The 110,848-nt window shown below is 65.7% G+C and carries 109 protein-coding genes and 1 tRNA gene (2 of these 110 running past the window's edge); 46 read left to right on the forward strand and 64 right to left on the reverse strand.

Features of this window, described 5'->3' with window-relative positions:
* From ACZY0Q_RS09215 to ACZY0Q_RS09235, 5 genes are all read right to left on the reverse strand, one after another.
* On the reverse strand, positions 1-396 hold the beginning of the coding sequence (locus tag ACZY0Q_RS09215; protein ID WP_463916023.1) for a Ppx/GppA phosphatase family protein. The gene continues 609 nt to the left of window position 1, outside the view; only the first 396 of its 1,005 coding nucleotides appear in the window; it begins with the start codon at positions 394-396; the stop codon falls past the left edge of the window.
* Positions 397-448: 52 nt separating this feature from the next.
* Positions 449-901, reverse strand: coding sequence for an SseB family protein (locus tag ACZY0Q_RS09220; RefSeq protein ID WP_463916025.1), 453 nt, complete (start codon positions 899-901; stop codon positions 449-451).
* A 48-nt stretch (positions 902-949) separates the two neighbouring features.
* Positions 950-3,679 carry a type I DNA topoisomerase gene (topA, locus tag ACZY0Q_RS09225; protein ID WP_463916026.1) on the reverse strand — a complete coding sequence of 910 codons (2,730 nt, stop codon included), beginning with the start codon at positions 3,677-3,679 and terminating at the stop codon, positions 950-952.
* 156 nt (positions 3,680-3,835) lie between these two features.
* Positions 3,836-5,548: a DUF7059 domain-containing protein gene (locus tag ACZY0Q_RS09230; protein ID WP_463916027.1), complete on the reverse strand. Its 1,713-nt coding sequence runs from the start codon at positions 5,546-5,548 to the stop codon at positions 3,836-3,838.
* 39 nt (positions 5,549-5,587) lie between these two features.
* Positions 5,588-6,379 (reverse strand): MerR family transcriptional regulator, encoded by a 792-nt coding sequence (locus ACZY0Q_RS09235; protein WP_463916028.1) that lies wholly within the window; start codon positions 6,377-6,379, stop codon positions 5,588-5,590.
* A 138-nt stretch (positions 6,380-6,517) separates the two neighbouring features.
* Here ACZY0Q_RS09235 and ACZY0Q_RS09240 point away from each other — a divergent pair, with 138 nt between their 5' ends.
* The 3 genes from ACZY0Q_RS09240 (at position 6,518) to ACZY0Q_RS09250 (ending at position 8,282) form a co-directional block, all read left to right on the forward strand.
* Complete coding sequence (locus tag ACZY0Q_RS09240) at positions 6,518-6,955, forward strand: hypothetical protein (protein ID WP_463916029.1); 438 nt, start codon at positions 6,518-6,520, stop codon at positions 6,953-6,955.
* Between the two features lie 30 nt (positions 6,956-6,985).
* The gene (locus ACZY0Q_RS09245) at positions 6,986-7,609 is read left to right on the forward strand and encodes a hypothetical protein (RefSeq protein WP_463916030.1); all 624 of its coding nucleotides are present in this window, start codon (positions 6,986-6,988) and stop codon (positions 7,607-7,609) included.
* Positions 7,610-7,685: 76 nt separating this feature from the next.
* Positions 7,686-8,282: a hypothetical protein gene (locus ACZY0Q_RS09250; protein ID WP_463916032.1), complete on the forward strand. Its 597-nt coding sequence runs from the start codon at positions 7,686-7,688 to the stop codon at positions 8,280-8,282.
* A 53-nt stretch (positions 8,283-8,335) separates the two neighbouring features.
* Here ACZY0Q_RS09250 and trhO read toward each other — a convergent pair whose 3' ends face one another.
* Both trhO and ACZY0Q_RS09260 read right to left on the reverse strand, forming a co-directional pair.
* Positions 8,336-9,229, reverse strand: a complete 894-nt coding sequence (gene trhO / locus ACZY0Q_RS09255; protein WP_463916033.1) for an oxygen-dependent tRNA uridine(34) hydroxylase TrhO — start codon at positions 9,227-9,229, stop codon at positions 8,336-8,338.
* Positions 9,230-9,280: 51 nt separating this feature from the next.
* The gene (locus ACZY0Q_RS09260; RefSeq protein ID WP_463916035.1) at positions 9,281-9,742 is read right to left on the reverse strand and encodes a hypothetical protein; all 462 of its coding nucleotides are present in this window, start codon (positions 9,740-9,742) and stop codon (positions 9,281-9,283) included.
* Positions 9,743-9,836: 94 nt separating this feature from the next.
* On the opposite strand from ACZY0Q_RS09260, the gene ACZY0Q_RS09265 reads away from it, so the two are divergent.
* Both ACZY0Q_RS09265 and ACZY0Q_RS09270 read left to right on the forward strand, forming a co-directional pair.
* On the forward strand, positions 9,837-10,529 hold the full coding sequence (locus ACZY0Q_RS09265; RefSeq protein WP_463916036.1) for a GNAT family N-acetyltransferase: 693 nt from the start codon (positions 9,837-9,839) through the stop codon (positions 10,527-10,529).
* A gap of 27 nt (positions 10,530-10,556) precedes the next feature.
* On the forward strand, positions 10,557-12,986 hold the full coding sequence (locus ACZY0Q_RS09270; RefSeq protein ID WP_463916037.1) for a DEAD/DEAH box helicase: 2,430 nt from the start codon (positions 10,557-10,559) through the stop codon (positions 12,984-12,986).
* Here the strand turns inward: ACZY0Q_RS09270 and ACZY0Q_RS09275 are convergent.
* From ACZY0Q_RS09275 to ACZY0Q_RS09310, 8 genes are all read right to left on the reverse strand, one after another.
* Positions 12,959-13,318: an Rv3654c family TadE-like protein gene (locus ACZY0Q_RS09275; RefSeq protein ID WP_463916038.1), complete on the reverse strand. Its 360-nt coding sequence runs from the start codon at positions 13,316-13,318 to the stop codon at positions 12,959-12,961. The genes ACZY0Q_RS09270 and ACZY0Q_RS09275 overlap by 28 nt on opposite strands.
* Positions 13,318-13,842, reverse strand: coding sequence for a TadE family type IV pilus minor pilin (locus tag ACZY0Q_RS09280; protein ID WP_463916040.1), 525 nt, complete (start codon positions 13,840-13,842; stop codon positions 13,318-13,320). The genes ACZY0Q_RS09275 and ACZY0Q_RS09280 overlap by 1 nt, the downstream gene beginning before the upstream one ends.
* Positions 13,839-14,201, reverse strand: coding sequence for a DUF4244 domain-containing protein (locus ACZY0Q_RS09285; RefSeq protein ID WP_463916041.1), 363 nt, complete (start codon positions 14,199-14,201; stop codon positions 13,839-13,841). Before ACZY0Q_RS09285 ends, ACZY0Q_RS09280 begins: the two co-directional genes overlap by 4 nt.
* Before the next feature lie 171 nt (positions 14,202-14,372).
* Positions 14,373-14,981, reverse strand: coding sequence for a type II secretion system F family protein (locus ACZY0Q_RS09290; RefSeq protein ID WP_463916042.1), 609 nt, complete (start codon positions 14,979-14,981; stop codon positions 14,373-14,375).
* A complete protein-coding gene (locus ACZY0Q_RS09295; RefSeq protein ID WP_463916044.1) occupies positions 14,978-15,859 on the reverse strand; it encodes a type II secretion system F family protein in 882 nt (293 codons plus the stop codon). Before ACZY0Q_RS09295 ends, ACZY0Q_RS09290 begins: the two co-directional genes overlap by 4 nt.
* Positions 15,856-17,109: a TadA family conjugal transfer-associated ATPase gene (locus ACZY0Q_RS09300; protein ID WP_463916045.1), complete on the reverse strand. Its 1,254-nt coding sequence runs from the start codon at positions 17,107-17,109 to the stop codon at positions 15,856-15,858. The genes ACZY0Q_RS09295 and ACZY0Q_RS09300 overlap by 4 nt, the downstream gene beginning before the upstream one ends.
* Complete coding sequence (ssd, locus tag ACZY0Q_RS09305; protein WP_463916047.1) at positions 17,106-18,347, reverse strand: septum site-determining protein Ssd; 1,242 nt, start codon at positions 18,345-18,347, stop codon at positions 17,106-17,108. Before ssd ends, ACZY0Q_RS09300 begins: the two co-directional genes overlap by 4 nt.
* Positions 18,348-18,491: 144 nt before the next feature.
* Positions 18,492-18,707 carry an AsnC family protein gene (locus ACZY0Q_RS09310; RefSeq protein WP_463916049.1) on the reverse strand — a complete coding sequence of 72 codons (216 nt, stop codon included), beginning with the start codon at positions 18,705-18,707 and terminating at the stop codon, positions 18,492-18,494.
* Positions 18,708-18,804: 97 nt separating this feature from the next.
* Here ACZY0Q_RS09310 and ACZY0Q_RS09315 point away from each other — a divergent pair, with 97 nt between their 5' ends.
* The gene (locus ACZY0Q_RS09315) at positions 18,805-20,517 is read left to right on the forward strand and encodes a bifunctional 3'-5' exonuclease/DNA polymerase (protein WP_463916050.1); all 1,713 of its coding nucleotides are present in this window, start codon (positions 18,805-18,807) and stop codon (positions 20,515-20,517) included.
* Between the two features lie 66 nt (positions 20,518-20,583).
* Positions 20,584-20,859: a YegP family protein gene (locus tag ACZY0Q_RS09320; protein WP_463916051.1), complete on the forward strand. Its 276-nt coding sequence runs from the start codon at positions 20,584-20,586 to the stop codon at positions 20,857-20,859.
* Here the strand turns inward: ACZY0Q_RS09320 and ACZY0Q_RS09325 are convergent.
* Genes ACZY0Q_RS09325 through ACZY0Q_RS09335 form a run of 3 tightly spaced genes read right to left on the reverse strand, consistent with a single transcriptional unit; the run spans position 20,856 to position 23,697 of the window.
* A complete protein-coding gene (locus ACZY0Q_RS09325) occupies positions 20,856-21,533 on the reverse strand; it encodes an NUDIX hydrolase (RefSeq protein ID WP_463916053.1) in 678 nt (225 codons plus the stop codon). The genes ACZY0Q_RS09320 and ACZY0Q_RS09325 overlap by 4 nt on opposite strands.
* Positions 21,530-22,354 (reverse strand): endonuclease III, encoded by an 825-nt coding sequence (gene nth / locus ACZY0Q_RS09330; RefSeq protein WP_463916055.1) that lies wholly within the window; start codon positions 22,352-22,354, stop codon positions 21,530-21,532. Before nth ends, ACZY0Q_RS09325 begins: the two co-directional genes overlap by 4 nt.
* An 8-nt stretch (positions 22,355-22,362) precedes the next feature.
* On the reverse strand, positions 22,363-23,697 hold the full coding sequence (locus ACZY0Q_RS09335; protein ID WP_463916057.1) for a hypothetical protein: 1,335 nt from the start codon (positions 23,695-23,697) through the stop codon (positions 22,363-22,365).
* Positions 23,698-24,104: 407 nt separating this feature from the next.
* On the opposite strand from ACZY0Q_RS09335, the gene acs reads away from it, so the two are divergent.
* From acs to ACZY0Q_RS09360, 5 genes are all read left to right on the forward strand, one after another.
* Positions 24,105-26,114: an acetate--CoA ligase gene (acs, locus tag ACZY0Q_RS09340; protein WP_463916058.1), complete on the forward strand. Its 2,010-nt coding sequence runs from the start codon at positions 24,105-24,107 to the stop codon at positions 26,112-26,114.
* Between the two features lie 209 nt (positions 26,115-26,323).
* The gene (locus tag ACZY0Q_RS09345; RefSeq protein WP_463916059.1) at positions 26,324-27,634 is read left to right on the forward strand and encodes an ABC transporter substrate-binding protein; all 1,311 of its coding nucleotides are present in this window, start codon (positions 26,324-26,326) and stop codon (positions 27,632-27,634) included.
* Positions 27,635-27,767: 133 nt separating this feature from the next.
* Complete coding sequence (locus ACZY0Q_RS09350; protein WP_463916060.1) at positions 27,768-28,739, forward strand: carbohydrate ABC transporter permease; 972 nt, start codon at positions 27,768-27,770, stop codon at positions 28,737-28,739.
* Positions 28,736-29,650 (forward strand): carbohydrate ABC transporter permease, encoded by a 915-nt coding sequence (locus ACZY0Q_RS09355; protein WP_463916061.1) that lies wholly within the window; start codon positions 28,736-28,738, stop codon positions 29,648-29,650. The genes ACZY0Q_RS09350 and ACZY0Q_RS09355 overlap by 4 nt, the downstream gene beginning before the upstream one ends.
* Before the next feature lie 57 nt (positions 29,651-29,707).
* A complete protein-coding gene (locus ACZY0Q_RS09360) occupies positions 29,708-30,496 on the forward strand; it encodes a DeoR/GlpR family DNA-binding transcription regulator (RefSeq protein ID WP_463916062.1) in 789 nt (262 codons plus the stop codon).
* Here ACZY0Q_RS09360 and ACZY0Q_RS09365 read toward each other — a convergent pair.
* On the reverse strand, positions 30,493-31,512 hold the full coding sequence (locus tag ACZY0Q_RS09365) for a LacI family DNA-binding transcriptional regulator (RefSeq protein WP_463916064.1): 1,020 nt from the start codon (positions 31,510-31,512) through the stop codon (positions 30,493-30,495). The two genes, ACZY0Q_RS09360 and ACZY0Q_RS09365, sit on opposite strands and share 4 nt — an antisense overlap.
* A 17-nt stretch (positions 31,513-31,529) precedes the next feature.
* Entirely contained in the window at positions 31,530-32,729 is a 1,200-nt protein-coding gene (locus ACZY0Q_RS09370) for a Gfo/Idh/MocA family protein (protein WP_463916065.1), read from the reverse strand.
* A 213-nt stretch (positions 32,730-32,942) separates the two neighbouring features.
* Here ACZY0Q_RS09370 and ACZY0Q_RS09375 point away from each other — a divergent pair, with 213 nt between their 5' ends.
* From ACZY0Q_RS09375 to aroQ, 5 genes are all read left to right on the forward strand, one after another.
* Positions 32,943-33,884, forward strand: a complete 942-nt coding sequence (locus ACZY0Q_RS09375) for a carbohydrate ABC transporter permease (RefSeq protein WP_463916066.1) — start codon at positions 32,943-32,945, stop codon at positions 33,882-33,884.
* A 10-nt stretch (positions 33,885-33,894) separates the two neighbouring features.
* On the forward strand, positions 33,895-34,821 hold the full coding sequence (locus tag ACZY0Q_RS09380; protein ID WP_463916067.1) for a carbohydrate ABC transporter permease: 927 nt from the start codon (positions 33,895-33,897) through the stop codon (positions 34,819-34,821).
* Positions 34,822-34,865: 44 nt separating this feature from the next.
* A complete protein-coding gene (locus ACZY0Q_RS09385; protein ID WP_463916069.1) occupies positions 34,866-36,209 on the forward strand; it encodes an ABC transporter substrate-binding protein in 1,344 nt (447 codons plus the stop codon).
* A 97-nt stretch (positions 36,210-36,306) separates the two neighbouring features.
* The gene (locus ACZY0Q_RS09390) at positions 36,307-38,514 is read left to right on the forward strand and encodes an alpha-galactosidase (RefSeq protein ID WP_463916070.1); all 2,208 of its coding nucleotides are present in this window, start codon (positions 36,307-36,309) and stop codon (positions 38,512-38,514) included.
* 174 nt (positions 38,515-38,688) lie between these two features.
* Positions 38,689-39,147, forward strand: coding sequence for a type II 3-dehydroquinate dehydratase (gene aroQ, locus ACZY0Q_RS09395; protein ID WP_463916072.1), 459 nt, complete (start codon positions 38,689-38,691; stop codon positions 39,145-39,147).
* 74 nt (positions 39,148-39,221) lie between these two features.
* Here the strand turns inward: aroQ and ACZY0Q_RS09400 are convergent, their stop codons facing one another.
* Entirely contained in the window at positions 39,222-40,406 is a 1,185-nt protein-coding gene (locus tag ACZY0Q_RS09400) for a MarP family serine protease (protein WP_463916073.1), read from the reverse strand.
* A 261-nt stretch (positions 40,407-40,667) separates the two neighbouring features.
* Here ACZY0Q_RS09400 and ACZY0Q_RS09405 point away from each other — a divergent pair, with 261 nt between their 5' ends.
* A complete protein-coding gene (locus ACZY0Q_RS09405; protein WP_011693220.1) occupies positions 40,668-41,345 on the forward strand; it encodes a Crp/Fnr family transcriptional regulator in 678 nt (225 codons plus the stop codon).
* Positions 41,346-41,452: 107 nt separating this feature from the next.
* Here ACZY0Q_RS09405 and ACZY0Q_RS09410 read toward each other — a convergent pair whose 3' ends face one another.
* From ACZY0Q_RS09410 to ACZY0Q_RS09420, 3 genes are read right to left on the reverse strand one after another with little or no spacing between them, the layout of a single operon-like run.
* Complete coding sequence (locus tag ACZY0Q_RS09410) at positions 41,453-42,364, reverse strand: NUDIX hydrolase (protein WP_463916074.1); 912 nt, start codon at positions 42,362-42,364, stop codon at positions 41,453-41,455.
* Between the two features lie 17 nt (positions 42,365-42,381).
* On the reverse strand, positions 42,382-42,939 hold the full coding sequence (locus ACZY0Q_RS09415; protein ID WP_463916075.1) for a RidA family protein: 558 nt from the start codon (positions 42,937-42,939) through the stop codon (positions 42,382-42,384).
* Between the two features lie 2 nt (positions 42,940-42,941).
* Positions 42,942-43,097 (reverse strand): DUF4177 domain-containing protein, encoded by a 156-nt coding sequence (locus ACZY0Q_RS09420; RefSeq protein ID WP_099093395.1) that lies wholly within the window; start codon positions 43,095-43,097, stop codon positions 42,942-42,944.
* A 37-nt stretch (positions 43,098-43,134) separates the two neighbouring features.
* Between ACZY0Q_RS09420 and ACZY0Q_RS09425 the strand changes: the two genes are divergently transcribed.
* The 5 genes from ACZY0Q_RS09425 to ACZY0Q_RS09445 all read left to right on the forward strand — a co-directional run bounded on the left by ACZY0Q_RS09425 (position 43,135) and on the right by ACZY0Q_RS09445 (position 50,362).
* Positions 43,135-45,405 carry a transglycosylase domain-containing protein gene (locus ACZY0Q_RS09425; RefSeq protein WP_463916076.1) on the forward strand — a complete coding sequence of 757 codons (2,271 nt, stop codon included), beginning with the start codon at positions 43,135-43,137 and terminating at the stop codon, positions 45,403-45,405.
* A gap of 6 nt (positions 45,406-45,411) precedes the next feature.
* Positions 45,412-46,359, forward strand: a complete 948-nt coding sequence (locus tag ACZY0Q_RS09430; RefSeq protein ID WP_463916077.1) for a metallophosphoesterase — start codon at positions 45,412-45,414, stop codon at positions 46,357-46,359.
* A 92-nt stretch (positions 46,360-46,451) separates the two neighbouring features.
* Positions 46,452-48,260, forward strand: a complete 1,809-nt coding sequence (locus tag ACZY0Q_RS09435) for an ABC transporter ATP-binding protein (protein ID WP_463916078.1) — start codon at positions 46,452-46,454, stop codon at positions 48,258-48,260.
* Positions 48,257-50,182, forward strand: coding sequence for an ABC transporter ATP-binding protein (locus tag ACZY0Q_RS09440; protein ID WP_463916080.1), 1,926 nt, complete (start codon positions 48,257-48,259; stop codon positions 50,180-50,182). The genes ACZY0Q_RS09435 and ACZY0Q_RS09440 overlap by 4 nt, the downstream gene beginning before the upstream one ends.
* 103 nt (positions 50,183-50,285) lie before the next feature.
* Positions 50,286-50,362: transfer RNA gene (locus tag ACZY0Q_RS09445), tRNA-Pro, on the forward strand.
* A gap of 148 nt (positions 50,363-50,510) precedes the next feature.
* On the opposite strand, the gene ACZY0Q_RS09450 is transcribed toward ACZY0Q_RS09445, so the two are convergent.
* Entirely contained in the window at positions 50,511-50,720 is a 210-nt protein-coding gene (locus ACZY0Q_RS09450; RefSeq protein ID WP_354251055.1) for a hypothetical protein, read from the reverse strand.
* 132 nt (positions 50,721-50,852) lie between these two features.
* On the opposite strand from ACZY0Q_RS09450, the gene ACZY0Q_RS09455 reads away from it, so the two are divergent.
* A complete protein-coding gene (locus ACZY0Q_RS09455) occupies positions 50,853-52,127 on the forward strand; it encodes a helix-turn-helix domain-containing protein (RefSeq protein ID WP_463916081.1) in 1,275 nt (424 codons plus the stop codon).
* Between the two features lie 37 nt (positions 52,128-52,164).
* On the opposite strand, the gene ACZY0Q_RS09460 is transcribed toward ACZY0Q_RS09455, so the two are convergent.
* Together ACZY0Q_RS09460 and purD are read right to left on the reverse strand one after the other, a co-directional pair.
* On the reverse strand, positions 52,165-53,118 hold the full coding sequence (locus ACZY0Q_RS09460) for a phosphoribosylaminoimidazolesuccinocarboxamide synthase (protein WP_463916082.1): 954 nt from the start codon (positions 53,116-53,118) through the stop codon (positions 52,165-52,167).
* Positions 53,119-53,120: 2 nt separating this feature from the next.
* The gene (purD, locus tag ACZY0Q_RS09465) at positions 53,121-54,449 is read right to left on the reverse strand and encodes a phosphoribosylamine--glycine ligase (protein WP_463916302.1); all 1,329 of its coding nucleotides are present in this window, start codon (positions 54,447-54,449) and stop codon (positions 53,121-53,123) included.
* A 104-nt stretch (positions 54,450-54,553) separates the two neighbouring features.
* Here purD and ACZY0Q_RS09470 point away from each other — a divergent pair, with 104 nt between their 5' ends.
* The 3 genes from ACZY0Q_RS09470 to ACZY0Q_RS09480 are packed head-to-tail and all read left to right on the forward strand — an operon-like array spanning position 54,554 to position 57,585.
* On the forward strand, positions 54,554-56,131 hold the full coding sequence (locus tag ACZY0Q_RS09470; RefSeq protein WP_463916083.1) for a molybdopterin-dependent oxidoreductase: 1,578 nt from the start codon (positions 54,554-54,556) through the stop codon (positions 56,129-56,131).
* A 58-nt stretch (positions 56,132-56,189) separates the two neighbouring features.
* A complete protein-coding gene (locus ACZY0Q_RS09475; protein WP_463916085.1) occupies positions 56,190-57,206 on the forward strand; it encodes an asparaginase in 1,017 nt (338 codons plus the stop codon).
* A gap of 1 nt (position 57,207) precedes the next feature.
* On the forward strand, positions 57,208-57,585 hold the full coding sequence (locus ACZY0Q_RS09480; RefSeq protein WP_463916086.1) for a sterol carrier family protein: 378 nt from the start codon (positions 57,208-57,210) through the stop codon (positions 57,583-57,585).
* Positions 57,586-57,648: 63 nt separating this feature from the next.
* Here ACZY0Q_RS09480 and ACZY0Q_RS09485 read toward each other — a convergent pair whose 3' ends face one another.
* The 3 genes from ACZY0Q_RS09485 to ACZY0Q_RS09495 form a co-directional block, all read right to left on the reverse strand.
* Positions 57,649-58,356, reverse strand: a complete 708-nt coding sequence (locus tag ACZY0Q_RS09485; RefSeq protein WP_463916304.1) for an HAD family hydrolase — start codon at positions 58,354-58,356, stop codon at positions 57,649-57,651.
* Positions 58,357-58,373: 17 nt separating this feature from the next.
* A complete protein-coding gene (locus tag ACZY0Q_RS09490) occupies positions 58,374-58,664 on the reverse strand; it encodes a YegP family protein (RefSeq protein ID WP_463916087.1) in 291 nt (96 codons plus the stop codon).
* A gap of 112 nt (positions 58,665-58,776) precedes the next feature.
* Positions 58,777-60,588, reverse strand: a complete 1,812-nt coding sequence (locus ACZY0Q_RS09495) for a glycoside hydrolase family 15 protein (RefSeq protein ID WP_463916089.1) — start codon at positions 60,586-60,588, stop codon at positions 58,777-58,779.
* Between the two features lie 136 nt (positions 60,589-60,724).
* Between ACZY0Q_RS09495 and ACZY0Q_RS09500 the strand changes: the two genes are divergently transcribed.
* Both ACZY0Q_RS09500 and ACZY0Q_RS09505 read left to right on the forward strand, forming a co-directional pair.
* The gene (locus tag ACZY0Q_RS09500; protein ID WP_463916090.1) at positions 60,725-61,807 is read left to right on the forward strand and encodes an App1 family protein; all 1,083 of its coding nucleotides are present in this window, start codon (positions 60,725-60,727) and stop codon (positions 61,805-61,807) included.
* A 43-nt stretch (positions 61,808-61,850) separates the two neighbouring features.
* Positions 61,851-62,702 (forward strand): formate/nitrite transporter family protein, encoded by an 852-nt coding sequence (locus tag ACZY0Q_RS09505; protein WP_463916091.1) that lies wholly within the window; start codon positions 61,851-61,853, stop codon positions 62,700-62,702.
* Here the strand turns inward: ACZY0Q_RS09505 and ACZY0Q_RS09510 are convergent.
* The 6 genes from ACZY0Q_RS09510 to ACZY0Q_RS09535 all read right to left on the reverse strand — a co-directional run bounded on the left by ACZY0Q_RS09510 (position 62,699) and on the right by ACZY0Q_RS09535 (position 70,110).
* Complete coding sequence (locus ACZY0Q_RS09510; protein WP_463916093.1) at positions 62,699-64,240, reverse strand: GH1 family beta-glucosidase; 1,542 nt, start codon at positions 64,238-64,240, stop codon at positions 62,699-62,701. The two genes, ACZY0Q_RS09505 and ACZY0Q_RS09510, sit on opposite strands and share 4 nt — an antisense overlap.
* A 106-nt stretch (positions 64,241-64,346) precedes the next feature.
* Entirely contained in the window at positions 64,347-65,426 is a 1,080-nt protein-coding gene (locus ACZY0Q_RS09515; RefSeq protein ID WP_463916094.1) for a LacI family DNA-binding transcriptional regulator, read from the reverse strand.
* A gap of 38 nt (positions 65,427-65,464) precedes the next feature.
* A complete protein-coding gene (locus tag ACZY0Q_RS09520) occupies positions 65,465-66,370 on the reverse strand; it encodes a carbohydrate ABC transporter permease (RefSeq protein WP_463916095.1) in 906 nt (301 codons plus the stop codon).
* Complete coding sequence (locus tag ACZY0Q_RS09525; RefSeq protein WP_463916097.1) at positions 66,367-67,248, reverse strand: carbohydrate ABC transporter permease; 882 nt, start codon at positions 67,246-67,248, stop codon at positions 66,367-66,369. The genes ACZY0Q_RS09520 and ACZY0Q_RS09525 overlap by 4 nt, the downstream gene beginning before the upstream one ends.
* Positions 67,249-67,291: 43 nt before the next feature.
* Positions 67,292-68,626: an ABC transporter substrate-binding protein gene (locus ACZY0Q_RS09530; protein ID WP_463916098.1), complete on the reverse strand. Its 1,335-nt coding sequence runs from the start codon at positions 68,624-68,626 to the stop codon at positions 67,292-67,294.
* A gap of 47 nt (positions 68,627-68,673) precedes the next feature.
* Entirely contained in the window at positions 68,674-70,110 is a 1,437-nt protein-coding gene (locus ACZY0Q_RS09535) for a glycoside hydrolase (protein ID WP_463916100.1), read from the reverse strand.
* Between the two features lie 134 nt (positions 70,111-70,244).
* Between ACZY0Q_RS09535 and ACZY0Q_RS09540 the strand changes: the two genes are divergently transcribed.
* The gene (locus ACZY0Q_RS09540) at positions 70,245-71,636 is read left to right on the forward strand and encodes an AAA family ATPase (RefSeq protein WP_463916101.1); all 1,392 of its coding nucleotides are present in this window, start codon (positions 70,245-70,247) and stop codon (positions 71,634-71,636) included.
* Here the strand turns inward: ACZY0Q_RS09540 and ACZY0Q_RS09545 are convergent.
* From ACZY0Q_RS09545 to ACZY0Q_RS09555, 3 genes are all read right to left on the reverse strand, one after another.
* Positions 71,628-72,005 (reverse strand): hypothetical protein, encoded by a 378-nt coding sequence (locus tag ACZY0Q_RS09545; protein WP_463916102.1) that lies wholly within the window; start codon positions 72,003-72,005, stop codon positions 71,628-71,630. The two genes, ACZY0Q_RS09540 and ACZY0Q_RS09545, sit on opposite strands and share 9 nt — an antisense overlap.
* Positions 72,006-72,048: 43 nt before the next feature.
* Positions 72,049-72,402 carry a J domain-containing protein gene (locus tag ACZY0Q_RS09550; RefSeq protein WP_463916104.1) on the reverse strand — a complete coding sequence of 118 codons (354 nt, stop codon included), beginning with the start codon at positions 72,400-72,402 and terminating at the stop codon, positions 72,049-72,051.
* A gap of 75 nt (positions 72,403-72,477) precedes the next feature.
* Complete coding sequence (locus tag ACZY0Q_RS09555) at positions 72,478-72,903, reverse strand: Hsp20/alpha crystallin family protein (protein WP_463916306.1); 426 nt, start codon at positions 72,901-72,903, stop codon at positions 72,478-72,480.
* Between the two features lie 132 nt (positions 72,904-73,035).
* Here ACZY0Q_RS09555 and ACZY0Q_RS09560 point away from each other — a divergent pair, with 132 nt between their 5' ends.
* Positions 73,036-73,362 carry a MerR family transcriptional regulator gene (locus ACZY0Q_RS09560; protein ID WP_463916106.1) on the forward strand — a complete coding sequence of 109 codons (327 nt, stop codon included), beginning with the start codon at positions 73,036-73,038 and terminating at the stop codon, positions 73,360-73,362.
* A gap of 21 nt (positions 73,363-73,383) precedes the next feature.
* Here ACZY0Q_RS09560 and ACZY0Q_RS09565 read toward each other — a convergent pair whose 3' ends face one another.
* Positions 73,384-73,692, reverse strand: a complete 309-nt coding sequence (locus tag ACZY0Q_RS09565) for an MmcQ/YjbR family DNA-binding protein (RefSeq protein WP_463916107.1) — start codon at positions 73,690-73,692, stop codon at positions 73,384-73,386.
* A gap of 5 nt (positions 73,693-73,697) precedes the next feature.
* Positions 73,698-74,477 carry a phosphatase PAP2 family protein gene (locus ACZY0Q_RS09570; protein ID WP_463916109.1) on the reverse strand — a complete coding sequence of 260 codons (780 nt, stop codon included), beginning with the start codon at positions 74,475-74,477 and terminating at the stop codon, positions 73,698-73,700.
* Positions 74,478-74,609: 132 nt separating this feature from the next.
* Here ACZY0Q_RS09570 and ACZY0Q_RS09575 point away from each other — a divergent pair, with 132 nt between their 5' ends.
* From ACZY0Q_RS09575 to ACZY0Q_RS09585, 3 genes are all read left to right on the forward strand, one after another.
* Positions 74,610-75,719, forward strand: coding sequence for a DNA alkylation repair protein (locus tag ACZY0Q_RS09575; protein ID WP_463916111.1), 1,110 nt, complete (start codon positions 74,610-74,612; stop codon positions 75,717-75,719).
* A 134-nt stretch (positions 75,720-75,853) separates the two neighbouring features.
* Entirely contained in the window at positions 75,854-76,891 is a 1,038-nt protein-coding gene (locus tag ACZY0Q_RS09580) for a zinc-dependent alcohol dehydrogenase family protein (RefSeq protein ID WP_463916112.1), read from the forward strand.
* Positions 76,888-77,289 carry a (R)-mandelonitrile lyase gene (locus ACZY0Q_RS09585; protein ID WP_463916113.1) on the forward strand — a complete coding sequence of 134 codons (402 nt, stop codon included), beginning with the start codon at positions 76,888-76,890 and terminating at the stop codon, positions 77,287-77,289. The genes ACZY0Q_RS09580 and ACZY0Q_RS09585 overlap by 4 nt, the downstream gene beginning before the upstream one ends.
* 48 nt (positions 77,290-77,337) lie before the next feature.
* On the opposite strand, the gene ACZY0Q_RS09590 is transcribed toward ACZY0Q_RS09585, so the two are convergent.
* The 7 genes from ACZY0Q_RS09590 to ACZY0Q_RS09620 all read right to left on the reverse strand — a co-directional run bounded on the left by ACZY0Q_RS09590 (position 77,338) and on the right by ACZY0Q_RS09620 (position 84,391).
* Positions 77,338-78,228, reverse strand: coding sequence for a helix-turn-helix transcriptional regulator (locus ACZY0Q_RS09590; RefSeq protein ID WP_463916114.1), 891 nt, complete (start codon positions 78,226-78,228; stop codon positions 77,338-77,340).
* A gap of 58 nt (positions 78,229-78,286) precedes the next feature.
* Entirely contained in the window at positions 78,287-79,276 is a 990-nt protein-coding gene (locus tag ACZY0Q_RS09595) for a sugar kinase (protein ID WP_463916115.1), read from the reverse strand.
* On the reverse strand, positions 79,273-79,977 hold the full coding sequence (locus tag ACZY0Q_RS09600; RefSeq protein WP_463916116.1) for a bifunctional 4-hydroxy-2-oxoglutarate aldolase/2-dehydro-3-deoxy-phosphogluconate aldolase: 705 nt from the start codon (positions 79,975-79,977) through the stop codon (positions 79,273-79,275). Before ACZY0Q_RS09600 ends, ACZY0Q_RS09595 begins: the two co-directional genes overlap by 4 nt.
* 5 nt (positions 79,978-79,982) lie before the next feature.
* Positions 79,983-81,131: a galactonate dehydratase gene (gene dgoD, locus ACZY0Q_RS09605; RefSeq protein ID WP_254752722.1), complete on the reverse strand. Its 1,149-nt coding sequence runs from the start codon at positions 81,129-81,131 to the stop codon at positions 79,983-79,985.
* 7 nt (positions 81,132-81,138) lie between these two features.
* Positions 81,139-82,029, reverse strand: coding sequence for a carbohydrate ABC transporter permease (locus tag ACZY0Q_RS09610; protein WP_463916117.1), 891 nt, complete (start codon positions 82,027-82,029; stop codon positions 81,139-81,141).
* Positions 82,026-82,967: a carbohydrate ABC transporter permease gene (locus tag ACZY0Q_RS09615; protein ID WP_463916119.1), complete on the reverse strand. Its 942-nt coding sequence runs from the start codon at positions 82,965-82,967 to the stop codon at positions 82,026-82,028. Before ACZY0Q_RS09615 ends, ACZY0Q_RS09610 begins: the two co-directional genes overlap by 4 nt.
* Positions 82,968-83,098: 131 nt before the next feature.
* Positions 83,099-84,391 carry an ABC transporter substrate-binding protein gene (locus ACZY0Q_RS09620; protein ID WP_463916120.1) on the reverse strand — a complete coding sequence of 431 codons (1,293 nt, stop codon included), beginning with the start codon at positions 84,389-84,391 and terminating at the stop codon, positions 83,099-83,101.
* 135 nt (positions 84,392-84,526) lie between these two features.
* On the opposite strand from ACZY0Q_RS09620, the gene ACZY0Q_RS09625 reads away from it, so the two are divergent.
* The gene (locus ACZY0Q_RS09625; protein WP_463916121.1) at positions 84,527-85,357 is read left to right on the forward strand and encodes a FadR/GntR family transcriptional regulator; all 831 of its coding nucleotides are present in this window, start codon (positions 84,527-84,529) and stop codon (positions 85,355-85,357) included.
* Here the strand turns inward: ACZY0Q_RS09625 and ACZY0Q_RS09630 are convergent, their stop codons facing one another.
* The 7 genes from ACZY0Q_RS09630 to ACZY0Q_RS09660 all read right to left on the reverse strand — a co-directional run bounded on the left by ACZY0Q_RS09630 (position 85,358) and on the right by ACZY0Q_RS09660 (position 92,142).
* Positions 85,358-87,193 (reverse strand): S8 family serine peptidase, encoded by a 1,836-nt coding sequence (locus tag ACZY0Q_RS09630; RefSeq protein ID WP_463916122.1) that lies wholly within the window; start codon positions 87,191-87,193, stop codon positions 85,358-85,360.
* Positions 87,194-87,378: 185 nt separating this feature from the next.
* Complete coding sequence (locus ACZY0Q_RS09635) at positions 87,379-88,251, reverse strand: NAD-dependent epimerase/dehydratase family protein (RefSeq protein ID WP_463916123.1); 873 nt, start codon at positions 88,249-88,251, stop codon at positions 87,379-87,381.
* Positions 88,248-88,838, reverse strand: coding sequence for an adenylate kinase (locus ACZY0Q_RS09640; RefSeq protein WP_463916124.1), 591 nt, complete (start codon positions 88,836-88,838; stop codon positions 88,248-88,250). The genes ACZY0Q_RS09635 and ACZY0Q_RS09640 overlap by 4 nt, the downstream gene beginning before the upstream one ends.
* A gap of 145 nt (positions 88,839-88,983) precedes the next feature.
* The gene (locus tag ACZY0Q_RS09645; protein WP_463916125.1) at positions 88,984-90,249 is read right to left on the reverse strand and encodes a hypothetical protein; all 1,266 of its coding nucleotides are present in this window, start codon (positions 90,247-90,249) and stop codon (positions 88,984-88,986) included.
* Positions 90,246-90,752: a hypothetical protein gene (locus ACZY0Q_RS09650; RefSeq protein WP_463916126.1), complete on the reverse strand. Its 507-nt coding sequence runs from the start codon at positions 90,750-90,752 to the stop codon at positions 90,246-90,248. Before ACZY0Q_RS09650 ends, ACZY0Q_RS09645 begins: the two co-directional genes overlap by 4 nt.
* 1 nt (position 90,753) lies before the next feature.
* Positions 90,754-91,527, reverse strand: a complete 774-nt coding sequence (locus tag ACZY0Q_RS09655) for a hypothetical protein (RefSeq protein WP_463916127.1) — start codon at positions 91,525-91,527, stop codon at positions 90,754-90,756.
* 156 nt (positions 91,528-91,683) lie between these two features.
* On the reverse strand, positions 91,684-92,142 hold the full coding sequence (locus ACZY0Q_RS09660) for a hypothetical protein (protein ID WP_463916128.1): 459 nt from the start codon (positions 92,140-92,142) through the stop codon (positions 91,684-91,686).
* Between the two features lie 546 nt (positions 92,143-92,688).
* Here ACZY0Q_RS09660 and ACZY0Q_RS09665 point away from each other — a divergent pair.
* Positions 92,689-93,432 carry a GAF and ANTAR domain-containing protein gene (locus ACZY0Q_RS09665; RefSeq protein ID WP_463916129.1) on the forward strand — a complete coding sequence of 248 codons (744 nt, stop codon included), beginning with the start codon at positions 92,689-92,691 and terminating at the stop codon, positions 93,430-93,432.
* A 136-nt stretch (positions 93,433-93,568) separates the two neighbouring features.
* On the forward strand, positions 93,569-93,976 hold the full coding sequence (locus ACZY0Q_RS09670) for a response regulator transcription factor (RefSeq protein WP_463916130.1): 408 nt from the start codon (positions 93,569-93,571) through the stop codon (positions 93,974-93,976).
* 60 nt (positions 93,977-94,036) lie between these two features.
* Here the strand turns inward: ACZY0Q_RS09670 and ACZY0Q_RS09675 are convergent, their stop codons facing one another.
* The gene (locus ACZY0Q_RS09675) at positions 94,037-95,227 is read right to left on the reverse strand and encodes an MFS transporter (protein WP_463916131.1); all 1,191 of its coding nucleotides are present in this window, start codon (positions 95,225-95,227) and stop codon (positions 94,037-94,039) included.
* Positions 95,224-96,066: a MurR/RpiR family transcriptional regulator gene (locus tag ACZY0Q_RS09680; protein WP_463916132.1), complete on the reverse strand. Its 843-nt coding sequence runs from the start codon at positions 96,064-96,066 to the stop codon at positions 95,224-95,226. Before ACZY0Q_RS09680 ends, ACZY0Q_RS09675 begins: the two co-directional genes overlap by 4 nt.
* 153 nt (positions 96,067-96,219) lie before the next feature.
* Between ACZY0Q_RS09680 and ACZY0Q_RS09685 the strand changes: the two genes are divergently transcribed.
* Genes ACZY0Q_RS09685 through ACZY0Q_RS09700 form a run of 4 tightly spaced genes read left to right on the forward strand, consistent with a single transcriptional unit; the run spans position 96,220 to position 99,987 of the window.
* Entirely contained in the window at positions 96,220-96,816 is a 597-nt protein-coding gene (locus ACZY0Q_RS09685; RefSeq protein WP_463916133.1) for a tripartite tricarboxylate transporter TctB family protein, read from the forward strand.
* Positions 96,817-96,818: 2 nt separating this feature from the next.
* Positions 96,819-98,342 (forward strand): tripartite tricarboxylate transporter permease, encoded by a 1,524-nt coding sequence (locus ACZY0Q_RS09690; RefSeq protein ID WP_463916134.1) that lies wholly within the window; start codon positions 96,819-96,821, stop codon positions 98,340-98,342.
* On the forward strand, positions 98,339-99,349 hold the full coding sequence (locus tag ACZY0Q_RS09695; protein ID WP_463916135.1) for a Bug family tripartite tricarboxylate transporter substrate binding protein: 1,011 nt from the start codon (positions 98,339-98,341) through the stop codon (positions 99,347-99,349). The genes ACZY0Q_RS09690 and ACZY0Q_RS09695 overlap by 4 nt, the downstream gene beginning before the upstream one ends.
* Positions 99,350-99,351: 2 nt before the next feature.
* On the forward strand, positions 99,352-99,987 hold the full coding sequence (locus tag ACZY0Q_RS09700; protein ID WP_463916136.1) for an RraA family protein: 636 nt from the start codon (positions 99,352-99,354) through the stop codon (positions 99,985-99,987).
* Between the two features lie 458 nt (positions 99,988-100,445).
* Here ACZY0Q_RS09700 and ACZY0Q_RS09705 read toward each other — a convergent pair whose 3' ends face one another.
* A complete protein-coding gene (locus ACZY0Q_RS09705) occupies positions 100,446-101,198 on the reverse strand; it encodes a lytic transglycosylase domain-containing protein (RefSeq protein ID WP_463916137.1) in 753 nt (250 codons plus the stop codon).
* A gap of 178 nt (positions 101,199-101,376) precedes the next feature.
* Here ACZY0Q_RS09705 and ACZY0Q_RS09710 point away from each other — a divergent pair, with 178 nt between their 5' ends.
* From ACZY0Q_RS09710 to ACZY0Q_RS09730, 5 genes are all read left to right on the forward strand, one after another.
* Positions 101,377-102,105, forward strand: coding sequence for a DUF4956 domain-containing protein (locus ACZY0Q_RS09710; RefSeq protein ID WP_463916138.1), 729 nt, complete (start codon positions 101,377-101,379; stop codon positions 102,103-102,105).
* The gene (locus tag ACZY0Q_RS09715; protein WP_463916139.1) at positions 102,102-102,887 is read left to right on the forward strand and encodes a polyphosphate polymerase domain-containing protein; all 786 of its coding nucleotides are present in this window, start codon (positions 102,102-102,104) and stop codon (positions 102,885-102,887) included. Before ACZY0Q_RS09710 ends, ACZY0Q_RS09715 begins: the two co-directional genes overlap by 4 nt.
* A 32-nt stretch (positions 102,888-102,919) precedes the next feature.
* Positions 102,920-104,527, forward strand: coding sequence for a carbohydrate-binding domain-containing protein (locus ACZY0Q_RS09720; RefSeq protein ID WP_463916140.1), 1,608 nt, complete (start codon positions 102,920-102,922; stop codon positions 104,525-104,527).
* 167 nt (positions 104,528-104,694) lie between these two features.
* Positions 104,695-104,892 carry a hypothetical protein gene (locus ACZY0Q_RS09725; RefSeq protein ID WP_463916141.1) on the forward strand — a complete coding sequence of 66 codons (198 nt, stop codon included), beginning with the start codon at positions 104,695-104,697 and terminating at the stop codon, positions 104,890-104,892.
* A gap of 107 nt (positions 104,893-104,999) precedes the next feature.
* Positions 105,000-105,845 (forward strand): alpha/beta fold hydrolase, encoded by an 846-nt coding sequence (locus ACZY0Q_RS09730; RefSeq protein WP_463916142.1) that lies wholly within the window; start codon positions 105,000-105,002, stop codon positions 105,843-105,845.
* Between the two features lie 77 nt (positions 105,846-105,922).
* Here the strand turns inward: ACZY0Q_RS09730 and ACZY0Q_RS09735 are convergent, their stop codons facing one another.
* The 6 genes from ACZY0Q_RS09735 to ACZY0Q_RS09760 form a co-directional block, all read right to left on the reverse strand.
* Positions 105,923-107,110: a fatty acid desaturase family protein gene (locus ACZY0Q_RS09735; protein WP_463916143.1), complete on the reverse strand. Its 1,188-nt coding sequence runs from the start codon at positions 107,108-107,110 to the stop codon at positions 105,923-105,925.
* A 13-nt stretch (positions 107,111-107,123) separates the two neighbouring features.
* Complete coding sequence (locus ACZY0Q_RS09740) at positions 107,124-108,221, reverse strand: ferredoxin reductase (RefSeq protein WP_463916144.1); 1,098 nt, start codon at positions 108,219-108,221, stop codon at positions 107,124-107,126.
* 207 nt (positions 108,222-108,428) lie between these two features.
* Positions 108,429-108,632, reverse strand: a complete 204-nt coding sequence (locus ACZY0Q_RS09745; RefSeq protein WP_463916145.1) for a hypothetical protein — start codon at positions 108,630-108,632, stop codon at positions 108,429-108,431.
* 102 nt (positions 108,633-108,734) lie between these two features.
* A complete protein-coding gene (locus ACZY0Q_RS09750; protein ID WP_463916146.1) occupies positions 108,735-109,769 on the reverse strand; it encodes an LLM class flavin-dependent oxidoreductase in 1,035 nt (344 codons plus the stop codon).
* 74 nt (positions 109,770-109,843) lie between these two features.
* Positions 109,844-110,242 carry a hypothetical protein gene (locus ACZY0Q_RS09755; protein ID WP_463916148.1) on the reverse strand — a complete coding sequence of 133 codons (399 nt, stop codon included), beginning with the start codon at positions 110,240-110,242 and terminating at the stop codon, positions 109,844-109,846.
* A gap of 53 nt (positions 110,243-110,295) precedes the next feature.
* Positions 110,296-110,848, reverse strand: the 3' portion of a protein-coding gene (locus ACZY0Q_RS09760; RefSeq protein WP_463916149.1) for a DUF2848 domain-containing protein. It continues 134 nt past the right edge of the window; 553 of the gene's 687 nt are visible here — the last part of the coding sequence; the start codon falls outside the window, past its right edge; it ends in the stop codon at positions 110,296-110,298.

Consider the following 110,848-nt stretch of genomic DNA (forward strand, 5'->3'; position numbering starts at 1 on the left):
CAGGATCGGGCCTGCACCCCAGCCGTACCAGCGGCGGACGGCGAAGAACGTCATGGAGGCTTCTTCGCTACCCGTCAGCTCCTGCAGGGTGACAGTGGTTTCGTGCTTGACCCGGGCCAGCACCGCAGCGCCGTTGGTGGCTTCGCGGATGGCGGACGTACAGAACGCCAGAAGGTCGTCCGCCTTGTGCCTGGCCGCAAACTCCCAGGCTTCAAGGACAAATTCGGTCAGCTCGTGCTGGCCGGCGTCCGTGATGTTGCCGTCGGCATCCAGGTACTGGACCAGGGACAAAGGCCGTTTGTGCGATGCGAAAGGCACCGGACGCGCGCCAGGGTGGGCATCCACCAGGAGTAGGTGGACAGTGTTTGACCCGATATCGAGGACGCCTAGCCGCATCCTGCCATTATTCCCCCGGCCGGGCCCTCACTCACAACCTGCGCGGAAGAAGTCAGTTTGCGGAGGCGTCCTCGGGTGCACCGTCCGCAAGCTCATCAGCGCGTTTGAAGTCACGCTTGATGTTGGCGACGCCCTCCGGGTTGATCTCGAAACCGTAGGCGGCGCCGGGGTTGATCACCATGCCCAACTCCTCGCCGATGTTGGCGATGATGGCTGCACCCTGGGTCCCCAGGACGTTCGGGGCCGCCTCAAGGTACTGCTCGTCAACCCTGCTGGGGTGCGAGAACACCGCAAGGACGGGCTCGCCGTCGGCGTTCGCCAGTACCAGCGGCTCCACCTGGGAATCCTCCCCCTCGATCCCGTCGGTGCTGATGACGTAGACCTCGCTGTTGAGGAAGGACAGGATGACATCCACCGGACTGCCCTCGGGCTGGCCGCCCAGGGCGAGCTTCTCTTCGAGTTCGTTGAGCGGCGTAAGATCGGCGTGCGCGGGCTGTTCAGTCATGTATCTACTCGACCACGTTTGTGCCCAGCACCGCAATTCCGCACGTCCTTACTTCTTGGCTGGAGCCTTCTTCTTGGCCGGGGCCCTGCGGGCTGTGGTGGTGCGCTTGACCGGACCCTTGGCCCGCTTTTCGGCGAGGAGTTCAACAGCCTGTTCCCGGGTCAGTTCCTCCAGGGAAGTGGACCGCGGGACGGTGATGTTAGTGATGCCGTCGGTGATGTACGGGCCGAAGCGGCCTTCCTTCACCACGATGTTCTTCTCGGAAACGGGGTCCGGTCCGAACTCGGCCAGCGGGGCCACCGCGGCACGGGCGCCGCGCTGCTTGGGCTGGGAGTAAATCTCCAGGGCCTGCTCCAGCGTGATGGTGAAGATTTCCTCTTCAGTGCCGATGGAGCGGGAGTCCGTGCCCTTCTTCAGGTACGGGCCGAAGCGGCCGTTCTGCACCGTGATGAGGTTGCCTTCGGCGTCCTCGCCCAGGGCCCGGGGAAGGCTCATCAGCTGCATCGCTTCATCCAGGGTGACGGAGTCCACCGTCATGGACGCAAACAGCGAACCGGTGCGCGGCTTGGCCTTGACAGGCTTCTTCGGCGGCTTCGGCTTGCCGTTTTTGTAGTACTCCACGGGCTGGTTGGCCAACTGTTCCTCGGTCATCTCAGGGATGACTTCGGTGACGTAGGCGCCGTAGCGGCCGTTCTTCGCCACCACGGTGTGCCCGGTGTGCGGGTCGGCGCCGAGGACGCGTTCTTCCGGCGCAGCCGTCTCCATCAGTTCGATGGCCTTGGCTGCGGTGAGCTCGTCCGGTGCCAGGTCCTCCGGGACGTTGGCTCGGGAGTTTTCCACGATTTCGCCGGTCTTCGGATCAACCGTGGCGGCGGAGCTTTCCAGGTACGGACCGAACTTGCCCACCCGCAACGTGATCTCGTCCGTGATGGGAATGGAGTTGATTTCCCGGGCGTCAATGTCGCCCAGGTTGTTCACGATGCTCAGCAGGCCGGGATCGGTGTCTTCACCGAAGTAGAAGTGCTTGAGCCACGCGGAGCCAACGGCCTGGCCGTTGGCGATCTTGTCCAGGTCGCCTTCCATGTCCGCCGTGAACTCGTAGTCCACGTAGTCGGTGAAGTGCTGCTCCAGCAGGCGGATCACCGAGAACGCGATCCAGCTGGGCACCAGGGCAGAGCCCTGCTTCCGGACGTAGCCGCGGTCCTGGATGGTCGAGATGGTGGAGGCATAGGTAGACGGGCGGCCGATGCCCTTCTTCTCCAACTCGGCGGTCAGCGAAGCTTCGGTGAAGCGCGGCGGCGGCGAGGTCTCGTGGCCCACTGCCAGGATGTCCGACGCCGTGAGGGCATCGTCCTTGGCCACGTTCGGCAGCCGTCGGGCTTCGTCGGAGTCGTCGTCCCCGCGGCTTTCGTCCTTGCCTTCTTCATAGGCGGCCAGGAAGCCGGGGAAGGTGATGACGGTGCCGGAGGCCGAGAACTCAGCGTCTCGCCCGTCGGTGGCAACGGCACCCAGGCGGATGGTCGCCGTCGAGCCCTTGGCGTCACCCATCTGGGAGGCGACTGTGCGCTTCCAGATCAGCTCGTACAGGCGGAACTCGTCGCCGGAGAGCTGCTTGGCAACCTGCGCCGGCGTGCGGAAGGAGTCACCGGCGGGGCGGATGGCCTCGTGGGCTTCCTGCGCGTTCGCGGCCTTGCTCGTGTAGACGCGAGGCGACGCCGGGATGTACTCCGGACCGTACAGCTCCGAGGCCTGGCGGCGGGCGGCCGTGACGGCTTCATCGCTCAACGCCGAGGAGTCGGTACGCATATAGGTGATGTAGCCGTTTTCGTACAACCGCTGGGCCACCTGCATGGTGCTCTTGGAGGTGAAGCGCAGCTTGCGGCCGGCCTCCTGCTGCAGCGTGGACGTGGTGAACGGCGCAGCCGGACGGCGGGTGTACGGCTTAGTGTCCACGGACCGGACCCGGAAGTCCGCATCCTGGAGACCTGCTGCCAGCGATGTGGCGAGTTCCTCGTTGAGGTGCGCAGCGTTGCGCGAGGTGAGGACGCCGTCGTCGTTAAAGTCCCGGCCCGAAGCCACCTTGGCGCCGTCAACGGAGGCGAGCTTCGCCTTGAACGAAGCGGAACCGGCACCGAACTGGCCCGTGAGGTCCCAGTAGGAGGCGGCCTTGAAGGCCATGCGTTCGCGTTCACGGTCCACCACCATGCGAGTGACCACTGACTGCACGCGGCCGGCGGACAGGCCGCGTGCCACCTTGCGCCACAGCACGGGGGAAATCTCGTAACCGTAGAGCCGGTCCAGGACGCGGCGGGTTTCCTGCGCGTCCACCAGGGCGGTGTCAACATCGCGCAGGTTGTCCATGGCGCGGTGGATGGCTTCCTTGGTGATTTCGCCGAACGTCATCCGGTAGACCGGAACCTTGGGCTTGAGCACTTCCAGCAGGTGCCACGCGATGGCCTCGCCCTCGCGGTCCCCATCGGTTGCGAGATAGAGTGCGTCGGCATCCTTGAGCGCGGCCTTCAGCTCAGTGACTTTTTTCCGCTTGTCCGCGGACACCACGTAATAGGGTTTGAAGTCGTTTTCAATGTCGACGGCGAACTTGCCCACCGAGGTTTTCTTCAGTTCTGCGGGGAGCTCAGACGGCTGCGGCAGGTCGCGGATGTGACCGATGGAGGCCTCTACGATGAAGCCCTCGCCGAGGTACTTGGCGATGGTCTTGCTCTTGGCCGGAGACTCCACAATCACGAGTTTCTTGCCTGTTTTGGCCTTGCTTGGCACGGTGCTCCTACAGAAAAGGGTTGCGTGGGCAGATGAGCCCATATTGGCCTAGTTCACCATATTTTGGACAATCGTGCGCATTCATGTGGAAAACCCGCCGACTCATCCGGCATGTCCTGGGCCCCGATTTGGGGTGTTCCGGAGCCCGCAAAACCGCTATCCAGCGGGCTCGGAGGGCACTAGGAAACCGTCGCTGACCAGGTTCCCAACGTCGTCGAGCAGCCTTGTCCGGAACGCGTCGCCGTCGAACCCATCCTCCCCGGCAAGGCTCCCGCCGAGCAGCGCCGCGAGGGCACCGATGATCTGGCCGACGGAGAGGTCGCCGTCGCAGGCGGAGACAAGCCCGGCGAGTTCGGTGCTCAGCAGATTGGTCCGGCGCAGGCCGGCACCCTGGCGCAGCAGGATCACGCCCGGGTGCTCGGCGCCGGGCCGCTGATGGCGTTCCTCGGTGACGTCGTCCGCCACAAGCAGGTGCGCGTCCGCCAGGCTGTTGGCGGTCAGCCAGTCGGAACGCTCGACGGCGGCGCCCAGGTGGGGCCCGATGGGCTGTTCGATGGGGTACGTGATTTCCTCGAACCGGCTGATGGAGGCAGTGCCGGGTTCCGCCGCCGGCCGGCGCAGCCAGATCATGCCGAAGCCGATCCCCGCCACGTTCCGGGACGCGAAGTCGGCCAGGTACGCGGCATAAGCGTCCCGGTAATGGCTGCGGTCGCGGGATTCGGACGCGTCCTGCAGCCACGTTTCGGCGTACTGTTCGGGGTCCACCTGCTCGCGCTGGATGAACCAGGCGTCCACATCCGGACCGGCCCAGCTTTGCGGCCTGTCCTGCCACGACGTACCCGCTGTGATTTCCCAGTTGCCCAAAAGCTGGGCTGTTCCAGCCGGGGCGAGGACGGACGGCAGCGCGGCCACAAGCGAGGCCACAATGTCATCGCCGGGCAGGCCGCCGTCACGGTACGTGAACTGCCCGGACGCGTGCTCACCCACGGTCCGCGGCGTGATGACAAACGGCGGGTTGGACACCACCAGCTCGAATTCCTCCCCGGCCACGGGCTCCAGGAGCGACCCCAGCCGAAGGCTCACCCGGTCCTCCAACCGGTCCGGGTCCACGTGCAGGGCCTCGGCATTCAGGAGCAGGTTGAAACGGGTGAAGGCCAGCGCCCGCTCCGAGATGTCCGTGGCCGTGACGTGCTCGGCATGGTGTAGGAGGTGGAAGGACTGGATGCCGCAGCCTGTGCCCAGGTCGAGGGCCTTGGCGACGTGGCGGCGGACAGTGGTCTGAACCAGCGTGGTGGACGCCTGCCCGATCCCCAGCACGTGATCGCGCCGGAGCACCCCGGCCTGCTGGTGCGCGGCGAGGTCGCTGGCCACCCACAGCTCGGCGCCCCCGCTGCCGACTGTATCTTCCCCTTCGGTCCCATCCCAGCCGTACGGCCGCAGATCCGCTCTTGCCTGCAGCAGATCCGGCGCCGACTGATCGGCGCCGGGCACGGGCTCAAGCAGCCCCAGCTCAATCAGGCCGTCGGACCGGATTCCCGGCAGGGCGGCGTCGAGCGTTTCCCGCGTTTGCGGTTCCGCCAGCAGCCAGAGACGTACGACGGCGGCCAGCGCCGCCGTCGTACTGTCATCATCCGCAGGCCCACCCTTCGCCGCATCTTTCTGGAGGGCGCTGTCTGTGGCCAGCAGCGCCGGGATGATCTGGTCCCGGTTCAGCGCGCGGTAGGCGGACTCGCCCAGGAGCCCGGCCACGCCGTCGAGCGTGTAGTCCACCCGGCGCAGGTCAGCGGCGAGCGCCGTCAGCAGATCGGGGAGGTCGCTGCGCGGGGCATCGGGGGTGTTGCCGGCCAGGAAAAGCGTGGAATCAGTCACCGCCCAAGTCTATTGGCGGGCCGGCTTCCTCCTGACGGGCTACAGGTTCTCCGCCGCGTAGAACTTGAGGGCATCCCGGACGAAGCCGGCACCCTCCGCACCGCCGTAGTTCTTGGCGAACCGGGGGTCCGCAACGTACATTTCGCCGAGCCCGGTGACGTACGCCTTGACGTCGCCCTTGCCGGTGCGGCCCTTCCCGTCTTCCGTGCCGCGGGTGTCCGACGCCGGCGTGCCCGGGATGCCTGTCAGCCACTCGACGTGCCGCTTTGCGAGCGCCTGGACCTCCGTGCTGTCCGGTGCGATACCCGCCGTCGCGGCGGCGATCCAGTCCTCGCCCAGCTGCTGCGAGCGCTGCTTCCACGCCGCCTTCTCGTCGGCGCTCATGCCGCGCCACCACGAATCCCCCTTCGCGTAGGCGTCCTTGCCCCAGCGTTCCTCCACTTCGTCCTTGTACTGCGTGTGGTCGAAACCGTTGAACATGTCTTCTGCCATGATTTCGCCACCTCCTTTCACTGCTTCGATGGTTTGTGTGACCGACGCGATCTGCCGCGCCAGCCTGTCCTGTTCCTGCTTGAGCCATTCGAGATGCCCGGTGAGCGCCTTGGCGGCGTCCGTTTCGTCGTCGAGCACCTGGCTGATCACCGGCAGGCCCAGCCCCAGCCCGCGCAGCAGCAGGATGCGCTGGAGCTGAACGAGGGCGTCCTGGCTGTAGTACCGGTAGCCGTTGTGGCCGGTGCGGCTGGGCTTGAGCAGGCCGATGTCGTCGTAGTGCCGCAGCGTCCTGCTGGTGGTCCCGGCGATCCGGGCTATGTCCTGGATGGACCAGTCCATGCGTTCCTCCTTCCGGGTCTGTTGGCGGGATGATCCGGGGTTCTGGTCCGGCTGATGCCTCAACGATAAATGTTGACGTAGCGTCAAGGTCAAGGGTCTAAATCACGGCGCGTCGATGGGGCCGGGTAAGTTGGAAGCATGGTTCCGTTTCCTTCCTCCCTGCCGCGCGCCCTCTCCGCCGTGGCGGCGGCCGCTGTCCTCCTGGGTGTCTCCGGCTGCGCGCAGCAGCTTTCGGTGGAGAACGCCGATGTGCCGGCCTGGAAGGCCACGGCCATGCCGTCAGCCAGCGGCATTGTTGCCGAGGACTCTGGCAAGATCCTTAACGCCCAGCCCATCGACCACACAGAGACTGTGCCGGCAGGCACGTACACGCTGACACTTGTCTGCGACGGCGGCGGCAAGGCCTTCCTCGCAGTGCGGTCCGGCGGCAAGGAGCTCGCGGACCTCGGAGCGGCCTGCTACGGCACGCCGGAGTCCCGCAAAATCACTCTCCCGGGCTCCGGGCCGCTTGAGCTCAGTGCCTCCAGCGTTGACGCGCCGCTGATCTACGCATACCAACTGGTATCCGCGGGGTAGTTGCCGGCCACCCGCCGGTAGGCTCGGGGAATGGCACTTCTTGGGGGAAAGTCCGTTACTCGCCGATCCCTGCCGCGGGACGGTTCCGTGCTGACTCTTTCCGGGCGGGGCGCTGCGGCTGCCGTCTGGGCGCTGGTGGCAGCTTTCGGGCTAAGCGCGTGCGAGTACGCGGATGCCGAACCCCTGCCGGGCGAGATCCCCACAGCGCTGCAATCAGTTCCTGACAGTAGGCCAGACGGCCCCAGCGCGCAGGAGCAGGCCCGCCAAACTGAGCTGATCGCCGAAGTGGAAGCGCAGCTCGGACCGGAATCGGACCGCCGGGTGGCGTCGATGCTCGGCGCTATGGGAAACACCGGCTTGAGCGTGATGAGTCTTGTGCCGGACCATGGCTCCTATCTCATCCGGGCGGCCTGCAGCCCCGGACCTGCGGCGAAGCTCACCGTTTCGCAGGGGAGTGTCCAGCTCCTTGACCATGAGGTTCCCTGCAGCGTTCCCTTGCAATCCACCCTGCAGCTGACCGCCGGACGGGTGACGGCTACGATGTCACCCACCAGCCGCCGGGGACCCTCGGCAGCCGCAGTCCGCATCGAGACGGCTCCTACCGAACCAACGGCCGTTCCATCCCCCGCTGACCCGCCAAGCAGCAGCCCGTAACCCCTCTCCCGACAAGCCCTCCCCTCTCTGCACCGGAGCTCTAGTTTGGCGTCCATGCCGGGCATAGAGTCGGAGTATGCCCGCAACGCAGGGGGCGCCGCCGCCCCGCAGGGCGATACTTCGTCCGGGCGCTTTCCCGTCCCGGTCAGCCTCCGTGCGCACCCGGGTGAGGGCCGCCGTCGTACTCTGGACGGCGGGCCTTTTGGTGCTGGGATCTGCGCTCACCGGTTGTGAATACACGTACGACGAAGGATGGCGGCCCGCCGAGTACGCCCCGGCCTCGCCGGCAGTGTCCGAGCCGGGGCCGCGCGCTGAACTGTGGCGGAACGATCCCGTCAGCGAGGCCGAAATGGAGGCCTGGCTGACGGAGTCCCAAGTGGGGCCAGGGCTGCAGGTGGCGCACAGGGAATTCGGCCTGTTGCGGGCCGAAGAAATCCGGACCGGCGCCACAGCGCCCCTCCCCACCGGAACCTACGTCCTGGTGCTGGTGTGCCGGAGCCAACGGCGCGTCGACTTCAAGGTCCGCAATGACGAATTCACCATGGTGGACCTGAGCCTGCGCTGCGGCTCCCGGCGCGAAAGCGTGATCTACCTGTCCGAGGAAACGGTGTTGCACTTCCAGGTTGAAGCGCAGTCCCCTGCCAATTTCGCCTACAGGCTGTCCCGGCTCTGAACCGTTCTGCCTGCACGGATTTAGCCCGGCTGTACCCTTCCGCGGCTAACCCGTCAGGCCGCGCAGCCTTCGGGGCACCGCAGCGTCTCCGGGCTGGCGGCACACTCGGCGCAGTACAGCGTCAGCGTGCGGCAGCTCAGGTTGGAGCAGTTCTCGAACTTGCTCGTGGGCGAGGCACAGCGGACACACGCACCAATCGTTTTAGCGTCCTCGCTGAATTCCAGGTGCATGCGCTTGTCGAACACGTAGAGCGAGCCTTCCCAGAGGCCTTGGTCCTTGAACGTCTCCCCGTAGCGGACGATGCCGCCGTCGAGCTGGTACACCTGCTTGAAACCGCGGTTCACCATCAGGCTCGAGAGCACTTCGCAGCGGATGCCACCGGTGCAGTAGGTGACCACCGGTTTGTCCTTGAGGGCGTCGTACTTGCCGGAGTCGAGCTCCTTGATGAAATCGTGGGTGGTGGCCACGTCGGGGACGATTGCGTCCTTGAACTTGCCGATCTGGGCTTCGAAGGCGTTGCGGCCGTCGAAGAACACCACGTCCTCGCCGGCCTGTTTTGTGGCCTCCACCAGTTCGTGCAGTTCCTCGGGCTTGAGGTGGGTGCCGCCGCCCACCACGCCGTGCTCATCCACCTTGAGTTCGCCGGGCGCGCCGAACGAGACGATCTCGTCCCTGACCTTAACGCTCAGCCGCGGGAAGTCCTCCGCGCCGCCGTCGGACCATTTCACGTCGATGCCGTGGAAGCCCTTGTATTCGCGGGTGGTCTTGACGTATTGCTTCACCGCGCCGATCTCGCCGCCCACCGTGGCGTTGATGCCGTCCTTGGAGATCAGGATGCGCCCGGTCAGCCCCAGTCTCTCGCAGAGGGCGCGCTGCCAGAGCCGCACCGCGTCAGGATCTGCGATGGGGGTAAAGCCGTAAAAGAGCACAATTCGGTTCAAAGCCACGTATTTAAGGGTACTGGGTTGCCGGGCACCGGACCTGCCTGGTGGCCGGCGCTAAGGTTTGCCCGCTGCGACGCCGGCGTCGCGCCTGTTCAGCGCGGTTTCGGCCGCCCGGTAGCCCAGGACGACGACGGCGAAGGGCACCACGGTTGCCGTCACGGCGGCAGTGATGGCACTGCCGCCATAGATATTAGCGAGTGCTGCAGCGCCGTCACCAACCAGGCGCGGCCCCAGGAAGAGGATGAGTGAGGTCAGCAGCCCACCGAGTCCTAGCCGTTTCCCGCCCGTCGGTTCGGGGCGGGAGCCCAGGAACACCACACGAGTTGTTTGCCGGCGGTAGATCAGGGCGCCGGCCACCAGCGGGACGAGCCCGCAGCCAAGCCAGACCCAGTACCCCACACCCGTGGCCACCTCCCAGTACCTGGCGCCACCCACGACAGCGACCATCGTGGCGACGCAGACCAGCAGGGGCAAAGGGAAAGAGTACGGGTTGGCATCGTTTGTAGCGGCGGGCATGAGGTCAGTTTTGTCCGATCACGATTGCATAAGCAAGTCACATCGGGGCACCGTACCCCTGTTGCTTGTGTCGGGGCTGGAATACTCTCATGACATGAGTCCGGACGCCTTGGTTGAAGACATCACACGCCTTCTTGAAGTCTGGGTAGCTGGCTGGTCCGGCTGCCGCGGTTACCAGACATCGGTTGAGGGCCGCTTCCCCGCTACGCTGCGGGCCGACACCACCGGGGAGTGGGAATACTTCGCCCATGACCCCTCCGCTGACGAGTTCGCTGCCCTGGCTGCGACGACCGCCGAGGCGCCGGCCAGGGTCCTGACCATCCTCACCAATGACGTTGCCCGCTTCACGGCACTGGCCCCAAAGCACGGGCTGAACGTCACGTCCGCATCGCAGGCCATGATGATTGTGGACATGGCCACCCAGGATACGGAGGATCCGTGGCTCTCCGACGATGACCTCAACCTGGTCGCCTCCGAACTCGACGGCGTCCACCACGCGGTGGTCCGTTCGGGTGACACGGTGGCGGCGAGCGGCAGGGTTTTTGTGGTGGGCGAGACAGCGGTGTTCGACAAGATTGTGGTCCAACCGGCGTTCCAGCGCCGCGGCCTGGGCAGCTTCATCATGAAGGCCCTGGCCGCGCAGGCCATCGGTCCGGATGTGGAGAACGGCCTGCTGTTGGCTTCCCTCGACGGCCAGAAGCTGTACTCCCACTTGGGCTGGTCCACTGTTTGCCGTGTGCTGATGCTGTCCACCTCCGACGAAGGCGCTGACCTTTCCGTGGGGTGATTTTTCCCCGGGTGAAAGAATGTTGGGGTGAACCCCCATGACTCCCTGATTCCTTTGCTGGGCCGAGGCCCGGACCCGGAGCAGCTGCGTCATGTCCGCACCATCCCCGCCCGTCAGGCGGTCCACGAACCCTGGCCGGCGTGGGCGCACCCGGATCTCGTGGCCGCATATGGGTCCCTCGGCATCCACGAGCCCTACCGGCACCAGATCCAGGCCGCCAATCTGGCCCACGATGGCGAGCATGTGGTCATCGCCACCGGCACCGCCTCCGGCAAGTCCCTGGCCTACCAACTGCCTGCGCTTGACGCCATCCACCGCTCCGAACTGCGCGTCCTGTCCGAACCGGGAAAGATCCACGACGACGGCGCCGTGACGCTTTATCTCTCGCCCACGAAGGCGCTCGCGGCCGACCAGCTCGCAGCCATCCGTTCCTTGAAACTGCCCACTGTGCGGGCCGAGACGTACGACGGCGATACCGATCCCGCGTCCCGCCGGTGGATCCGGGACCACGCCAATTTCATCCTCGCCAACCCGGATATGCTCCACTTCGGCATCCTTCCCAATCACGCCTGGTGGGCCAGCTTCTTCCGGCGGCTGCGCTACGTGATTGTGGATGAGGCCCACAGCTACCGTGGCGTGTTCGGCTCGCACGTGGCCAACCTGATGCGCCGGCTGCGCCGTATCTGCGCGTACTACGGCGCCGGGACCACACACCCCGGTCCGGTGTTCATCGCTGCCTCTGCCACCGCATCGGAGCCGGGAACATCGTTCGGACGCCTGATCGGGGCGCCGGTCCGGGCGGTTGCCGAGGACAGCTCGCCGCACGGTTCCACCACCGTGGCTTTCTGGGAACCCGCACTGACCGAGCTCAAGGGCGAGAACGGCGCCAGGGAACGCCGCACCGCCGTTGCTGAAACGGCCGACCTGCTGGCGAACCTGGTTTCGTCCCGGATCCGGACCATTGCTTTCATCAAGTCCCGCCGCGGTGCGGAAACGATCGCTTCGATCACCAAGCGCCTTCTGGACGAAGTGGATCCCAGCCTGCCCCAGCGCGTGGCTGCCTACCGTTCCGGGTACCTTCCGGAGGAACGGCGGGCCCTGGAAAAGGCCCTCCGCTCCGGCGAACTGCTGGGGGTCTCCAGCACTTCCGCCCTTGAGCTGGGGATCGACATTTCCGGTCTGGATGCCGTCCTGGTAGCGGGCTGGCCAGGCACCAGGGCGTCGCTGTTTCAGCAGATCGGCCGGGCGGGGCGCGCGGGGCAGGATGCCATTGCCGCGTTTGTGGCCAGCGACGATCCGCTCGACACCTACCTGGTGAACCATCCCGAGGCGATTTTCGACGTGTCGGTGGAGGCCACGGTCTTTGATCCCTCCAATCCCTACGTGCTGGGACCACATCTTTGTGCGGCCGCCGCGGAGCTTCCGCTGGGCGTGGCTGAGCTGGGCCTTTTCGGCAGCACAGCTGAGAAGCTGCTGGGCCAGCTTGTGGCGCAGGGGTATCTGCGGCGCCGGCCGGCGGGCTGGTTCTGGACGCACTCCCAGAGTGCCGCGGCCATGGTGAACCTCCGCGCCGACGGAGGCGGGCCGGTGAGCATCGTCGACGCCGACACCGGCTCCCTGCTCGGGACCATGGACTCGCCCCAGACGCACTACCAGGCGCACACGGGGGCCATCTACGTTCACCAGGGCGACAGCTATGTGGTGGAGGACCTGAACGAAGACGACCACTGCGTGGTGGTCCGGCGCGCCAACCCCGACTACTACACAACAGCCCGGGACGTGACACAGATTGAAGTGCTCGAGACACTCCGGACTGAGCACTGGGGCGATGTTGCCGTGCACTTCGGCGATGTGAAGGTGACAACGCAGGTGGTTTCCTTTCAGCGCAAGGCCCTGATCTCGAACGAAATCCTGGGTGAGATGCCGCTGGAGCTCGGCGCCAGGGACCTGTTCACGAAGGCGGTCTGGTTTGTGGTGGAGAACCGTTCGCTGACGGGCGCCGGGCTCATCGAGGCGCAGTTCCCGGGGGCCCTGCACGCCGCCGAGCACGCAGCGATCGGCCTCCTGCCCCTGGTGGCCTCCAGCGACCGCTGGGACATCGGCGGCGTGTCCACCGCCATCCACGCCGACACAGGCGTGCCCACCATCTTTGTGTATGACGGACACCCTGGCGGTGCGGGCTTCGCCGAACGCGGCTTCGATAAGGCGAAGGTGTGGCTCTCCGCCACACGCGACGCCATCAGGGCGTGTGAGTGCGAGTCAGGCTGCCCGTCCTGCGTCCAGTCCCCCAAATGCGGGAACAAGAACAATCCGCTGGACAAGGCGGCCGCCGTCACGCTCATCGATGTCCTCCTCAAAGACGCCCGCGAAATGCCTTCCCGCGGCGGGGATTCCATGGCCGGCACCGAGCCGTTCAGCACCACAGCCGCTCAGGGCGGCGGCCCGGCCCGTGCGTGACCGGTGGCGGCGCCAACCAGTGTCCGTGCATTCAGCTCCGTTCGGACCATGACGGTCTGACCGTCCCCTTCCGTGCAGCTGACGAGTGCTGCCGCATGGCGGGCCGCCACCTCCGCGGCCACCGTGCAGGGGTCGCCGGACGTAATCCCGCGCAGGGCATCGGCCGCGGCAAGGGCGGCGAGGTCCGCCGCTGCCGCTGCCCGGCTGGCCATCACCGCGGACTGTGCAAACAACAGCATCAGGGCCATCGCCATGATGACAACCAATGCCAGTCCCGCGGCGAGGACTGTTCCCGAACCGCGTTCCGGGTTGTCCCCGTGCGGCCGCTTCACTACGGCTCCCCGTCGGGGGCCCGGACGTGTTCCGTCCGTTCGTCCGCAGAATGTGCCAGCCGGATAGAGTACCCGTCCATCGTGGCGGGCATGGCCGGTACCAGTGGCCGAGCATCGCCAACGGCGGCGGGCGTTTCGCTCCGTGTGGTGGCCTTGGCGGTGAGCGTCCAGCGCACTGTTGCCCCCAGCGGTCCGCCCACACCGTCAGCCACGGTGACGCTGAGCCATTCGCCGTCGGCCGCAACGGACGCCGTTGCCGATGTCCCGGCCAAGGTCCTGACGATCCCCTGCACTGCGGCGGGGTCCTCACCGCGGGCCAGCGCCCTGGCACCGGCCCGCGCCGCTTCCTCGAGCCTGAGCTGGGTGACGCCCGCAGAGGCTCCGGCCAGAAGCAGGGCGAGGAGCAACAGCACCGCCGGCAGCGCTACCGCGAACTCCGCCGTCACGGCGCCGCGGGCATTCCCCGGCCCACTGCGGCTGCTCCGGTCATCAGGACGCTGCCGCGCTGCCGGCGACAGAATCACGGCAAGGCCAGCGCCGTGCGGATGAGGTTCAACAGGAATCCGCGTACTTCGTCGCTGCGGAGAATGAAGACGAGAAGTCCTGCGAAGCCCACAGCGGCCAGGGTGGCGATGGCGTACTCCGCCGTTGCCATTCCGGCTTCTGAAGCTGAAATCCGGCCGCGGCGCTCGTTCCGCTCGCTGGCACCAGGGTAAAGCTCCACCACATTGTCATTGGCCTCCGGGGATTCCTGTCGTTGGCAGGTGCACGCCCCCAATCCTGCATCGGAGCGTGGTCCCGAGTCCCATGGTGCTGTGCCCGTGGTTGCGACGCTGGACTCCGTTACGGGTACTGCGGAAAGGCTGTTTTCGATGATGGTCATGATGACATTTCCCTTCTGTGCTCCGGCCGAGTTGCCGGCTGATTCGACTCTTCCCGGCTCCGGATGTCTCGGTAAGGGCCAACATCCCGTAAGTGGATAAGCACGGCGTTGAGCGGATTGTGGAGGACGGGACGGGGTGTGGAGGAATGGACCGTAGCTCAGATCCCGCGGTCAGGACCCGGACGGCACCAGTGCCAGCAGCACCGGGACAACGCCTAGGCAGATGAACGCCGGGAGCGAGCACAGGCCCAGCGGAATGACCAGCTTCACGCCGAGGGAGGCCGCCCGTTTCTCCGCAGCACGGAATCTTTCCCGGCGCAGCCTCGCGGCCTGCGCGTAAAGGATGGCCGACGACGGCGCTCCGGTCAGGGCGGCAAATCCGAGTGCGTCACGCAGTTCCAGGATTCCGGGAAGCCGGACTTCGGAGCTGCGCCAGGCTGTCTCCCAGTCGGCCCCGATGGCGAGCGCAGACACCACGGGGCGCAATGCCTTGCCATAGTCCGGCGAGGCCGAGGCTGCGACGAGTTCCAGGGACCGCCCGATGCCTGACCCCGCGTCAAGCATCGCCGCCACGAGCTCAAGCATCATGGCCCTGTCACGCAATCCGTGCAGCCGGCCACGTTGTGTGAGGGCTTCATCGGCCCCCGCCGACCCTGCACCCACTTCCCCCCGGAGTCTGAGCAGTCTCTTTCGGACCCGGCTTGGCTGCGACAGGGCTAGGCAAGCGGCCGCAGCAAGAACAACTGCCACAGTAAGCCCCGGCACAAGAATGTCCGTCATGGCACACCGGCCCCGGCGGCAGCACCGACCAGGCGCGCAGACCAGATTCTTCCGGCGATGGTGAGGCCTACTCCCGCTGCGAGGGCCGCCAATCCCAGCGGGGTCCCGACCAGGATGGCCAACGGGTCCACGCCCAACGCTATTCCCAGGCCCAGCCCCATCAGCGGGAGCCACGTCAGGAGACCGACAGTGGCTTTGGGCCCGGCGAGGGCTGTCTGGCGCGCGGCTTCGGCATCGTCTTCCACTTCGAGTTGCGCGGCAAACCGCGCCAGCACATCAGCCAGGGGACAGCCGCTGGCTTCAGCGATGTCAAAGCAGGCGGCCAGCTCGCACCAGATCCGTAACTCCCTGCCGTCGGCGCGCGAATACTCTACCTGCGCGGCCTTCCTGATCGCTTCAGACACGGGTGCGCCCCGGAACGCTGTTGCCCGGATGGCGCCAAGCATCACAAGGGAACCTGCGCTGAGGCTCGGCCCACTGCGCTCGGCTGCGGACCCACGGATTGGTTCAGCCCTTCCGCCAAGATCCTGCGGTGCGCGTAAACCTGGGTCCGTGGTTGCTGAACCTGGCTCCGGACGGCCACCATGGACCAGCCACAGTTCATCCCATAGCCGTGCCGGAGTGCGGCCGCCCTTCAGCAGCGCAGCAAGCTGCTGCACCATAAGGGTCAGGGACAGGTCATTCCGTTTGGGGCGTGGGCGGAGGATGTTGCGCCACGAGCCGCCCAGCCTGCTGCCACCGGCGCCGGAGTGAACCCGCGAGGCGAGGCCTGGTCCTGCACTTGCCACGGCACGCCGGAAACGGCCTGTGGCACCGCCGGGCGGGCTGAAGAGCAGCACGGCCGCCAGCCCTAGGACCGCGGCCAGCAGAAGTGTCATGCGGCGGCACCCGCCGCGGGGGACAGTCCCAGCCTCGAGCTCAACAACTCCCAGGCAGGACCGGTCCCGAGCTTGTCTCGGCTGGTCTCCAACGCCGGAACCACGGTCAGCCCGCCAGGGCCATCCTGCACCACACCCACGCAGGCAACATGCCGCCCGCGGCTGGACCGCTCCACGTGGACCACCAGGTCCAAGGCACTGGCCGCCTGGAGACGCACGGCGTCCTGGCCCATGCCAGCGAGTGCGCCCAAGGCGGTCAGGCGGGCCGGGACAGCGGTGGCAGTGTTGGCATGGATGGTCCCTCCCCCTCCGGTGTGGCCGGTGTTCATGGCGGTCAGGAGCTCCCGGACCTCGGCGCCGCGGCACTCCCCCACCACCAGCCGGTCCGGCCGCATCCGCAGCGCTTGCCGGACGAGTTCGCCCAGGTCCACTTCGCCGCCGCCTTCGAGGTTTCCGTGCCGTGACTCGAGCGACACAATATGCGGATGCACGGGGTTCAGTTCGGACGCGTCCTCGATCAGGACCAGCCGTTCCGCCGGCGAGCACAGCCCCAGCAACGTGGAGAGCAGAGTGGTCTTCCCGGAACCCGTGGCCCCGCTGATCAGGAAACTCAGCCGCTGTTCGACCACGCGTTCAAGGACGTCCTGGACCACGACACCGAACATGCCGCCGGCTCGGAGTTCGTCCATGGAGAACACCTGCTCCCGCCGGATGCGGACACTCAGCAGAGTGCCGGCTGTCGAAATCGGCGGCAGGACGGCGTGGACGCGGTAGCCGCCGTCGAGCCTGACATCAACGCACGGGGACCCGTCGTCCAGCCGCCGTCCGCCGGCGGCCACCAGCCGTGATGCCAATGCCCGCACCTGTGCCTCACCGAAAAACGACACCCCGGCCGGTTCGAGCCCCTGACCCCGGTCGATCCAGACCGAGTCCGGGGCGTTGACGAAGATGTCGGTGACATGGACGTCCCGCGTCAGCTCCTGGAGTGGGCCGAGCCCGTTCAGCTCGGCGCTGATCCGTTCCACGGCAGCGAGGGAACCGGCAGTCCCCAGCAGCCGCCCGGTGGCCTGGACCGCCGCGGCGACCCGGGACGGGGTGACAGGTCCGGCGTCGGCCATGACTGATTCACGCACGGTTTCCAACAGCGCCGAATCCAAAACGCCCGGATCCAGGATGCGGGCCTGCCGACGGCGCGCCCCCGTCCGATGGTCCCGGGGCGACGGTGGCGGGACTGGCTGCCGCTCGCTCACGGCAGGTCTCCGGCGGGCATGTCGCCGTCCAGCAGATCGAGCACTGAGGCGGCGAAATGCCTGACGCTCCGCCGTTTGCCCACGTCAAGGAGCCGTCCGTTTTCCCCGGCCGCTGTAACGCCCCGCAGCTCCGGAACCCGGCCCTGGACCGGCAGCCCGACGGCGTCCGCAATCAGTCCTGCGTCCAGCGCGGCACCGGCCTTGCCCCGAACCAGGAGGGCCGCCTCAACCGGCGGAAGTTCGTGGAGCAGCCGGGCCGTGGCCACCGCGGCCTTCAGCTGCGCCGGCACAACCACCAGGATGCGGTCACAGTCCCAGGCAAACATGCGCACGGGTTCGGCGCCCCGGCCGATGTCCACCACCACGAGTTCATAGCCCCGCCGGGCCGCATCCAGCACGCCACCGGCGGTGGCGGCATCCACCGGTGCCTGGCGGTCGCGGCTGCCGGGCCAGGACAGGAAGGAAAACCCGCCGGCAACCGGCAGTGAATCAGCCAGCTGCTCAGGATCGATGCTTCCGCTGGCGTCGGACAGGTCAGGCCAGCGCAGCCCCGGCGTCTCCTCAGCTGCCAGCGCCAGTTCCAGGCCACCACCCCAGGGGTCTCCGTCGACAAGCAATACGCGCACACCCAGCCCGGCCGCCGCCTGGGCGATCCAGATTGCCGCGGTCGTGGCGCCCGCACCGCCACAGCCCCCTGTTATCCCGAGCACGAGTCCTCCCGCCTCGGGCGACCGCGACCGGCTCAGGTACTCGGCCAGCCAGGCCGAGGCATCGGGCAGCACCGCCACCCGCTCCGCTCCGAGGGCTGTAGCCAGGTGCCAGAGACTGTCCCCCTCCCCGTTAAGGCCCACCAACACGGCAGGGGCCCTTCGCCGCGGCGGCAGCTCACGGACATCGCTCCCTACCAACACTGCAGCCGCGGTGTCCCAGTACTTGGCGGCATCAGCCACGTCCGCCACCACCCGCAAATGGCCGCCGGCGGCAGCCACGATCCGTTCCACCTCGCCCTGCAGAAAGTCGTAGCCGGTGACCAGGAGAACCTCGGCACCAGCGGGATCCGGGAGCCAGGCTCCCGCGGCCCTTCCCGAGGCAGGCGCACGGGACGCGGATCCACCGGCCCTGGACTCACGGGACTGGGCACCACCGGAGTCAGATATGGGGGAAGGAGAAGGTCTCGCGCGGGACAGCTGGGTGGAAGGCCGCTCGGAAGGGGGTGGAGATAGCTGGTGCCTGCTCATGCAGCAACTCTCCACCGTGCTCAAGGGGAAGAAACAGGGGCATACCACCGTATGTGGACAACTCCCCCGAACTCCCCGGACGGACCCCGGCCAAACGGCCGGACCCTGGCCGGACCGAACAACGCGGCCGAACGACCGGGCGGGTTACTGCTTCCCGTATTTGCGGTGCACTGCCTGCTTGCTCACCCCAAGGCACAGGGCAATGGCTTCCCAAGACAGACCGGCCTGCCTCGCCGCCCGGACCAGGGCCGCTTCGGCGCGGCCGACTTCCTTCTGCAGCTCCGCCACTGCGTACAGCGCTTCAGCGGGGCCCTTCCCGTCCATTGATGCAACCAGTGTTTTCATCCGCCCTACCTCCATTCGTCAACTTTAGTTGACATACGATTGTCCCGTCAACACATGTTGACAGCACCGGGTCGGGGCGTGGATGTCCCCGATACAGGGCAGAATTAGACCCATGTATCTGCTGCTCGCCGCCCATGCCCATGGCGCAGCCCTCCAGCAGGTCACCCAGGCGGGCGAACCGCACCCGGACCGCCCGGAACCGCGGCTGATCAGCGCCGCCGAGCTGCCCGGCGTCGTACGCCACCTCGAAACCCGGCCCCGCGAGGCGCCGCCGCGCTGGATCTGGCACCGGACCCAGGACTGGTACCCCGCTCTGCTGGCGGCGGGCGTGGAAGTGGACCGCTGTTATGACCTCAGCCTCTGCGGGAACATCCTGGCATATTCGCAGTTCACTGCCCACACGGAGTACGCCCGGAACGCGGAAAAGGAACCGCTCGACGATGCCCAGGCACTGCCCCGCGCACTCCAGCCGCCGCCCCCGCCAGCGGATCAGGGCGCCCTCTTTGACGACGTCCGCCACCGGACGCCGCGACACACTCTGGCGGAGCTGCGCGCTGAATACGCCGCCCAGCAGGCCGCCCTGGCCGATGCGGCTCCGGACGAAAACAAGCGGAAGCGGCTCCACCTGCTGCTGGCCGCCGAATCCGCTGGCGCCATGATCGCCGCGGAGATGCAGCACACGGGCGTTCCCTGGCGGGAGGACCTGCACGAGCAGATCCTGGCCGATTACCTCGGGCCGCGCCCGCAGTCCGGTCACCGCCCCGCGAAGCTGGAGGCCCTGAACACCGAACTGCGGGGACTGCTCAACTCGCCCGGACTGAACCCGGACTCGCCGCAGGAACTGATGCGAGCCCTGCACCGTAACGGCATCGAGGTGAAAAGCACGCGGCAGTGGGAGCTGATGGAGTCCAGCCATCCTGCCATTGAGCCGCTTCTTGCCTACAAGAAACTGTCCCGCCTGCATACCGCCAACGGCTGGGCCTGGCTGGACGCATGGGTGGCCAACGGCCGCTTCCAGCCCGAGTACGTGGTGGGCGGCGTCGTGTCCGGCCGCTGGGCGTCGCGGGGCGGCGGGGCCCTGCAGATCCCGCGCCAGATCCGCGGCGCAGTCCATGCGAATCCCGGCCACAAGCTCATCGTCGCGGACGCCTCCCAGCTGGAACCCCGGGTCCTGGTGGCGCTGGCGCAGGACTCCAAAATGGCTGAAGCGGCGCGCGACAAGGACCTGTACGCCGGCATCGCCGCCCAGGGTTTCGGCGGCGACCGCGCCAAGGCGAAAATCGCCCTCCTGGGCGCCATCTATGGCGCCACGACGGGCGAATCCGGGCGCCTGATGCCGCAGCTGGCACGGACCTACCCACGCGCCGTCGGCTTCGTGGCGCAGGCGGCGCGGGACGGCGAGGCTGGCGGCACCGTGACCACCCGGCTGGGCCGGAGCAGCCCGCCGCCGTCGGAAGGGTGGTTCCGGAGCCAGCAGTCGGCCACCGCCGAGGAACAGCGCCGCGCGGAATCGATTGCCCGTTCCCGCGGCCGCTTCACCCGCAACTTTGTGGTACAGGGATCCGCCGCCGACTGGGCGGCGTGCTGGCTGGCGGAATTACGACGGCGGCTGCGCGCCTTGCGTGCCGACGGAACCGTTGCGGCAGAGCTGGTGTTTTTCCTGCATGACGAGGTGATGGTCCACGCCCCCGAGGCCGGCGTCCAGGCCTGTATCCGGGCCATCGAGGAAGCTGCCGCGGCCGCGAAGGAACTGCTGTTCGGACCCATCCCGGTGGAATTCCCCGTCAGCGTGGCCGTGGTGGACTCCTACGATAACGCGAAGTAGCAATAGGCCCCACGGGGTAGCCCGAGGAAACCTACCCGGGAGTAGCTGGCCGGAACCTCTGTGACCATGGTTACATCAGTGCAGCGGCTGAAGCAGACGGTCCAGCAATTCATGCAAAGACGCATCTCAGGGGAGGTCCGGCCTATGGCGGGCAGGTTTGAAATACATCGTGTAAGTGATGAGTGCTATCGGCTCAGGCTCACCGACTCAAACGGGAATATCGTGGCAGTTTCGCCCGATTTCAAGCATCTCGGCGCCTTGAAGGACGGCATCAATGCACTGCGTGAAAACGCTGCCACGGGCATTGTTGTTGATCTTCGGCAGCAGCCGCAGCCGAGCTAGAAGACCACCTCGTGCAGGCGGGTCCGGTCCCACGGCACGGCCCAGTCCAGCTGCTCAAAGAGGCCGTCCAGAATGATCCCGGTGAAACCCCAGACCAGCACGTCGCTGACCGCAAAGCCGGGGCTGCTGAAGGTCCTGCCATCGCGGCTGACCGTTGCTGTCACCCGGTTGGCCGGGTCCAGCAGGTCCCGGACAGGGATCCGGAAAACCTGGGCGGATTCGGCGTAGTCCACCACATGCACCGGCGACGGCGACGCCCACCAGCCGAGCACCGGCGTCACCAGGAAGTTGCTGCGGGCCAGCCCGAGCTCCTGCAAAGATCCCAGAACCTCCACCCCGGCGGAGTCCAGCCCGGTCTCCTCTTCGGCTTCGCGCAGGGCTGCGGCAACCGGGGTTTCGTCGGCGTCGATGGTGCCACCGGGAAAGGCGACCTGGCCGGGATGGGAATCCAGGGTGTGCGCGCGTTCCAGCAGCAGGACATCAAGATCCGCCGCCGCCAGGGGTTTGCCTGAGACGGCCGGAACGTCGTCCAGTACACCGAAAAGCATCAGGACTGCGGCCTTGCGGGCTATGTCTTCATCCACGGTCAGGGCCGCCCAGGCAGTGTTTGGCGCGGTGACGTCGCCGCTGTCCGATCTGCGCACCAGGTCGATCAGGTCCTGGCGTGCGCTCATGGAAGCCGCCTCTGTGATTCCATCCGGATTTCAGCGGCGCGGTGCGTTTCGGCCAGCAACTGTTCCAGGAGAATTTCACTCCCGGGCGCCAGCTCGTATTTAAGGAGCTTGGCGGCCTTGCCGGGATCGGTCTCGCCCAACCCGTAGCTGGGGCACCAGTTCGCAACCGGACATACGCCGCAGGCCGGCTTCCGCGAGTGGCACACCCGCCGCCCGTGGAACACCACCCGATGCGAGAGCATGGTCCAGTCCCGCGGCTCAAACAATTCAGCGACGTCGAATTCGATCTGCACCGGGTCTTCGGAAGTGCTCCAGCCGAAGCGCCGTGCGAGCCGGCCGAAGTGCGTATCCACGGTGATACCGGGGATCCCGAAGGCATTGCCCAGTACCACGTTGGCGGTTTTGCGCCCCACTCCCGGCAGCGTCACGAGGTCCTCCAGCCGGCCGGGGACCACGCCGTCGTACTCGTCCACCAACCGCGTGCTCAGCGCCATCACGTTCTTCGTTTTCGCCCGGAAAAAGCCGGTGGGCTGCAGGATCGCTTCCAGCTCGTTGGGATCGGCCTCCGACATGGCCCGGGCATCCGGGTACCGCGCGAAAAGAATCTTGGTGACCTGGTTGACCAACACATCTGTGGTCTGGGCCGACAGGACCGTGGCCACCACCAGCTCGAACGGGTTCCGGAAATCCAGCTCAGCATGGGCGTAAGGGTACTTTTCCGCCAAGGCCTTGTTGATCCGTCGCGCCCGGCGCTTCAACGCCAGCAAAGACTCCGGGGCTGCTGCGGCCGGGCCCGGTCCGGGTCTACGGGAGGTGGCCACGGGCCTGGTTAGCCGCGCTCGATGTTGCTGAGGTCGCGCAAGACGCCCACCCGTCCGTCAGTGTGCTGGACCAGGAATTCGTGGCCCCGGTCTTCCAGCGCCAGCACCCAGCCGCCCGGTTCAATCACAAACGCGGGGGCGCCTGTCTGGGCATCCACTGCGGTCCGGTGCTGGGCCACGGCAAACCAAAATGCCTCATGCGCCTGCTCTTCGTGCGATTCTTCCGGCCTGGATGCCGGATCCACGGTGGCGCCGATGGGCTCCACGCTGCGCACCTGCTGGTGCACGGCCGTCGCCGCAGGCTCCTGGGCAGACTGTCGAGCCGGGGCGGGGACACCGGTGCCGGCGTCGTGGACTGCCGCTTCAGGGGCAGCTGGAGCCGCAGCCGTAGCCGCCGGGGCCGATGCAGCTGGAGCCGCGGCCGCCGTCGGGATGTCAGCCGCAGTAGCCTCCGCAACGGCGGGCGTCGCTGATGCGTTCGTCGCTGTGGGGGAAGGCACGACGTCGGCAGCCTGGGTTGCGGGGCTCGGGTCGCCGGCAGCGGTCCACTCGTTGGCCTCGGGGGCGGACGAGACGGCTGCTGACGCAGCCGGGGCGGGGGTAGCCGGGGCAGGCGCGAAGGCAGCCGGCGCCGAGGCGGCCGGCGCGGAGAAGGCCCCAGCCGAAGCTGCGGGGGTGCCGGCGTGCGCAGAAGTGGCGGAAGGCGCGGAAGCTGCCGGGACGGGCGCGGCCGAAGGCTTGGTTTCCTTGGGCGTGTGCGGCTTGGGCAGCGGGACGGCCGAGTCGCGCGCCATCACGTGCGCCGGGGATTCGTCGCGCCCCAGGAAGTCGCCGGCGAAGTACGGAATGAACCGGCTCAGCACGGTCCCCGCGAACAGCACGACGGAACCGACCAGGCCCACCAACAGGCTGGGCACATAGCCCGCAGCCGTGGAAACAAAGAAGAACGCCAGTGCAAAGGAAGCCACCACAGAAGCGAACTGGTCAACGGACAGCGAGCCGATGCGGACCTTCGTGGCGGGCACAAGCCGGCGGGCTACAAAGAGTGCCGTAACGATCAGCGGCAACACAATGCCGAGGCCCAGGAAGAACAGGCTGCCTGCATTCCAGAGATTAAACCGGCCGAAGAAGATGGGCAGCAGCGAGGCCACCAGAAGAACGAGGGTAGAGGCGAAAACCGTCAGGTCCCGCAGCGTGAACGGACCCAGCACGGCCTGGTTGGTGGTGCCCGGCTTGGCGCCGGCCGGCTTCTGCACGCCGTTCGCTGAGCCGCCTCCCGGTGTGGTGCCAGGCCCGGCCTCGGTTGTGCGGCCAAATTTCTGGCCGAAGCTTTGCTGGTTCATTCTGTACTCCTTAGCGTGGCGGCACCGGGACGGTTCCGTCCCAAAACTATGCCGTCCGAAACGGCGGCAACGGCCAGGCCCGGCAGTGATACACCGGATCCGACAGCTCCGTAGAAAGTCACAATTCAATCTCAGCCTAGCCAACCGCATGGCCGATCACTAGCTGATCCGCAGCGGCGGGACGCCGGTTCGCAGGGTCCATTAACCATTCACCGCTAAATAAATGCCGTTCGCGGGCGCCTTTGTGACAGCGAACACATCGCGGCCCCTGCACGTATTAGGCTTGATTCCGGAACAGCTCTTTGCGGAATGTCCGCGATCGGCCGCTGCCCAATGCCGCGCACATCGGCGGAGCACGGCCGGGCGACGGCAGCCGCTGAAAAGACCGATGAATGATGAGGTTCACCATGTCTCAGGACACTCCCGGCTCCACGGCCACTGCCCCCGCAGCTTCCGTGCAGACCGACCAGCAGGGCGACGCCTTTGAAAACCTGCTGCACGAAAACCGCACTTTCGCTCCCAGCCCCGAATTCGCTGCCGACGCCGTTGTCACCGCCGCTGATTACGCCGAGGCCGACGCCGACCGCCCGGCTTTCTGGGCGAAGCAGGCCCGCGAACTGCTCACCTGGAGCAAAGACTTCGGCCAGGCGCTGGACTGGTCCAACCCGCCGTTCGCCAAGTGGTTCGTGGGCGGCGAGGTCAACGCCGCGTACAACGCGCTTGACCGCCACGTGGAAAACGGCCTCGGAGACCGGGTGGCCATCTACTTCGAGGGCGAACCCGGCGACACCCGCACCTACACGTACGCCCAGCTCACTGAAGAGGTCAAGAAGGCCGCGAACGCCTTCGAGTCCCTCGGCGTGTCCAAGGGTGACCGGGTGGCCGTTTACCTGCCCATGATCCCCGAGGCTGTCATTACGCTGCTGGCCTGCGCCCGCATCGGTGCGGTGCACTCCGTGGTGTTCGGCGGGTTCTCCGCCGACGCCCTGCGCTCCCGGATCGAGGACGCCGAAGCCAAGCTCGTGGTCACCGCGGACGGTACCTACCGCCGCGGCAAGCCCAGCGCGCTCAAGACCGCGGTGGACGAGGCCCTCTCCGCTGACGGGCACACGGTCCAGAACGTGGTGGTAGTCAAGCGCAACGGCCAGAACGTGGACTGGCACGAAGGCCGGGACCACTGGTGGGCGGACACCGTGGAGCTGGCCTCCACCGAGCACAAAGCCATCGGCCACGACTCCGAGCACCCGCTGTTCATCCTCTACACCTCCGGCACCACCGGCAAGCCCAAGGGCATCCTGCACACCACCGGCGGCTACCTCACCCAGGGCGCCTACACCCACAAGGCCGTGTTCGACCTGCACCCCGAAACGGATGTCTACTGGTGCACGGCCGACGTCGGCTGGGTCACCGGCCACTCGTACGTCGCCTACGCCCCGCTCATCAACGGCGCCACCCAGGTCATGTACGAAGGCACCCCGGACTCCCCGCACCAGGGCCGCTGGTGGGAGATCATCGAGAAGTACAAGGTCTCCATCCTGTACACCGCCCCCACGGCCATCCGTACGTTCATGAAATGGGGCCGGGAGATCCCGGACAAGTACGACCTCTCCTCGATCCGTGTCCTCGGTTCCGTGGGCGAATCCATCAACCCCGAAGCCTGGATGTGGTACCGGGACGTCATCGGCGGCAACAAAGCACCCATCGTGGACACCTGGTGGCAGACCGAAACCGGCGCCCAGATGATCGCCCCTCTGCCCGGCGTCACCGCCACGAAGCCAGGCTCCGCGCAGGTCCCGCTGCCCGGCATCGCGGTGGACGTCGTGGATGAGCAGGGCGAATCCGTACCGGACGGCCACGGCGGCTTCCTGGTGATCCGCGAGCCCTGGCCCGCCATGCTCCGCGGCATCTGGGGCGACCCCGAACGGTTCAAGGAGACCTACTGGTCCCGCTTCGAAGGCATGTACTTCGCCGGCGACGGTGCCAAGAAGGACGAGGACGGCGACGTCTGGCTCCTGGGCCGGGTGGATGACGTTATGAACATCTCCGGGCACCGGCTCTCCACCACCGAAATCGAATCGGCCCTGGTGTCCCATCCCTCCGTGGCCGAAGCCGCCGTTGTGGGCGCCGCCGACGAGACCACCGGCCAGGCCGTCGTCGCGTTTGTCATCCTGCGCGGCGATGCCGTGGACAAGGGCGAGGAAACCATCCAGGAACTCCGCAACCACGTGGGCAAGGAAATCGGGCCCATCGCCAAACCCAAAACCATCCTCGTGGTCCCGGAACTGCCCAAGACCCGGTCCGGCAAGATCGTCCGCCGCCTGCTCAAGGACATCGCCGAAGGCCGCGAATCCGGCGACGCCACCACCCTGGCCGACACCACGGTCATGGCCCAGATCGCGCAGTCGCTCAGAAAGTAACAGCTGCCGCAAGACCCGGTCCGAAGCTATCGAGTGGCCCTGTTATTCCCGTCCTCACGGGAATAACAGGGCCACTCCCTGTTTGGGACGATTCAAAAAAGTCAACGCCATAAATGTTAGTTGCCGTTCTTCCATGTTCTGTTTTGAACGTTTATAGTCAGATGCAATGTGAGGTGTCTCACATGCGGCTATTTTTCAAGGGAGAGAACATGGCTTCACAGTTTGATGCGTCTGCAACTGCTTTTCCCAGCAGGCGGAGCATCCTCAAGACCGTTGGCGTAGGCGCGGCAGGCCTGGCCGGCATTCCATTCCTCGCAGCCTGCACGGGCGGAAGCGCGCCGTCCGCCACGGGCTCAGACTCCTCCGGCCTTACCTTCGGTTCCGGGTCCTCCGATGACGTCCCCAAGCGGGCGTACCAGGCTGTCACCGACGCCTTCACGGCCAAGTCAAGCAAGAAGGTCACCACGAATGTGGTGCCCCACAATGATTTCCAGAACAAGATTAATTCCTACCTGCAGGGCTCTCCGGACGATACGTTCACTTGGTTCGCCGGTTACCGCATGCAGTACTACGCAGGCAAGGGGCTCCTTGCGCCCATTGATGACGTCTGGGAAACCATCGGTGGCAACTACTCCGATGCGCTGAAGAAAGCCTCCACCGGACCGGACGGAAAGATGTACTTCGTGCCCAACTACAACTACCCGTGGGGGTTCTTCTACCGGAAGAGTCTCTGGGCCGAAAAGGGGTACGAGGTGCCGGAGACCTTTGACGCACTCAAGGCCCTCGCCACGAAGATGAAGGCAGATGGCATCATTCCCATCGGCTTCGCCGACAAAGACGGCTGGCCGGCCATGGGCACCTTCGACTACATGAACATGCGGCTCAACGGCTACCAGTTCCATGTGGACCTGTGCGCACACAAGGAATCCTGGGACCAGCAAAAGGTCAGCGCGGTCTTCGACACCTGGGCTGCGCTCCTTCCTTTCCAGGATCCGGGAGCCCTCGGCCAGACCTGGCAGGACGCCGCCAAGGCGCTGGAAGCCAAGAAGACCGGCATGTACCTGCTGGGTTCCTTCGTCACCCAGCAATTCACCGACCCGGCGGTGCTGGCGGACATCGATTTCTTCGCCTTTCCGGAGATCGCCATGGAAGGCCGCGACGCCGTCGAAGCCCCCATCGACGGCCTCCTGCTGTCGAAAAAGGGCGGGGACAACAAGGCGGCCCGCGACTTCATGGCGTTCCTCGGCACCGCCGATGCCCAGGACGCCTACGCCGCGGTGGATGCGTCCAACATCGCCACCGCCAAAGGCACGGACACGTCCAAGTTCAGCCCGCTCAACAAGAAGTGTGCAGACACCATCGCGGACGCGAAGTACATCAGCCAGTTCTTCGACCGCGACGCCCTGCCGGCCATGGCCAACAACGTGATGATCCCGGCCCTGCAGAGCTTCATCAAGGACGGCAAAATGGACGTCAAAAACCTTGAGGCCCAGGCCAAGTCGCTCTACGCCGCGCAGTAGTCCAGGGCAGCACTTCCAGCCCTGTCAGCGCCGTTTCTACGGCGCCCAACCAGAACGGAACGACGACGGCGGCGCAAGGCTCCCGCCGCCGTCGTTCCCTTCCAGCGTCCCCATCAATAGAGGGAAGACTTCCATGAGCAGCACCGCACAAGAACTGATACCGCCGGAAGCGCGGGAGCCCGGCGGCGGCCGTATCCGGCGGACCAGAGGGGGGCGGGTCCGCCGCCTGACAGGGCGGGACAAGGTGGTCCTGTCGCTGATGGTGGGGATCCCCACCCTGATCGAACTGGCCCTGGTCTGGCTGCCGACGCTGATGTCCGTGGGGCTCAGCTTCAGCCGGTGGAACGGCCTGGACCTGGCCGACATACGCCCCGCCGGCACGGCGAACTACCAGTACATCACCCAGGACTACCCGCCCTTCTGGCCGGCGGTGCAGCACAACCTCCTCTGGCTCCTGTTCCTGGCCCTGATCGCCACACCGCTGGGCCTGCTGCTCGCCGTGCTGCTGGACCAGAACATCAGGGGCAGCAAGATTTACCAGAGCATTTTCTTCGCACCCGTGATGTTGTCCCTGGCCCTGATCGGCATCATCTGGCAGCTCTTTTACCAGCGCGACAACGGACTCCTGAACTTCCTCCTGGGCACCGCAGGGACACCGCAGGCCGTTGACTGGTTCGGGGACTCCTCCGTGAACATCTGGGCCGCCATGATCGCAGCGACGTGGCGGCACGCCGGCTACGTGATGCTCCTGTACCTGGCCGGGCTGAAGGGCGTGGACCCGACCCTCAAGGAAGCCGCCGCCATCGACGGAGCCAGTGCCGTGCAGACCTTCTTCCGCGTGGTGTTCCCGGCGATGCGCCCCATCAACATCGTCATCGTGGTGATCACCATCATCGAATCGCTGCGCGCCTTTGACGTGGTGTACGTCATCAACCGCGGAACCAACGGCCTGGAAATGCTCAGCGCCCTGGTGATCCAGAACCTCGTAGGTGAAGGCCAGGTGATTGGCGTCGGCTCGGCACTGGCAGTGGTGCTGCTGGTCATCTCCCTTGTTCCCATCGTCTTCTACCTCAGCCGCACCTTCGGCAAGGAGAACAAAGCATGAGCACCACCACAGCCCGCACCGGCAGGACTCCCGCCGCAGCCGCGCCCCGCTCCGGCAGCAGGCCCAAGCGCCACTACGGAACCCATATCTTCCTGACCGCTATGGCGGTGATGTGGCTGATCCCGCTGGCTTGGTCGCTTTTCACCGCCCTCCGTCCGGTGGCCTCGACGAACCTGTACGGCTATTTCAGCTTTGCCGGCGACTTCAACTTCGACAACTTTGCCCAGGCCTGGACCCAGGGCGGGTTTTCCACGTACTTCTGGAACTCGGTCATCATCACCGTGCCGGCCGTGCTGCTGACCCTGTTCCTGGCCTCCCTCATGGCCTTCGCCGTCAGCCGGGTGAGCTGGAAGTTCAATATCACGCTGCTCATCATGTTCACCGCCGGAAACCTGCTTCCCCCGCAGGTCCTCGCCGCCCCGCTGTTCGAGATGGCAAAGCACTTCGAAGTGCCGTACTCGTTCAGCGATTCCGGAAACATGCTGAACACCTACATCATTGTGATCGCGGTCAATACCGCCTTCCAGATGGGCTTCTGCACCTTCGTGCTGTCCAACTACATGAAGGCGCTCTCCGCGGACCTGACCGAGGCCGCCCTCGTGGACGGGGCCGGCATCTGGCGGCAGTACCGGGAGATCATCATGCCACTCTGCCGGCCGGCGTTCGCGGCCCTCGGCACGCTCCAGGTCATCTTCATCTACAACGACTACTTCTGGCCCCTCATCTTCATCCAGAGCGGCAACCGGCTTCCGATCACCACCGCCATCAACAACCTGCAGGGCGAATTCCTGAGCAACTACAACCTCCTGGCCGCCGGTGCGGTCATCACTGTCATTCCCACGCTGGTGATCTACCTGCTCCTGCAGCGGCAGTTTGTTGCGGGGCTGACTCTTGGTTCAAGCAAGGGGTAGACCATCATGGAACGTGACGGGGGTATCAGTCCCCCGTCCCCGCACGAAAGGAATTCCATGCTCCCCGCAGCACGCCACCAGGCAATCGTGGATGCCGTCCAGCGCGAACGGGTTGTCCGCGTCTCGGACCTAGCCCAACAACTGGGTGTTTCGCTGATGACTGTCCGCCGGGATATCGAGTTGCTGGAGGAGGGCGGCAAACTGGAACGTATCCACGGCGGCGCCAAGCTCCCCGGCGATGCCAGCACCCACGAGCCGGGCTTCGAACTTAAGTCCACGCAGCTGACAGCGGAGAAGCGTGCCATTGCAATTGAAGCGGCTGCACTCGTCCAGGAAGGGATGGCGGTGGGGTTGAGCGCCGGGACCACAACGTGGGCGCTCGCCAAGGAACTGGTCAACGGCCCGCAAATCACGGTGGTCACCAACTCGGTGCGCATCGCTGACCTGTTCCACCATGCTGCGGCAACAGGCCCGGCCCGCTACAGCTCCACGGTGATCCTGATCGGCGGCCAGCGCACGCCGTCGGACGCCCTGGTTGGCCCCATCGCGACGAGCGCACTGAAGCAGCTGCACCTGGACGTGCTGTTCCTTGGCGTCCACGGCATGGAAACCGTCGCCGGCTTCACTACGCCCAACCTGCTTGAAGCCGAAACGAACCGGGCCTTTGTGGCCGCAGCGCGGAAAACTGTCGTGCTGGCGGACCACACCAAATGGGGGGTGCTGGGCATAAGTTCCATTGCGTCACTGGACGAAGTGGACGAGGTCATCAGTGATCTCGGGCTGGGACCTGAGGCGCAACGTGTCCTGCAGGAGAAAGTTGGCAGGCTTCGGCTTGCTGCAGCCTAGGGGCAGCCGCAGGACTGCCGGATCTGCAACTCGGCAGGAAAGATGAGATGTTCGGATTCGTGGCCGCGATGGGCGCCTATCAGGGCGCTGACTGCGGCCTCCGCCATTGCCTTTGCCGGCTGTTTCACTGTGGTGAGGGGAGGCCAGCTGTACTCCGCTTCAGCTGAGCCGTCGAAGGACGCCAGGGCGATGTCATTGGGGATCGACAGTCCCGCCTCATGGAGCGCGCGGAGGATACCGACAGCCTGCAGGTCAGACGTGGCAAAAATGGCAGTCGGGCGGTTCGCGGAGGCCAGGAGGCGTTTCCCTGCAGCGTAGCCGCCTTCCCGGGTGAAGGCGGTACGGACAATGGGGCCTTCCGGCAGTCCTGCCCCCGCCAGGGCCTGCAGCCAGCCCTCCTCGCGGCCGTCATAATAGTTGCCGGTGTTAGTACCCATGGCGAGGGCGATATTGGTGTGTCCGTGGCCGATCAGGTGTTCAACGGCTGATTTTGCGCCCGCCACCAGATCCACGCCCACACTGTTGAATCCGGGCGCATCGGCACTGTGGTTCAGGAGGACAACCGGTATCTCCGCCGATTCAAGGTCCGTCAGGCCCGGTTCCATCAACACACTGGACAGGATGACGCCGTCCACCTGGCGTGCTGCAAGGTTGCGGACGTGCCGGAGTTCCTTGGCGAGGTCTCCATCCGAGTTGGTAAGCAGCAGGGCGTAGCCCAGTTCGGCGGCAGCATCTTCCACAGCGTGTGCCAGCAGCGAGAAGAAAGGGTTGCTGTTGTCCGGTATAACCAGCCCTATGGTTTCGCTGGATCCCAGTTTCAGAGCCCGGGCGGCAGCGTTCGGACGGTACCCCAGCCGGCGGATGGCGTCCTGGACCTTCGCTTCCGTGGCCGGCGCCACTCGCTTGGGGCCGCCGTTCACTACGTAGCTGACGACGGCGGTGCTGACGCCCGCGTACCGGGCAACATCCTTGCGGGTTACCGGGCTGCGCGGGGCCTGCACTGCGGGAGTCGTCATGGTGTACATGCTAGCGATCAGATCCCCGGGGCGTCACCGAAGTCACGGATGGGCAGCCGCTCTCCACTGCGGAGGGCGGACTGGTGCGCCACGATGCCGGGCAACGTGAACCGGGCGGCAACCCAGGCGTTGACCGGCGGCTGAGTGCCGGTGTTGACCGCTGTTACGAAGTCATCCACCAGGAAGTGGTGGCTGCCTTCGTGGCCGTTCGGTGCGCCGCGGAACTCCTCCGGCAGCCGGTCAGCATCATGGACCGGCGAGAGTCCGGAGACGAAGGCGTCCCGCAGTTCCGGCGCAACGTTGGCCAGCGACGGGTCATCCAGGGACATGCTCGGCCGTGTTTCCAGCTGCTCGGAAATGTCGTGGACGTTCTCCTTGTCCTGCCAGACCGTGACGTTTGCGAGCTGTTCAAAGCTGGCCTCCGTCCCGAAGAAGCGGAACCGGGACTCCCTGATGTGTGACGGGTAGCCCACGCGGCGCATCTCGTTGGTGCGCATAACGCCGCCGTCGTTCATTTCAAAAAGGGCCGTGGCATTGGAGAAGTCGTTGCCGAACATGCTGATTTCCTTGTCAAAGACGCCGTCGTTGCGGTCGTCCTTGACTCCGACGCAGCTGACGCTGACGGCATGGGCGGGGACCGCACCGAGCACTCCGCCCACCGCGTGCGTCGGGTACAGCATTGGCGGGTAGCTGGCGGTTTCCTTCCAGCGGTCACCGCCGCTGTACTGGTAGGCATCGTAGAAGCCCAGGTCCATGTCGTGGACGTAATCCCCCTCGGTGTAGAAGATCCGCCCGAAACGGCCGGCCGCGTGCTGCTTGCGTGCGTAGACGGTGGCCGGGTTGTAGTAGCTGGTCTCCCCCATCATGTAGACCTTTCCGGTCTCGCGCACGGCATCGATGATGCGGGCGATCTCTTCCTCGGAAATAGCCATGGGGACGGCTGAATAGACGTGCTTGCCGGCGCGGAGTGCCTGCTCCACCAGCGGACCGTGTGTCCATCGCTGGGTGAAGATAGCCACAGCATCGACGTCGGATTTCAATAGTTCATCAAAACTTGCCTTCACACCCGCCAGGTGCAGGCGGTCCGCTGCTTCGGCTGCACGCAGTGAAACTTCATCCACCACATAAACGGCACTGACGCCGGGATGGAGATTGAAGAGATGCGCGAACTGGCCGCCGAACTGGCCAACTCCAACTACGCCGATTGAAAACGTCATTGTTTGCCTTCCATAGATGCCTTGCGGGCGCGCCGGGCAAGCGCTGTCCATCAGAATGGCTAGTCTTTCAGCTTGATCTACTCGAGTCAATAGCCAAACAAACGGATAAATCCCTTTAGAAACAAAAGAAACATGAACACTTGCCACCATTGATCTACTCGTGTAGATTCCTCATCAGTTGTTATCCACATCACAGTCAGGAAAGGGTCGACGATGACCACCCTTGCCAAAAACGCGAGACCCGCCCCGCCCCAAACCGGAGCACCCAAGCCGCGCGGCGGTTACCGCCGGCTCGGCGACCTCAAGATCGCCCTGTTCTTTATCGCCCCGGCCATGATCGGGTTTATCTTCTTTTACGTTGTCCCAACCATCCGCGGCGTGTACCTGAGCTTCACGGAGTACAACATTCTCGGAGACCCCACCTGGGTGGGGATGGACAACTACACGGCAATTGCCAAGGACCCGCTGTTCTGGAATTCCCTGGCCGTCACGGGCCAGTACGTGGTCCTCAACATCGTCCTCCAGACGGCCCTGGCCCTGGGCCTGGCCCTCCTGATGCACCAGGTCGCGAAGTCCACGCTCATCCGTGGCGCCCTGCTCCTGCCCTACCTGATGTCGAACGTTATCGCGGCGCTGCTCTGGTTCTGGATGCTCGACTACCAGATCGGTGTGGTCAACCAGTTCATCGAATGGGCCGGACTCCCCCGCGTCGCGTTCTTCGGCAGCGAAGAGTGGGCCATCCCCACCCAGGCAGTCATCAACACCTGGCGGCACATGGGGTACACGGCGCTGCTCATCTTCGCCGGCCTGCAGGCCATCCCGGGCAACATCTATGAGGTCGCCAAGCTGGACGGCGCCTCAGCGTTCCAGACCTTTCGCAAGATCACCATTCCGCTGCTCCGCCCGGTCCTGGTACTGGTCCTCGTGGTGACCGTGATCGGATCCTTCCAGGTCTTCGACACCGTGGCCGTCACCACCCAGGGCGGACCGGTCAACGCCACCCGCGTGATCCAGTACTACATCTACCAGCGGGCCTTCACCGAGTCGGACTTCGGTTACGGATCCGCCATCGCCGTCATTCTCTTCCTCATTCTCGCCCTGGTGGCCTTCATCCAGATGAAGTTCCTCAAGGGCAACGAGTCGGACCTGGACTAAGGAGTCCCCCATGACATCCACCACCAGCCGTGCATCGCTGCAGGCCCCGGCCCCCCGCCGTCGTCCGTTCAACACCCGCCGCGCAGGTGCCTGGGCCCTCCTGGTCCTGGCCATCGCAGTCTCCGTCCTCCCGTTCCTCTGGGTGCTGCGGACGGCGCTGTCCACCAATGCGGCCTTGGCCGCCAATTCGGCCAGCCTGCTTCCCGCGGAGTTCACCTTTGGCGCCTTTATGCGGGTGTTCGGGCTGCAGAGCCCCGCGGATGCCATCGCCGAGGGCGGTTCGGGGGCCACCATAAATTTCTGGCTGTACCTGAAAAACTCCATCATCTTCTCGTCCATCACCACTGCCGGAGCCGTATTCTTCAGTGCGATGGCTGCCTACGCGTTTGCCCGGCTGCGCTGGAGGGGCCGGAACGCTGTATTCAGCCTGTTCCTGGGCACCATGCTGGTCCCGCCGATCTTCACGGCACTGCCCAACTTCCTGCTGATCAAGAACCTGGACCTGCTCAACACGATGCTCGGCATGGTCCTGCCCTACCTCTTTATGACTCCGTTCGCCATCTTCTTCCTCCGCCAGTTCTTCCTGAACATGTCCCGCGAGGTGGAGGAAGCGGCCATGCTCGACGGCGCCAAGCACTTCCGCATCTTCTTCCAGATTGTGCTCCCCAACGCCGCAGCACCCATCGCCACCCTCGCGCTGCTCACCTTCATCGGTCAGTGGAACGAGTACTTCTGGCCGCTGCTCGTCGGCTCACAGGACGATGTGCGGGTTCTCCAGGTGGGCCTCGGCGTCTTCAAATCACAGGCACCCCAGGGTTCCCCGGACTGGTCCGGACTGATGGCCGCGACCCTCGTTTCGGCCCTGCCTGTCCTGGTCCTCTTCGCCGCCTTCGGTAAGAAGATCGTCAACTCCATCGGTTTCTCCGGCATCAAGTAATCCCCTAAACCTCACTCCCCATCTCCCAAACGGAAAGTAGAACCATGAAGAAATCCCTCGGCGCCGTCGCCGTCGCCGCAGTTATGGCACTGTCCCTGTCCGCCTGTGGCGGAGGATCATCCTCCTCGGCAGAGTCAGCTAAGGGCGAGATCAACTACTGGCTGTGGGACGCCAACCAGCTGCCCGCCTACCAGCAGTGCGCGGACGACTTCAAGAAGGCCAACCCGGACATCTCGGTCAAGATCACCCAGCGCGGCTGGGACGATTACTGGAGCACGCTGACCAACGGCTTTGTTGGCGGTACCGCCCCGGACGTTTTCACCAACCACCTCGGACGCTACGGCGAGCTTGCCGAAAACAAGCAGCTGCTGGCCATCGATGACGCCGTCACGAAGGACAACATTGACCTGTCCAAGTACAACGAGGGCCTCGCGGACCTCTGGGTTGGCCAGGACGGCAAGCGCTACGGCCTGCCGAAGGACTGGGACACCATCGGCCTGTTCTACAACCAGGACATGCTCGCCAGCGGCGGCGTCACCGAAGACCAGATGAAGAATCTCACCTGGAACCCCCAGGACGGCGGCACCTACGAGCAGGTCATCGCCCACCTGAGCGTTGACAAGAGCGGCAAGCGCGGCGACGAGGCCGGCTTCGACAAGAACAACGTCGCTGTCTATGGCCTTGGCCTCAACGGCGGCGGCGACTCCTCCGGACAGACGGAGTGGAGCTACCTCACCAACACCACCGGCTGGTCCCACACGGACAAGAACCCCTGGGGCACGCACTACAACTACGACGACCCCAAGTTCCAGGAAAGCATGGACTGGTTCGCCGGTCTCGTGGATAAGGGTTACATGCCCAAGCTGGAGACCACTGTCGGCGCCAGCATGGCCGACACCTTCGCGGCCGGTAAGTCCGCCATCAACGCGCACGGTTCGTGGATGACCGGCCAGTACACCGGCTACCAGGGCATCAAGGTGGGCATCGCCCCCACTCCGGTGGGCCCCGAAGGCAAGCGGGCCTCCATGTTCAACGGCCTGGCCGACTCGATCTGGGCCGGAACCAAAAAGAAGGACGCCTCGATCAAGTGGGTTGAGTACCTCGCATCAGCTGACTGCCAGGACGTTGTGGCTTCGAAGGCCGTTGTCTTCCCCGCACTGAAGGCCTCCTCCGACAAGGCTGCCGAAGCATTCAAGGCCAAGGGCGTGGATGTCAGCGCGTTCACCGAGCACGTCAAGAACAAGACCACGTTCCTGTACCCGATCACGGACAACACCGCCAAGGTCAAGGGCATCATGGAGCCCGCCATGGACGCAGTGGTGTCCGGCAAGGCACCGGCCAGCTCCCTGACCCAGGCCAACGAACAGGTCAACGCCCTGTTCAAGTAGGCCACCGGCTTGACCGGCTGCGCGCCGCGGGCCTTGTGTTCCCGCGGCGCGCAGCCTAGTTTTTTCTTACTCCCACCCTTTAGAAGGACAGCATCATATGGACCCGCTCCACCTCCGTTCCGCCGGCACCAGCCTGGTGATCAGCTTCGACAGCGGAGAGGCCGAGGTCATCCACTGGGGCGCGGACCTTGGCAGCACACTGCCGGACCTCGCCATCCTCGGCGAACCGATCCCGCACTCCGCTATCGACGCCACCGTGCCCGCCGGCCTACTGCCGCAGGCATCGTCCAGCTGGCGCGGCCGTCCCGCCCTGCGCGGCCACCGCATCGCCGACGGCGTCTCCGGCCTTGACTTCTCGGCCCGCCTCCGCGCCGTGACAGCCAGCTCCGAGGGCAACGCCGCCGTCATCGTCCAGACTGATGCCGACGCCGGCCTCACCGTCTCCTCCGCACTGACACTGCACGACGGCGGCCTGCTGGAGCTCCGCCACACCCTCACCAACGACGGCGCCACGCCTTACCAGCTCGACGAACTGGCCACCGTCCTCCCGGTGGCGCCGGACGCCGTCGAAATCCTTGACCTGACCGGGCGCTGGTGCCGGGAAAGCCACCCGCAGCGCCGCCCCATCCAGCAGGGCACCTGGGTACGCACCGGCCGGCACGGCCGCACCGGACACGATTCATCGCTGCTCTTCGCCGCCGGCACCGCCGGATTCGGCAACCGCCACGGGAAGGTCTGGGCCACACACCTGGCCTGGAGCGGCAACCACGAACACTTCGCCGACAGCATCGGCGACGGCCGCACCATGATCGGCGGCTCCGAACTCCTCGGCCCCGCCGAGGTCATCCTCGCCCCCGGCACCAGCTACACCACACCCGCGATGTTCGCCGCCTTCTCGGACCGCGGCCTGGACGGCATCAGCGAGGCGTTCTACAGCTGGTTCCGTTCCCGCCCCCACCACGTGCTCCCCGCAGCCGGCGCCGGCCTGCCCGCCGGCAAGCCGCGCCCCGTGGTCCTGAACACATGGGAAGCGGTCTACTTCGACCACAACCTGGCCACCCTGACCGAACTGGCCGACTCCGCCGCCGAACTCGGCGTGGAACGGTTCGTCCTCGACGACGGCTGGTTCCGCGGCCGCCGCGACGACCACGCCGGCCTGGGCGACTGGTACGTCGACGAATCAATTTGGCCCGACGGCCTCACGCCACTGATCGATGCCGTAACCTCGCGCGGGATGGAGTTCGGGCTCTGGGTGGAACCGGAAATGGTCAACCTGGACTCGGACATCGCCCGGGCACATCCCGAATGGATTGTTGGTCCAGCCGCCGCCTCGCACAAGGACGGCGGCCGCCTGCCGCTTGAATGGCGCAACCAGCACGTGATCGACCTCGTCAACCCGGAAGCGTGGCAGTACATCTTCGACCGCGTCGACGCCCTGCTGCGCGAGAACAACATCAGCTACCTCAAATGGGACCAAAACCGGGACCAGCTGGAGAACGGCCACGCCGGCCGCTCCTCGGTCCACGAACAGACCCTGGCCGCCTACCGGCTCTTCGACGAACTCAAGAAGGCCCACCCCGGCGTCGAGATTGAAAGCTGCTCCTCCGGCGGCGCCCGGGTAGACCTTGGCATCCTGGAACGCACCGACCGGATCTGGGCCTCAGACTGCAACGACGCCCTGGAACGGCAGACCATCCAGCGCTGGACCGGGCTGGTAGTCCCGCCGGAACTGGTGGGCGGTCACGTCGGACCCACCACCTCACACACCACAGCCCGCACCCACGATCTGTCCTTCCGCGCCATCACCGCACTCTTCGGCCACTTCGGCATGGAATGGGACGTCCGCGAAGTGCAGGGCGCCGAACGCGAGGAACTCAAACGATTCATCGGCCTCTACAAAGAGCACCGCGGCCTCATCCACACTGGCCGGATGATCCGCGCCGACGTCGCTGATGATTCCCTGATGCTGCACGGCGTGGTGGCCCCCAGCCGTGCTTCACAGGGCACCGTTCTCCCGGGCACGACGGCGGCGCTGTTCGCCCTCGTCAGCACGGGCACGTCGTTTGCTGAACAGACCGGCCGGATCACCATCCCCGGCCTGGAACCGGACCGTGACTACCGGGTGGAAGCCGTCTTCCCGGCGCCCGGAGACGCCGACTACGCCCACACGTTCACCCAGGTCCAGCCCCCGGCCTGGCTGGCGGACGGGGCGGTGGCCGGCGGCCGCTTCCTGGCCGAAGTGGGCCTGCCGATGCCCATCCTCAACCCGGAACACGCCCTGGTCCTGAGGTTCACGGCACTCTAGCAACCGGAAGCCCCTAAGCAACGCGGGGTCACTTAACGCCCCTTCCGGACCCTGCATTGGGCGTTAAGTGACCCCGCGTTGCTTTTGCTGGTGATGAACGACGGCGGCCCCGTTCTGATCCCCGGACTCCGTAATTATGCGCGGCAGGCCGCCCCAGGCACTAGATTTGCATCCATGACTGAAGCCACCACTGCTGCCGGGCGCGGCACCATCCTCGTGATCAACGGCCCCAACCTCAATCTGCTGGGCACCCGTGAGCCGGAGAAGTACGGCACCTCCACCCTCGCGGACGTGGAGCAGCTGGCAGCCACGGCGGCGCAGGCCCACGGCTTCAACGTGGAATGCGTCCAGTCCAACCATGAAGGCGTGCTCCTGGACGTCATCCACGCAGCCCGCGGCACCGCCGTCGGGATTGTGCTGAACGCCGGCGCCTTCACGCACACCTCCGTGGCCCTGCGCGACGCCCTGGCAGCGGTGCAGCTTCCCGCCGTCGAGGTCCACATCACCAACGTGCACCAGCGCGAGGAATTCCGGCACCACTCGTTCCTGTCCCCCGTGTGCGCCGCGGTGATCGTGGGCGCCGGCGTCTTCGGCTACAAGCTCGCCATCGATTACCTGGCCGAAACGCTGTAGCCCGGCGCCGAAGGGCTCAGCGCGGAACAGCTCAGGCGACGGGCGTCAGGCCGGACTGGCCCGGGCCGCCCCGGCTACTTCTGGATGCACTGCCCGGAGGACACGGGAGCGCTGAGGCTGGCGGCCTGGGACGCGACCGGGAACAGGTCATCCATGGTGATGGCGAAGCCCATTTCGGCGTCTGAGGTTGCCTTGGCGAAAATGACGCCGGCCACCAGGCCCTCCATGGTCAGCAGCGGCCCGCCGGAGTTACCGGGCTGGACGTTGCCGGCGAGGCGGTAGATCTCCTCCGGGGCCGGGTTTTCGCCGTAGATATCGGGGACCAGGACCGAGGTGATGTCCTGGACGGTGGCGGGGTTGGACTTGAACGGACCGCCGTGGGGGTACCCCGCGAAGGCGGCCGGGCTGCCATTCGGGAGATCAGACGTCAGCGGGAGCGGTTCGGAGGGCAGCCCGTCAACGGCCAGGACGGCGAGGTCGTGCCGGGTGTCGAAGTACACCACCCTCCCGGGCATCGCGTCGCCGTCGGGAATTTCAACCACCGGCTGCGACACGCCCGCCACAACATGGGCATTGGTCACAACCCGGCCCGGGGAAACCACAAAGCCGGTGCCGGTCTGGTTCTGGCCGCATTGGTAGGCGGTTCCTGCAATTTTCAGGACTGACTGTGCGGCCCGGTTCAGGGCCGGCGTATCGGTGCTGGCGTTGGGCGCCGCCACTGGCTGCCCCTGGTCCAGGCCTTCAAGCAGCGTGGGGATTCCGTTGCCAATCACCGTGGACCGCAGTTGCGCCATGGTGGTCTTCAACGGAACAGGCGTCAGCCCGTCGATGTACCGGATGACTTTGGACTCGGCCAGTTGCTGCGACACAAACGGAACGCCCAGGGCGCTGACGCTGAAGGCGAGCATGGACATCACCAGGGCCGAGACCACCACGTTCACGGCACCGCCCACCAGCCGGTCCATCGCTCGCAGCGGCTTGATCCGCACGGCGCCGCGGATTTGGCGCCCGATCATGGTCCCGAGGCCATGGCCCAGGGCCATCAGTACGACGGCGGCGGCCACGATGGCGGTCAGCCTCCAGCCAGAGTCATCCACGAAGCCGCTGACCAGCGGAACGGCAAAGAACGCGGCCACCGCGCCCGCGGCAAAGCCGGCGATGCCGCCGAGAGTGACCAGGAAGCCGTTGCGCAGGCCATAGATCAGGTAAGACAGCAGGGCCAGGATCAGCGCCAGGTCCAGAACGGTCAAGCCAAACACTGACGCTCCTCTAATACGGTTGAGACCCAATTCTAGTGGCGCAGGCTGACATTGTTCTGTGGGCGCCAGTCCCCCGCCCCTGCGGGCCGTCCGCCCACATTCGCTCGTAAAAATCACACCCCGGGCGCGGCCGGACACCGGATCGTGCCCGCATTACACACTGTCAGCGGCGTTTCCGCTGCCAAGTACGTCACAGAACCTTGAAAATTCTGAAACAATGGCAAAAGCGCCACAGCCGACACTTTTTATTCAGGAGATTTCATGGACATCGAGGTACTGCGCCGAGCACCCCTATTTGCCACGCTCGACGACGAAGCATTCCGCCTGCTGACGGATGAGCTGACCGAGGTGGACCTCTCCCGCGGTGCATCGGTATTCCGCGAGGGCGACCAGGGCGACCAGCTCTACTTCATCGTCTCCGGCAAGGTGAAGCTGGGCCGAACGTCCCCCGATGGCAGGGAGTCCCTGCTCGCCATCCTGGGCCCGGGTGAGCTCTTCGGCGAAATGGCACTCTTTGACCCCAGCCCTCGCACGGCCACGGCCACGGCCGTCTCCGAAACCCGTCTGGCCGGCCTGAAGAACGAAAGCCTCAACGCCCTGCTCCGGACGCGCCCCGAGGTTTCCGCGCAACTGTTGCAGGCCCTGGCCCGCCGCCTGCGCCGCACCAACGATTCACTCTCGGACCTGGTCTTCTCCGACGTCCCCGGCCGCGTGGCCAAGGCACTGCTGGATCTGGCCGACCGCTTCGGCCGCCCGGCAACGGACGGCGTACTGGTAGCCCACGAGCTCACGCAGGAAGAACTGGCCCAGTTGGTAGGCGCCTCCCGCGAGACGGTCAACAAGGCCCTCGCAGAGTTCGTCCAGCGCGGCTGGCTCCGCCTCGAAGCCCGTGCCGTAGTGATCCTGGACATGCAGCGTCTGCGCCAGCGCTCCCGCTAGGACACTGGTAGTTTTCTGCGACACGGAAAAGGTCTGACGACACCGGAATTCGGGTGTCGTCAGACCTTTTTCGTGTCGCTGGTAGTTAAGCGCGTCGGTCCGCGGAGCTAACGTTCGCGCTGCGGGTCCCCGGCTACGGTTTTGGCGGCCTCGACTTCGAGCATCAGCGTGCCCTCTTCGTCGACGAGCCGCGCCTGGTACACGTGGGGTTTGCGCTTGTAGCTCAGGTAGGCGATGCAGCCGTTTGCGGCGGCCATCTTCTCGAGCATGATCTCCGAGCCCGGCACCAAAAGCTGGCCGAGGGTGAGGCCCACGGTGTTCTCCTGGCCCACTTCATCACCCAGGGCGGTGGTGCTGCGAGCGGCGATGGCCTGGGTGGCGCACACCCAGCGTCCCCAGACGCCTTTGCTCTGCAGCAGGCTGGGCTGCTGGTTCATGGGCACGGTGGCGGCGAAGTAGCGGGTGTCGAAGCGGCGGTGCGCGAAGTCCGGAGTGCGCCAGTTGACGAGCGGCTTCAGCAGGTCGGTCCGCAGCGAGAGTCCCCGCTTGGCGAGGAGCTCAGTGAAGGTCTTCTCCTGGTCAGCAACGGCCACGCGGGCACGCATCCAGTCGTGCGTTGACGTGGCTTCCACCGTGGTGGACATGTCAGGCCCGGCCAGGAGCACGCCGGTTTCCTCAAACAGTTCGCGGATGGCGCCCACCACGTGACGGCGCGCCAGCCCGACGTCGTTCGTCCCCATCTGATCGGCCCAATGCTGGGGTGAGGGGCCCAGCCAGCCGACGGCGTCGTCGTCGGACGCCTCCAGGGAACCTCCGGGGAACGCGAGGACGCCCAACGGCGAGGAGCCGGGCCGGTAACCCAGCCACGTCTCCAGGCCGGTGGGCGAGTCACGCAAAAGCACCACGGACGAAGCGTAGCGGGCGGCACGCGGGGTCCGCTCGCCGTGTTCGAGCCAGCTTTGGGCAGCCCCTTCAAGATCCGGAGGAAGAGCGAACAGGCGTCGGGAGAGCTGAGGCAATTGAGTGAACCGGGTCCTTAGCTGAATTCAGCGATCAGTTCGACCTCAACGGGAGAGTCGAGCGGAAGAACCGACACGCCGACGGCGGAGCGGGCGTGCCGGCCTGCCTCACCAAAGACCTGGCCGAGGAGCTCGGACGCACCGTTGATGACGCCGGGCTGTCCGGTGAACGCCGGATCGGAGGACACGAAGCCCACCACCTTGACGATGCGGGTGATGCGGTCCAGATCGCCGATGACGCTCTTGATGGCCGCCAGCGCGTTGATGGCGCAGACAGCGGCGTAGGCCTTGGCATCCTCAGGGGACACGGTGGGCTCGTCGGAGTGGCCTTCGGTGCCGGTGGAAACCTTGCCGGTTGCTTCGAGTTTGCCATTAATAAACGGCAGCTGGCCGGAGGTGTAAACATGGCTGCCGGTGATGACGGCCGGGACGTAGGCGGCGACCGGAGCGGCCACCTCGGGGAGGGCCAGTCCTAGCTCGGCGAGGCGCTGCTCGACGGCGGAAACCGGCGCTGAATCAGACGCGTTTTCCGGCGTGGATACAGGGCCGGACGTGGTCTCTGCGGGGGTGCTCATTGCTACTGCTTCTCCCTCTTGAGGTAGGCAACCAGGCCGTTGCCGTCAGGTCCGGTGATTACCTGGACGAGCTCCCAGCCGTCCTCTCCCCACTGATCCAGGATCTGCTTGGTGGCGTGAATAATGAGCGGAATCGTGGCGTACTCCCATTTGGTCATGAGAGAAAGACTAGTCGTTGCCGGTAAAGTGGAAAACATGGTGACTCGTAAGAACCCCATTTTCGACACGGCCACTACCCTCGGAAAGATCTTTGGCTTCCTTGGTGTGAGCGCGATTTGTGGTGTCCTGGTGGCGGGGCTGCTTGTCCCGGCCGCCGCTGTTTCGGGCAGCGCGGCCAGCGGTTCTATCGAGTTCTTCGATACGCTCCCGGCAGAGCTGCAGGTGGACCCGCCCAGCCAGTCCACCCGGATCCTCGCCGCGGACGGCAGCCTGATCGCGAACCTGTATGAGGAAAACCGGACCAAGGTTGCCCTCGACCAGATTTCGCCGTTCATGAAGGAAGCCATCATTGCTGTCGAGGACAGCCGGTTCTACGAGCATGGCGGTGTGGACACCACCGGCATCCTCCGCGCCATGGTCAGTACGGCCCGCGGCAACAAACAGGGTGCCTCCACCATCACCCAGCAGTACGTGAACAACGTGCTCAACTCCAACCTCGCAGCCGAGGGCAAAGATAGCGACATCAAGCTCAACGGTGTTAACAAGGGCGTGGGAGACAAGCTTCGCGAAATGAAGCTCGCGATCGCCCTGGAGAAGGAATTCTCCAAGGAGCAGATCCTTGAGGGTTACCTCAACATCGTCTTCTTCAACCGTGACGCCTACGGCATCGAGGCCGCGTCCAAATTCTTCTTCAGCAGCACGGCCAAGGATCTGACCCTGCCGCAGGCAGCCCTCCTGGCCGGCCTCGTCAACAGCCCGTCAGCGTTTGACCCCATCACCAACCCGGAGAACGCCAAACAGCGCCGCGACCTGGTGCTAAGCCTCATGCTGAACCAGGGAAAAATTACCCAGGCTGATCACGATGCCGCCGTGGCCACCCCGGTTGAGCCGAAGGTCACCCCGTCGCGCCAGGGCTGCGCGTACGCCACCACAGCACCCTACTTCTGCGACTACGTGTTGCACCTGCTGCTGAACAACCCGGCCTATGGCGCGACCCCCGAGGAGCGCGAAAACAGCATCTTCCGCGGCGGCCTGACCATCACCACCACGCTGGACGTCAACGCCCAGAACGTTGCCCAGACTGAGTCTGATGCGGCTGCCGGCGTCAATGCGGACAACTGGGGTGCGTCCATCGTCTCCGTGCAGCCGAACACCGGCAAGATCCTGAACATGGCGCAGAACACCTCCTTCCTGCCCACCGAAGGCAAGTTCAACCAGACGCAGAACTTCAACGTGGACAAGCTGGACAAGGACGGCAACGACCTCAACGGCCTCGGCGGATTCCAGCCCGGCTCCACCATGAAGCCCTTCACGTTCGCCGAATGGCTGAACGAGGGCAAATCCATGAACACCAATATCAACGCCGCCACACGCAAGTACCCGCAGAACTTCCCCTGGAAGAACACCTGCCCGACACCCACCGTAGGCTGGTACGACGCCAGGATTCCCGGCAGCTTCGACCTGCAGAACTCCGACGACGGCTACTACCGGAACATGACGGTCCTGTACGGCCTGCAGAACTCCATCAACACGGCCACGTTCGCCTCGGCGGCCCAGGTTGACCTCTGCGGCATCCAGAAGATCGTGGATGCGGTCGGAATCCACGGTGGCCTGCCGGTGGGTGACGATCCCAACCCGCCGGTCACGATGACCACTTTGGCCAACCTGATCGGCTCCACGCAGACCGCCCCGCTGACCATGGCCTCCGCGTTTGCCACGTTCGCCAACGACGGCAAGTACTGCGAACCCATCGCCATCACGTCTGTCACGGACCAGACAGGCGCACAGCTCCCGGCCCAGGCCACGAGCTGCCGCGATGCCGTCAAACCGGAGGTCGCCCGGGGCGTTGCCTACGCCATGCAGGAAGTCCTGAATGGCGGTTCCGGTTCCCTCATCCAGCCGCGGCTGTCCACCAAGACCAACTTCCCGGTGGCTGCCAAGACCGGTACTAACGACACCAACGGCTCCACCTGGGTGGTCGGTTACACCACCGGTGTGGCCACCGCCGCATGGTTCGGCGACCCGCTGGGTGACCAGAGCCGCGAGGGCCGGAACCTGACGATCAACGGAAAGTCCTACAAGGCGATCGACGGTTACATGATCGCCGGTCCCATGTTCGCCAAGTACATGCTTCAGGTCGCTCCGGCGTACGGCACCAATGCGTTCACGGCCCCGCCCACCAACATGGTGAACGGAACGCCTGCCCGGACCACTCCGTCAACGCAGGCCACCGCGCCTGCCACGGCCCCGGCCCCTCAGCCGTCCACCGCGCCGAGCAGCAACGGCAACGGCGAGAAGAAGGACTAGCCGCCCATGGCAGTCAGCCCAGCATTGGCCAGCCGCGTCCGGAACATCGGGCGCGGCTTTGCCGTCACCGCCGGCGCGGGCACTGCGGCGGGTCTCGCAGCCTTCGGATACGGGCTGTGGGAGAAGAACCAGTTTGTCCTCCGCGAGGAGACACTGCCCATCCTGCCGGCAGGCCACGCGCCCTTCCGTGTCCTGCACCTGAGCGACATCCACTTCGTCCCGGGCCAGGACACCAAGGCCCGCTGGCTTGAGTCGCTGGCGTCCCTGGAGCCGGACCTGGTGGTCAACACCGGGGACAACCTCAGCCATGTCAAAGCCGTGGAGCCCCTGCTCAAGGCGCTGCGACCGCTCCTGGAGTTCCCCGGCGTTTTCGTCCCAGGGTCCAACGACTACTTCGGCCCGAGCTTCAAAAACCCCGCGTCCTACTTGCTGGGCCCGTCCAAGGCCCAGCCCAAACCCGTCGAACTGGACTGGCCACGGCTGCGGTCCGGCTTCGGCATGGGCGGCTGGGTGGACCTCACCAACCGGCACCAGTCGGTGGTGCTGAAGGGGATCCGATTCGACTTCTCCGGCGTGGACGATCCACATTTGAACCGGGAGCGCTACGCGGGCTGGCCCCGCGGCACCCGTGACCAGGACCAGAACGCGCACCTCCGGGTTGCGGTCATCCATGCCCCCTACCAGCGGGTCCTGGACCACTTCACGCAGGACGGCGCGGACCTGCTGCTGGCGGGCCACACCCACGGTGGCCAGCTCTGCATCCCCGGCTACGGCGCCCTGGTAGCCAACTGCGACCTCCCCACGTGGCGGGCCAAGGGCCTCAACAACTGGGAAAGCAACGGACGTACGACGCCGGTCAACGTCTCGGGCGGCATCGGCACCTCCCGGTTCGCTCCCATCCGCATCGCCTGCAAACCCGAGGCTGTCCTGCTGACGCTCACCTCCCCCGAATAACCCCATGGGGCGGGCGTGTGAATCGGCTCACGCCATGGCATAGGGTAGTTGCTAAGGGAAACTACATTCGATTTAGAGCTTGAGAAGCGGGCATGGCCAAGCAGACCTCATTTTTCAGATCCATCAGCCGTCTTTATCCTCACGTGAGGCCGATCATCCCCCGGCTGGTGATGGGGCTCCTCTGCGCACTCCTGGCCAGCATCGTGGCACTGACCATCCCGCAGGTGCTGCGGGTCCTCGTCAATGAGTCCCTCCAACCCGGTGGCGCGTCGGACGCCGTCTGGACTGCCGCCGTCGTCATCCTGGTCCTGGGCATCGCGGAAGCGGGACTCGTGGCCCTACGCCGGCAGTTTGTGATCAACCCGGCCACCACTGTGGAAACCCGGATGCGGGTCTCGCTGTACGGGCATCTGCAGGACCTGACCGTGTCCTTCCACGACCGCTGGGGCTCAGGCCAGCTACTGTCCCGCGCCATGACGGACCTGAACTTCCTGCGCCGCTGGATGGCGTTTGGTGCCATCATGCTGGTGGTCACCACACTCACGGTGGTCATCGGCATCGTGGTGATGTTCTCCATGAGCTGGCAGCTGGCCCTGATCTTCCTGGCCGCCGCGGTGCCCATCATGGCCTACGGTTTCCGCTTCCGGACCCGTTTCAGCAAGGTGGCCCGCCGGAGCCAGGACCAGGCCGGCGACCTCGCCACCACGGTGGAGGAATCCGTCCACGGCATCCGCGTCCTGAAGGCCTTCGGCCGCAGCCGCGAGGCCCTGGAGAACTTCAACGAACAGGCCGAGGAACTCCGCCAGACGGAGATCGTGAAGGCGAAGCACCAGGCGACGTTCACCATGGTGGTCACCCTGCTGCCGGAACTCGCGCTCGGCGCCGGGCTGGTGGTGGGTGTGATGCTGTGCGCCAGCGGCCAGCTGAGCATCGGCGCGCTGGTGGCGTTCTTCGCGACCGCCGCCGTCATCGCGACGCCCGTGGAATTCTCCGGCATGCTGCTGGCCATGGCACTCACCGCCAAATCCGCCGTCGACCGCCACTTCGAGGTCATGGATTCGGTCAACACCATCACCAGTCCCCCGGAGCCGCGCACCCCCTCGCTGCTGTTGGGCGCGCTCAGCTTCACCAACGCAACGTTCGCGTTTGAGGACGCACCGGACAAGCCCATCCTCAAAAACATCAACCTGGACGTCCGGCCGGGCGAAACCATGGCACTGGTGGGCATCACGGGCAGCGGCAAGAGCGCACTGATCCAGCTGGTCCCCCGCCTGTACGACGTCACCGACGGCTCCATCACCATTGACGGCGTTGACCTGCGCGAGTTCGACGTCGACGGGCTCCGGCGCGTGGTGGGTGTCGCGTTCGAGGACACCACACTGTTCTCCAATTCCGTCCGCGACAACGTGCTCCTCGGGGCACCGGACCGCAGCGAGGAGGCCCTGGACGAAGCCCTGGACGTGGCTCAGGCCCACTTCGCGTACTCGCTGCCGGAGGGCGTGGACACCCTCATCGGCGAGGAGGGCCTGAGCCTCTCCGGCGGGCAGCGGCAGCGGATTGCCCTGGCCCGGGCCATCGCGGCGCGGCCACGGGTCCTGGTGCTGGACGACCCCCTGTCCGCCCTGGACGTGCACACCGAGGAGCTGGTGGAAACCCGGCTCCGTGCGGTCCTGAAGGACACCACCACCCTGATCGTCGCGCACCGCCCGTCCACCGTGGCGCTGGCTGACCGGGTGGCGCTGCTCGAGGACGGCCGGATCGCCGCCGTCGGAACCCACACCGAACTGCTCGCCAACAACCCCCATTACCGCTACGTCATAGCCAGCCTGGACCAGGAACCCCGGGACCTGGATTCGGAGCTGTCGGAGCTTGAGGACGAGTCAAAGGACAGCATCCGATGAGCAACGCAACCTTCGGCACCGCCAATGAGGACAACACGAACCTCAGCAAGGCGGACAGCAAAACCGTACGACGGCGGTCGCTCGCCCTTTTGGCCACACTGATCCGTCCCGTGCGGCTGAGGTTCTGGCTGACCATCGCCACCGTGGTCCTGTCCCAGGCCGCGCGTGTGGCCGGGCCTGCGCTGATCGCGTTCGGCATCGACAGCGCGCTTCCGGCGCTCCAGGCGGGCGACAACCTCCCGCTGGTGTTCACCGGCGTCGCCTACCTGCTCGCGGCGATCGCGACGGCGGGACTCACCGCGCTCTACGTCACCTCCACCGCGCGGCTCAGCCAGGCCATGCTGCTGGACCTGCGTGTCCGGGTCTTCCGGCATACCCAGCGCCTGAGCCTGGAGTTCCACGAAAAGTACACGTCCGGCCGGATCATCGCCCGGCAGACTTCGGACCTTGAGGCGCTCCGGGAACTCCTCGATTCCGGGGTCAGCTCCCTGGCCTCGGGCCTGCTTTTTATGGTCTTCACGGCTGTCACGGTGTTTGCCCTGGACTGGCGCAGCGGGCTGATCGTGCTGGCTGCGGGCGTGCCCATGTACTTCCTGTCGCGCTGGTACCAGAAGCACTCCCAGATCGCGTTCCGTGAGTCCCGCGTTGTCTCCGCCCGGTTGATTGTGCACTTTGTGGAGACCATGACCGGGATCCGTGCCGTGAAGGCCTTCCGCAAGGAAACCGAGAACGCCGCGAAGTACGGGCAATTGTCCGAGGACTACCGGCTGGTCACGGTGCGCTCCATCAACCTCAACGGCATTTTCCAGCCCGGCCTGGTGCTGATCGGCAACGTCTGCGTGGCCGTGGTGCTGCTGTTCGGCGGGTTCCGGGTCCTTGGCGGGGACCTCGCCGTGGGCGTGCTGCTGGCGCTGATCCTTTCCACCAAGCGCTTCTTCCAGCCGGTGGACCAGATGGCCATGTTCTACAACTCGTTCCAGAGTGCCCAGGCGGCTCTGGAGAAGGTCTCCGGCCTGCTGGAAGAGGTTCCCACGGTCCGGCCGCCCAAGAACCCGGTGGCGCTCCGCGACGCCCGGGGCACCATCGACTTCAAAGGTGTGGAGTTCGGCTACGGCGACGGCCCGGTCATCATTCCCACCATGGACCTGCACATCCCCGCCGGCCAGACCGTAGCTCTCGTGGGGCAGACCGGCGCCGGGAAATCCACGCTGGCCAAGCTGATCGCGCGCTTCTATGACGTCTCCTCCGGTTCCCTGACCCTGGACGGCGTGGACCTCCGCAGCCTGACCACCACGGACCTGCGCCGGAACATCGTGATGGTCACCCAGGAGGCGTTCCTGTTCAGCGGCTCCGTGGCGGACAACATTGCCCTGGGCCGGCCGGAGGCAACCCGTTCGGAGATCGAGGACGCCGCCCGGGCCGTGGGCGCCCATGACTTCATTACCGAACTCCCCGAAGGCTATGACACGGATGTCAACAAGCGCGGCGGCCGGGTGTCCTCCGGGCAACGGCAGCTGATCAGCTTCGCCCGGGCGTTCCTTGCCCGGCCGGCGGTGCTGATCCTGGATGAGGCCACCTCGTCCCTGGACATCCCCTCCGAGCGGCTCGTCCAGAGCGGCCTGGCGCGCCTTCTGCGGGCAACGTCCGACGCCGGCACTTCCGCAGGTGCGCCCGGCTCAGCAGGTGCCCCCGACTCAGTGGGTGCCGGCTCAGAGGGTGCCGTCCCGGCCGGGTCTGCTGCTGCCGGCGGCGGCCGGACGGCGCTGATCATCGCGCACCGGCTCTCCACCGTTGAAACAGCCGACCGCGTGCTGGTAGTCCATGACGGCCGCGTGGTCGAGGACGGCACGCCCGCAGAACTCATCGGCGGCGGCGGCCGCTTTGCAGACCTCCACGGCGCCTGGAAGGACTCCTTGGTCTGACCGGCGCGACCGGGCTTTCGCGGCTTTGGGGTACCCAACGGCCGCCGATTTCGCATCCGGGCCCGGCGTCGGCTATTCTTGTAAAGTTGCTTTTGCAGCGGATCGGGATGTGGCGCAGCTTGGTAGCGCGCGTCGTTCGGGACGACGAGGTCGCAGGTTCAAATCCTGTCATCCCGACCAATTGAAAGAGGGTCTCCCCCCAGGGGAGGCCCTCTTTTGCATGTCCAACTGTCACGTCCCGGACAGCGAACGGTCAAGTGCCCGGGCAAAGAAATAGCCCCGAGGCATGATGACCATGCCCCGGGGCCGCGCCTCCTGGGAGGATTCCTTACATCGGGTCGGGCCAGTTGCCAACGGTGGTGGTGTAGGTCTTGTCCTTGTCCTTTACGGGCTTGGACATGGGATCGGGCCAGTTGCCAACGGCTACGGATACGCCGGTGGTGTCGGCGATGGAACCTGCCGACAGGACAGCCGGGGCCGCCGCAGAAAATGCCAAGGCCGCAGCGAGTACGCCGGCGGCCGCAATCTTCTTCAACATATAAGTTCCTCAATACGAGTCGGATTCGTTACAAAGTCAGCACTGTCCTTGTTGACATACATTGTAAAATGTTTTCCACAGGGACTGTCAAGCATTGAGTACAAAGACTGTCCAGAATTAGGAGGAAATCCCGTGGGCAACGGATTCGGGGAGAAGCTCCGTGCTGAGCGTCTCGAACGTGGGCTGACACAGGCTGAACTGGGCAAGGACCTGTATTCCCCCAGTTATATCTCCCTTCTCGAAACCGGCCGGCGTGAGCCGACGGCCGAAGTGATCGAGGAGCTCGCCCGCAGGTTGGAGCTGGCGCCCAAGGCGCTGGAAGCGTGGAGCCAGCCCATCACCGTCAGCGACGCCGAGTACGTCCTGGCCGGCCTCTACGCACGCCAGGCCTGGGATCTCAGGGACTACCCGCTGGCCGCCACCCACGCAGCCACCGCGGCCCGGATAGCCCTGGAGGGCAAGAACACCAGCGCGTGGTGGAACATGACGTACATGCAGGCCGAATGCCTGATCAAACAGGGCAACTGGCAGGAATGCCAGAAGATCATGCAGCACCTCCTGGAGCACCCAATGGCCACGGAATCTGCCGGCCTGGCCGTCCGTGCCCGTCAGATGCTCGCCGCCATCTGCCAGGGCCAGGGCCAGCTGAGCACTGCCGTGGAACACGCCCTGGCCGCCGTGCAACTCTGCGGCCAGCTGCCCAACGGTTCAACGCTGATCATCGGCGCCTACCGCGCGCTGATCGGCGCACTGGCGGAGAGCGGCCGCCTGGACGAGGCCTGGAAATACTGCCAGGCCATGAATGACCAGATGGACGAGCACTCCATGTCCCAGCTCGCCGGTGAGGTTGCCTGGGTGATCGGCAACGTGGCCTTTATGCGGCACGACTACCCCGAGGGCATCAAGTACCACGAGCGCGCCGCCCGGATGCTGTCTCCAGCCAACGACATCGATCTGTGGGCCCGTTTTAACAAGGCCTCGGCCGCCGTCCGGCTGTCCTCCGGAATCGTAGAGCCGGAAACACTTTCCAGCATCGAGCGCGCCGAACTGGCCCTGTCCATTGTGGGTGGCAACAAGAGCGACCAGCTCGAAGTTGCGTTCATCCGCGCCCGCTGGCTGTATCTCACAGGCGACATCGTGGCTGCCATCAACAAGCTCCGGGAAATCCACGCGGAATCCGGGGCGCTGGCCAAGCACACGGCAGGGGAAGTTTCACTGCTCCTGGGGAAGTCTCTGAAGGCCGCCGGCGAGTCCGACGAAGCCCTGGTCTACCTCGAAGAAGCGCAGAAGGCTTTCAGCGCCGCGGGAGCCTCGGACCGCGTCCAACAGGCACTGGATGCGGTCCTCGAAATCAGGCTTGCCCAGCAGCGGGCCGCAGCAGCAGCGAAAGACGTCAAAGCAAGCTAGGACGGGCCCGGCCCGAAGCCGGGCCCGTCAAAACGGCCTAGGCGAACGTCCTGCCGGTGATCTTCTCGTAGGCCTCGACGTAGCGGCTGCGTGTGCGGGCCACCACGTCTGCTGGCAGCGCGGGCGGTGCCACGTCGGAGTCCTTATCCCAGCCTGATTCGGCCGAGGTCAGCCAGTCGCGCACATACTGCTTGTCGTAGGAAGGCTGGGCCTTCCCGGGCTCATAAGTGGCCGCATCCCAGAAACGCGAGGAATCCGGCGTCAGGACCTCATCGCCCAGGGTGATGGCCCCGGACACGGCGTCGTAGCCGAATTCCACCTTGGTGTCGGCCAGGATGATGCCGCGTTCGCGGGCGATCTTCTCGGCGCCGATGTAGATCTTCAGCGTCAGCTCGCTGAGGCGTCCGGCGATGTCGTCCCCCACCATGGCCACAACATCGTTGTAGGAGATGTTCTCGTCGTGCTCGCCCACCTCGGCCTTCGCCGACGGCGTGAAGATGGCCTCTTCCAGCCGGGATCCGTCTACCAGGCCCGGCGGCAGCGGAATCTCGCAGACCGTCCCTTTGGCCTTGTACTCCAGCAGTCCGGTGCCGGTGAGGTAGCCGCGGGCGATGCATTCCACGGGGAACATGTCCAGCTTCCGGCAGATCATCGCGCGGCCTTCCACCGCCGCGGGAACGCCGTCTGCCACGGTGGACGCCAACACGTGGTGGACCACGTCAAGCTGGTCGAACCACCACAGGCTCAACTGCGTGAGGATGCGGCCTTTGTCCGGGATTTCGCTGGCCAGCACGTGGTCGAAGGCGCTGATGCGGTCACTGGCCACCACGAGGACACAGTCCTGGCCCACCTGCTGGCGGATGGCCTCGTCCGCCGGCTCGTAGAGGTCGCGGACCTTGCCGGAGTAAACGTGCGTCCAGCCCGGCAGGTCCAGGGTTTCAGTGCTGAAGCCGCGGGACTGCTGTGGTTCCTGGGCGGAGTTCTCAGTCATGTTTATGCCTTCGCCTTCGTAACGGGGAGCGCTCCAGTGGCAGATCCACTAGCCAGGGCCGATACCTTAATCTCGCCGCGGGCGGCCTTGCGGCCGATGTCCGTCCGGAACTGGGAGCCTTCCAGCTGAACCAGCTCCACGCCGTCGTACGCCCGTTCCCGAGCCTCCACCAGGTCGCTGCCGAGGGCAACCACGGCAAGCACCCGGCCGCCGGCGGAGACCACCTTGCCGTCGTCGTCGAGCGCGGTGCCCGCGTGGATCACGTGCACGCCGTCGAGCTCATCCACCTTCTTGAGTCCGCGGATGCGGTCACCGGTGCGCGGGGAGTCCGGGTAGTTTTCGGACGCGACGACGACGGCGACGGCCGTCTCCTTGGACCAGCGCAACTCCTCTGCTTTGTCCAGTTCGCCCTTGGCAGCTGCCAGCAGCAGCGCACCGAGCGGGGTCTTGAGCCGGGCCAGCACGGCCTGCGTCTCGGGGTCGCCGAAGCGGACGTTGAATTCGATGACCCGGGTGCCCCGCGTGGTCAGCGCCAGGCCCACAAACAGCACACCCACAAACGGGGTGCCGCGGTTCGCCATCTCGTTGACCGTGGGCTGGGCCACCCGGTCAATGACCTCCTGGACCAGCCCGGCGGGAGCCCATTCCAGCGGGGTGTACGCACCCATGCCGCCGGTGTTGGGGCCTTCGTCGTTGTCGAAGATGCGCTTGAAGTCCTGCGCCGGGGACAGTGCCACGGTGTTGCGTCCGTCGCACAGGACAAAGACGGACACTTCGGGGCCATCGAGGAACTCCTCGATCACCACGGTGCCGCCGGCGTCGAAGCACGTCTGCGCGTGGGCCAGGGCTTCATCGCGGTTCTTGGTGACCACCACGCCTTTGCCGGCTGCGAGTCCGTCGTCCTTCACCACGTAGGGTGCGCCGAAAGTGTCCACGGCCGCCGCAGCTTCCTCGGCGTTTGTGGCCACCATCGCCATGGCCGTGGGGACACCCGCTTCGGCCATGACTTCCTTGGCGAACGCTTTGGAGGCTTCCAGCTGGGCCGCGGCCTTGCTGGGGCCAAAGACCGGAATGCCGGCGTCGCGGACGGCGTCGGACACCCCGGCAGCCAGCGGCGCCTCGGGGCCCACCACCACGAGGTCCACGCCGAGCTTGGTGGCCAGCGCCGCGACGGCATCGGGATTGTTCCCGTCAATGTTGTGGGTGGGGACCAGTTTGCTGATGCCGGCGTTGCCGGGAGCTGCGTGGACCTCTGAAACGTTGGGGTCGGCGAGCAGGGAGCGGACAATGGCGTGTTCGCGGCCTCCAGGGCCAATGACGAGTACCTTCACAGTCTCCAAGGGTACTTTGTGCACCCTGCCCTTTCCTAAGGGGGTGTTCCTAATCGGTCTCCTCGCCCGGCCATCCCTCCGGCCCGCCGCAACGAATCCAAGGCATGAAGAAGCTTCTGAAGTGGCTCAAGGGTCCCGCCGCAATGGCCGCGCTGGCAGGCGTGGCGGCTGCCGCCGTCGTACTCTCCGTTGCGGAGCTGATCGGAGCGTTCTTTACCGCCCGGGCAACCCCGGTGATCGCGTTGGGGTCCACGTTCATCGACTTCACACCGCCGTGGATGAAGGATTTCGCCATCGCCACGTTCGGCACGAACGACAAAGCCGCACTGTTCGTGGGGATGGGCCTGACCATTTTCCTGCTGGCCTGCGTGCTGGGTGTGGTTGCCTACCGCAAGTGGGCACTGGGGGTTGCCGGTGTGCTGCTCATGGGCGCGGTGATCGTGGTCAGTGTGGTGACGCGGGCCAGCGTGAAGCCGATGGACGCCATCCCTACCGTGCTGGGTACCCTGGCCGGGCTGGTTGTGCTGCGGCTGCTGATCGCCCCGCTCTGGCGGCTGAAGTCCTGGCCCGAGGCACCCGCCGACACGGGCGCCGAGGAACCTGGCCGTCCCGCCACCAGCCGCCGCCGCTTCTTTGCCGCCGCCGGGATCACCGTGATCGGCGCCGGCATCGCGGCCACGGGCGGACGCCTGCTCAGTGCCGCGCGCAGCAACATCTCCAAGGCCCGCGAGGCCCTGCAGCTGCCCACGCCGGCCCGGGCCGCCGCGGCCGTGCCCGCCGGTGTCCAGTCCCCCGCTGCCGGTGTGACGCCCTGGATCACGCCCAACGGGGACTTCTACCGGATCGACACCGCCCTCAGCGTCCCCGAAATCAACGCAGATGACTGGGAGCTCCGCGTCCACGGGCTTGTGGAGGAAGAAGTCCGCCTCACGTTCCAGGACCTGCTCGACGCCGACCTCATCGAGTCGCATGTGACCCTCACCTGTGTCTCCAATCCCGTGGGCGGAAACCTCGCCGGGAACGCGCGCTGGCTCGGTTTGCCCATCCGCGAGGTCCTCAAACGGGCCCGTCCCAAGGACGGCGCGGACATGGTGCTCTCGACGTCGATCGATGGCTTCAGCGCCTCCACACCGCTGGAGGTCCTGCAGGATGACCGCGACGCCATGCTGGCGATCGGCATGAACGGCGAGCCGCTGCCGCTGGAGCACGGCTATCCGGTGCGCATGGTGGTGCCCGGGCTGTACGGTTTTGTCTCCGCCACCAAGTGGGTGGTGGACCTGGAAGTGACACGGTTCGCCGACAGCAAGGCCTACTGGACCGAGCGTGGCTGGTCCGAGCGCGGCCCCATCAAGACCATGGCCCGGGTGGAAGTCCCGAAGTCCTTCGCCAAGGTGCCCGCCGGCCGCGTGGCAATCGGCGGCACGGCCTGGGCGCAGACCCGCGGCATCACCAAGGTGGAAGTCCAGATCGACAACAACCCCTGGGCCGAGGCCGTCCTGTCCACCGAGGCGTCCCTCATCACGTGGCGCCAGTGGTCCTTCGACTGGGAAGCCACGCCCGGACCGCACTACATCAAGGTCCGTGCCACCGACGGAACGGGCGAGGTACAGACCGACCAGCGGGCCGATCCGGTACCCGACGGCGCGTCCGGCTGGCAGTCCGTCATGGTCACCGTGGAGTAGCCCGGCCTTCGGCAGGTCCTCCCTCCGGTCCTCCCTCCGGGGGCCCTAGACTGGCAACATGCCGCACAACCCGCATGCCACGTTCACCGTGGACTCCGCCGTCGAACTCGCCGTTGTTGAACGAAGCGGTTTTGTGGAGTCCCGGCACATTGGCTCCGCCGTCGTCCTGTCCGCCGATGGGTCCGTCGTCACCGAACTCGGCGACATCCGGACTCCCATGTACGCACGGTCCGCACTTAAACCGCTGCAGGCCCTGGCGTCCATGCAGTCCGGGGTTCCCCTGCGCGGCGCGCAGGTGGCGCTGGCCTGCGGCAGCCACGTCGGTTCCCTGGACCATATGGATGTGGTGGAGGGGATGCTCAAGGCCGCCGGTGTCCGGGAAGAGCAGCTGCAGTGCCCCGCAGCCTGGCCGCAGGACGAGACAGCCCGCAACTGGCTGCTGCGCTCCGAACGCGGCAAGTCCAAGCTCGCCTTTAATTGCTCCGGAAAGCACGCCGCTTTCCTGTGGGCGTGTACCGAAAACGGCTGGGACACCCACAGCTACCTTGAACCTAACCATCCGCTGCAACAGCGCGTCCGCAGCGTGATCGAGGAATACAGCGGCGAGCGCATCGCCCACTTGGGCATTGACGGGTGCGGTGCCCCGGTTGCTGCTATCTCGCTGACCGGCCTGGCCCGCGCGTTCTCCATGTTGGCCAAGGCGCCCGGCGACAAGAACTCCAACGCCCGCGCCGCCACCATCGCCACGTCCATGCTCGACTACCCGTGGGCCGTCCAGGGTCGCGGCGAGGCCAACACCATCGTGATGGACGAGCTGGGCATCATCGCCAAGATCGGGGCCGAGGGCGTCCTGGCCATGGCCACACCCCAGGGTGTTTCGGTGGCCATCAAGATGCTGGACGGGAACCTGCGGGCCACCTCCCTGGTGGGCCTGACGCTTCTCGCCGCAGTTGGCGCCGTGGATATCCCCGGCGTCTCCAGCGTTCTCGAAAAAGTGGTTGCCCCGGTGATGGGCGGCAGCCACGAGGTGGGCAAGATCCGCTTGGGCCCTGCCGTGTCCGCCCTCCTGGACTGACATGGCGGTGGCACGCCGTCGGATCGGCATTGAAGAAGGTACTGCGGCACTGGCCGCGTGGCAGGAAGCCGCCGCATCGCCGTCGGACGTTCCGCTCCCCCGCAGCGTCACCGCCACCGCCGTGCGGTACACACTGGAGGAGGTGACCGCGCGGGCACCGGGAAATTCGGTGGAGGTGCGGGTGCCGCCGTTCGGCGTCACCCAGTGCGTGGAGGGGCCGCGGCACACCCGCGGGACTCCGCCCAACGTGATCGAGTGCGACGCCGCCACCTGGCTTGGCATGGCGACCGGACGGTTGAGCTGGGCAGACGCCGTCGCGGCAAGCAGGGTGTCCGCCTCCGGCCTGCGCGCGGACCTCTCAGCACTGCTGCCCCTCTAGCCCGCCCAAGAGCGCGAGCGGACGCTTGAGCCCCATGGGAGGGGCCGCTAGTGTCGCCTCACGCTACTGGGCACCGGCGGGGTTCGATTTCAACGTCAGCAGCCTTCCGATCGCGCTTGCCTGCAGGTTGTCCAGGATGTCCCATGGCCCGTCATAGACCTCGGCCGCGCCCGCCTCGCGGAGTTCGGCGGCGCTGGTTCCGCCGCAGGTAACGCCGATGGCGGGGATTCCCAGGGCGCCGGCGGCCTGCATGTCCCACACCGCGTCCCCGACATACACGGCACCGGCCGCGGCCACACCGACGGCTTCCAGCGCGGCCACGAGAATGTCCGGGGCCGGCTTGCTTGCCTTCGCATCGTCCGCGCTGGTGGCGGCATGGATGAACGAGTCCGCCCCGAGGGCCCTGCGGGTGGCCGCCAGGTCCTGGGTGCGCGCCGATGAGGCCAGGGCGACGGCGAGTCCACCAGCGTGGCACTGGGCCAGCAGCTCCTTGGCGCCGTCGAACGGACGCAGCGACGGCCAGCTCTGCGCGAAGAGCGCAGCATGACTCGTCAGGATTTCGGCGTCCGAGTTCCGGTCCCGGCCAGCAGGAAGAAGTGCGTCCACCAGACGGTCGCCCCCCATCCCCACGCACCGGTGAATGGCGGCCATGGGGACGTCATACCGGTGCTGGCGGAACGCCTGCCACCACGCGAGCGTATGGATGTAGGCGGAGTCCACCAGGGTGCCATCCACGTCAAAAAGGACGCCATACCGCCGCCCGCGGACCATGGCGTGGCTTTGGGTGATCACCCTGCCACAGCGCGTGCTGCCGCGGACATCTTCTTGCCGCGGGGGGCGCTGTCCTTCGGGGAGGACGTGGGGCCGATCCGGTCCCGGATGACGGCGCCGGCGCCGTTGTTGCTGAAGTCCCTGATCAGGCCCGTGCCGGCAATCTCGCGGGCCATCGCAATGCCGGCCACCGCTGCGCGCTTCGTTGGAAAAGTCACCGAGATAGCCATCAGGCTTCCTGAACCATCCAACATCCGCACCCGATAGCCGCCATCAGGCGCATCCACCAGCTCAAAATGTCCGGCCATTACAACCACCCCTCGTTCTGTCGCGGCGCTGTGCCTTGTGGGAGCGCTCCGCGAGTCTAGTAAGTATACTTACCTTTCTCCCGGAGGTGAAGAGCGAGGGGCCTACAGACCCTCATTGCCCTCCCCTTTCGGTCTCCGGGGGGATAGGTTTGTCACTGCGGCGAACTGTATCCTGATGAAGCTCAAGAGCGCTTGTCACAAGCGCGAAGTGGCTGAACGCCTGGGGCGTATTGCCCAGCTGCCGCCGCGCACCTACGGCCCATTCCTCGCTGAGCAGACCCACATCGTTGCGGAGTTCCAGCAACCGTTCGAACAGCTGGGTGGACTCTTTGCTCCGCCCTGCGCCCAGCAGGGCCTCCACCAACCAGAACGAGCACGCCAGGAACACCCCTTCGTCCCCCGGGAGCCCGTCGTCGCTGTCGGCGGGACGGTAACGCAGCACAAAACCATCTTCGGTCAGCTCCCGCTGGATCGCTTCAATGGTCCCCAGCACGCGGGGATCATCCGCCGGCAGGAAGCCCACCCGCGGGATCAGCAACAGGCTGGCGTCAAGCTCAGGCCGGCCATAGGACTGCACGAAGGTGTTGCGGTCCGCGTCGAAGCCGTTCGCCATAACGTCCGCGTGGATAGTGTCACGAAGGGCCTCCCAGCGTTCCACGGGGCCGGGCAAGCAGGAGTCGCGCACGCCCTTGACCATCCGGTCCGCGGCCACCCAGGCCATCACCTTGGAATGCGTGAAATGGCGACGTGGCCCGCGCATCTCCCAGAGTCCATTGTCCGGCTGGTCCCAGATGGTCTCCAGATGCTGCATCAGGGCAACCTGTACGTCCCAGGATTCATCGGTGTGTTTCAGCAGCGAGTTCCTGGTCAGCGCGAGGCAGTCCAGCACCTCGCCCCAGACGTCCAGCTGAAGCTGTTCTGCAGCGCCGTTCCCGGTCCGTACCGGTTTTGAATTCTCGTACCCGGCAAGCCAGGGCAGTTCCATTTCCGGAAGCCTGCGTTCGCCGTGGATCCCGTACATAATCTGCAGGTCGGCCGGATCCCCCGCCACGGCGCGGAGGAGCCAGTCACGCCAGGCGGCGGCCTCGGTGGTGTAGCCGGCGGCCAGCAGTGCCTGCAGTGTCATGGTGGCGTCCCGCAGCCAGCAGTAGCGGTAATCCCAGTTGCGGGGACCGCCGAGCTGTTCCGGCAGGGACGTGGTGACCGCAGCCACGATGCCACCCGTGGGAGCGTACGTCAGGGCTTTCAATGTCACCAGCGAACGGACCACGGCATCCTGGTACTTTCCCTGCACGGTGCACTGGGACGCCCAGCCGCGCCAAAAGGCCAGCGTGGTGCCCAGCACCACCTCGGCGTCCACCGTGTGCGGGCGGGGAACGTGGCTGGGGGCCCACGTCAGGACAAAGGGGACGCGTTCCCCGGCCTGGACCGTGAAGTCGCTGACGGAGTGCATGTTCTCGCCGTGGAGGGGCGCCTTGGTGACAAAGTAGACGGCGTCGGGGCCGGCGATGGCGTGCAGGCCCCGCTTGTCGCGCCGCACCCAGGGAATGATGTGGCCGTAGTCGAACCTCAGCGCCAGTTCGCCGTGCATCCTGACGCTTCCGCTCACACCCTCCACGATCCGCACGATGTCCGCCACCTCGTCGCGCGGCGGCATGAAATCAATGACCCTGACAGTGCCCTCGGGGGTTTCCCATTCGGTTTCCAGGATCAGGGTCCCGTCCCGGTAGCCGCGCCTGGTGCAGGTGCCGCCACTCTCGGGTGCCAGGAGCCAGCGTCCTGCCTCCGGCGTATCCAGGAGAGCGTTAAAACATGCCGGCGAGTCGAAGCGCGGCAGGCAAAGCCAGTCGATCGAGCCCTCGGTGCTGACCAGGGCGCCCGTGTGGAGGTCGCCAACAACTGCATAGTCTTCGATGCGCGCCATGTCCATACACTGCCACAAGGAAAGGCTGACGGGGCTGGGTGGGCACTCCGCATTCCTGATTAATGGATGACGTCACGCCCGACGGCGGGACCGCCAGGGTGCCCGGCGCGCGGTTGCGCTGTGGCAGAGTGGAGGCATGGACAGGGCTCCTCAGAACTCACCGCAGAACGCTCCGCATCCCGCACCACTGTCCGGGACCCGGATTCTCCGCCTGGCACACCGGATTTCCGACGTCGTCAACGCCGTCCGCATCCAGCTCGCCAAGGGCTGGAATTTCACGTCACAGACCATTGCGTACCAGGGCTACGGTTCAACCAGCTGGGTACGGGTGCTCGGCCGCGTCCTGTTGACCAAGAATCCTGCCCCGGGCAGCCAGGCCGAGCACGCAGCGCGCAACGGCAATCAAAACGTCCGCGGCTGGCGGGCCTTCACCAGCGTTCCGATGCAGTTCGTCGAGGTGGAAATCACCATCGGCGGCGTCACCGCCCGGGTCCGGGCAGACCGGGGCGGCCTGATCGACACCGTGGTGGACGTGCAGCTCCCGCCGGGCTGGCACACCGCTGTGCTGCGGGCCGACGGGACCGAACCCGTGGAGACGCTGATCCAGGTGATCGACGCGGATGCGAAGTTCGGCATTGTCTCCGACATCGACGACACCGTGATGGTCACGGCCCTGCCCAGGCCGTTCCTGGCGCTGTGGAACACCTTTGTCCTCAGCGAACGCGCACGGATGGCCACGCCGGGGATGGCGGTCCTGCTGGAAAGGCTCACCATTGAACACCCGGATGCGCCCGTCATCTACCTGTCCACGGGTCCGTGGAATGCCGCCCCCACCCTGGCGCGGTTCCTGGGCCGGAACATGTATCCCTCCGGGGCCCTCCTCCTCACCGACTGGGGCCTGACCCAGGACCGCTGGTTCCGCAGCGGCCAGGAGCACAAGCACCGAAACCTGGAGCGCCTCGCCAAGGAATTTCCGGACATGCGCTGGCTCCTGATCGGCGACAACGGCCAGCACGACGAGCAGATCTATTCAGGCTTTGCCCAGGAAAACGCCGACAAAGTGGCCGCCATCGCCATCCGGCAGCTTTCTGTCAGCGAGTCCGTCTTCGCCGGCGGGCACTCCGAGGACGGCGACCACACCACCTCGGTGGTGCCCTGGATCTATTCGCCGGACGGCGCGGGGATGGCCAAACAGCTCAAGGTCCTGGACCTCCTCTAGATTCCGGGGGCCGGCACCACTTCCAGGCGGATAGGCGACACGAATGAGCGACACCGACGGCGATGCACGGCGGCGGGAACTTGGCGACAATTCAGGCCCCGTTGAAGAGGAGGTTGAGGAATCCTTCGACCGCACGGTTGAGGAAGGCGCGCAGCGGCTGAACCGCTCCTTTCGGGACGTGCTCATCACCGGCTTGTTCGGCGGGTTTGAAATAGGCGTTGGCATCATGGCCTACCTTGGCGTTCTCTATGAGACCGGGAACCACCTTCTTGCGGGACTGGCGTTCAGTGCAGGGCTCATCGCCCTCCTGCTGGCCAAGAGCGAACTGTTCACGGAAGGCTTCCTGGTGCCCATAGCCGCAGTCGCTGCACGGGAGGCAAGCTACACGCAGCTCGGGAAGCTCTGGGGCGGCACGCTCATTGCCAACTTGGTGGGCGGCTGGCTGTTCATGGCATTGATCATGACTGCGTTCCCGCAATGGAGCGAGACAATCACGAAGGAAGCCGCCTACTACCTCGACGCCGGGTTTAACTGGAAAACCGTGTGCCTTGCCGTATTGGCGGGGAGCACCATCACGTTGATGACCCGCATGCAGCACGGGACGGACAGCGTCACCGGCAAGATCGCCGCCGCCGTTGTTGGCGCTTTCCTGCTCTACGGCCTGCAGCTCTTCCACTCGATCCTGGACTCGCTGCTGGTCTTCGGTGCCATCCATGCGGGCGCCGACATCAGCTATCTTCAATGGCTCGGCTGGTTTTCCTATGTAGTGGTCTTCAATATGCTTGGCGGGATCCTGCTGGTGACCGCGCTTCGGCTGGTGAGCGTCAGCAAGCTGCTGAAGGAACGGCGCGATGGCTCACCGGAAGACCCGGAGGACGCGCACCACGCAGGCTAGGCGGTGGCACCCGAGGTGGTCACGCCGTCGTCGGGCGCTTCCGTTGCGTCAGGTTCCATGGCCTGCGCCACGGCGGCACCCGCCGCGGCGGCAAGGTTCCGCTCCTCGATGAGCTCCTGGAGCCAGAAGTAGGACGCCTTCGGCGTCCGCTCCAGGGTCTCGAAATCGACGTGGAGCAGGCCGAACGGCTGGTTGTAGCCTGCCGACCATTCGAAGTTGTCCATGAGGGACCACACGTAGTAGCCGCGCAGGTCAATGCCCTCGGCTTCACCGCCGGGAGCCGTGGCCTTCAGCGCGGACTCGATGTGGTCCGACAGGTATTTCAGGCGCCGCTCGTCCGGAATGAATGTGGTGTTGGTGGACTTGTCGCGGACGATGATGTCCTCGAAACTCGCCCCGCCCTCGGTGATGATCACCGGCGGCAGATGGGGGTACCTTTCGGCCATTTCCTTCAGCGCCACCCCCATATACTCGGGCTTCACCGGCCAGCCGTAGGCGGTGATGTCCGCTTCGGGCCAGGCCACGACGTGGAACGGCGTGGAGCCGCCGCCGGCCGCACTCAGGTCGCTGCCCATGGCCTCCGCCATGGTGGCCGGCACCGCCCCCTCACCGGCGCCCACGGCTACCTTCGTGGGCATGTAGTAGTTCAGGCCGTAGAAATCCAGCGGCTGGGAGATGATCTCCATGTCCTCGTCCGGATGGTCGAAGGAGCCGAAGAACTTCGCGGCGCGGATGACGTCCGGATATTGGCCCGTGAGGACGGGGTCCGCGTAAAGCCGGTTCTGTGCGATGTCCATCAGGCCGGCGCTCAGCTTGTCCAAGGGGTTGATCGAGTTCGGGACCATGGGCGAGTACACGTTGGTCATCCCGATCTCTCCCGGAACCCCGGCGGCGCGCAATGCCTGCATCGCGAGCCCGTGGCCCAAAAGCTGGTGGTGCACGCTGGGGAGCGCGTTGAGCATCAGCGCTTCGCCCGGTGAGTGGAGGCCCATGGTGTAGCCGTTGGTGCTGACCGTGGCCGGCTCGTTGATGGTGACCCAGCGGGCAACCCGGTCGCCGTAGGCAGCAGCCGCGATCGCAGCGAACTCGCCCAGACGGTAGGCGGTATCGCGATTCATCCAGCCGCCGGCGTCGTCCAATGCCAGCGGCGTGTCCCAGTGATAGAGGGTGACCATGGGTGAAATCCCGTTGGCCAGGAGCTCGTCCAGGAGCCGGTCGTAGAAGTCCAGCCCGGCAGGATTCACCGGCCCGCTGCCGTTGGGCTGGATCCGCGGCCAGGACAGCGAGAACCGGTACGAGTCGACGCCCAGCTGCTTCATGAGGGCAACGTCGCCGGGCATGCGGTGGTAGTGGTCGCAGGCTACGGCCGGGCTGTGGCCGTTCACGATGGCACCTTCCTTGGCTGAGAAGATATCCCAACCCGCCGGGCCGCGGCCATCCTCGGTCAGTGCGCCCTCGATCTGGAAGGCCGCCGTGGCCACGCCCAAGGTGAAGTCCGCAGGGATGAGGGCGGCCAGGTCCTTGGCGGAAATGTGCATGGATTCAGTCCTCTATGAAGGAGAAATCGTGAAAATGGTACGTCCCAGAATGGCACACCGAAGCGGTGTTGACGAGATGACAGATCGGCCGGACCCATGCGGCCGGCTAGGCCGGTGCCAAGGCCTGCACCGAGGTTCGTTCCACGCTGGGACAGTATATTTTTGCGGCGGAACTGGCCGGTGCTTCGTCCAGGCCCAGCAGAATCCGCACCCCGGCTGCACCCAGTTCGTAATGCGGCAGGGATACCGTGGAAAGCGGGGGCCTGAGGTGTGCGGCGATAACTTCCTGGTTGTCGAACCCCACCACGGCCATGTCCTCCGGGATGGACATGCCGTGTTCCCGCAGGCCGTCGTAAAGTCCCATCGCCATGCGGTCGTTGTAGCAGTACACGGCCGTGACGTCGCGTTTGAGGAGTTCCTCGGTGGCTCCGTACCCGCCTTCCTGGTCCGGGTACGCCTCCAGGACCAGGCCCTCGTCGAACGGGATGCCTTCCGCTTCCAGCGCCTCCTTGTAGCCCTGGAGCCGTCCGTCCTTGGCCGGGGCCGGGATGGTGGCGTTGATGAAGGCGATCCGGCGGTGGCCGTGCTTCAGCAGGATCTCGGTGGCGGAGCGGCCACCCTGTACTTCATCCGGGACCACAGCCCGGGCGCCGGGTTCCGTGGAAAAGCAGTTGACCAGGACGAAGTCCGACTCCCGCAGTGACGCAGGGATGTCCGTGGGCCGGTGGAACCAGGTGGAGTAGAGGATTCCGCGGACCTTGTATTCGAGCATCATGGCAATCGCGTCCGTCTCCAGCTCGCGGTTGCCTTCGGTGTTGGCGATGAGCAGTGCATAACCGTGCTTCCAGGCTTCGTCCTGGGCGCCGTGGATGATCTGGCCGGCAAAAGGGGTGGTTGCAATGGCGTCGGCGACGAGCCCGATGAACCGCGAACTCCCGCTGACCAGGGTCTGCGCCAGCGCATTTGGCCGGTAGCCCAGGTCCCGGATGGCGTCCCGCACACGCTGGCGGGTCTCGTCGGAAATCCGTGCAGTCTTTTTCTTGTTGACCACCAGGGAGACGGTGGCGGTGGAGACGCCCGCGGCCTCGGCGACCTGCCTGAGGGTAACGGGTTGGGGGCGCCCGGGCCGTTTGAGGGGTGCAGCCGCACCCACTGGCGTGACCGAACTATTCTCCTGCGAAATCATGTGCCCTCCTCGAGGAGTATATCCGTCTGTTCCTGCCGTCATCCCTTGCTCCCCCCACTCTCCAGGCCTTGGATCATGGCTTTGTTCAGCACAAGGAACACCAGCAGCAGGGGCGTGATGGTGACGCAGACGGCGGCAAAGGTGGCTGTCCAGTCTGTCTTACCCATGGCGCCGATGTAGTTCTGCAGGCCCAGCGGAATGGTCTTCAGTTCTTCGGAGAGGACGAAGGTGTTGGCGAAGATGAAGTCGTTCCAGATGAAGATGCTGTTGACCAGGACCACTGTCACGACGGTATTTACCGAAAGGGGCAGCGTGATGAGTCCGAAAATGCGGTACGGTCCTGCCCCATCCAGGGAGGCGGCCTCGTACGTTTCCCGGGGGATGTATTCGAAGAACGAGGAGAACAGGTAGATCGACATCGGCAGGGCGAAGCCGGCCAGCGGAATAATCATCGACGGGTAGGTGTCGAGCAGGTTGATGGTTGAGTAGTCGATGAAGAGCGGCACGAGCGCGATCTGGACGGGCACGATGATGCCGATCAAGAAAAGGCTGCGGACGAACTTGCTGAACCGGAATCCGAGGACCTGCAGCGCATACGCCGCCATCATTCCCAGGAGCACAATCAGGATATTGGCGCCCATGGTGACGATGAAGCTGTTGAGGATGTTCAACCACAGGTTGCCCGTCTCGAACGCGCGGGTGTAGTTCTCCCACGTCAGGGACTTCGGCAGCGCGAAGGGGTCACCGGTGGCGAAGTCGTGTTCGGTGCGCAGGCTGGTAATGAACAGCCAGGCGAGGGGGTAGACCTGAACGATCACGATGAGGGCGATAAGCACTCTTGACAGGGCGCTGTGGAGGCTGGGCGGCCGGCGCCTGCGAGGCGGCGGCCCGCTGTCTGATGGGACGGCCCTGGGCCTGGTAATCGGAGCTGCCGGCGCGCTCATGCGTCCGCCTTTCGTTTGAGCAGGAACAGGATGAGACCCACGGCGACCAGGCACTCAACCACGATGAAGACGGCGATGGTGCTGGCGTATCCGAAGTCGGTGCTCGAGAAGGCCGTCTTGTACATGTAAGTGGTCAGCAGCTCCGAGGACTGTCCGGGACCGCCGTTCGTCATGAGGTAGGGGATGTCGAAACCACGCAGCCCGTAGGTTGTTGCCATGATCGTGGTGGTGATCCAGACGGGCATGATGTGCGGGAAGCGGATCTTGGTGAACAGCTGCCACCGCGACGCGCCGTCGAGGCGGGCAGCCTCCTCAAGTTCCTGCGGGACGGACAGCAGCGCGGCGTAGATGATGAGCATGTACAGGCCGGTGAACCGCCATCCTTCCGGAGCCGACACTGCGGCGAGAACGGTGTTGATGTCCGAGAGCCAGGGCCGTTCAAGGGCGCCCAGGCTGATCCAGTGCAGGAGCTGGTTGAGCAGGCCCACGGGTTCGATCGAGTAGATCCGCACGAAGAGGAAAGCGATGGCCACGGTGGAGATCACCGCAGGCAGCAGGTAGAGCGTTTTGATGAGCTCGCGGCCGCGCCTCATGGAGGTGAGGAGGCTGGCGACGAGCAGGGCGCCGCCGAGCTGCAGCACCAGGCAGATGGCGAGATACCCGAGGGCATTGAAGAAGGAGCGCCAGAAAATGTCGTCGCCGGTGAGCATCCGCACGTAGTTGGCGAGCCCTACGAACTCCATGTCGCTGATGCCGTTCCAGGAGAAGAAACTGAGGAACAGCGACTGCACGATAGGGAACAGCACGGCGACGCAGTAAAGGAGCAGGGGTGGGAGCAGGAACACCAGGACAGAAAGTCGTGACCTGTTGGGGAGCATGGCTAGGCCTTTCGGGTGGGGGCCGCAGCCCCCACCGCTGTGGTTACTTGAAGAACTTCGGCGCGTTCTGCGCGATGGTGCTGTCCATCGTGCTGGTGAACTGTTCGGGTGTGATGTTGCCCTGGACCAGGAGCACGAGCTCCTGCTGCAGCCGGCCGTTGGTTGTCGGGTCAAGCTGGGTGTCCCACGGCATGGCCTGTTTGTCACCGAGGTCGTTGGCCTTCTCCAGGGCCTTCTTGTACAAGGGGGTGGCGTTGGCCGGCAGGGCGGTCTCCACGTTGGTGGTGGGCGAGAGTGCACCGGTGGCCGCGTATTCGGCCGGGTACTTCGTCAGGGCGAACTTCAGGAAGTCGCTGACGAGCGGGTCGTAGGTCTTGGAGTTGACGGCCATGCCGATCCCGGACGGGGAGACGAACTCGTTGGCCGCGGTGACGGATCCCGCAGTGGTGGGCAGGGTGAAGAAGTCGATGTCATCGCGCACTGCAGGGTTCAGCTTGTCCGTGGCCAGGCTTGGCAGTTCCCAGGTGCCGATGTTGTACATCGCAGCCTGGCCGGAGGTGAACTGGTTCTGGGCGTCGGAGTAGCCCTGCGAGGAGAAGCCATCCTGGAAGCACTTGGCCTTGCCGAGCGCTGCCAGCCATTCGACGGTCTTCTGGCCTGCGGGGTCAGAGAACTTCGCTTCGCCCTTCTTGAGCTTCTGGATGAAATCCGGCCCGGCTTCACGGAACGGCTGGTAGGCGACGTACCGCTCGAGCGGCCATTGGTCCTGGCCGTCGATGGCGATGGGGGTGATGCCGGCATCACGCAGGGCGGTGCACATGGCGGGGATGTCATCGAGGGACTTCGGGACGGCGACCCCTGCCTTCTGCAGCAGGGCCTTGTTGTACCAGACGAACTCCAGCTCGAACTGGAACGGAATCATGTTCAGGGACCCGTCGTCGAACCGCTGGTAGTCCAGCGCGCTGGGCCGGTAGTCGTCATAGACATCCAGTGACTTCAGCAGCTTTTCGGCGTCGACCATTTTGCCTTGTTTGGCCAGCTGCTGGGCGAAAGGCGTGGCGTCGGTGTCGAACAGTTCGGGGAGTTTGTTGGCCGCGGCAAGCGTCTCGAGCTTTTGGATGTAGGAGGGCCGGTCGGGGGTGGTGATGAGGTTCAGTTCGAAGCCCGGGTGGTCTTTGGCGTACTCGTCCGCGAGCTTCTTCATGATGTTGATGACGGCCCCGTCCGCCGGCCGGGAAAGCAGCCACGAGATTTCACGGGCTTTGATTTCCCCGGTGGGGCTGACATTGGAAGGGTCAGCGGACCCTCCACCGCCGCAGGCTGTCAGGGCCAGGGTGGTGACGGCTGCGACAGCGGCAGCACGGAACAGTTTTTTCATGAGGGCAATCTCCCTTGATTGGATTGGAGGATGAGGGTGGTGGGTATTTAGTTGTCGGTGCGCTGGCGTATTTCAAGTTCAGTGACGGTGACGGATCCTTCGCCGGCGAAAACGCCGATCCGCCCCGCGGGCAAGTCGTAGATCCTGGTGCTGAGGGCCACTTGCCGGTCCAGTACGGCAACGCAGATGTCGCCGTCGAGGATGACTTCCAGGGTGTGTTCGCCGGGGGCAAGATCGCACGGGCGTTCCAGTTCGATGTCGAACGGAACGTCACCGGAGACATGCCATTGCGCGTCACCGGTGCTGGTCCTTGGCCAGCGGTCGAAGACGAGCCTGCCGCGCTTCGGTTCAAGGCGCAGGACGTAGGACTGGTCGCCGTCCGGGCCTGAGCGCAGCAGCAGACCGCATTCCGTGGTCCCGGCGCCAATGTCCAGCACTGCCTTGGCATAAAACTGGCTGGGTAGTTCTTCCTTTGAGGCGACGGCGGCGTATCCGTCCGGGACGTGAAGCCTGGTGGGCAGTTCGTCCGACAGAGACACCGGAACGTCATCCCAGAAGCTGTCCACGAGTTCGTCCGCGAACGCGAATCCGAGCGTTCCGTCCGGGTTTTGCCGAGCTTCCAGGACGGACATGGTGCCTGCCCACTGCCAGGGGCCGTCGTCGCGGTTGCCTTCCTTGCTGGCGATCCAGCCGAAGAAGAAACGGCGTCCGTCCCTCTCTGCGGTCTTTGAAGCGTAGAAGGCGCGCCCGTCGATGCTGTCCAGGTCCGGTACGGTCCACGGACCGTTGGGGCTCTTGGCCATGCGGTACCGGGTGGTGAACGATTCGGAGAACTCCGAGTAGACCATGTACCACCAGTCACCCCATGCGAAGACGTCCGGGCATTCATGCGTGATGTAGCGGCGCGGGTCCCAGAACGGTTCGGTGTGCCGCCAGTCCATCAGGTCACTGGAAACGCACTGCGCGATAACGCCGCGGCGGCGTTCAGGACCTGCGGAGTGCCGCGCGGCCAGCAGCATCCTCCACTGGCCTGCCGCCTCGTCCCGGAAGACGAAGGGATCCCGCCAGTCCCCGGACTCGTAGCCGTCCGGGGCGCCGAACGTGAGTTCCGGGTGCTTCTCCCAGGTCTGCATGCCATCGGTGCTCGTGGCCTGCATGACGAGCTGCAGGGGTGCGCCGTCCGCTCCGAGGTTGCGTGGGTTCTGTCCGGTATAGAACAGGTGGTGGATGCCGGTTTCATCGACGACGACGCTGCCCGTGTAGGCGTTGAAGTCCAGATCGGTTTCGCTTCCGTGATGAAGGGAGACGCCGTGGTCCTCGAATTGTGTGAGGTCCTTGGTGGTGACGAGGTTCCATGAGGTTCCCGGTTTCGGGTCTGAGCGATCCTCATGGAGGTAGAAGAGCCAGAACTCCCCGTCCTTCTCGAAGGGGATGAGGTCGCCAACCCAGCCGTCGGAGGGCTGGAAGAAAACTGAGCGTTTCATCGGCACTGATGTCCATTCTGCTAAAGCGTTTGATCACCTAACGGTAGCGCCGAATGTGAGTTTGATCAAGCGTTTTAGCAATATTGGTTTTGTGCATCGCTGGGCATATTCCGGCGCCCTGCTAGGGTCTGTGCATGGATGAAAAACTGGGGAAGTTCATCGACGATTTTTCCGAGCTGGTTCAGCTGGCGCAGGCCGGAAACCACCGGCAGCAGGCGGGAAAGCAGCTGCTGGAGGCGCTGACGGAACACCTGGGAGAGCCCGCCGACGGCCTATCCGTGGTGGTGGAAAACATCCCGCCGCACCGGTTTGTGGACGCTGACATCCTGATGGCGGAGTTTGCCGGCCAGGATCCGGACAGCCGACTGGTGGGCATCGGCGGCGCCCAGCGGCACCACCAGACACTCAGCGACATGATTCAGCAGTCGCCGCTGTTTCCCCAGTTTCCGCTGTCCCAGCCCGACTACACCAACCTTGCCGTGGGACCTGAGACGCAGCGCCAGGCGGTGGCCATGGGGCTCTGGCTCTTCAGTTTCGAAAGCCACCGGCTGGCTGTCTTTCAGCGCGACGCGGACCCGCGGACCGGGCGTCAAACGGCCACCTTGGAAGTGCTGGCAACCGGGCAGGGAACAGCCAACGAGTTCCTGGCCGAGTTCCGTCTCCGGATGGACAACAACAGCGTCCTCAAGGGCCAGGTCATCTCCCTGGTGATGTCCGAGTATGGGCCGAGCACGGCGGGGGTGACGTTCCACCACCGCCCCAGCCTCCCGGCGTCGGACGTTATCCTGCCCGACGGCCTCCTGCAGAAGGTCGCAGACCACACCGTGGGCATCGCCACGCACCGGGCGTCCCTGAAGCAGCACGGCCAGCACCTCAAACGCGGCATCCTGCTTTACGGCCGGCCCGGGACCGGCAAGACGCACACCGTGCGCCACCTGCTGAGCCAGAGTGAAGGCTCGACGGCGATCCTCCTCTCGGGCGGGTCGCTCGCCAGGATCTCCGAGGCGGCCCGCATGGCCCGTGCGCTGCAGCCCTCGATTGTGGTGCTGGAGGACTGCGACCTGATCGCCGAGGACCGGAGTTTCGGGCACGGGCCGCAGCCGCTGCTTTTTGAGGTGCTGGACGCCATGGATGGCCTGGACAACGATGCCGACGTCGCATTTGTCCTCACCACCAACCGGCCGGACATGCTGGAACGCGCCCTGGCTCAGCGGCCGGGCCGGGTGGACCTCGCGGTGGAGATCCCGCTCCCGGCCCATGCCGAGCGTGTCCGGCTGCTGGAACTCTACGGCCGCCTGGTGGCGTTCAGCCCGGAAGCCCTGGATGCCGCGGCGGAACGCACCGCGGGAACCACCGCATCCTTTGCCCGGGAACTGGTCCGGCGGGCAGTGGTGGCGGCGGCACTGGATGACGCGTCGGTGTCTGATGCCCATCTGGCGGCCGCCGTGGAGAACCTGATGGCCGACGCCGAAACCCTCACCCGCAGCCTGCTGGGCAGCGGCACGGACGCGGGCGGTTCATTGTGAGCCGAACAGAAATTCCTTGGCGTGGGCAACAGCCTTCCGATAGGCATCGTTCCGGAGCGTAACGAGTTGCTCCGCGTCGCCGTCGGCCGGCTCCAGGTAGCCTGTGTATCCCGGCCGGAGCACCCAGATGTCCCCGGCGGGCGGGAGGTAGAACACTCCGAAGGAGCGCTGTTGTTCGTCTTCTGCGGTCCACACCGGAACAACCGCCAGGGCCGCGCCGGTAACGGGGTTGATCCATTGGGCCCGGGGCAACGGCTCTTCGTGGGCTTCAGGGTCCAGGAACGGCGCAGTGCCCTTGCCCCAGCGTTGTTCGAAGCGTTCGTGGAATGCAGGGATCAGGTGGGAATCGTAGCGGCGCCAATCGGTCATTGTTTGTCCGCCTCCTCGCGGTGATGGCTCTGGTCTTACCGGCCTACGCCCAAGGTCCGCCTTCCCAGCGCACGGGCGTGATTCTGATGGCGCTGCCGGCCGGCACGTCGCGGCCGCGTACCGTCCGGACGGGAATGACGATCGGACCGTCGTCCTGCACGCTGGTGCCGGTCCGGCTCCGGTCGTAGGCTGCGCGCCGCGCGGGGTCACGGAGGACAGCGAACGCCTGCATGATGCGCAGCAACTCTCCATCCTGGACGTCGCGGTCACCCGTTGCGCCGCCGTCGACGTCTGGGTGGTGGGTGCGCATCAGTGCCCGGTAGGCACGGGAGATCTCCTGCTGGCTGGCCTCGGGCTTCATGCCCAAGGCGGCGTAGTAGTCGGGCTTGCTGGTCATGGCTGGTACTTCTCGGGGACAGTTCCGGGAAGGTGCTGGGGCGCCGGACGTAGCCGGCGCCCCAGGTATCCGGACCTACTTACCGATCTCGTGCAGGGACCCTTGCTTGGTTTCGATCTCGATCCTGCGCGGCTTAGCCTGCTCCGACACCGGGATCCGCAGGGTCAGGACGCCCTGGTCGTAGCTGGCCGTAATGTTGTCCGCATCGAGCGTGTCTCCCAGGATCAGCTGGCGGCTGAACACTCCGCGCGGCCGCTCTGAGGCCACCAGTTCCACATTGGGCTGCGTGGGATCCAGCCGCTCCGCCCGGACAGTCAGTACGTTGCGTTCAACGTTGAGGTCCACCGAATCGGTATTAACGCCCGGGAGGTCGAACGCCACCACGAACTCGCCGTCTTCCTGCCAGGCGTCCATGGGCATGGCCGCCGGCCGGGCCGCGGTTCCGAAGACCTGCTGCGTGAGCCGGTCCAGCTCACGGAAGGGGTCCGTACGCATCAACATCATTTCCCACTCCTTCAGTCTGAGATGTTGAAATTAGTTCACCTACCCACCATCAGTTATCTATGTTGGTGGATATAGATTTTTTATAGCACTCGTGCGAGACTGATGCAACATCACGGAGAGGGAATTGGAGTGGACGCGGTCAGCGGAGCACCAGGGCAGAAACCGGGACCTCGGGCCGGGCAGGCACTGTACGCCATCTCTGTGGCCGCAAAGCTGGCAGGAACCGGGCAGCAGAACATCAGGCTCTACGAGACGAAAGGCCTGATCCTCCCGGAGCGGACGGCCGGGGGCACGCGTCAGTACAGTGATGCCGATGTCGCCCTGCTCCTGCACATCGGCGAGCTCCTGGACCAGGGGCTCAATCTTGCCGGCATAGCCAAAGTATTGGAGCTCGAGGTAGCCAACGCCGAACTCCACCGCGCCCTCAGGCGGGCCCGGTCGCGTCCGGACAAGTAGCGGCCAGAGTCATGCGGCCGGTCAGGATCCACGGCCGCCCGCCAGCCGGTAGGACTCCTCAAGCAGTTCACCGAGTTCCTCAGTGCCTATGCGGGGCAGCCGGATCAGCACCAGCTGCGGCGATCGCTCATGGTGCGGCGTCCAGAAATACGTTCCGGGTTCGGTGCCGGCCAAGGCCTCCCGCTCGGTGGTCTTCACCGTCAGCACGCCGTCCTCCCACATGCGCGCCATCAGGGTTTTCGCGAACCAGGCGGGCTGGTCCCAGCTGCTGCGTTCGGTGACACCGGACAGCGCGAGGCACATCCTGCGCACATCGTCCTCGGTTGCCATCGCGGCTAGTCGCCCGGCGCGTCCGCTTTGGAGAGCTTGCCCGTGATCCGTTCGCCGGGGATCCGGGCGGTCCGCCACGTATCCAGGGCGATGACGGCACCGAGGATCAGGAGCGAGAGCGTAATGGAGGCCAGCGCGTCGCTGAGCCAGTGGTAGCCGAGGTACAGCCGGCTCACAGCGGCGAGAACTATGCCGATGCCCGCCCCAACGAAGCCGACGACGGCCGACTTCGGGTTTTGCCGTCGCGAGAAGACCAGGAAGGTGGTCACCAGCAGGAAGTCGCAGGCACCCAGCACATGGCCGGACGGAAACGAGAACGTGTGGTCGGCGCCGAAGAGCATCAGTTCCACCGGGGGCCGCGAGCGTTGGACGATCGCCAGGATGATCTGCGATATCACGACGCCGGTGAGCATGGCGGCGGCGAGCATAATGGGCCGCCAGGCGTGCTTGGCCGCGAACCCCCAGACCACCGTCACCACCAGCACGATGATGGGCAGGGCAACCGGGCCAAAGACCACCGCGAGGAAGATCATCACGGCAGTGAGGGTCTCTGACCGGAGCGAGAGCAGCCAGTTGCGGATGGATTCGTCGGGACCCCACGGGCCGGTGTTGGTCTGCAGGACGCCCACCAGCGTGGCGACAAACAGCAGGGCTCCCACGCTCATCAGCACCACCGCCGTCCGGTACAGCGCCGTGCGTGCGGCCGGTTCCATGAAGCGTTCCTCCACCACGAACTTGTCATGGAAGGTCCGCCAAAAGCTGTTCTTACCTGCCTGCTCTGCCACTGTATTTCCGTCCGTGCGCCGTTATGGAGTGTGCCTAAGGTGAAGATTATCCCCTCTGCCCGGTGTTGGTCCTGCTCTCAACTACGGCGGCTTCCCGCCAGTCATGTCAGCCCGCCGGGGTAGCCTGACTTAATGGGCGCAATGAACGAGCTGATCAACCGGCAGGGCGTGGCAACACTCGCCGGGATCCTAGCTGAGGCCGCTCCGGGATCGGGCTGGCCGCACGTCGCCGCTGCCGCCGCACACTTGGACGATCTGAGCCTGCGCGGCCGGACGGATGCTGTGAGCAGTGCGCTGCTGGCGGACATCCGGCAGCTTCCGGATCCGAGGTATCCGACGGCGGCACGCATCTTCCGGAGCGCCCTTTCCGGCGCCGGTTTCACAGGGTGGATCCTCTGGCCGGTCTCCGAAACGGCCGTCACGCTTACCCTCGAATCAGGCGCTGCGCCTGACTTTGACGACTGCCTGTCCCTCCTGGCCGAACTGACCCCGAGGCTCACCGGCGAGTTCGCCATCCGCCGGCTGCTGGCCGCGGACCTGGAGCGTTCCCTGCAGATCATCCAGGGCTGGACCGGGCATCATGACGAGCATGTCAGGCGGCTGTCCAGCGAGGGGACGCGGCCGTACCTCCCCTGGGCGGTGCGGGTACCCGCCGTCGTGCTTCATCCGGAGGCCACCCTCCCCATTCTGGACGCCCTCTACCGGGACCCTTCGGAGTACGTGCGGCGCTCGGTGGCGAACCACCTCAACGATCTGGCCCGGCACGCACCGGAGATGGTGGTGGCGACAGCTGCTCGCTGGCTGGCCGCCCCGGACGCCAACACCGCATGGGTGGTCAGGCATGGCCTGCGGACGCTGATCAAGAAGGCCCACCCCGGTGCACTCGCGCTGCAGGGGTTCACGCCGGCGTCGGTGGCTGTCACCGGGCCCACGCTGGACCGGAACTCGGTGGCAATACCGGGAGAACTGGCTTTCGACTTCGCGATCGCCAACACCGGAAACGGCGATGCCCAGCTCGCCGTGGACTACGTGGTCCACTACGTCAAAGCCAACGGCACGCAATCGGCCAAGGTCTTCAAGATCGCGGCGCTCACCCTGGCTGCCGGTGAGACCCGCACACTATCGAAGCGTCATGCCTTCCGGCAGATGACCACCCGGGTGCACCACCCGGGGGTCCACGCCCTGGAACTGCAAATCAACGGGATCCGGCACGGGCACACGGAGTTTGAGCTGCATCTCTGAGCTGTCCTCATCGGTCGGTGGGGGGCACTGCGGGTACCTGTATCAACAGCCACTCCCACCCAAGCGGAATGTGCGGTTGGCTAGTAAAGGAACATCCGGGCTCCTGCCCCCGACGAAATGATGAGGAAACGAAAATGCGAGCAACCATCATGTATGGCGCCGGCGACGTGCGCGTCGAGAACGTGCCCGACCCCGTCATCCAGGATCCAACCGACGCCATCGTGCGGATCGTCAATTCCTGCATCTGCGGCTCCGACCTGCACCCCTATCACGGCATGCCCGCGTCCCGGCAGGGCAGCCCCATGGGCCACGAGTTCATCGGCGTCGTCGAGGAAACGGGCAAAGAGGTGTCCACCCTGAAGAAGGGGGACTTCGTCATCGCCCCGTTCGCCTGGTCCGACGGGACATGTGTCTTCTGCCGTGAAGGCCTGCAGACCTCCTGCCGCCACGGCGGGTTCTGGGCCTCCGGCGGGATCGGCGGCGCCCAGGCCGAGGCCGTCCGCGTGCCGTTCGCCGATGGCACCCTGGTCAAGGCCCCGGTGGGCGAGGACAGTGAGCTGCTGCCCTCGCTCCTGACCCTCTCCGACGTCTACGGCACCGGCTACCACGCCGCCATCAAGGCAGGCGTCAACGCCCGGACCACCGTCACGGTCATCGGTGACGGTGCGGTGGGGCTGATGGCGGTGCTGTCCGCCAAGCAGCTCGGTGCCGAACAGATCATCCTGATGGGCCGGCACAAGGCCCGCACCGACCTGGGCATCGAATACGGCGCCACCGACGTCGTCGCCGAGCGCGGTGAGGCCGGCATCGAGAAGGTCCGCGAACTCAGCGGTGGCGACGGAACGCATACCGTTCTTGAGTGCGTGGGGCACCGGCCGGCGTACGACCAGGCCCTCGGCGTGATCCGCCCGGGAGGCGTGATCAGCCGGGTGGGCGTCCCCCAGTACGAGGACGCCCCGATCGGTTTCGGCTCCATGTTCGGCCCGAACATCACACTCACCGGCGGTCCCGCTCCCGTCCGCGCCTACATCGAGACGCTGCTGCCCGGGGTCCTTGACGGCACCGTGAACCCGGGCAAGGTGTTCGACCGCACCATCAGCCTGAACGACGTGCCCGACGGCTACCGCGCCATGGATTCCCGCGAGGCGCTGAAGGTCCTGGTCCGCCCATGAGCACGCAGAAGCAACCGAAAACGCCCACCGTCAAGGGACCCGAGGACTGGTTTACCGGCGACGTCTATTTCAACGCGTACTACTCCGGCCAGCAACCCTCCCGCGCCCGGCTGAATCTGGTGCGCTTCACCCCCGGCGCGCACACCGCTTGGCATAAGCACGCCGTCGGGCAGACCCTGCACGTCACGGAAGGCCTGGGGTATGTGCAATCGCGTGGGGAAGAGCTGATCCAGCTACACCCCGGCGATACCGTCTATACGCCCGCGGGCGAGTGGCACTGGCACGGCGCGACGGAAGGCAACTTCATGTGCCACCTCGCCCTGTGGGAAGCGCCCGTGGACAGCGATGAACCCGAAACAGTCTGGGGTGCCAAGCTCACGGCCGACGAATACCCTTAGACGACGTAGGAAGACGACAGGCACCCGCAGTAAGGCCGCAGCCCGGCGTTACTGCGGGTGCTTTGCAGTTGGTCCCGGTTCGGCAAAGGCCTCTTCGTGGGTGGCAGCCCAGGAGGCCAACAGCTGCAAGGCATCAGCCGTCGGGGAGCCCGCCGGTGCGGTGTAGACGTTCAACACCAGACCCGGCTCACTGGGCAGCTCCATGGACTGGTAGTTCAGGTCGAGGTCACCCACCACCGGGTGATGCAACCGCTTGAGCCCGCTCCGGTGGAAGACCACGTCACGGGAAGCCCACCGGTCCCTGAACAGCTCGCTCTGCGTGGACAGCTCGCCAACGAGGCGGATCAGTTCGGGGTCGTGCGGGTTCCGGCCTGCTTCAAGCCGCAGCATCGCTGCGGCGTCGTTGGCGATCTGATCATAGTCACGCCAGAACTCCCGGGCCGCCGGGTCAAGGTACGTAAAGCGGGTGGTGTTCACGGGCCGGTGCGCGCTTTGGAACACGGGCGAGTAGAGGGCCCGACCCATCCGGTTGGCAGCGAGGATGTCATGGCGGCCGTTGCGGACCCACGCCGGCGCGTCAGCCATCGCATCAAGCACCTGCTGGACTTCAGGCCGGACCGTGCCGGATGGCTTGCTGCGGCTCCTGCGCCCCGGCCCCGCGGCGCGGGCGAGGTCAAAAAGATGCTCCCGCTCGGCTTCGTCCAGCTTCAGCGTGCGGGCCAGGGCATCCAGTACGCTTTCGGACGCCCCCGCGAGGTTGCCGCGCTCCAGGCGCACGTAGTAGTCCACGGAAACACCGGCCAGCATTGCCACTTCCTCACGCCGCAGGCCGGCGACGCGCCGATTCCCGCCGTACGCAGGCAACCCGGCCTCCTCGGGCGAAATCCGCGCCCGCCTGGAACTCAGAAACTCTTTTATATCCGCGCGCACATCTCCCATACCCCTACGGTAAGCGCCTGCGGTCCGGGGCGGCAGGCACTGTCAGTACCTGCCTGCTCTACCGCTGGGTGGTTCCGCTGGCGATGGTGCCCAGCATCGCCAGCTCGGCCCGGCTGGGCAGGCCCTCCCAGTCGCCGGCCGTGCTGACGGCGAAGGCTCCCATAACGGCACCGCGTTGCAGGCGGCCGGCAACGTCCTCGCCATCGAGCAGGGCAGAGAGGTAGCCAGCAGTGAAGGCGTCCCCCGCGCCCACGGTATCGATGCTGGTCACTGCAACGGCCGGAGCCTCGAACCGTCCGGAGGCGGTATGGACACCGGCGCCGGCGGCACCCCGCTTGACCACCACTTCCCCGACCCCCCGATCCAGCAACGAGGCGGCGAGCGCGGTTTCGGCGTCGTCGTTCGCCCGGGATCCGGAACTGTCACCGCCCAAGGCAGCGGAGGCAACAAGGTCCAGTTCGTCGTCGGACGCTATCAGGATGCTGGCGTGCCGCGCGATGGGGCCCAGCACGGCGCGGGCCTCGTCCCGGGTCCAGAGCCGACTGCGGTAATTGACGTCGAGGGAGACCACCACACCGTCCGCTGCGGCGCGGTCGGCGGCGTATTCAAACGCCTTCCGGGCTTCCGGGCTGAGGGCGGGGGTGATGCCGGTCAGGTGCAGCACGCGCGGGGCGGCCGTGAGGGCACTGTCCACGTCGTCCCGGCTGACGGTGGAACCGGCCGAGCCGGAACGGTAGTAGAAGGCCCTGGTGACGTCGGCGGTCCGCTGTTCGAGGAACATCACGCCCGTAGTGCGGGACGAATCCACCCGGCACTGCGTGCCAATGCCTTCGGAGCGGAGCTGCCGCAGGATGTATTCACCGTGCGGATCGGCGCCAACTGCACCAGCCCACATGACGCTGTGGCCCAGCCGGGCGACGCCCACGGCTACGTTCGATTCGGCGCCGGCCACGTGCATCGCCAGGCTGCCGCCGGCTGACAGCGGTCCGGCGGACCGCAGCGACACCATGGATTCGCCGAACGTCAGAAGGTCGACGGCGGTGCTCACCGCACGCCCGCTGCGGCGGTCTCAGCGGCGGTCGCTGCGGCCGTCCGGCGGGCAAAGGAGTCCGCCAGGTCCACAAAGGCTCGGGCCCGCCCGCGCATCGGGGCGAGGTCGCCGCCGGAGCCGGCATCACCGAACAATGGCCCGCCGAGTCCGACGGCGATGGCGCCGGCTTCCCAGTAGCCCGCGGCTTCGTCGAGCCCCACGCCGCCGACGGCGATGAACGGGATCCTGGGGAAGGGATCACGCAGCGCCTTGAGGTAACCCGGGCCACCGATGGAGGCCGGGAACAGTTTGATCGCCGTGGCCCCGCGGTTCATCGCTTCGTACGCCTCGCTGGGCGTCAGCGCGCCGGCCAGGACAGGGATTCCCTGCCGCGCCGATTCCTGGATGGATGCAGCCAGCGACGGCGTGACCATGAACTGGCCGCCGGCCTCAGCGACGTTGTCCACGTCCTGCACGGTCAGGACGGTTCCGCCGCCGACGTAGCAGCCGGCCGGTGCGGCAGCGCGGACCTCGCGGATGGCCTCCAGCGCGCCCGGCGTGGTCAGGGCGATCTCAACGAAACGGAACCCTTCCGCCATGGCGGCGAGGGCGGCCTGCGCTGCGGCCTTGCCGTCCGTGCCGCGTACGATTCCCACGAGCCGGGACTCCCGGACCCCGGCCAGCAGGCCTTCGGGCGTAATGTCCGTGCGGTCAGTCATTGTGTTCACCATTCTGCGAATGCTCCGTCCGCGTGGCGCCAGACCGGCCCGCGCCAGGCGTGGCCGCGCTTGTCCGCAGCGCGGACCACGGCCTCGTCGATTTCAATGCCGAGGCCGGGACCGGTCAGCCGTTCAATGTGGCCGTCCACGAATTTCAGCGGGGACTTGTCCACCACGTAGTCCAGGACTTCGGCGCCCTTGTTGTAGTGGATTCCGATGCTCTGTTCCTGGATCAGGAAGTTGGGCGTCGCGAAGCCCACCTGCAGGCACGCTGCCAGGGCCAGCGGGCCCAGCGGGCAGTGCGGGGCCAGCTGGACGTCGTAGATTTCGGCGAGCGAGGCGATCTTGCGGACCTCGGTGATGCCGCCGGCGTGCGACAGGTCAGGCTGGGCCACGGCGATGCCGGCCTGCAGGGCGGGCAGGAATTCCTGCCGGCTGTACAGCCGCTCACCGGTGGAAACCGGCGTCGTGGTTGAGGACGTGAATTCGCGCAGCAGGTGCGTGTTTTCCGGAACCACGGGTTCCTCGAGGAAGAACGGCCTATACGGTTCCAACAGCGGCGCCACTCGGCGGGCGTTGGCCAGGCTGAAGCGGCCGTGGAAGTCCACCGCGACATCGCGGTGGTCCCCCAGTACCTCGCGGGCCGCGGCAACACGGCGGACGACGCCGTCGATCTCGGCTACCGAGGCTACGGGGCTCATCCGGCCGCTTGCGTTCATTTTGACGGCGGTCAGGCCCACTTCGAGCTGGGCGCTGATCTGGTCTGCCACCTCGTTGGGTTCGTCCCCGCCCACCCAGCCGTACATCCGGATCCTGTCGCGGACGTGGCCGCCCAGGAGCTGGTGCACGGGGGTGTTGAAGTGCTTGCCCGCGATGTCCCAAAGTGCCTGGTCCAGCCCGGAGACGGCACTGGCCAGGATGGGTCCGCCGCGGTAGAAGGAGCCCTTGGTCATGACCTGCCAGTGGTCTTCGATCCGGAGGGCGTCGTTGCCGATCAGCAGCTCCGAGAGCTGCCCGACGGCGGTGCGGACCGTTTCGCTGCGACCCTCGCAGGTTGCCTCGCCCCAGCCGACAATCCCGCTCTCGGTCTCGATCCGGACAAACAGCCACCGCGGCGCGACGAGGAATGTTTCTATTCTGCTGATGAGTGTCATGCCGGACCTAGCCCTTGGTAGCTCCGGCGGTCATGCCGGAGACGATGTACTTCTGTGTGAAGAGCGCAATGATCATGATGGGGATGGTCACCACGGTGGCGGCCGCCATCAGTCCGCCCCAGTCGATGCTGGCGTAGGAGACGAAGTCGAAGATGGCGACTGGGAGCGTCTTGGTCTTGGACCCGGAGAGCACCAGGGCGAACATAAAGTTGTTCCACGAAAAGATGAAGGACAGGATGCCGGCGGTGGCCATGCCGGCCACGGACAGCGGAAGCGTGATGCGCTGGAACGCGCCGATGGGGGTGAGTCCGTCCACCTGCGCCGATTCCTCCAGTTCCATTGGGAGTGAATCGAAGTAGCTCATCATGATGTAGACGATCAGCGGCAGCGCTACGAACATGTGGCTGAGGATCAGCACCTCGAACCCGCCCACCATTTTCAGGTTGGAGAACACGTAGTACCAGGGCACCAGCAGCGAGACGCCCGGAATGACGCGGGCCATCAGGACCACCAGGGCTGAGCGGTGCATGGTGAACCGGCTCATGGCATAGGCGGCCGGGACGCCCAGCACCAGCGAGAGGGCCGTGGAGACAAAGGCCACCCAGAAGCTGTTGAAGATGAACACGAAGTAGTTGTTGCGCTGCAGCACATTCGCGTAGTTCTCGAATGTGGGACTGAAGATGAACGATTTGGCGGTGTCGTAGATGTCCACGTTGGTCTTCAGCGAAGCCAACAGCATCCAGAACAGCGGGGCCACCAGGAACAGCACCACGGCGATCAGGGCGGCTACGCGGAAGACCTTGTAGGCACGGGTGCCGAGGGGCTTCTTAGGGCGGCGGACCGGCCGGGGCTGCCCGGCGGGAGTTTGATTTTCGATGTTTTCGTTCACTACGGTCATTTGCTTACCGCTTTCTTGCGCATGGTCAGCAGCCACATGGAGCCGATGATGATCATGAAGAACAGGATCAGCACCGCGGAGGACAGCCCGTACTGGTTGTAGTCGAAGCTCAGCCCGTAGGCGTAGACGTTCAGGGTCTCCACTTCGTGGAAGGATCCGCCGCCCTTGCCCTTGGTGGCGTACAGGATGTCGAAGGTCTTCAGGGCGTCGATGCCCCGGAGCAGGATGGCCACGATCACGGTGGGCATCATGAGCGGCAGGGTAATGAAGAAGAAGCGCTGGAACGCGTTGGCGCCGTCCATGCGGGCCGCCTCGTCGGGCTCCTCGGACAGGGAGGTCAGGCCGGCGAGCAGGATCAGGACCACCATGGGGGTCCACTGCCAGACATCCATGAAGATGGTGGTGCCGAGTGCGGTGTCCTGGCCGGACAGCCAGGGCTGGGCGGGGATGCCCACGGCGCCGAGGAGCTGGTTCGCGAACCCGATGTTGGGATCGAAGATCAGCCGCCACATCATGCCGACGGCTACCGGGGTGGCTACGAGCGGCAGCAGGATAGCCACCCGGACCCACTTTTCGCCGCGGAACGGGCGCCAGAGCAGCAGGGCGATGCCCATGCCGAGCGCCACTTCGCAGACCAAGGCAACGCCGGTGAAGGTGAGTGTGCGGCCCACAGCGGGCCAGAAGCGTTCGACGTCGGACAGGACCGTCATGTAGTTTTCCAGGCCGATGAACTCGGTGGCTGCCCGGACGGAGCCCTGCGAGTCAGTGAGGCTCAGGTACAAAGTCCAAGCCAGCGGGAAGATGATCAGGACGCCGACGAAGGCCATCGCCGGGGCTGCGAAGAGCCATTTGCGGTGCCGGTTGGCCCAGTCAGAGAATTTGTCGCGGCCACTGGGGGCACGGCCTGCGTTCCGGGCTGCGCTGCGGGGAGAAGTCATTACAGACATGGTTCACCTAAGGAGTTGGGGGGTGAAGAGTGGCCCGGACGGGACGGCAGCGTCGCTGCCGTCCCGCCGGGGCTGTTGGGTGCGCCGAGCCTCATTGGCTGAGCCCCGGTGCACCGCGTGCGTTACTTCTTTTCGCTGTCCAGGAACTTCTGGAAGGCCTCATGGGCCGAGTCCGCTGCTGCGGAAGCGTCGGCGCCGGTGATGCTGGCAACGATCGGCTCGCCCACGATTTCGCGGGCCTTGCCTACGGTGACTACCTCGGGACGGTCGTGGCCCACACCGTTTTTGGCGCTGGTGGCAATGGCTTCGGCCAAGTCCTTCGGGTACGTGGCGGTTCCCGCGGAGTCAGCCCAGACGGAGGCGCGGGGTCCGGGGACGCCGGCCTTCTGTGCGGCCAGCGTGCGTTCCTTGCTCGTGGCCCACTGGATGAACTTCCAGGCGTTGTCCTGGTTGCCCGAAGCCTGGTTCACGGCCAGGCCCCATGACGGGATGTTGTACGGCTTGGAGCCGGCGGGACCGGCGGGCAGCGCGGCGAACCCGACAGTGTCGGCCACCTTGGACTTGGCAGGATCGGTGGCGTTCTTGTAGAGCGAGTCTGCCTCGGTGTAGAAGGCGGCCTTGCCCTGCGTGAAGATTGCCATCGCCTCGGGCCAGCTCATGTCCGTGCTGACGTTGGCGGGGCCGTAGTTCTTGATCAGGCCACCGTAGTAGGCGTAAGCCTTTTTGGCAGCAGCCGAGTTGACCGTGGACTTGCCGCTGGAATCGGTGAAGTCGCCACCGAAGCTGTACAGGAAGCTGGAGAACTGGGTGACAGCAGCGGACTTGCCGGTGCGGGCCACAAAGCCGGCGGTGTCCGGGTTGGCTGCCTTGATGGCCTTGGCGGCCGCTTCAAGCTCCTCCATGGTCTTGGGAACCTCAAGGCCTGCTGCCTTCAGCAGGTCCTTGCGGTAGTAGAGGACTTCGCGCTCGGTGATGATGGGGACGCCCACAACCTTGCCGTCCGCCGTAGTGGCCTTGACCGGGCCCTCCTGGTAGTCCTTCCAGTCCCAGCCCGAATCCGAGGAAACCTTGCTGGTCAGGTCCGCGAGGTAGCCGTTCTTCGCGAACGCCTTGCCCTCCTGGAGCGGGCGGTACATCATCACGTCGATCTCGTCGCTGCCGGCGTTGAGCTTGACGTTGTACTGGTCCGAAAGCTGGTCTTCGCCGAGCTGGGTCAGTTCCACCTTGAGCCCGGAGGACTTCTCGAATTCCGGAATGGCGGCCTTGATGCCCTCGGTCCAGACGTGGTTGGCGAGAGTCACCCGGACTACGCCCGATTCCTTGGCGTCGCTGCTACCGCTGCCGCCGCAGGCTGTCAGGCCCATTGAAAGTGCCGCGGCGACTGCCGCGTATTTCATTACTGAACGTCGCTTCATGACGACTCCCTTGCTTCCAGGCTGACGTCTCTGTCCAGCCATCTACAAATGCATCTTTACATCTGCTCTGGAAGCGATCATAGATAAATAAGGCAGACTTAAACAAGACCCTTTCGGCACCAGTATGATTTATCTATGAAAACCCCAAAGGCGGAGTCCCCTACAGACCGGCATACTGCGTTGGTCCAGAACCTGGGATTCGCCATCGCCGAGGGGACTCTGGCACCGAATTCGGTGGTGCGGCTGGACGAGCTGGAGGCGCAGCACAAGGTATCCCGCTCGGTGGTCCGCGAAGCCGCCCGGGTTCTGTCATCCAAGGGCATGCTGGCCTCCCGCAGGCGGTTCGGTACCATGGTGCAGCCCGAGGAATACTGGAACCTCTACGATCCCCAAGTGATCCGCTGGCGGCTGGCCTCGTCCCGGCGGCTGGAGCAGCTGCAGGCCCTCAACGAACTCCGCGGCGCGATCGAACCGCAGGCCGCCCGGCTCGCGGCCGAACGGGCGTCCTGGGATGCCGGCAGCGATCTGGTCTCCTTGGCAGCGCGGCTGTGGTCGGCCGGCCAGCGCGACGACAGCGACGAATTCCTCCGGCTGGACGTCGAGTTCCATGCCGCCGTCCTCAAGGCCTCAGGCAACGCCATGTTTGCCCAGTTCCAGACTCTCGTGACCGAGGTCCTCACCGGCCGGACGGAGCACGGCCTGATGCCCCACCTGCCGCATCATGAAGCCCTTCAGCTGCACGTTGACGTGGCCAGCGCCATCCAGCGTGGTGAAGCCGCCGCCGCGCATGCCGCCATGAGCAGGATCGTGGAACAGTTCGCCGAAGAAGTGGGCCATATCTGGTCCGAGCACCACCAGGGCGAGGCGCCGGACGCGTCCCCGCAGCACCCAACCCCTGAGCACACAACAGAGGCCGACGGCGCCCCCCAATTGCCGCCGTCGGCCTCCCCTTCCCCCCATCGGTAGCTAGAACGAACCCGTGGTGAACTGCCAGGTCCTGGTGGCCAGCTGATTGCCCGCGAGGTCGCGTATGGACGTCACGCCGCCGGTGACGGTCACTGTGTATTTCGTCTTGGCCGCAAGGGTGTTCTGCGGGTCCAGGATCCACTGGTTGGTGGCGCCGTTGCGGAACACGGCAGCTGGGACCATGGCGCCGGTGGCGGCGTTCTTCACCGTGAACGTGGCGGTGCTGACGCCCTGGACCGGCTCGCTGAAGGTCACCGAAAGGTTGTTGTACCTCCTGACCAGGATGGAGTTGCTGCCAGGCGTGAACGCCGTCACCGTGGGCACCGGGCCGGTGGTGAACGTCCAGCTCGTGCTGGCAAGCGGTGTGCCTGCCGTGTCGCGGATGGCGGTGGCGCCGCCCACCAGCGTCGCCGTGAAGGTGACATCTGCTGCCAGGTCGGCGGACGGATCAAGGGTGGCCGTTTTGGTTGTCGCGTTGTAGCTGACCGTTGCGGGGATGGCGGTGCCGGCGGCGTTCCGGAGCACAAATGTTCCGGCGCCAACCCCTTGGACGGCCTTGCTGAAGGTGGCGGTCACGTTGCTGGCAACGGGCGCCGCCGTCGACTGTGCTGCGGGTGACTTGGCCGCAACAGTCGGGGCGGGTGCCGGTGCGGGTGCAGACGCGGGCGCAGCGGCGTACAGCAGGCGGTTCGGCGTACCGGTCCCGGTGCCCGTGATCACTCCGGCAGTGGCGTTTGAGGTCAACGCCGAAGCGACCTGGGCCGGCGTGAGCGCAGGGTTCTGGGACAGCAGCAATGCCGCTGCGCCTGCCGTGTGGGGCGAAGCCATGGACGTGCCGGACATGGAGGCGGTTGCGGTGTTGGAGGTGTACGACGCCGAGACAATGCCGACGCCGGGTGCATACAGATCCACGCAGGAACCGATGTTGGAGAACGAAGCCTGGCGGTCGGCGGAATCGCTGGCTGCCACCGTGACCGCTGCCGGGAGCCGCGCCGGCGAGCTCCCACAGGCGTCCGCTGCGGAGTTGCCGGCGGCAACCACTGCCGTGACGCCGTCGTTGATGACACCCTGGAGCGCGGAATCCACGGCCGCGCTGGCCGCCCCGCCCAGGCTCATATTCACCACGGCGGGCGTTCCGGCGGCGTGGTTGGCGGCGATCCAGTCCAGGCCGGCCACCACGTCGGAGTTGAAGCCGGAGCCGGTGCAGTCCAAGACCCGGACGGGGACGATCGTTGCGGCCTTCGCCACGCCGTAAGTGGTTCCGGCCACCGTCCCGGCCACGTGCGTGCCGTGGCCGTTGCAGTCGCTGGAGCCCCGGCCGTCGGCCACGGCCGTCCAGCCTGCCGCCACCCGGCCGGCAAACTCGGAATGGGAGGCAAGCACGCCGGTGTCCACCACATAAGCGCTGACTCCGGTGCCGGCGGCGGTCCAGGAGTAGGAACCGGAGAGTGGCAGGGCCCGCTGGTCCACGCGGTCCAACCCCCATGGCGCGGGCTGCTGCGTCGCGGAGACTGTAATGGGCGCATCCACCTCAACCGAGTCGACACGAGGCGAGCGGGACAATGCCGCGGCTTGCGCCGGCGTCGCGGTGACCACGGCGCCGCGCAGGGCGTGCGTAAAGGAACGGCCGACGCCGATGCCCTGCGCTTTCAGGCGTGCCGCCTCTGCCGGGATGTCCGTCCCCGCGGCGTAGCCGACAAGGTAGCGGACGCTTGCGTCGGCGCCGCCCGGGTCAAGGCCCGGCTCAACGGCCCCGGCGGGCAGGCCCGAGGCGGTCAGTGCCACCGCAGAAATCAGCATGGCGGCAGCGGGCAGCACAAAACGGATGGTGCGCATGGTGGGGTCCTAGCGTGGCGGTCTGGATTGATGCTGGCGGCAACAATCCCCGCCTATCACCAGAGTAGGAGCCCGCTACGCACGCCAGCGGGATCTGGGCCGATCCTGTGCCAACCCTTCGGTGCCTGCGGAATTCTTGAGGGACCACCCTCCTCCGCCGACCCTTCCGATCAGTTTTCGGTGCGTCAGTCCTCCGTGGGCGTGGTCCTGTTGGAGTGGTAGGTCCGCCACGTATGTTCAGGTTCGAATCCCAGCAGGCGCCGGGCCTTGTCGATCGACAGCATGGTTTCGTGTTCGCCCAGTTCCTTGGTCACGGTGACGTTGGGGAACACCTCCGCGGCAAGGCTGGCGCTCGAACGCGTCATCACTGTGTCCGCGTTCGCGACGATGAAAGCCTCGAATCCGGGCTGGCCGTTTTCGAGCGCCCGCGCCACAGCCTGCGCGCCGTCGCGCCCGTCGATGTAGCCCCAGAGGTTCCACTTCCGCGCCCTTGCGTCGGCATCAAACGACGGGAACCGTTCGTAGTCCTCAGGGTCCATGACGTTGGAGAACCGCAGGCCCGCGATGCTCAGCTCCGGATCCCACCGCGTCAGCTCGATGGCCATCTGCTCTTCGAGGTGCTTCACCAGGGAGTAAGTGCTCTCCGGCCGGGCGGGGTATTCCTCATCCACCGGGATGTAGGGCGGGTCGACGTCGAACGGCAGCCCCAGGACCGTCTCGCTGGAGGCGTAAACCACCTTCTTGATCCCGGCCCGCCGAGCAGCCTGGAAGACGTTGTAGGTGGAGAGCATGTTGTTCTCGAACGTGGCGGCATCCGGAATGATGCCCGGTGCCGGAATGGCACCCAGATGGACGATCGCGTCGAAGCCGTCATGCCGGTCATCGAGTCCCAGGAACACGTCGAGGACCTGGCCGTAGTTGCGCAGGTCCACAATGGCCAGCCCGGGGTGCCGCTCCCCCGCCCGGTCCAGGTTCAGCACCTGGTGGCCGTCGTCGGTCAGCCTGCGGACCACGTGCCGTCCCAGTTTTCCGCTTCCGCCTGTCACTGCAACTCTCATGGGGACACCCGCGCGGCCAGAAACTTTTCGACGGCGGCAATGGCCGCTTCGGTGATTTCGCCAGGGCTCCCGCTGCCGTCCACCGAAACCACCATGCCCCGGCCAGCGTAGACTGCCACGACCTCGTGGGTTTCGCGGTGGTAGAGGTCCAGCCGGTGCCGGAAGACTTCGAGGGTGTCGTCCTTCCGGCCCTGTTCCTTGGCCCGCTGCAGCATCCGTTGCTCCAGTTCGGAATCCGGTGCGCGGAGTTCCACCACGGCATCGAGGCGGTGTCCCTGCGAAGCCAGCATGTTGTCCAGTTCCATGACCTGGGGAGCAGTCCGGGGGTACCCGTCCAGCAGGAAACCGGGCTGCAGATCGGCGTCGAGGAGCCGGTCCTTGACCAGGGCGTTGGTGAGCTGGTCCGGCACAAAAGCACCGTCGTCGAGATACTTGGCTGCTTCCAGCCCCAGCGGCGTCTCCTGGCTGACATTGGTCCGGAAGATTTCGCCCGTGGATACAGTCGGAATGCTGAAGTGCTTGGCGATATGCACCGCTTGGGTGCCTTTCCCTGAGCCCGGCGGCCCGATGATGAGCAGTCTGGTCATGTTCCTGTCCCTCCGCGGCGTCCTTGCCGGCTGGTCTCGGGTCCACCGTCGGCAGCGCCAACGTGAGCTTCATTCTGCCCACAATTGGCAACACAATGCCAGCCTCCGGGAGGGGATCCGGAGGCTGGCGTTGGATTACGGGTGTCTAGAACCTGGACGTTGCGTCCGGGGCCGCGCTGATTGCTGGGTTGCCCGAGGTGTCCGTAACACCGGTGGGCGGCGCCACAGTGGGCGAGGACGCTGCCACACCTGTATTGGCAGTGCCTGTTCGGCTGCCCAGAGTGATTGTCAGTGTTTGAGTTGCATCGTTCCATGCGACCTTCGACGGGGTTCCGCTGCCTGAATTTCCCTTGAAGGTTAGTGATCCGGAAGTCACGTAGCTGCCGCGGAGGGTCACTGGACCGATGTTAGGAGCGCAGGCCGCGCCGGCTGAGGTGGTGACCGTGAGAATGTTCGTGTTACTAATAGTCACTGTCACGACGTTATTGCCGGCAATATCCAGAGGCTGCAGGCCATTGGTCCAGGTGCTGCAGATGGATTTGCTGTCGATGTCAGCGGAGTACTTGATGCTGACTGTATCCCCCGTCTCAGCGGTCCCGTTCAGGCTGCCGAGGGTGACCTTGGCCGATGGCGCTACCGTATCCTTGGCTGATGAAGCCGTCTTAGGGGCACTGACGTTGCCAGCCGCGTCTGTTGCAATTGCCGAATAGGTGATGGTTCCTTGGCCAAAGCTGGATAGGTCGAAGTTCATCGTCTGAACAGAGCCATCCGCCGTAAGGGTCTGGGTGAGTGTCTGCTGCGGTGTCCCAACCGGCGGCGTATCGGTAACCGTAACTTTCACTGAGGACCCTGTCTCAGCTGTGACGTTGGCGGCGACTTTGAGTACGTTCAACGTGTTCACGAACGTCGGCACGGTGAGGGTGGGCGCCACCGGCGGCGTCGTATCCAGGCCCGCGACTCCCCCGCTCCGGGCACTTTCCGGCCCAACCCACGACGCCAGAACCGGCGTGACGGTGTAGTACCAAGTACCCTCCGGCAGTGCAGCCTCGCTGCAGGCGCGCGTTGCGATGGTTCCCGAACAGGCTCCGCCGGCAGCAACCTTGGTACCTCCGGTCGCCAACGAGTAGCGTGCAACGGTGTAGCCGGAAACCGCCCGGCCCGCCGCCGTCGTGCTTTGCGCCCAACTGACAGCAGCGGTCCCTGCCGAAACGGACGCAGTCGGGGCAGCCACCCCAAGAATGGAATCGGCCCTGGCGCCACCGGAGTTGCTGCTGAGGGTCTGCCAGTAGGCGCTTGCCGCCGGGGCGCCCCAGGAAATGACGAGTGCCGCAGCCACAACGCCGGCGATGCGGGCCTTCCGGCGCGCCCGCGGCTGCTGCACGGGTGGCATGGCCTGGATGAGGCGGTTCATTTCCGTGCCTCCAAAGTGAGGGGCAAACTGAACGCTGCGCCCTGGCAGCCTGACGATGACACCGTGGACATGGCGGCGGCGCCCAACAAAGTGATATCCACGGATGAGTTCGCCGGAATGTTGACTGTTGGGGCCAGCGGAACCGCAGGCGCAACGAAGGTCACGCCGGTTGTGGTGCAGCCAGGGTGGCCGGCGTCTGCCGTCGCGGCGCCGTTGCCGCGGATGGCGTAAACCTGCACGGCGTGGCCGTTGGGGTTGAATGCCCGGACGGCAACGTCGGCGGTGCCGCCCGGGACAAGGGTGTTCTGCGGGCTGTCGCCCGCCACAAGGGCCTCTACGGTGACGGTAGCCATGGTGCCGTTAGTGGCGGCGCCGGACCCGGCACCCACCGTGGCCCAGTAGGCGTACGCGCCGCCCACTCCCGTGGCGAGGCAGAGGGTCATGGTTGCTGCCGCAGTCTTGGCAGCCAACCGTCGGGAAGTCTTCTTGTGCTTCGGTGTCATGTCAGCTTCCCTGCCCTGAGCCGGAGTAGGCGAACTGGAGCGTGGCGCCCTTGCAGCCGTCCTGGTTCAGCGTGGTATCCAGCATGGAGATTCGGGGCCACTTCTGCCAATCGACGCCGAGCAACTCAAGTGTCTGTGTGCCGGGTGGAACGCTGAGCGGATACGGGCCCGAGTAGTTGGTTACCACGTAGTCCGCGGCGGTGCAGGTAAGCCCCGCAGCCACTGCAGCGGGCGTCCGGTTGATGGCTGTAATAGCGACCGAAAGGCCGCTCAGGGCCAGAGTCTTGTTGTTGGGATTGGAAATCGAAAGGTTCAGCGGGAGCGTTGCTCCGGGCGTGAGCTGGGTGCCGAGATTCCCCGAAATGCTGAAGGTCTTGTTGGACGACTGGACGAAGAGCTGGACCACGACGGCGTCAGCCTGGGTTGGGCCGGCCATCGTAGCAATGGTCAGGTCCGCTTTGCCGTCGGGGGTGGTGCCCGACGTCGTCACCGTGAGCGTGACGGTGGCAGTCTTGCCCGAAGCGAGCGTGACCGACGCCGGTGCGAAGCCCGCCGTCGTGCCCGCCGGACGGCCTGACACGGTGGGTGTGACGCTGCCGCTGAACCCGGTGGTGGAGGTCAGTGTCACCGAATAGCTGACCGAGTCGCCCCCGTCAACGGTCCGGCTGGATGGATTCACCTGAATGGTGACGCCCTTCGCATTGTTGCCTTGGCTCCCGCCCTGGCTGGCCGCGACGACGGTGCCCGCCGAAATGAGCAGCAACAGAAGCGTCACGAGCACCCTTGCTCTCGTGGGTATTCGTCGCATGGCCGTGCGGAAGTTCCCAGATTCGTTCTGCACGTTCAGCCCTTCTGACCTGATCTGAAATGAGCGGGAGGAGGTGGAATTCGCCAGCGGGAAGGTTCTGATCCTCCCCGCCGGCGAAGCTTGTTAGACGCTGCCCACTGTGATGGTCACGACGGCGCTCTTGCAGGCGTTCTGATCGACGGTTGCGTTGTCATTGAACGTCAGGGTTCCGCTGCCAACGGTGGTGCCGGTGGAGGCCTTCGCGACGGTGACGTCGTCGGTGACGGCAGTGACGTCGAACCAGGCAGGAAGGCAGCCCACGACGTTGGTGGTCACTGTGGCGGTCAGTGCCCCCACCTTGGTGCTCGTGTTCACGTCAGCGTTATCAGCTGTGTAAGTCACCGCACGGGAGGCTCCGGGAGTGAGTCCGCCGGTGAAGTTGGCATGCAGGGTGACGGTGCCGCCGCCTGCCGAGTTGGTTGCGTTACCGGAACCGGTACCGGTAGTGGTCCAGTAGGCGTAGGCAGCGCCGCCGCCGCCTACCACCAGTGCCAATGCACCGGCTGCTGCGAGGACCCGATTCTTCTTCGTCATTTTGCGCATGAGTGAGACTCCTTTTGGGCTGAGGGTAAAGACACTTGGTGAGACGCGCAGCCATCGGGAACCACTAAGGGACTTTGCTTCCGGCTGATCGATGACGCCCATACTTCCCGGCCCCGTTGGTCCCAACAACGCGTAGCAGTACTGGACTTTTACGGGCCTCCTCTGAAGCGACCTCTTGGATGTGGGGCAGGGTACTCAGTTTTTGCCGACCGGCGGGGACACGTCCCGATGTGCCGGGACTCATCGCGCAATCGATCAGGAACCTACCGCATTCCTTGTAGTTTCAAGCCAACAGACCCCGCTGGCGGATCGTCGGGCGATGCCATCAGCAGGGTCCCCAAGTAGCACCTGAGTAGTCCGCCGCTGGCCGTCTTGTGGCGCTTCCCAAGGCTCTGGCCTGTATATACTTCTGGTTATCGGTTTAGCAGCAGGCCGTTGGACAGTTCGTCGATCCAGCGACCGTCGCCACCCTTTTTGCTTCCACGGCAGGGGTTGTGCGGGGAGTTGCCGGCTCGTTTTGACCTGAGCGAATGGCACCTAGAACCCGTGGCCAGCGAGTCAACAGCAAAATCAGCTACATCAATCACCGAGCACCTGCACGAAGAACTACTCAATAGCTCCGACGTAGAGGAGTTCTTGGATGAGCTCGCCCGCGTTTCGGCGCGCAATCTTTCCGAACCCGGCGACGAAGTGCTGTGCGGCATCACGCTTCTGCGCCAGCGCAAGGCCGCCACGGTAGCCAGCAGCGGCGCCGCTGCCCGCGCTGTCAGCCAGATTGAATACCAGTCCGAGCAAAGCCCAGGCATGGCTGCCTCGCTGAAGCAGGTGACGGTCCACGTTCCTGATGTGAAGGACGAAGAGCGCTGGCCGGAATACTGCGAGGCCGTCCTGGATCAAGGCATCCGTTCGGTCTTGGCAATCCCGTTCCGGCTGGAGGGGGAAACCAAAGCCACGCTCCTCCTGTACTCCCACCGGACCTCCCGCTTCGAATGCCGAGTCCTGAAGGCGGCGGAGGACTTCGTCCGCCAGACGTCGCTGGCCCTGCGGCTTGCGGTGCGCTTCGCGCATTACAGCGAGACGGCGGCGCACCTGCGTGCCACCCTCGAATCCCGCACGGTGATCGACATGGCGGTGGGCATCATCATGGCCCAGAACCGGTGCAGCCAGCAGGAGGCATTTGACCTGCTTAAAGCGGCGTCCAGCACCCGCAATTCCAAGCTGCATATCGTCGCGGCGGCCGTGGTGAATGCGCTGGGCCAGGGGCCGGCCCAGACGCACTACGACGGCTGAGCCCCGCCCCGCAGCCGGCGGCGGGCGAGGTGACCGCTGAGACGACCGGCGGGCAGTTTGCGTAATACGTCACGTTGACGGTTTACCCACCCCACCAGCCCGTACACTGGTGGCAAAAGCTGGCTGAGGGGCTTTCATGGAAACAAAACGCATCTGCCTTGTCATCGAGGACAACGATGACATCCGCGGTCTGATCACGGTGGTCCTGACGCGCGCAGGTTTCTCCGTACGTTCGGTCGCCAACGGCGCCGCAGGAATTGCCGCGGCCGCTGAACCATCGGTTGCGCTGATCACTCTGGACCTTGGCCTGCCGGACATGGACGGGCACGTCGTAGCCAGGGCCATCCGTGCGTTAAGCACCGCTCCCATGCTGTTCCTCACGGCCCGGTCCGAGGAAGACGACATCCTGGCCGGAATGGCCTCCGGCGCTGCCGCCTACCTGACCAAGCCGTTCCGCCCCAAGGAACTGCAGGAGCTCGCACTGCAGCTCTGCCCGGCGGACGCCACCGCCCGCCAGAAGCCGACGCCACAACACCAGCAGTAAGCGGCACGTTCGCGCCTGTCCGCCTGCTTTCCCACCCGCTTGGCCATCAACAGACGTGACCTATTCAGCCTCTGGCGGCCGGCCGGCGTCGGACCCTGCCACCACCGCAATGGCTCCCAGGAGCAGTGCGGCGTTGGCCCAGAAGATCCCCAGCACACCAAGGGGTGCGGCGAAAGAGCCGACGGCGATGGGCAGCGTAATCTGCGCCAGCCGGTTGACCGTCATGCGCAGGCCCAGAACCGCGCCGTGGCTCGAGGACGCAGTCAGGGACACCACCCAGGCCATGGTGAGTGGCTGCGGAATGCCGAGCCCAAGTCCCAGCCCGACCATCACCGCAATGGCACCATACGGTCCCACGAGCGGAAAAGCGGCCAGGGACAGTACGGCGGCGCCTATGGACACAATCAGCATCGCCTTGCGGCCGAACCGCCCGATCAGCCGGGTCAGGCCCACCCTGCTCGCGACTGACACAGCGGCCCGGAGGGCCAGCAGCAATCCGACGACGGCGGCGCTCACGTTCTGTTCGGTGGCCCAGACCGGCACGAACGCGTACATCAGGTCCACGGTCACCAGGACGGCACCGCTGACCACCAGCGAGCGCCACAGCCCGGGTGCTTTCAGGACGCCGGCCACGCTGACGGGCTCAACCGCGCTCTTGTGCCTGCCCTTGCGGAGACGCGCGTCCGTGCGGCGGAGGAAGAAGTACGCCGGCGTGGCCAACGCACTGAAGCCCAGGCACACCAGCAGTCCCAGGCTGGTGTCCGGCTGCGCCCCGGCCGGAACACCCAGCGATGCGACAAGGGTGACCGCGGGCGGACCGATGAGCTGGCCGATGGACGCGGCGGCGGTCAATGTGCCGAATGCGCTGTCAGTGGAACCTTCACTGCTGACGTGGGCCACAAATGCCTGCTGGCCCACCATCACCATGAGATGACCCAGGCCGATGAGCGCACTGGCAGCCAGCAGGACGGGAAGTCCGCGGACCGCCAGCATGGTGAGGGTTCCGGCGGCCGCGGTCAGCAGCCCGATGAAGGCCATCGCGGTGCCGCCGAACCTGTCAGCCAGCCTGCCCGCGGGCAGGGCTGTCAGTAGTGCTGGCAGCGCGAAGCTCGATGCCAGGACGCCCAGGAATACCGGGTCCGCGCCTTCGGCGAGCGCCCGGTACCCGATGATGAGCCGGATTCCCACCCAGGAGGCCTGCGCCAGGACTGCCTGCGCGCTGAGGGCTGTCCGCCAGTTGGCGGCGTTCACGCCCGAAGCGGGATTTCGTCCGCCCCGCCCAACAGGCGGGTCAGATCCTCTATTCCGTCCCTTGCCGCCCTGTACCGGGTGGGGTCCAAGTGGAACACTGCAAGCTGCAGTGCGTAGGCCAGGAGAACGGGAATCAGCTGGGTCCGGTACTCTCCGTCGTCGCCGCGCCTGGCCGTGATGAGATGGTCCGGGCTGGGGCGGAAGTGGTAGCCGGGCACGTCCGAGATCAGGATGCTCTTGCCGCCCCGCCGGGCAGCCTCGGACACCAGCGCAGCGAGCTGGACTGGAGCCTCCCGTAGCGCGAATCCAATAAGCGTGCTGTTTTCGTTGAAGCTGACAAACCGTTCGGCGAGGTCCTTGGGTGCGGTCCCCAGCGTGACTGTGGTCAGACCCAGCCTGCGCAGGCGCCGCGCCATCAGGTCTCGGGTGGGCTTCTCATCATCCCTGGAAAACAGGTAGATGGTCCGGGATTCGTGCAGCGTCCTGGCCGCAGCGTCAAGGTCTTCCTGGGAGACGAAGTGGGGCAGCCGCTTCAACGCCACGATTTCGTCGGCGACGAAAGCGGACAAGTCATAGCCGGTGTCTCCACGCATGATTCCGCCATGATCCTCCTGGATCTGCGTCTCGTCCTTGCGCAGGTCATTGCGCAGGTCCGGGTAGCCGCGGTAGCCCAGCTTCTTTGCCAGCCGAACCACGGTGGATTCGTGCGTTTTGGCCCGCTCCGCCACCTCCGCGGCGGGAATCCCCGACATGTCGTCCCCCATCAGGACGTTCATGACGCGCTCCTCGGAGGCGCTGAGCTGGACCGTGCTGCTGGCCACTACTGCTTTGAAACTCACTCTGGCTCTCCTTTGAGATCCGTGCTCGAAATACTGTGATGCTTGACACTCTCTCACGGACATGCAATCCTGTGCAAGGTTGCAAGATTGGTTTATGGCCAATCCTGCTTTCCCTATTTTCTCCACATTGCCGCAGAGAGGCGGACAACGAAGATGCAAACCCTCAACGCACCTGTTGCGCTTGAATGGACGGTGGCCTCAGCAGCCGTCGCCGGAGGGCTGGCCATGGCAGTGGTCGGCGCCGGCTACGGGCTGACAAACACCTCCGGCGTGGGTGCCGGATTCTTTCCCACGGTGGCCGGCACCCTGATGGCCCTGGCCGGGGTCCTGTGGATCATCCAGCTGGTGGCCGCCCGCCGGACCGCCGTTCCGGTCCACGTTACCGGCGATACGGTGGAGTCCCTGCCGCCGCACCACGAATCGGAATCCGCGCTGGTTTCCCTGCTCGATGATGACAACAGCGACGAGCCGGACTCCCCGGATTTCCCGGACCGCCAAGGTTGGGCACGCGTGGGCATCATCTCCGGCGCCATCCTCCTGGCAGCACTGCTGCTCCCCCTGCTGGGCTACACCATCGTGATGACACTGATGCTGGGAACCATCCTGTTCTTCGTCAGCAAGCGGAAGCTCTGGATGGCGGCACTGGTGGCGGTCGGTTCCGCACTGGCTTCCCGCCTGGTCTTCGAGGTCTGGCTGGGAACGGCCCTGCCGACGGCCAACATCGACTTCCTCGCAGGACTGGGGCTGTAGCCGTGGGATTCGATCAGCTCCTGGGTGGCCTGGCCACCGTTTTCACCCCTGAACACCTCCTGTTCGCGCTGCTGGGCTGTGTCCTGGGCATGCTCGTGGGAGTCCTTCCGGGCTTCGGGCCGGCTGCCGCCGTCTCTCTCCTCATCCCGGTCACCTTCGGCCTTGATGCCACCTCCGCCATCATCATGCTGGCTGCCATCCTGTACGGTGCGGCCTACGGCGGAACCACGACGGCGGTCCTGCTCAGGATTCCCGGCGAAGCTTCCTCCATCGCCACCACCCTGGACGGTTACCAGATGGCCAAGCAAGGCCGCGGCGGTCCGGCCCTGGTGATCGCGGCGCTCGCCTCCTTCGTGGGCGGCCTGGTCGGCGTCATCGGCTTTGTGGTGGTGGCACCGTTCAGCCGGCTTGCCCTGGAGTTCGGTGCCCCCGAACTGTTCCTGGTGTCGCTCCTGGGCTTCGCGCTGATCACCAGCTTCGCCGGTTCCAACCCCGCCAAGGCGCTGCTCAGTGCCGCGGCCGGACTGGGCATCGCCACCGTCGGTGTGGATTCGGGCGTCGGCATTGCCCGCTTCACCTTTGACATGCCGGAACTGTTCGACGGCCTGGGCCTGGTGGCGATCGTCATGGGCGTCTTTGGCCTCAGCGAAGTCCTGGGCCAGGCCCAAAAAGGACCGCTGGGTGTCCCGAGCCCGCTCAAGGTTGCCAGGCTCCTGCCCACCCGCACGGACCTGCGCCGCTCGGCCTTCCCGTCCCTGCGCGGCTCCGTGATCGGCTTCTTCATGGGCCTCCTGCCGGGCTCCCCCGGCGCGGCAACGTCACTGGCGTCCTACGCCGCGGAAAAGCGGATCTCCAAGCGCACGAAGGAATTCGGCAAGGGCGCTGTGGAAGGCATCGCCGGACCGGAAGCGGCCAACAACGCGCTGGCCGTCTCGTCCATGATTCCGCTGTTCACCCTGGGCATCCCCACCTCCGCCACAGTGGCCATCATGGCCGGCGCGTTCACCATGAACGGCCTGATCCCCGGGCCGCTGCTGTTCCGCGACAACCCCGACGTCGCCTGGGCCATCATCGCCAGCCTCATCGTGGGCAACTTCATCCTGCTGGTACTCAACGTCCCGCTGGCCCGGGTCTGGATCGCGGTCCTGAAGGTCCCGTTCCACTACCTCATGGCCGCCATCCTGGCCTTTATGTTCCTGGGCACCTACTCCATCAACGGCAGCGCCTTCGACATCCTGATCATGCTGGGCGCCGGGCTCCTCGGCTACATCTTCCAACTGGTCAAAGTGCCGCTCACCCCGCTGGTCCTGGGACTCATCCTCGGCCCGCTGCTGGAAGAGAACTTTCAGCGCTCCCTGGCGCTTTCCCGCGGCGACTACAACGTGTTCCTGCAGGGCCCCATCAGCCTCACACTGATCGGCGTCATTGTCCTGGCCATCCTGTTCGGCGCAGTCCGCCCCCTCATTGCTTCCATGCTGAAGAAAAAGACCATCACCCCCATCGCACCAAAGGAGCTTGCGAAATGAAAAAACTCACCGCACTGACCGCCACCGCACTTGCCGCATCAGTTGCCCTGGCCCTCACAGGCTGCGGCGGCCAGGCAGGCAGCAGCACCACTTCCGCGGCCGCGGACTTCCCCAAGGCGGGCGCCACCATCGAGTGGATCGTCCCCTCCGCCGCCGGCGCCGGCAACGACATCCTGGCCCGCATCGTGGCACCGGCCATGCAGGAGGACCTCGGCGCCAACATCAAGGTGGTCAACAAGGAGGGCGGCAGCCAGGTTGTAGGCCTGAACTACGTGGCGCAGTCCAAGGCGGACGGCCTGACGTTCGGCTACACCAACATCCCGTCCATCCTGGGCCGCTACCTAGATCCCAGCAAAAAAGCGGCCTTTGACCGCAGCAGCTTCACGCCCATCGGCTCCTTCGCCACGAACTCCGTGGTGATCGGCGTCAACAAGGACAGCAAGTACAAGACCCTCAAGGAACTGTTCGACGCCGTCAAGGCTGAGCCCGGCAAGATCACCGTGGGCACCGACTCGCGTGCCGGTGACGACCACATCAACCTGCGCCTCCTGGAAAACCAGCTGGGCCTGGACTTCAACATCGTGCATTACAACAGCGGCGCAGACAAAGTAGCGGCCATCGTCTCCGGCGAGGTGGACTTCGCCCTCGGCGGCGTGTCCAGCTTCTTCGGCCAGTACAAGTCCGGGGACATCAAGCTCCTGACCGTGATCGAGGACAAGGCCAGCCCGTTCGTTCCGGATGTTCCCACCATGAAGAGCGCCGGCTATGACGTCAAGCCGATGGCCAGCAACTTCGCCCTCTCTGTCCCGTCCAAGACGCCGAAGGAAGTTGTGGCAAGGCTCGAGTCTTCCCTGAAGAAGGCTGCCGAGACAGCTGCCGTGCAGGAAAAGCTCAAGGGTGCCGCCACACAGCCCACCTGGGTCCCGGCCGCCGAGGTCAGCAAGATGTGGGAAGAGCGCGAAACCCTGATCAAGCCGGTCATCGATGAACTCCTGAAGCAGCAGTAACCATGGACACCACCAGAAAGGCCGGCGACACCGTGCAGGCAGAACTCTGTCCCCTCTCCACGGCTGAGTTGGTGCGCCGCCTGGCAGCCATCCCGGCGGCCAACATCGGCGACGCCCAGGAACGGATCGGCGTGGCGTCCGCCCTGTCGCCCAGCTGGCCCGGCGCCAAGCTCGCCGGACCCGCCTATACGGTGTGGACCCGCCCGGGTGACAACCTGTACATCCACAAGGCCCTCGACGACGCGCAGCCCGGCGACGTGATCGTGGTCAACGGCGGCGGGGACCAGTCCCGCGCCCTGATCGGCGACATGATCGGCCTCCGCGCCAAGAACATGGGCCTGGCCGGCTTCGTGATCGACGGCGCCGTCCGGGACGCCGACGCCCTGGCGGACTGCGGACTGCCGGTCTTCGCCCGCTCGGTCACCCCCGCCGGGCCCTACAAGTTCGGCCCGGGCCGGCTGCAGATCCCGGTGGCGATCGACGGCGTCGTGGTTTCCCCCGGGGACATCGTGGTGGCGGACGCCGACGGCGTCGTCGTGGTCCGGCGCGACGAAGCCGACCAGGTCCTGGCCGAGGCGGAAAAGATCGAGGCAAAGGAAGCGGCAAAGCGCATCTCGTTCGAAGGCGCAGCCGTCTGACCCGCTGACACAGTCCTCCGGTCCAATGGCCGGCTCAACCACGGTTGGGCCGGCCATTGCGCTGCCCGGGCTGCGCTGCCCAGGCCCACCCCTTTCACAGGCGAAGCACATCCTCGGCAAATCGAAGCGATAGCTTCGTTGCCTACAAATGAGGCATGACTCCTCTCCAGAACAAACCACGCAAGGGCAACCGCGTCCGGCGCGCCGTACTTCGGCCTGGTTCTTGTTCTGCTTGCGGCCAACTTTGGCCTCATCTCAGCCCTGGAGGCGCTCTCCGTCGCAGCCCTGCCGGCAAAGATCCTGGCGGAAATCGCGCTCCTGTCCATCAGTTACGTGGTGCAGCAGCGCTTCCTCTTTTCCCGGCGCACGGCCGGGAGCACCGCACGGGAGGCCGCGAATCAGAATCTGGACCTGAGCCGCGGCCACCACCCCGGGACATTACGCGGGTAGTCGAGGTCTTATCCGGCGGTGGTCGTCTTCTCGGCGTAAGCGGTGGCGTGGCGGCGCACCTGGTCCACATAGGAGCCGGACTGGTTGTAGGAGTAGATGGCCGCAGTCCATCCGTTTGAGGCGGTGAGGTCGCGGCCATGGGCGCATAAGTAGCCGGCCGCGCTGAGGGCGGCATCATCGATGTTGAAGGGATCCGCCTCGCCGTCACCGTTCCCGTCCCGTCCCGCCAGCTCCCAGGTGGAGGGAATGAACTGCATGGGTCCAACGGCGCGGTCCCAGCGGGCGTCGCCATCCAGGACGCCGGCGTCGGTATCAGCGATGGCGGCAAATCCGTTGCCGTCCAGGCTCGGGCCGACAAGTGGCCCGCTCGACTGCCCCGCTGCATTCAGGCTTCCGCCGCCGTACGCTCCGTGGTGGGATTCGACGAAGCCGACCGCCGCCACCGTATTCCAGCCGATCCCACACCCCGGAGCGGAATGATTGGCCGCGCTGGCCGCACCCACGTAGGCCCGAAGCGCGCGGGCGGGTATGCCGGTTTGCGCGGCAGCCTGGATGAGCCACTCGGCGTCCGCGTTCCGGGTGACATTCACGGCAGTGGTGAGGCCAGTGGAGGCCGCTTCGAGTTTCGCCTCAGCCCGTGGCGGAGGAGGAAGAGCCCCGCGGGAGTCCGCACCGGACTGCCCGAGCGCCCAGAATGCCACCGCGGTGATGACGCAGATCGCGAACACGCAGAAAACCGCAAGGCGTTTAAGTCGGAGCACGGGTTTGATCCTATCGATCGAAGTCCGCCAGGCAGAACGGCGGCTGCATAACGCCCGGGGAACAGCAGGCGAACGCCCTGCCGGCACTCATATTCGGGCCTTGGTTCCGGCACAGCACCTGCACAGTATCGCCGGGGATCGTAGAGAACAGCCCACCAACAGATTCCGGAGAATCCCGATGACTTCCCTCATTTTCATTGCCGCAGACCTCGCGGCCATCAGCATCCTCACCTTCGTCCTCTACCTCCGCCGCCACCGCCGCCGCGACCTGGTGGTCTCGTACCTGGGCATGAACGTGGGCGTCCTGGCCGTGGCCACCGCGCTGTCCGGCTCCGCAGCCGGAATCGGCCTGGGACTTGGCCTCTTCGGCGTCCTGTCCATCATCCGGCTCCGCTCCACCGAACTGGCCCAGCACGAGGTGGCCTACTACTTCTCGGCGCTGGCACTGGGCCTCATCGCCGGACTCGGCATCGAACCCGTCTGGCTGACTGCCTCGCTGATGAGCCTGATCCTGCTGGTGATGTTCGTTGGCGACCACCCCCGGGTACTGCCCGCCCACCGGCACCAGACGGTCATCCTGGACCGGGCACTGGCGGAGGATGGCGAACTGTACGCACGGCTCGAGGAAGTCCTGCAGGGCAAGGTCCACTCCGCCACCGTCCAGGAACTTGACCTGGTCAACGACAAAACCATCGTGGACGTCCGGTACGCCTACACTCCCCGCATCCTCCAGCCGGCCTCCCACGCCACCATCTCAGCCATCACGACGGCGGCACCCCGGCACGCTGACCCGGCACCTCAGATGACGCACTCCGCAGAGGAAACAGCGCCCGTTGTGCCTGCCGACTTCGCGGCCGCTCCCGACCGGGCCTCCGACCCCGTCCGTGCCTCGGCAGGTGCGGCATGAACGCCCCCGCAGGCGCCGGCGTCGGCAGCCTCAGCGGTTTGCCGGCGGTGGGGCTCGACGAACTGAACGCCGAAGCCGCGCTGCAGACCCGGTTGGACCGCAAGTACGTGGTCCCCGAGGACCTGGCGCAGGAGCTCCTGGCTACGTTTGAGGCCGAGGTCCGGGTCCTGGAAATGGACGGCTCCCGCCTCTTCGCGTACGACTCCGTGTACTTCGACACCGCGCAGCTGGACAGCTACATGCTCGCCGCCCACGGGCGCCGGCGCCGCTACAAGGTCCGCACCAGGACGTATGTGGACAGCGCCCTCAGCTTCCTGGAGGTCAAAACCGAAGGCGCCCGCGAAGCCACCGTCAAGGAACGCATCCCCTACGAGCTCACGGACCGCTCGCGGCTGACGGCCGAAGGCCTGGAATACGTCCACGAAACCCTCGCCGCCGCGGTGGGCGGAGCGCCCGCCGGAGCCCTCGGACCGGTCCTCGAAACCCGCTACCACCGCACCACCCTCTACCTGCCGGAATCCGGCAGCCGGGCCACCATCGACACCGACGTCACCTGGCAGCGCCCCGGCGGGCAGGCCTGGGTCCTGGACGGCGCCGCGATCCTCGAAACCAAGTCCGGCTCCGCGTCCGGCCCGCTGGACCGGCACCTCTGGGCCTACGGGATCCGGCCTTCCCGGATCTCCAAGTTCGCCACCGGCATGGCGGCGCTCTGCCCGGAACTGCCGGCCAACCGCTGGAACCGCACGCTCCGCCGCACCATGAACCTCCGCCCCGCCGCCTGACTCTCTCCCCCCTGACTTCGAAGGAACACACCATGAACCGCTTCCGCACCGCCCTGTCCGTCACCGCCCTCGCCCTCGCCGTCGGGCTGGCCGGCTGCTCCGCCGCCGGAACCGCCACGGGAACATCCAGCACCGGGACCACCTCCTCCGGCACTTCCAACTCGTCCACGACGTCCGGTGCTGCCCAGGCCGCTGTTTCCTTGGACACCCTCGCCGCGGACACCCACTACGACGCCGATGACCTCACCTGGGATGCGGCCGCCGAAGTAGCCGTGACCTTGGCGGACAGTGGCAGCAAAGTGGCCTCCGGCTCGTCGTCGGACGCTGTAAAGGTCGACGGCGACACCGTCACCATCAGCGCCGCCGGCACCTACCGCCTGAGCGGTTCCCTGTCCGACGGGCAGGTGGTGGTGGCCGCCGGCGAAGAGGACGTGGTCCGGATCATCCTGGACGGCGCGGACATCTCCAGCTCCACCGGCTCGCCGTTTATGGTCCAAAGCGCCAACGAGGCCATCGTGTTCCTGGAGGATGGCACGTCAAACTCCCTGAATGACGCGTCCACCTACACGGACACCGCCGAGGACGCCCCGAACGCGGCGCTCTACTCACAGGCGGATCTGACCCTCGCCGGCACCGGCACGCTGACCGTGGACGGCAACTTCGACGACGGCATCTCCTCCAAGGACGGCCTGGTGCTGGCCGCCGGAAACGTCACCGTGAACGCCACCGACGACGGCATCGTGGGCAAGGACTATGCGGTCCTGCTCGACGGCGCCTACCAGGTCACCGCCGGCGACGACGGCTTCAAGTCGGACAACGAGGAGGACGAAGGCCGCGGCTGGGTCCTCATCAACGGCGGCACCCTGAACGTCAGCGCGGCCGACGACGGCATCAAGGCCTTCAACACCCTCACCATCGCCGCCGGCGTCACCACCGTGGCCAAGTCCGAGGAAGGGCTGGAGGCCCAGCACATCGTAATGTCCGGCGGCACGGCCAGCGTCACCGCCAACGACGACGGCGTGAACGCCTCGGGCGGGGCCTCCACCTCCGCCTCCGCCCAGGGCGGGATGGGCGGCGGCATGGGGGGCGGTGAAACGGTAGGTGACTACACGGTGGAAATCACAGGCGGCTCGCTGACCATTAACTCGCAAGGCGACGGCCTGGACTCCAACGGCAACGCCACCATCTCCGGCGGCACCGTGGTGGTCAACGGCCCCACGAACTCCGGCAACGGGGCCCTGGACGTCAACGGCGAACTGACCGTCACCGGCGGCACCGTGGCAGCGGCTGGCAGCGTGGGCATGGTGGTCACCCCGGGCACCTCCTCGACGCAGTCCGGCGTGCAGGTCACGCTGGGATCCTCTGTTCCGGGCGGCACGGTGGTGCAGATCGCCGATGCCGCAGGCAACGTGGTGAGTGCCTTCGTGACCACCAAGGCCACCGCGTCCCTGGTGTTCTCCTCGGCCGCGATCACTGACGGCGAGGAATACACGGTCTACACCGGCGGCACGGCCACGGTCAGCGCCGGAGTAGGCGACGGCTCCCTGGACGGCGCCGATCAGGTGGGTACCGTGACTGCCGGCGAGTACACCGCAGCCCAGGGTCCGGGCGGCGGCGGAGGTTTCGGCGCCCGCCCCTGAAACGCTCTCTCACTTAACGCACGTTTTCCACCGACGCTCTCTCACTTTTCTCAAGAAAGTGAGAGCATTCCGGATTAAGCACCATTTAGTGCGAGAGCGTCCTGTCTGGAATTACGTTATCGGCGCATACTTGAACGCACCAGCAGCCACGGCCTTGGGAGGACACCATGAAGTTTCTCGGAGCATTGATTATTATCTGGCTGATCATCGGAGGAATCGCCGCCTGGCAGCGCGGCTACTTCGGCGGGGCACCCGGGTCCTGCGCCCAAGCAGGAACGGTGGCTGTAACCATCGTCGCCGGGCCCTTGAACTATATGGGCGTCAATCCGCAGATCGCGTGCGAACTGCCCCAACCCTCCCCGTAGCCACATCCTTGGTGCCGCGGCCGGCGGTCCCTAGAGTAGGGAAGGCCGGGCGCCCGCTCTTGCTTGCGCCCGAAACTGATTCCGTAAGCTTCGAAAGGACCCCCGAGATGGCATTCGTCACCGTTGGAACCGAGAACAGCACCGATACCGAGCTCTATTACGAAGACCACGGGAGCGGCCAGCCCGTTGTCCTGATCCACGGCTACCCGCTGGACGGATCTTCGTGGGAAAAGCAGACCACCGCGCTCCTGGCGGCCGGCTACCGCGTGATCACCTACGACCGCCGGGGCTTCGGCAAGTCCACCAAAACCACCAGCGGCTACGACTACGACACGTTCGCCGCCGACCTCAATACCCTCCTGAACAGGCTGGAAATCCACAACGCCGTACTGGTGGGCTTCTCCATGGGCACCGGCGAGGTTGCCCGCTACCTGAGCACGTATGGTTCGGCCCGGGTGGCCCGCGCAGTATTCCTCGGATCGCTGGAACCCTTCCTCCTGAAAACCGATGACAACCCGGACGGCGTTCCACAGGACGTCTTTGACGGGCTGACCGAAGCCGTCACCGCGGACCGGTACGCGTTCTTCACGGAATTCTTCAAGAACTTCTACAACTCGGACACGTTCCTGGGCACGCCGCGGCTCAGCCAGGAAGTGGTGGACGCCAGCTGGAGAATCGCAGCGGGATCCGGCGCCAACGCCTCAGTCGCCGCGCAGCCCACGTGGCTTACGGATTTCCGCGGGGACATCCCCCGGATCGATGTCCCCGCGCTGATTGTCCACGGCACAGCAGACAACATCCTGCCCATCGATTCCACCGGGCGCCTCTTCGCCAAGGCCTTGCCGTCGGCGGACTACGTGGAGATCGACGGCGCCCCGCACGGCCTGCTGTGGACGCACGCCGCGGAAGTCAACGAAGCCCTGCTCGCCTTCCTGAAAAAGCAGACCGGATAACAAAAAAGAGTGGAGGGGCCAGGCGTTTCGCCTGGCCCCTCCACTCTTTTGTTCTTTTGCTGTGCTTAAGTTTTAGCTCAGGCCTTCGCTGCCTTCGGGGGCAGCGCCAGCTTGAAGATTTTCCCCCAAGTCGATCCCACCTGCTTCAGCAAGGGGCCCGTGGTGTACTTCAGGCCGTAGCGCTGGCAGATTTCGCGGACCAGCGGTGCAACCTCGGCGTACCGGTTGGAAGGCAGGTCCGGGAAGAGGTGGTGCTCGATCTGGTGCGACAGGTTGCCTGTCATCAGGTGCATGAACTTGGAGCCCGAGATGTTGGCTGAGCCGATCATCTGGCGGACGTACCAGTCACCGCGGGTTTCGCCTTCCACCATTTCCTCGGTGAAGGTGTCCGTACCCTCCGGGAAGTGGCCACAGAAAATCACGGCGTGGGCCCAGACGTTGCGGATGGCGTTGGCAGCCAGCGTGCCGTAGAGGGCCTGCTTGCCGGAACCGGTGAGCATGGCAACGGCCGGAGTGGCGGCGTAGTCCTTGGTGAACTGGGTGACCACCTTGCGGCCCAGGGCCTTGAGGTCCTTGTTCAGCGCTTCCTTGGACTTCTTGCCTTCCTTGTAATCGGTCAGCTCGAGGTCGTAGATGGCAATGCCCCACTCGAAGATGGGTGCCAGGATGGCGTTGTACAGCGGGTTGCCCAGGTTCATGGGCTTCCACGGCTGGCTCTCGTCCATGCGCAGGAGGTTGTACCCGACGTCGTTGTCCTTGCCCACCACGTTGGTCCAGCGGTGGTGCAGGTCATTGTGGGTGTGCTGCCAGGAGCGCGACGGGGTGACGAAGTCCCACTCCCACGTGGTGGAGTGGATGTCGGGGTCCCGCATCCAGTCCCACTGGCCGTGCAGGACGTTGTGCCCGATCTCCATGTTTTCGAGGATCTTGGCGAGGCTCAGCAGCGTGGTGCCGGTGACCCAGGCTGCCTTGTTCTTGCTGACCAGCAGTGCCGCGCGGCCGGAAATCTCCAGCCCGCGCTGGATCTTGATCATGCGCCGGATGTAGGCGGCGTCGGTAGCTCCACGCTTCGAGAGGATGTCATCGCGGATCGCGTCGAGTTCGCGGCCCAGCTCAGCTACCTGTTCGTCGGTAAGGTGCGCTGCGGCAGGAGGGCGGACCGTAGGGCTGCCGGACTCGGCCAGCGCTCCGGGGCGCGTCTTTGCCGCTCCGGTGGGGGCGGTCTTGCTGTCGGAGACTTTTTTGCTTTCTGAAACTACTGACATGCGGTATTGCTCCTCAGAGTTCGAGGTTGACGGGTCCGGCGGCTGCCGAGACACACGTTTGGATCAGTTGGCCGGGTTCGCCGTGGACCTCGTTGGTGCGAAGGTCACGGACCTGTCCGGCCAGGAGCGGAGTCAGGCAACTGTGGCAGATTCCCATCCGGCAGCCGCTGGGCATCAGCACCCCGGCGTCCTCGCCGACGTCGAGCAGCGGCGTATCGCCGTCGGCGTCAATTTCCCGGTCCGACGCCTCAAAGGTGACCAGGCCGCCGTCGTGCCCTACACCCCCGGCGAAGGTGGTGTTGAACCGCTCAATCATCAGGTTGCCGGGATCGCCGGCAAGTGCAACATCGGAACCTGGGGCACCCGCGGTGAGGGACGCCTGCTTCCACAGGGCCTCGGCGTCGTCCAGGAAACTGTCCGGGCCGCACGCGTAGGCGGCCCGTTCCTTCCAGTCCGGGCAGATCTCATCGAGCTCGGCCGTGTTGGTCAGGTCCATCCGGCCCTGTTCGCCGGTGTACCAGTGGGCCAGCCGGAAGTTCGGGAACTGGTCAGCCAGTTCGGCGAGTTCCTCGCGGAAGAGGCTGTCGCCCGGGGTGCGGGCCGAATGCACCAGGACGACGTCGGCATCCGGGCGGCGGGGAACCAGGGTGCGGATCATGGACATCACCGGAGTGATGCCGCTGCCGGCGGTGACCATCAGGAGCGGCCTGGGGTGCTCGGGCAGGACGAAGTCGCCTTGCGGCGGTGCCAGGAACAGGACGTCACCGGGTTTGGTGGTCCGGACCAGGGTTCCGGAAACAGCCCCGACGTCGGTGACGGTGATGGCGGGGTCCTTGCCGGCGGGAGCACTCAGCGAATAGGAGCGCCAGTGGCGTACGCCGTCCAGCTCAACGCCGATACGCGCCCACTGGCCGGCCAGGTGTGAATGCCAGCCGCGGCCGGGACGGAAAAAGATAGTGGCCGACTGCGCCGTTTCCTGGACCACCCGGGTCACCACTCCACGCAGCTGGCGCGCGGAGAAGACAGGGTTGAAGAGCGCCAGAATATCTTCCGGTGCTAATGGCGAGGTCAGTACGGAAGCCGCCTGTGCCAGCTGACGTAACCGGATCATGCAGTAAAACCTAAAGCGGCGCGAGCCATATTTCTCTCTCCTGACCGTTCCGCAGTCACGCAGTAATCATGGGGCGCAGTGCCCCCAAAGCCCGCTATAAGCCTAACGGCTGTGGCTTCTGGATGGTTCCTTCAGCAATAATAGTAAGGAAGCTGATCAATTTCCACTGCGGATCACCGGAAGGGACGAGCCCGACGGGGGCGATTTTCAGCGGTCGTCGCGTTCCTCGAATTCCTCATCCAGGTCGTGGTGCCGGAATTCGGTCTCGGGGTTCGGCTCACCCTCGGCCACATACTCGTAGTCCAGTTGGCGCTGTACCTGGCTGTCCAGAACCTGCAGTTCCTTGTCCGGAACCGCCGAGAGATCGTCAGGGAAGTCGTCTTCGGGTGCGAGGTGTAGCTTCTCGGACATGGTGAGCCTCTCTAGGCCGTGAGGAATAACCGGGCCTCAATGGCCCGCACCTTCTCAGGATATTCCTTTCCGGGCGGATCACCCAGCGGAATCGGCGCCGGATTAGGAACGTGACGGGCTCCAGCCCACCGCGGGCGCAATGTACCGGGCGATGTTGCCCAGCATTTTGGCGTTGAATTCCACGCCCAACTGGTTGGGCACAGTCACCAGCAGCGTGTCCGCGGCCTGGACCGCGGCGTCGGCTGCCAGCTTTTCGGCCAGGACATCCGGGGCGCCGGCATAGGTCTTACCAAAGCGTGCCGTCAGGCCGTCGATGACACCCACCTGGTCCCGGCCGTCCCGCAGCGCGCTGCCGGCAAAATACCTGCTGTCCTCGTCATCGACGATCGGCAGGATGCTCCGGCTGACGGAGACCCGCGGCTGGTGGCTGTGTCCTGCCGCCGCCCAGGCGTCCCGGAAGAGCTGGATCTGCTCCGCCTGCAGCTGGTCGAAGGGGACACCGGTGTCCTCGGTGAGCAGGGTGGAGCTCATCAGGTTCATGCCCAGTCCGGCGGCCCACACGGCGGTATTGCGGCTTCCGGCGCCCCACCAGATCCGCTCCGGGAGACCCGGCGACTGCGGCTGGACCGGCAAAAGGCCGGTGGCACCGCCGGCGTAGCGCGGGTCCGCCTCGGCCACTCCGGCGCCACTGATGGCGTGCCGGAACCGGGCCGTGTGCTGGCGGGCCATGTCGGCGTCGGTCTCCCCGTCTGCCGGTTTGTGACCGAAAACGGCGGCTCCGTTCCGGGCGGGCTCGGGTGAACCACGGCTGATGCCCAGCTGTAGCCTGCCACCGCTGATCAGGTCCGTGGCCGCGGCTTCCTCGGCCATGTACAGCGGATTCTCGTAGCGCATGTCAATCACGCCGGTGCCGATCTCTATCCGGCTGGTCCGGGCGGCGATGGCTGCCAGCAACGGAAAGGGTGACGCCTGCTGACGGGCGAAGTGGTGCACGCGGAAAAACGCGCCGTCGATTCCGAGCTCCTCGGCCGCCACCGCCAGCTCAATGCCCTGGCGCAGGGCCTCGCCGGCGGTTCTGGTGCGGGAGCCCTGGCCGGGGCCCCAGTGGCCGAAAGAAAGGAATCCGATGCGTTGCATGTATGGCCCAACCTCCCCGCGGCCGGCCGCATTCCCGGCCGACTTGGAGTCTTACGGTGTTCAGCCGCGGAACGTCAGAACATCGGCAGCAGGAAGCCCGCGACTAGCGCTACGGCGCCGATCCCGGTGAGCACACGGCCAAGCGCGACGGCGGTCTTTCCCGCCGCTTCGGGCGCAGCGGTCTGCCACTGTGTGGGGCGCTTGGGGTGGTAGTAGATCGGCAGGGTGTCGCCTACGGCCAGGTCTTTGATGTCGTGGGGTGACATCGGGGCGTGGTGGACCTGGTACTTGCGGTCGAACCAGCGGAAGCCCGTGCCGGTAGCGTCGGCGTAGACCACTGCTTCCGCAACGTTCCAAGGGTGCACAAACCGCCGGAGGATGCCCGAGTAGAACAGCAGGGCAAGCCCCGGCGGAAGGCACAGCCAGGTCATCATTTCCAGGATGGGACCTGCCATTTCAAGCGCAGTGGGCATAGCAATGATGCTACCGGGAGTTGCGGCCCCCGGAGTGTCCCTGCCCGGCGGAATCAGCCGATGGGCTCGGCCATCTGCTCCACCACGTACTGGGCATCCACGCTGGTTCCGGTCACGGGGTCTGCCATCTCCACTTTCCAGCTGCGGGCGAACTGGTTAACACCGCTGGTCATGGCCACCGTGCCGGAAATGAGGACCGTCCCCGGCTCATTCAGGCCGCGCTCGGTCAGCACGTCCAGCCAGTAGTCCGGGGTCAGCAGGGCTTCCAGCGAGCTGTCCTGGATCAGCGTGTCCGGGGTTTCGCCTTCCCCCACCCAGCCTTTCAACGTGATCTGGTCCAGGTGGTCGCGCACGTCGTCCAACCGCCAGGCCTTCCGGCCCAGGACGTCCGGGCTGGCATTCTTGCTCCAGGCCACCCCGTGGACCTCAAGCTCGCGGTCAGTGTGGTCGCACGCGACGGTCAGCAGCACGCCGTCGTCCGTGATTACCAGGGCCCATTCGGCTTCCCCGGAGGTGCGGGCATGCTGCACGCGGACTTCGGAAACCTGCTGCGCCAGGTACGGCGAGACCGGGTAGAGCGCCGGCGTGGTGGTGGGGCCCGGAACG

Source organism: Pseudarthrobacter lactosi (assembly GCF_055412785.1).

Coding starts and splice junctions, on each gene's coding strand:
- ACZY0Q_RS09625 (WP_463916121.1), top strand. CDS start 84,527: ATGAAAACCCCAAAGGCGGAGTCCCCTACAGACCGGCATACTGCGTTG.
- ACZY0Q_RS09240 (WP_463916029.1), top strand. CDS start 6,518: ATGGTTCCGTTTCCTTCCTCCCTGCCGCGCGCCCTCTCCGCCGTGGCG.
- ACZY0Q_RS09505 (WP_463916091.1), top strand. CDS start 61,851: ATGAGCGACACCGACGGCGATGCACGGCGGCGGGAACTTGGCGACAAT.
- ACZY0Q_RS09435 (WP_463916078.1), top strand. CDS start 46,452: ATGGCCAAGCAGACCTCATTTTTCAGATCCATCAGCCGTCTTTATCCT.
- ACZY0Q_RS09550 (WP_463916104.1), bottom strand. CDS start 72,402: ATGACCAGCAAGCCCGACTACTACGCCGCCTTGGGCATGAAGCCCGAG.
- ACZY0Q_RS09610 (WP_463916117.1), bottom strand. CDS start 82,029: ATGACCGTAGTGAACGAAAACATCGAAAATCAAACTCCCGCCGGGCAG.
- ACZY0Q_RS09515 (WP_463916094.1), bottom strand. CDS start 65,426: ATGATTTCGCAGGAGAATAGTTCGGTCACGCCAGTGGGTGCGGCTGCA.
- ACZY0Q_RS09545 (WP_463916102.1), bottom strand. CDS start 72,005: ATGACCGATTGGCGCCGCTACGATTCCCACCTGATCCCTGCATTCCAC.
- ACZY0Q_RS09590 (WP_463916114.1), bottom strand. CDS start 78,228: ATGGGAGATGTGCGCGCGGATATAAAAGAGTTTCTGAGTTCCAGGCGG.
- ACZY0Q_RS09380 (WP_463916067.1), top strand. CDS start 33,895: ATGACATCCACCACCAGCCGTGCATCGCTGCAGGCCCCGGCCCCCCGC.
- ACZY0Q_RS09325 (WP_463916053.1), bottom strand. CDS start 21,533: ATGAGCGCACGCCAGGACCTGATCGACCTGGTGCGCAGATCGGACAGC.
- ACZY0Q_RS09500 (WP_463916090.1), top strand. CDS start 60,725: ATGGACAGGGCTCCTCAGAACTCACCGCAGAACGCTCCGCATCCCGCA.
- ACZY0Q_RS09315 (WP_463916050.1), top strand. CDS start 18,805: ATGTATCTGCTGCTCGCCGCCCATGCCCATGGCGCAGCCCTCCAGCAG.
- ACZY0Q_RS09725 (WP_463916141.1), top strand. CDS start 104,695: ATGAAGTTTCTCGGAGCATTGATTATTATCTGGCTGATCATCGGAGGA.
- ACZY0Q_RS09510 (WP_463916093.1), bottom strand. CDS start 64,240: ATGCACATTTCCGCCAAGGACCTGGCCGCCCTCATCCCTGCGGACTTC.
- ACZY0Q_RS09670 (WP_463916130.1), top strand. CDS start 93,569: ATGGAAACAAAACGCATCTGCCTTGTCATCGAGGACAACGATGACATC.
- ACZY0Q_RS09295 (WP_463916044.1), bottom strand. CDS start 15,859: ATGACACTTCTGCTGGCCGCGGTCCTAGGGCTGGCGGCCGTGCTGCTC.
- aroQ (WP_463916072.1), top strand. CDS start 38,689: ATGACTGAAGCCACCACTGCTGCCGGGCGCGGCACCATCCTCGTGATC.
- ACZY0Q_RS09355 (WP_463916061.1), top strand. CDS start 28,736: ATGAGCACCACCACAGCCCGCACCGGCAGGACTCCCGCCGCAGCCGCG.
- dgoD (WP_254752722.1), bottom strand. CDS start 81,131: ATGACACTCATCAGCAGAATAGAAACATTCCTCGTCGCGCCGCGGTGG.
- ACZY0Q_RS09630 (WP_463916122.1), bottom strand. CDS start 87,193: ATGCGCACCATCCGTTTTGTGCTGCCCGCTGCCGCCATGCTGATTTCT.
- ACZY0Q_RS09750 (WP_463916146.1), bottom strand. CDS start 109,769: ATGCAACGCATCGGATTCCTTTCTTTCGGCCACTGGGGCCCCGGCCAG.
- ACZY0Q_RS09740 (WP_463916144.1), bottom strand. CDS start 108,221: ATGATCCGGTTACGTCAGCTGGCACAGGCGGCTTCCGTACTGACCTCG.
- ACZY0Q_RS09360 (WP_463916062.1), top strand. CDS start 29,708: ATGCTCCCCGCAGCACGCCACCAGGCAATCGTGGATGCCGTCCAGCGC.
- ACZY0Q_RS09685 (WP_463916133.1), top strand. CDS start 96,220: ATGCAAACCCTCAACGCACCTGTTGCGCTTGAATGGACGGTGGCCTCA.
- ACZY0Q_RS09265 (WP_463916036.1), top strand. CDS start 9,837: ATGAGTCCGGACGCCTTGGTTGAAGACATCACACGCCTTCTTGAAGTC.
- ACZY0Q_RS09580 (WP_463916112.1), top strand. CDS start 75,854: ATGCGAGCAACCATCATGTATGGCGCCGGCGACGTGCGCGTCGAGAAC.
- ACZY0Q_RS09390 (WP_463916070.1), top strand. CDS start 36,307: ATGGACCCGCTCCACCTCCGTTCCGCCGGCACCAGCCTGGTGATCAGC.
- ACZY0Q_RS09440 (WP_463916080.1), top strand. CDS start 48,257: ATGAGCAACGCAACCTTCGGCACCGCCAATGAGGACAACACGAACCTC.
- ACZY0Q_RS09335 (WP_463916057.1), bottom strand. CDS start 23,697: ATGAACCAGCAAAGCTTCGGCCAGAAATTTGGCCGCACAACCGAGGCC.
- ACZY0Q_RS09245 (WP_463916030.1), top strand. CDS start 6,986: ATGGCACTTCTTGGGGGAAAGTCCGTTACTCGCCGATCCCTGCCGCGG.
- ACZY0Q_RS09285 (WP_463916041.1), bottom strand. CDS start 14,201: ATGACCATCATCGAAAACAGCCTTTCCGCAGTACCCGTAACGGAGTCC.
- ACZY0Q_RS09495 (WP_463916089.1), bottom strand. CDS start 60,588: ATGGCGCGCATCGAAGACTATGCAGTTGTTGGCGACCTCCACACGGGC.
- ACZY0Q_RS09290 (WP_463916042.1), bottom strand. CDS start 14,981: ATGACGGACATTCTTGTGCCGGGGCTTACTGTGGCAGTTGTTCTTGCT.
- ACZY0Q_RS09635 (WP_463916123.1), bottom strand. CDS start 88,251: ATGAGAGTTGCAGTGACAGGCGGAAGCGGAAAACTGGGACGGCACGTG.
- ACZY0Q_RS09260 (WP_463916035.1), bottom strand. CDS start 9,742: ATGCCCGCCGCTACAAACGATGCCAACCCGTACTCTTTCCCTTTGCCC.
- ACZY0Q_RS09430 (WP_463916077.1), top strand. CDS start 45,412: ATGGCAGTCAGCCCAGCATTGGCCAGCCGCGTCCGGAACATCGGGCGC.
- ACZY0Q_RS09420 (WP_099093395.1), bottom strand. CDS start 43,097: ATGACCAAATGGGAGTACGCCACGATTCCGCTCATTATTCACGCCACC.
- ACZY0Q_RS09370 (WP_463916065.1), bottom strand. CDS start 32,729: ATGACGTTTTCAATCGGCGTAGTTGGAGTTGGCCAGTTCGGCGGCCAG.
- ACZY0Q_RS09585 (WP_463916113.1), top strand. CDS start 76,888: ATGAGCACGCAGAAGCAACCGAAAACGCCCACCGTCAAGGGACCCGAG.
- ACZY0Q_RS09490 (WP_463916087.1), bottom strand. CDS start 58,664: ATGGCCGGACATTTTGAGCTGGTGGATGCGCCTGATGGCGGCTATCGG.
- ACZY0Q_RS09600 (WP_463916116.1), bottom strand. CDS start 79,977: ATGACTGACCGCACGGACATTACGCCCGAAGGCCTGCTGGCCGGGGTC.
- ACZY0Q_RS09425 (WP_463916076.1), top strand. CDS start 43,135: ATGGTGACTCGTAAGAACCCCATTTTCGACACGGCCACTACCCTCGGA.
- ACZY0Q_RS09565 (WP_463916107.1), bottom strand. CDS start 73,692: ATGGCAACCGAGGACGATGTGCGCAGGATGTGCCTCGCGCTGTCCGGT.
- ACZY0Q_RS09645 (WP_463916125.1), bottom strand. CDS start 90,249: ATGAACCGCCTCATCCAGGCCATGCCACCCGTGCAGCAGCCGCGGGCG.
- ACZY0Q_RS09250 (WP_463916032.1), top strand. CDS start 7,686: ATGCCCGCAACGCAGGGGGCGCCGCCGCCCCGCAGGGCGATACTTCGT.
- ACZY0Q_RS09345 (WP_463916059.1), top strand. CDS start 26,324: ATGGCTTCACAGTTTGATGCGTCTGCAACTGCTTTTCCCAGCAGGCGG.
- ACZY0Q_RS09415 (WP_463916075.1), bottom strand. CDS start 42,939: ATGAGCACCCCCGCAGAGACCACGTCCGGCCCTGTATCCACGCCGGAA.
- ACZY0Q_RS09450 (WP_354251055.1), bottom strand. CDS start 50,720: ATGTTGAAGAAGATTGCGGCCGCCGGCGTACTCGCTGCGGCCTTGGCA.
- ACZY0Q_RS09755 (WP_463916148.1), bottom strand. CDS start 110,242: ATGCCCACTGCGCTTGAAATGGCAGGTCCCATCCTGGAAATGATGACC.
- ACZY0Q_RS09730 (WP_463916142.1), top strand. CDS start 105,000: ATGGCATTCGTCACCGTTGGAACCGAGAACAGCACCGATACCGAGCTC.
- ACZY0Q_RS09540 (WP_463916101.1), top strand. CDS start 70,245: ATGGATGAAAAACTGGGGAAGTTCATCGACGATTTTTCCGAGCTGGTT.
- ACZY0Q_RS09650 (WP_463916126.1), bottom strand. CDS start 90,752: ATGACACCGAAGCACAAGAAGACTTCCCGACGGTTGGCTGCCAAGACT.
- ACZY0Q_RS09475 (WP_463916085.1), top strand. CDS start 56,190: ATGCCGCACAACCCGCATGCCACGTTCACCGTGGACTCCGCCGTCGAA.
- ACZY0Q_RS09365 (WP_463916064.1), bottom strand. CDS start 31,512: ATGACGACTCCCGCAGTGCAGGCCCCGCGCAGCCCGGTAACCCGCAAG.
- ACZY0Q_RS09375 (WP_463916066.1), top strand. CDS start 32,943: ATGACCACCCTTGCCAAAAACGCGAGACCCGCCCCGCCCCAAACCGGA.
- ACZY0Q_RS09710 (WP_463916138.1), top strand. CDS start 101,377: ATGACTTCCCTCATTTTCATTGCCGCAGACCTCGCGGCCATCAGCATC.
- ACZY0Q_RS09615 (WP_463916119.1), bottom strand. CDS start 82,967: ATGACTTCTCCCCGCAGCGCAGCCCGGAACGCAGGCCGTGCCCCCAGT.
- ACZY0Q_RS09575 (WP_463916111.1), top strand. CDS start 74,610: ATGGGCGCAATGAACGAGCTGATCAACCGGCAGGGCGTGGCAACACTC.
- ACZY0Q_RS09235 (WP_463916028.1), bottom strand. CDS start 6,379: ATGGACTGGTCCATCCAGGACATAGCCCGGATCGCCGGGACCACCAGC.
- ACZY0Q_RS09735 (WP_463916143.1), bottom strand. CDS start 107,110: ATGTCAGTAGTTTCAGAAAGCAAAAAAGTCTCCGACAGCAAGACCGCC.
- ACZY0Q_RS09535 (WP_463916100.1), bottom strand. CDS start 70,110: ATGAAACGCTCAGTTTTCTTCCAGCCCTCCGACGGCTGGGTTGGCGAC.
- ACZY0Q_RS09555 (WP_463916306.1), bottom strand. CDS start 72,903: ATGTTGATGCGTACGGACCCCTTCCGTGAGCTGGACCGGCTCACGCAG.
- acs (WP_463916058.1), top strand. CDS start 24,105: ATGTCTCAGGACACTCCCGGCTCCACGGCCACTGCCCCCGCAGCTTCC.
- ACZY0Q_RS09695 (WP_463916135.1), top strand. CDS start 98,339: ATGAAAAAACTCACCGCACTGACCGCCACCGCACTTGCCGCATCAGTT.
- ACZY0Q_RS09745 (WP_463916145.1), bottom strand. CDS start 108,632: ATGTCCGAGAAGCTACACCTCGCACCCGAAGACGACTTCCCTGACGAT.
- ACZY0Q_RS09220 (WP_463916025.1), bottom strand. CDS start 901: ATGACTGAACAGCCCGCGCACGCCGATCTTACGCCGCTCAACGAACTC.
- ACZY0Q_RS09520 (WP_463916095.1), bottom strand. CDS start 66,370: ATGAGCGCGCCGGCAGCTCCGATTACCAGGCCCAGGGCCGTCCCATCA.
- ssd (WP_463916047.1), bottom strand. CDS start 18,347: ATGAGCAGGCACCAGCTATCTCCACCCCCTTCCGAGCGGCCTTCCACC.
- ACZY0Q_RS09530 (WP_463916098.1), bottom strand. CDS start 68,626: ATGAAAAAACTGTTCCGTGCTGCCGCTGTCGCAGCCGTCACCACCCTG.
- ACZY0Q_RS09350 (WP_463916060.1), top strand. CDS start 27,768: ATGAGCAGCACCGCACAAGAACTGATACCGCCGGAAGCGCGGGAGCCC.
- ACZY0Q_RS09720 (WP_463916140.1), top strand. CDS start 102,920: ATGAACCGCTTCCGCACCGCCCTGTCCGTCACCGCCCTCGCCCTCGCC.
- ACZY0Q_RS09320 (WP_463916051.1), top strand. CDS start 20,584: ATGGTTACATCAGTGCAGCGGCTGAAGCAGACGGTCCAGCAATTCATG.
- ACZY0Q_RS09640 (WP_463916124.1), bottom strand. CDS start 88,838: ATGACCAGACTGCTCATCATCGGGCCGCCGGGCTCAGGGAAAGGCACC.
- ACZY0Q_RS09660 (WP_463916128.1), bottom strand. CDS start 92,142: ATGCGCAAAATGACGAAGAAGAATCGGGTCCTCGCAGCAGCCGGTGCA.
- ACZY0Q_RS09385 (WP_463916069.1), top strand. CDS start 34,866: ATGAAGAAATCCCTCGGCGCCGTCGCCGTCGCCGCAGTTATGGCACTG.
- ACZY0Q_RS09470 (WP_463916083.1), top strand. CDS start 54,554: ATGAAGAAGCTTCTGAAGTGGCTCAAGGGTCCCGCCGCAATGGCCGCG.
- ACZY0Q_RS09460 (WP_463916082.1), bottom strand. CDS start 53,118: ATGACTGAGAACTCCGCCCAGGAACCACAGCAGTCCCGCGGCTTCAGC.
- ACZY0Q_RS09405 (WP_011693220.1), top strand. CDS start 40,668: ATGGACATCGAGGTACTGCGCCGAGCACCCCTATTTGCCACGCTCGAC.
- ACZY0Q_RS09620 (WP_463916120.1), bottom strand. CDS start 84,391: ATGAAGCGACGTTCAGTAATGAAATACGCGGCAGTCGCCGCGGCACTT.
- ACZY0Q_RS09715 (WP_463916139.1), top strand. CDS start 102,102: ATGAACGCCCCCGCAGGCGCCGGCGTCGGCAGCCTCAGCGGTTTGCCG.
- ACZY0Q_RS09480 (WP_463916086.1), top strand. CDS start 57,208: ATGGCGGTGGCACGCCGTCGGATCGGCATTGAAGAAGGTACTGCGGCA.
- ACZY0Q_RS09310 (WP_463916049.1), bottom strand. CDS start 18,707: ATGGAGGTAGGGCGGATGAAAACACTGGTTGCATCAATGGACGGGAAG.
- ACZY0Q_RS09700 (WP_463916136.1), top strand. CDS start 99,352: ATGGACACCACCAGAAAGGCCGGCGACACCGTGCAGGCAGAACTCTGT.
- ACZY0Q_RS09525 (WP_463916097.1), bottom strand. CDS start 67,248: ATGCTCCCCAACAGGTCACGACTTTCTGTCCTGGTGTTCCTGCTCCCA.
- ACZY0Q_RS09485 (WP_463916304.1), bottom strand. CDS start 58,356: ATGGTCCGCGGGCGGCGGTATGGCGTCCTTTTTGACGTGGATGGCACC.